The sequence below is a fragment of the Shewanella halotolerans genome (assembly GCF_019457535.1).
GTDB lineage: Bacteria > Pseudomonadota > Gammaproteobacteria > Enterobacterales > Shewanellaceae > Shewanella > Shewanella halotolerans.
Map to the genome: position 1 here is coordinate 2,592,803 of NZ_CP080417.1, position 115,343 is coordinate 2,708,145.

Consider the following 115,343-nt stretch of genomic DNA (forward strand, 5'->3'; position numbering starts at 1 on the left):
GGTTTTCTAGATACTGACGCATTTGAAACTTAAGGTTTTGCTTCACACTTGGCCACTCTGAGGCGATGATGGAATAGACCACTGTGTCTCTTATGGTGCCGTCTTTCAGAATGCGATGGTTACGCAGCACGCCATCTTGCTTGGCGCCCAGGCGGGTGATCGCCTCGCGGGAACGCTGATTGTGCCAGTGGGTGCGAAATTCCACCGCAATCACATCTAAGGTCTCGAAGGCGTAGGTGAGCAGCAGGAGTTTGCACTCGCTATTGACCCCTGTGCGCTGGGCGCTCTTGGCATACCAGGTATGGCCTATCTCTATACGTCTGTGGGTCTGATCCCATGACATCAGGCGGGTACAGCCGACAATCTGCCCCGAGTGTCTGTCTCTGACGGCAAAGGCCAAGGCCTCACCGCGCTGCTCGCTGGCCAGAGCCTGCTCGACATAGGTCTTCATCTCATCGGGATGGGGCGCCGAGGTGTACCAGAGATTCCACAGTTCACCGTCGCTGACCGCGATGGACAAGGCGGGAATATGCTCCTCCTGCAGCGGCTCTAACACCACACGCTCACCACTTAAACAGCCTCTCAATGCGTCCTGACTCATGTTGATGCTCCAATGGGTTTGTTATAACAAAGCCATATGACCGATAGATGAAATTGCCTGTCTAGCCTTTGGCCCTGTTTACTCGCGATGACCTTTTTACAAGACTGCTTTTTACAAGAGTGCTTTTACAAGACTGCGACCAGATAGTTTCCGAGTTTGTTTACAAGCTAGATCACGAGATTGCTAATAGACACGCTAACAAAATAGCCAATTTAATTAAAGTGTTATCTTGTAAAGTAATACTTCATCGCCCTCGCCCCAGGCGATAAGCTCCTGACACTCGAAGCCGAGCTTCTCAAGCAGCGCCCGTGAGGGACCATTGCGTTCTTTCACTATGGCCAGCAGGCTGCTGAGTCTGAGCGCCTTAGCATGGGCAAGCACGGCGCGGCTGGCCTCGACCGCATAGCCTTTACCTAAAAATTCCGGCAACAGAGCATAGCCAAGGTCGATACCGGGCAGCTGCTCGCGGTTCACCAGGCCGGCCACGCCGACTGGCTCGCCACTTTGCCTGAGTTCGATGCAGTACATGCCATAGCCATGTTCCTGATAACTGTTGATCGGCCCCTCGATGAGGTGGTTTTCCGCCTGCGCCAGGGTGCGAACGCCGCGATCGCCTATGTTATCGAGAAAGCCCTGACTGTTGAGCAGGGTCAGCATAAAGGGGGCATCTTTTACTGTCATTTCACGTAAGACCAGACGCTCTGTTTCTAGGGTAAGCAATTCATTCTCCTAGGGGCTGTTTATCTTTCAGGTTTAATTTCTGTTCAATCTAAACGCGTTTTGCTCGCGGCGTGGGGCAAAGAAGCATAGTTGCGCTATGTGAATTGCACACAACAAAGAGCAGGATGCGTTTAGATGAACCCGTTGGGCAGCATTTGTAGGCCATTTCTACCTCGTTCTCGTCAGCTTATGTAGAACAACTACACTACACTGACTCCGCCTTGTATAAATCACCTAAAAGCTGCTGCAGAAACAAACAGGAAAGGTCAACAGCCCCTAGGTCACTTTCGCATTGGGTGATCTCGACTATACTGTGATTGGTTCTACATAGGAAGTGGTTCTAATGACACAACACGCGCCGAAAATCAGTCAATATCATGTCATTGCGGCAGTCGTCGCCGCCGAGCTCAATCAGACACTTAGCTACTGCAAACAGATAAATCTCACCGCCAGCAATGCCCAGGCAGCCTCGGCGCGGGTGGGCAATGCGGCGCTCGGTTTCAAGGCGTTAACTGGCTTCATCGACGATCTGGCCTCCTACACCATGAAGGCGGCCACCGACATCAATCAACTGGCCCACCAGGCCAGTCGTCTCGCCACAGAGACCGCCAGGGCGGCAGTGGCACTCAATCATTTCCAGCGAGCAAAACTCAAGGCCAATGGCGCGCCCTATGGCGATACCATCAACCCGGCCGTTGCCGCCACCCAGGCCCATCACAGCAAGTTACAGCAGGAGTTTGATCGCCTTATCGACAAGATGGAAAACCAGCTGTTTGAACTGAAACGCAACCTGCGCACCGCCAACATACTGGCCTCCATCTGCCGCATCGAGGCCTGCCGGGTCGATACCGCCAACCAGACCATATTTAACGACGTGGCCAACCGGGTAGATGATGTGGCCCAGTTGATCCGCCGCCGGGTCGACCATGCCATTACCCTGTTTGGCAACACTGCCCCCTGATCCACCTTTTTACCGAAAAGTTAACGACAAGGAGTCGCACCATGAAGAGTGAGCTGATCATCGAAACCCCTACCCACAAATGGCTCTACTTCGGTCGCGACCCCGAAAAACCCGATAAGATCATAGACACCAACCAATACATGGTGGTGAGCAGCCATCACGCCCTGTTGATGGATCCCGGCGGCATAGAGCTGTTTGCGGCCATGCTGGCCAATATCGTCAAGCATATCCCCCTGAGCCAGCTGACCCATCTGTTTGCCTCCCACCAAGATCCGGACATCATCTCCTCCCTCGGCCTGTGGGATCAAACCCTGCCCAAGGCCAAGCTCTACTCTCCCTGGCTATGGGAAGGGTTCATCCGCCATTTCGGCATGAATAACATCAGCTACGAGCCCATCGCCGACAATGGCGGCAGCGTGAGCCTGGATCAAGTTGAGCTGCAGTTTATTCCCGCTCACTACCTGCATGCCTCGGGTAACTTTCATGTGTATGACCCTGTGACTAAGGTCTTGATGAGCGGCGATATCGGTGCGGCGCTGGAAGATCCCCAGGCCGATATTTATGTGGATGATTTCGAGCAACACTGCGCCAAGATGGCCTATTTTCATCAGAGGTGGATGCCGTCAAATCGTGCCAAGAATGATTGGATAAAGCGGGTACGCAAGCTGGATATTCAATACCTCTGCCCTCAGCACGGCAGGATCTTCCGCGGTCCTCAGGTAAAGCAGTTCCTCGACTGGTTCGAGAACCTAAACGTGGGTGTGGGGGTATAAAAAAGAGTTTATGCTGGGGGCTAGCGTTAGCGTCTTAGCTCCCCTCTTCCGGCAGACAAAAAAATGCCCGCAGCAAGCGGGCAACACAATCACTTAGGGTGAAAACCTTCCATAGGTAATCTAGGGCCTGGTGACCTTTCAGGTTTACTTTTTGTTCAATTTAAACAGGTTTTGCTCAAGGCGCGAGCTGTGAAGCATAGCGGGCTATGTGAATAGTGAACAACACAGAGCAAAGCGTGTTTAAATGACCCCTTCGGGCAGCGTTTGCAGACCATTTCTACTGCGTCATCGTCAATTTATGTAGAGTAACTACACTGCACAGACTCTGCCTTGTATAAATCGCCTGCAAGCTACTGCAAAAACAAACAGGAAAGGTCACCAGACCCTGACCACTTTGCCAGTTTTTACTGCCCTGTAAACCCGACCAAAGTCGAAGCTATGGCACCTGGCTTCACATTCTCGCCGTATTAGAGGTAACGCACCGCCGAGTCGGCCGATTTCTGCGGCTTTAACGGCGCCTTCACCGCTGGCGTGCCCAGGTAGAGGAAGCCCACTATCTGATCTTGCTCGCCCAGACCCAAGGCCTGATGCAGATGACGATTAAAGGCCAAGGGGCCAGTGCGCCAAATACCGCCCAGTCCAAGAGCGAAGGCGGCCTGCTGCATCGCCATACAGGCGCAGCCCGCGGCGATATGTTGCTCGAGCGCCGGCACCTTAGGGTGCTCGGTTACCTTAGCCACTACCGTGACCACCATGGGGGCGCGCATCGGCATGTTGGCGGCCTTAGCGACCGCGGCCTCGTCACCACCATCCTTTTCCATCGCCTCTACAAAATGGTCAGCCAGGCGCGTTAGGCCATCGCCCTCGGCGACGATAAATTCCCACGGGGTGAGGCCAGCATGGTCCGGCACTCGCACCGCGGCGTTTAAGATCTGTGTAAGCTGCGCCGCATCGGGCGCCGGGGCGACTAGTCGGGGGCAAGACTGCCGAGTCAACAGAAGTTCGATCGCATCCACAAAGATTATCCTGTCATTAATACCGAACTTGAGGGTAGCAAATTGGTAAAAAAAATCCCACTGAAACAGTGGGATTTACACTCGATGGTGCAGGGTTAAGCCTTGGGCTGATACTTGCGGGCGATCCAATAATCCAGACTGGTATAGCGTCCGCCGCCAATGATCAGCAAGGCAAACAGCATAAACAGATAGGTGATGGCAAACTCGATGCCGTTGTTGAGGATCACAAAGTTACCCGAGGAGGTCAGCCACTCATAGTGACCATGTTCCTGCAAGAGCGACTTGGCCGCCGCGAGCTTCTCCGCCGAGGCCATCACCTGCTCGTTGGCCAGCCAGGAGCTGGGATCGGCGATGGCCAACCAGCCGTTTTTCCAATGCACGCTAAAGGCAGCCACCGCCATGGTGACCATCAAGGGAATAGAGATCAACCGGGTCGCCAAGCCCAAGATCAGCAAGAAGCCACCGACAAACTCGCTGCCGGCCGCCAGGGCCACCATCACCTCGGGCATGGGCAGACCCAGGCCCCACTCGGCGTTACCAAACCAAGCCACCGTGTCGCTAAAGTGCGACAGCTTGTTATAACCCGCCTGCATCAGCACGGGCGCCAGATAGAGCCTAAGTGCCAAGGCGGCGACGCCGTCGAGCTGGGCGATCCCTTGGGTAAATTTAGCGTACAGTTTCTGCATAACCTCACTCTCTCATTATTTTGTCATTACCTAATAGACCCTTAGCTAATCATTTAAATTTCAGCAAGAATAAACAAAGGTAAGAAAAACTATGACCTCCGCGAAATGAAATAAACAAGAAGAGATAAACGCAACAAGAAACCTTGCGTTAGCCCTGACGGATCAACAGAGTCAGAATTACAGAATCGGATTGACCAAGTCGGAAACAGAGTCGGACGACCAAAGACGCGTTAACCCACCAGCACCATGAAGTCATCGAAACATTGCAGGTAGTCGCTCACGCTGTGTGGCAGGCTGGCATCTGACTCGCCCTGCTTCTGCGGCTGTGCATTCTCCACCGACTGCAGCACAGTCTGCTTCAATATGCCCTCGCCCTGGCTTGCCATCAGCAGTGCCCAGCAGGCGGCGAAATACCAGTAAAGCGCCAGGGCGCTGGGAATGGCCGCGAGCGCCTTGTCATTGAGCTTGGGATGATCATTCAGATAACCGAGGATCAGCCTGTGACGCTGCTCACTGGAAAGCCTGTGAGTTGCCAGCACACTGGCGAGATCCACTAGAGGGTGAGAGCTACAGGCGTATTCATAATCGATACACCAGAGCTTCCCCTGGCTCATCAGAAGGTTATGGGGATTAAGATCCCTGTGACTATACTGGGGCGCCAACTCACAGGCATTAAGCTGCTCTAGCACGGCATCGACCCGTCCCTGGTGCGCCTTAAGCGCTTGCCATCTCATCTTCCAAGGCTCGAGATAGGAGATGGGCAGATCACTGCTGCCTGCCGCATCAAGACCTGCGTTATCTGTGCTCGCCGCATCTAGGCTTTCGGCAATCATCTCTAGCTGGCCAAAGTAGCGCCGCCACTGCTCTGTCACCGAGATTGGATTCTTGGGCAACGGCAATTGAGCTAGCCCCTTGAGTAGGTCGAGCAGCAACCCCTCGGCATCTGGCCGGCTGACGCACTCTTCCTGCAGGGGATGGGCGGGGTTGGCAGTCATCAAGCGGCTCCAATCTTCGCCTGTGTCGATGAAACGGCTGAGATAGACGCTATTGCCCGGCGCCACATACAAGAGCGCTGGCGCGAGGCCTTGCTCTTCTGCCAGGCGCCAGTTGGCCACCTCATGGTCGCGGGCGCTGATCTGGCTGCTGGCCTGACTGTTGATCCGCAGCACCAGCTGCTGGTTATCGCGGCTTAGATGATAATTTTGGTTGCTCAGTCCCCGCGAGAGCACCTGTATCTGTGTGCGCTCATCCAGTGGACAGCCAAGCTCAGAGAGCTGCACCTTAACCGCCTCGGGAAGGCTAACGCTCAGGCGCGCTAGCAAGGTGCTATTCGCGTCAGCACTATCGTCAGCCGACATCAGATCTCAGCCTCAACGAACAGTACGGCAAGACTCGGCCTAGTCATAGGAGTAGTCGCCCTGACTCGGCTGCTGCATACTGGTGCGCCATAGGAAATAACCCCCTATCGCCATGCCCACATACAAGATGAACAGCATAGAGGTGAGCATCAGTCCCTTGTTGAGATAGAGGTAGATGGAGACAAAATCGATAACCACCCAGTAGAGCCAGTTCTCCAGCACCTTGCGCGCCACCAGATAGGTGGTCATCACCGCAAAGCAGCTGGTTGCCGCATCCAGATAGGGGTAAGAGGCCTGAGTGTGGGTTGCCATCAAATGGCCGACCACCAGGGAAACCACGGTCGTCGCGACGATCAGGTAGAGATGCCGCCCAAGCGACCAGCTGACCACCTCGACCCCGTGATCTTCACCGCCGCCATAGCGCCACAACCAGAAGCCGTATCCCGCCATCGCCATGTAGTAGACGTTGAGCAGCGACTCCATCAGCAGGGAGACCTCCCAAAACAGCAGAGTGTAGATGGCGGTACTGACAAAGGCCGCCGCCCAGCACCAAATGTTGCCGCGCATCGCCAGCGCCAGATAGGCCAGTGCCAAGACCACGGCAACCGCCTCCCACGCCGTCATGGCATTGGCCTGTTCGAAGGCCTGAGTCAAGGTGCTGACCAATGCGGACCAGAAATCTATCATAGGATGTGTGTCGCTCCCTAATTGCGCCTTAAGGCCCTATTCTTGATGGGACAGGTCCAGCTCGCCACCGATAAACTTGACCACGAAGACCGCCTTGCCCCACTTCTCGTGAGCGGCTTCCATCTCGGTGCCCAACATCTGCATCACCTCGCCATATTCGCCGCACACCTGAGTAGCCATGGCATTGGTGCGGCGCTCGATATTGGCGTAAGTGTCAACCCGGCCGATGAACCACTTGATGGGATCGATATAGTTATCCTTCAGGGGATACATGCTAATTTCAGCGGTTAATTTCATCTTAACTCCTTAAGGGGGCGAGCCCTGCCCGCCCCTACAACGATTGGCAACAGCAAAGCGCCAATTACATAAACTTGACGTTGACAGTGATACCTAACTGGCGAGGATCGCCGTAGCGGATATATTGCTTATCGGCCCAGCCGTTATCCGGCTCGTTACCGAAATAGAAGCCGCGCACGCCATACTTCTCATCAAACAAGTTACGACCCCAGAGATAAGCCGACCAGGTCTCTGTCTCGTAGCCGACACGGGCATTGAAGATAGTATAGGGCTCTGACTTAGAGTCGTTGCTGTCTGAGTAGTAAAACTCGCTCTTGCCACTGGTAGTCAGGTTGGCAAACCAGCCCAGATCGCTACGATAGGTCGCCCCCGCGCTATAGGTAAGATTAGGTGAGTGAGCCAGTTCGCGGCCAGTAAGATCCACCAACCCACCATATTTGTCCTGATAGGCGTAATCGCCGTAGGCAGTCTCTAACCAGCCAAGGGTGCCGTATAACTTAAGATTATCAGTGGCATACCAGTTGGCTTCCAGCTCGGCGCCGTAGTTGTGTGAGCTACCGGCGTTTTCGACATAGAGGATAAACTTCTGTGGCTCGTCGGGGTTTTGCTGTGAGGCAGAGACCTGCTGATCGCGTCTGTCCATGTAAAACAGCGAGAAGTGTGTGGTCGCGTCGCCATCTAGCCACTCTGACTTGAGGCCCAGCTCATAGTTGTACAGAGTCTCGGCCTGGAACTCCTTCTTATCGCTCAGGGAAGCCGGCAGCGACATGTTAAAGCCACCCGCCTTGTAGCCACGGGCGATACGGGCATAGGCCTGTTGGCCAGGGCTAAGTGTCTTATTCAGAGCAATATGACCGCCCCACATGTTCTCTGAGGGCTCGAAGGCATCTTTGTCCGAGTCGCTGTAATCGCTCTCGCGGCGCTCCAGACGAGCCCCCACTGACAACGCGTAGCCATTGCCTAAGTCGCTGTCTAACTGGGCGAAAACTGCCAAGTTAGTCGCTTCATATTCGGCCAAGAGTCTGTCTTCCCAGCCGTTATAGACTTCGAGTGTGTCGTTGTCTTCTGTGAGTCTCAGACCATAGACGCCCACTAACCAGTCGGTGCTGCCATCGAAGATACGCCCCGCCTCGGTAGAGCTCAGACGAAACTCCTGAGACAGTGTGGTTCTGTCACCCAGCTTGTTCCAGGTGTAGTCGTACTGACAAGGTTCACCCTCGCAGCTGCGGGCCGCCCAAAACTCAGGGTTGGCCCAGTCACCGTCGTAGCCGTGGTGAGTATCACTCTGGGCCATTGAGCTAAGTGAGACCAGCTCGAAACTGTCGGCGCCCGAGTAGGTTAATTTAAGCGAGCCACCCGTGGTGCGCTGTTTGTCGACACCCGGCTCATCTGTGAGGGTATCGAAACCGTTGTTGTCCAGTGTCCAGGCGTCGTAGCCGTTGTTAAAATCGGCGTGCATCAGGCTGAGATCGGCCACCAGATCGTCAGTGGCATACCAGCGCAGCTTGATGCGGCCGGTAAATTCATCTCTGCCGTTAGTGTCGTCGCGGCCCAGATAAAGATTGTCGCGATAGCCGTTCTGCTCATGTTGCTGCAGCGATACGCGGTACAAAAGCTTGCCCGAATCGCTTAGAGGGCCAGAGCTGAATCCGCTATAGGTGCGAAGGTTATCGTCACCCAGTTGCACCTCGGCGCCATGTTCGAATACCGAGGTGGGATCGTTACTCTTGAGATATATGAGACCGGCTAAGGCGTTGGCGCCGTAGCGAGTCCCCTGAGGACCACGGAGCACCTCGACCTGCTGCAGATCATACATGCTGGAGATCATCCCAAGGCCCGACATGTCGATGTCGTCTATGATGTAGCCAACCGAAGAGTTAGGTGCGCCCTGGTACTCTTCCTGCTCGCCCACACCACGGATCTGGAAATATTTCGCCCGCGAGCTGCCGCCAGACCAGTTGAAGTTGGCGATGCCGTTGAGTACGTCTTCAAAGTGCTGGGCGCCCTCGTCCTCAATTTGCTGTTGATCTATGACGCTGATGCTGGAGGGCATCTTGTCCAGGCTAGACTGGCGAAAATCGGAGGTGACGACAATCACTTCCATCTCGTCGTTGGCTGGCGGCGTATCGTTCGCCATCAGGCTGGTATGAGTTAACGCCGCCGCAACGGCAAGGGCGATGGGTGAATAAGATTTTAATGTAAACATAGGACCTCAAATCAATATTGAGATCCGGCACTTAAGAAAGCGAGAAAGAATGCACAGACAGATTGTGTTAAATCTAGTGATGTGGCCCATTCCTACGCCGGTATTAGCCGGATCAGGTTCTAAGGGTTCGTCCCGCGGACATCTCAGTCAATCGCTAAGCTATGGCTTGGCGTTAACACCCCTTGGCGAGGCCGATTATACATGACTCATACAAAGAGTTGACATATTTAACGCAATATTTGCGCGTGATCCATAAAAAACGCCAGCATTGCTGACGTTTTCATCAAATTATTTGCTCGACTCATTCCTGAAAGCGATTTTTAATTGGAAATGGCCTCGCGCACATAGAGTTCACAACGCACCGCGGTGGCATTGGGGGACAGCGCCGTCACCTGCATCTGCTGCTTGCCGTGAAGCTTAAGGGACTTCCAGCTCACCCCCTCATCCTCAACCGTTGCGCCATTGATGTCATACCAGGTGAACTTATATTGCAGGCGCTGATCCTTTGGTGACTTACTGATAATGGTGCCGCGGGCCCGCAGGAAACCCGCCTCGGCTTGGGTGGTCACCGCGCTGACGTCCACATCTGAGTGGAAGGAGCCATTATCGACCCGAACCTCACCAGTGGAGCTGGTCATGATGCCGCCGGTATGGGGCGCACAGGCGCTCAGTCCCAACAACAAGCAGCCTAACACTAATCCTTTGTTCATCACTATTCTCCTTACGCTACACCTTAATGTCTATTCGATCAGAAAATGGGCACGGGCGGTGGCAATCAAGGCCTTACGGTTGGTTTGCCAGCAGTTGATGTTTACGTTCGCCACGCGGCGTCCCTGACGGGTGATCTTACACTCGGCGAAGCTATCTCTATGGTGGCCAGCCCTCAGGTAATCGATTGAGAAATCGACGATTTTTGGCACCTTGGTGGTCTGCATAAACACCATCAGCTGCACGATCGCCGACATCTCCATAAAACCGGCGATCACCCCGCCATGAATGGCCGGCAGGGTTGGATTACCGATATTTTCATCTTTCTTCGGCAGCTGAAATACCAGCTCGTCACCGAAGCGCGCCACCTGCATGCCAATAAACTTAGCATAAGGAACATGGGCCAACAGGTGACCGAAATCGTTGAGTTCTGTCGCCTTCTTAACGATATCTTTAACGTTTAATGCCTGATTGGCTTCTGGCGTGACCATGGTCATTTCCCCTCTCCCATCAGAGCCTGTCTGAAGGCGTCGCCCACCATCTCAGGGCTGATACGCATGAAAGAACCCACCGCATGGGCGATAGGATCGTCGATAGAATCCTGATAGGCAATGGCGCGGGTAAAGGCCACGCTCGAGGAGAGCTTGTAACACTCGGCAAAGCCATAGACGCTTTTGTTAGGTTCGGCGGGTTTCATGTAGTCGACCCGCAGATCCAGCGTCGGCGACAACTCCAGCGACTTGTACTTATCGAAGATGTTGCAGACCACGGCTGTGCCGCAGGCGGTGTCCATCAGGGTGGTGATCACCCCGCCATGTATCACGCCTGTGTCTGGGTAACCGATAAGCTCACTGCTGTAGGGCAGCTCGATCAGCACATGCTGCTCACTGGCTTCAAGCACACTGAGCCCAAGTCTGCGACACTGCACTAGCTGACCGACGAAGCGGGTCGCCAAGTCTGTCAGCGGGAAAAAATCAGGGTTTGTCTTCATTACTCTACACAGTCCAAGAATAGTCTGGGATTAACGCGACACTAGCGGCCCTAGGAAATCACCGCCTAACAGGTGCATATGGATATGGAAGACTTCCTGACCGCCATGCTTATTGCAGTTCATGATGAGACGATACCCATCCTCTGCGATGCCGGCTTCATCGGCCAGCTTGGCCGCTACCGTCATCATGCGCCCCAGAGCCTTCTCGTCCGATGCCTTGACATCGTTAACCGTCGGGATCAGATGATTGGGAATGATCAGAATATGGGTTGGCGCCTTAGGCTGAATGTCACGAAAGGCGGTGACCAATTCATCTTGGTACAGGATATCGGCGGGAATTTCGCGTCTAATAATTTTACTGAAAATGGTCTCTTCGGCCATTGCACTATCCTCAATATGACGTTAATCCTGTCAGTATACTCACAAATAAGCTGTTTGTGATCCATCATATAAATAAAGGAGTTAACTCAGTCGGTGAGTGATGATTTTTTAGCTCGGACAATGAAAGAACCCACCTGAATAACCAAGTGGGCACTATGATAAAGGGGGCCCTATGAAAAGCGGGTGCAATGAGAGTAGGCAGCGTAATTAGCAGCACGGCGCTGAACACGGCCGATCACCCCATCGATGTTAGCGACTATTTAATCGAATGCTAATCTATCGCTGTTCATCTTATCTTGCTGTTTGAGCTGCTTGAGATCCTCGCGCTCGGCTTCTATCTGCAGTAGCTTGGGCGCCTTGAATGTCAGCTTGAGATAGGCATCTTGGCGGGTCTTGGCCACCTGCTCTAGCGCCACATTGGTGCCATCGTCGGTAAAGCCATACCAGCGCTTGCCGTAGCAGCTACCCTGCAACACACATTTATAAGAGCTCATCTCACTGCCAATGAACTCTGTGGTTTGATAGCCGGTATCGACTAGCGATTGCTTAATAAAATTGAAATCTTCTTTATAGTCATCATCATACAGTCCATAATTTCTGCTTGTCATGATGACTTTTAGTAGCCCATGTTGCCTATCGGCAAAAAGCACATAATCCTTGGCTAGAGATAAAGACTTAGGTAATACATGGGTTTCTACCCTAAGTTCATCTCCCTGGCGTTTGACCTCGCCATACTGGCTGACATCTTCACCCCAATCAAGCCCGAAAGGCGCCATTCCATGTGCATAAAGTGGCGCTAACACTACTAACAATGCTAACTTCTTCATCGTACCTATTCAGCAAGTCAAAAACTTGACGAATTCTACCCTATTGGGCTGCGACACGAAACCAAACTCAATTAAAAACCTATAAAAAATAAAAGGTTAACCAAAGTTAATCTTAAGTAATATAGATGTTAAATTTGAACCCACCGACATCATACAAAAGTGCTAAGCGCTATGCATACATGCATAGCAAAGTATGACACAAAGCAAAAACAGCCTTAGCTTTGATTGATTTTTGCTCGCACCCTGGCCTCGGAATGGGCTTCTAACCAATATTTTTGTAACACTGGACTGCGCAGACCACTGGGCTGATCGGCTAAATTCCAAGCACCTTTCCAGATCCCATCGGCAATCATATGCACCACCGCACTTTCGATGGCCGATGCCACACACAAACTCACAGGCTCGTTTGAGGTATAGCCAAGCTCAGACTCAAGCAGCTCCTGGGCATCGATAAACTTAAACACCCCGGCTGTGATCTCTTTGGACAAAATAGACTTAGTAGTGGTCACGCTACTCAATAAGCGTCCGGTGCGAATATCCACCGCCCTCAGGTTGACTGTCACTGTATCGACACGAAACTGAGTTGCCGCGCCTATGCCCAGGTAGCGGGCCCCCGCGCCACCGGTTCTGACATTGGTATCATAGGCGACTATGCCACCTTCCATCAGGATCTGCGCCGAATTCAGCTGAGGCAGCTTGTTGGCATCGCCGTTAAGCCCGGCCCTGACAATCTTACGTTCGGTAAGTAGATTCTGCAGCCCTTCACGTTCGACGGGAATGAACCAACTGGAATCATTCAACGCCTGGGCCAGAAATGCGGTGCCACTCTGGGGCACGGCGGTAGAAAAGTTACTCGACGGAATTGGCTTATACTGACCTGTCTGATCTCGAAAATCATACACGGCGGCCAGCATCACCCCCTGGGGCGCAGGCAGGTTGATAAGATCATAGTAGCTCTCGCCCTTAGGCATTAGGCTCGAAGAGGCTTGTACCTGTTCGAGATCACTTGTGCTAGAACATGCAGAGAGAAATAACAGGCCAGCGGCCATCAACAAAGGTTTCATCGTTAGCCACCCACACTCGAACTGTCGCTCAACCCACCAACTTCGATCACCGTTGTTTCGCCGGTCAATAGATCGGTAATATGCACCAGTAGCATGCCATCTTCGTTGACCACTTGGATTTCGAAGTCCGTGGTCTTGAGATAGCCCTCACCGCCATTGGCCGCATCGTTAAAGAGTTGGCTCATCAGACGAGACTCAAGGGAACTTGCCATGCGCTCGAGGGCACTGGGGGGTGTATAACCTGAGCCACCCTTGTGATCGTTCTGCGCCGAGGCATTTGCCAACAGGTAGGAGCCATTGAGATAACTGCCACCAAAATTGGGGTTCACTGGGGTATAAATAAGCTGCGTCGCCTGAGAGCTCAGGCTGAACGCACCCGCCAATAGCAGGGCTATCGGTCGAAAAGACTTAGCTTGATTCATTGAAAATGTCCCTATTAGAATTCATCAGGCGCTAAATCGGGATCCAACCACTGAGCCCAGCTAGCCTGTTTCTTGTTTTGCTTCAATATACTGTCGACGCGTCTGGCCACCTGCTCCGCCAGCTTATCCAACTGCCGACTTGCCGGTGACACCACTGTCACAAAGATAGGTTTGCGATTGTGTAACACGCTGATCTTGCTGCCACTTCGCGCAGTGGCCAGCTCGACAATACTCAGTCCACCGTGCTCCGTCATGCCACCTATATCTCGATAGGCGGCGACAAATTCACGATAAAATCTGTGTCCGACGCGGGTCATCGCGCGGTTGAGGATCAGTCCGTCGATGAGATCAGACTCCAACCTAGGCGGCGCGTCACTCGTGCTCTGCGCTGCCAATTTACTGCCCTCGTCGACATCGGGACCCTGACAATAAACAGGGGCCGAGAAGGCCGCTAACAGGAGCAAGCGGCCAAGGTATTTCACTGCTGAACCTCGTGCAGATGAGTCTGTGCCCAGGCAATCGCCTGTCCACGACTTGAAACACCAATCTTTCTAAACACACGATAGAGATGCGTCTTGATGGTGCTCTCGCTAACAAACAACTGATTGGCGATATCCACGTTAGTGCTACCCGAGAGTAATGCCTGCAGCACCTCTCGCTCACGAATCGTCAGGTTATCGGCACCGTCGAGTTGCTCCTGATCCGCAGAAGCCGACAGCAAAGCATGGGGGATCACCGTCTGGCCGCGTAGCACATTGGCTAAGGCCTTGCCTATATGCTCAAGGGAAGCATCGCCATAAAAGACGGCGGCGGTAATGGGGGAAATTAAGAATCTTGCATCTATCTGTTTCGGGTAGTGCAAGAATACCACGCGGGCGCTGTGGCGCTTCTCGATCTGCTTTTGTACCTGGTAGGCACGCTGCACATCTATGGTGGCGAGATCGATAACGACCAAAGAGTAATTCCCTTCACTCATAGTCACTTCAACACTCTCGGGGGTAACCTTAGCCAGTTTAACCAGAAACTCCTGGGGCCAACGCGTCTCCAACAGATCAATCAACAGTTGCGATCGCGATACCACTACCCAATTTATCACTTTGAACATCCTGCTCACTCCATGTCGCTAGTTATAAGCGTATTCCATTAAACCGACACATATAATAACAACTATAGAATTAAAAATAACATCTTAATTGCGCCAATTTTATCAAGCCCGACCACAATATCTGTTTGAGGTGAGATCCCTTCACCTTATCTTTCACCGCCTTACTGCTGAGTATAACCCTGAGTCACACTTGCTCTCTGTGCATTCCCCCACTGGGTTACAATCACCCCATGACCCGAACCATTTTGATAGATGCTAACCTCATTGTCATAACCGCTCTGCTGCACATAGGCCTGGTTATCGCTGCCCCGCTGCTCAGCCACCAGAGACAAATTAGACCCAAGTTGACTGGCGATCAGGCTGTTGTTGACCCCAACCTGCAGCAGTCTGGCCTCTATCGCCTCCCCCTGCTGCAGCAGATACGCCTGATTGCCGATCCCCTGCTGCTGCAACTCGGCGCTGTTGGCCACCCCAAATTGGGTAAACAAGGCGCGGTTCGCGTCGCCGCTCTGGGTAATATCGGCCAGCAGCGCATCCCCAAGCTGCATGATGCGAGCATTATCCCCCAGGGCCAACTCATCAAGGCTACTGAGATCATCTGCCCACACAGGCAAGCCAGCAAAAAGCATCGCTAACAAGAACAATCCGCTGATTGCCTGACGCCAGGCAAAATGCCCGGCCTTAAAGACTGCTTGCATCAATTTTGTTTCCATCCGTGGCGCACCTATCAGTTCTTATGGCCAAGATTATCTATCTAAGACGAAGGACTTACGTCCACAAAGAGTATTAAGTCCCGCTAGACAAAGTATCTATTCAGGCAGCAGGCCTAATACTTTTCTACTAAAGGAAAATCTCAAAAGATTGGATTTAGAGATGAGTGCGGCGATAAAACACACGGACTGGTGAAGGCTTATCCGCCATATACCCGCCTTTTGGCAGAATCTGTGCACCGTTGGCATGGGCTAATGGAATTGATTAATGATAAATGGAGAGTTGAACTCGCAGATCTGGCTAATATTCCAGCCACGAGTGATTGGACAGAAATAAGGCTGCCGATGACAGATACAAAAACACCGGCAAATTGCCGGTGTTTGTCGATTATCCTGTAATGAAAATCTTATTTCTTCAATACAGAGTCTGCGGTGCGGCCATCGTCGTGGCAGCTATCACAGGCTGGGCGATCGCCCACGTTTGAATCATGTGGCGCGTGACAGTCGGCGCACATCAGATTACCGTCGTGTGGCTTATGCACTGCGTCCATCTCGGCTAGCGTACCGTGACAGCTTTGGCACTGCTCAAATTCGTGAGCACCATCGGCAGATGGTTCACCATTGGCGTGACACGCTTCACAGCCTTCCATCTCAGCATGCATCTCTGCAAGTTCTTGAGGCTCAGCCATTGCCACTGGAGACAAGGCTAGCGCCGCCAAACCAGCACCAAATAACGCACTTAGAATTTTATTGCTCACGATAATTTCCTCTCTTATGTTTGGCGATGTGGGTGTAGTTGTTATGTCCCATCCTGCCTTGTTCCTGATTGCACAACTTAGCTTAAAATAGCTAAGGTTTTGCAAATAGGCAAATTTCTCTTGCGGGCATACTAACAATAGCAACTCGTTAAAAATGTGCACTTAATCAAATATCTATGCCGCAAGCCTCATACTCACAGATAAACATGATCCACATCACACTACGGCTATGCAAATGAGCATTTCTCGTTGCCGCTCAAAAAGGCAAAACCGCAACTGCAAAGAAAGGATATAAAAAACGGGAGCCTAGGCTCCCGTTTTATCAATCGACAATCGATTATTGTGCGCGCAGTGCTTCGATACGCTTTTCCAGTGGCGGATGACTCATCATCAGTTCGGCCATCGACTTCTTACCATTGATACCAAAGGCGGCCATCTGTGCTGGCATGGCACCAGTTTCAGGGCCTTGACGCAATCTGTCCAGCGCCGCAATCATCTTATGCTTACCAGCCAACTGAGCGCCGCCGGCATCGGCCTTGAACTCACGAACACGTGAGAAGTAAGCCACTATCATAGATGCCAGGATACCAAACAGCATATCCAACACGAAGACGACTGCCATGTAGGCAAACATGCCCAGGCCTTCGCCCTCTTCGTCGTTGCTGGCAACGAAGTTATCGATAATGCTCGCCACCACGCGGGCCGCGAAGATCACGAAGGTGTTCACCACGCCCTGGATCAGAGTCAGGGTCACCATGTCGCCGTTGGCCACGTGGCTCACCTCATGGGCCAATACGCCTTCGATCTCATCTTGGGTCATGCCGTAAAGCAGTCCGCTACTGACGGCGACCAGAGAGTTGTCCTTACTCGGGCCTGTGGCAAAGGCGTTTAGTTCGGGTGACTGGTAGATGGCCACCTCAGGCATCTTGATACCCGCCTGCTCAGCCTGACGCGCAACGGTTTCAACCAACCAGCGCTCCATGTTGTCGCGCGGAGTGGTGATCACTTCACAACCCATGGTCTTCTTCGCCATCCACTTAGAAATCGCTAAGCTGATAAAGGCGCCGCCGAAACCGAAGATGGCGGCAAAGACCAATAGCCCGCCCATGGTCGAGGTGTTAACCCCTAAAATAGACATCACAATTGAAGCGACCAGCAAGATTGCCATGTTTGTCGCGATCAATAAGAAAATACGCTTCATGTAAGCTCCTATAAGCCCTGTATGAGACACCCTATGTGTCATCAGCCTCTCTTAACGACATAATATGTCCGATAAGTCAGAGTTCAAGGGTTGAACGTAAAAATATTTTTGGTGGGTACGATTGAGTGCGCAGCCACGCCAAAAAGTGTAGACCTTGGCGTGGAGTCTAGAAGCCCTATATTAAGCCAATCTTAAATTTATCGGCTTTGGCGGGATAAGCCGTTAATCTTTATTAATAATTCCTCCAGTAATCAGAGAGTGGTGTTTTGTTAATCAAAGGCTCTCATTCAACAGGCGCTATTGATGCGAGAGTTGGCTAACCTTGACCTAGTACCAGCTTGGTAAGATCTAAGTATTGCGCGGCGTTTTGGCTAGAACATTCAGTAAGATGTGGGATGACCCCGAGACATGGGGCGTCCATCAAGGCAGTAAGCGCCGAGAGGTTTTCGTCAGTCACCTGCATATCGGGATCGACGCAGTTTGCCACCCAGCCAGCTATCTTTACCCCATCGGCCTGAATCGCCTCTTGAGTCAGCAGTGCGTGGTTGAGGCAACCCAGCTTAACCCCGACCACCAAGATCACCGGCAACTGCAGATCGATTGCCACAGTGGACAGAAAGGCCTGTGGATTAAGCTTACCCTGAACCCGAAGCGCATAGTTAAGCGGCAGACGCCAGCCTCCCGCCCCTTCTACCAAGGCAAAATCCACCTCATCAAATGGCAGGGCCATAAGTTGAGCCGTGACCAGATCGGCATCAAGAGTGACGCCTACCTGCTCGGCGGCGATATGGGGCGCGATGGCAGGCTTAAAGGCAAAAGGGTTCACTCTTTCATAGGCAAGCTTCACATTAGACTGAGCCATCAATGCCAGGGCGTCGCTGTTTCTCAGCCCTTCAGACGTCGGCTCACAACCCGAGGCGATGGGTTTTACCCCTAAGGTACTACCTTGCTTGCTCGCCAGATAGAGGAGTGAGGAAGCCACCAAGGTCTTGCCACTGTCGGTATCTGTGCCGGCGATGAAATAACGCATTAACCCTTTCCTTAACTAGCCTCTGCGGCTCGCATGAATAAATAAGATTTGATAGGTCAAGGGAAGTCCCTCTGGCTGACGCATCGCCTCGGCGCGATCGCAGAGGGCCAACCAATCCTGACGCCCACGAAGCCTAGGTAGCGGCTTACTCACTGAGCCCTTTGTTCCATTTGAGCCCAGAGTTTCATCTGAGTCTTGATTGCCATCTGAGTCCTGAGTGACATCTGAGCCTTGGGAAACAGAGCTGCCCATAGCGGCAGAGGCGCCTACCCCCTTGATGGAATAGAGCAGCGTCTTAAGATCGTCGAAATGCACCCGCAGAGGTTCTACCGATTGGTGCTCAATTTGCCAATGGGTATCACTGAACCCATCGAGCAACGTCTGGGTTTGCTCGAAGCCATTAACCCTTAGCCCGAGCGCGTCGAGCTCAGAAAGGCTATCATCGACGACGATGGCGAGATGACATCGACCGCCGGGCTTAAGTACCCTGGCAAGCTCACCTATGGCCGTCTTGATATCGCTGCACCACTGCAGCGCTAGGTTTGAGTAGAGGGTGTCTATGCTGGCATCGGCAAGGGGCAACGCCTGGGCATCGCCGCACAGCGCCTTGTAGCCAGGAAAACTTTCGAGCATCTGCGATAGCATACCGGGGGCGATATCCAGCCCCAGCACCTCATTAAGACCTGGCGCCGCGGAAAAATCTGTACCTGGGCCACAACCGATATCTAACAAACGTCCGACGGGCACCACTTTGGCCCTCAGCCTCTGCGCACTGAGACGCTGCACCTTGTCATGCTCCTGATAGTGCTTAGCCGCCTGGGAGAACTGCCGCGCTATCTTGTCTGCACTAATCGCCTCTTTCATACAGTCTTTACCTTGCACTTTAGGCACTAGTGTTGGCATTTGTCTTGGCAATGAACTGGGCGTTAGGCTTGGCATCTTGCTCGACATATTCGTAGGCACATCTTTGGCTAATTCACTACACACAGAATCAGACTTCCTTTGGAAAAATAAAATGCCGCTTAATCTTGCAAGGCTTGCTGCAGCTGATCGGCCAGGGCCTCGATATCTGCCTGGGTATGATTCACATTTAAGGTGATCCTGAGCCTGGCACTTCCCTGAGGCACGGTCGGTGGCCGAATCGCGCCCACCCAGAAACCCGCGGCCTTTAGTTCACGATCGACCTTGGCAAGCTTATCGATATCCCCCACCACCAGCGGCTGTATCGGGGTATGACTACCAAGCAGCCTAAGCCCCCTCGCCTTTGCGGCCAGCTTAAATGCCTCAATCAACTGAGCCAATCTGTCTCTGCGATCACCGTTTTTAATCAAATTCACCGCCTTGAGGGTCACATGGGCACTGGCCGGCGACAAGGCAGTGGAATAGATATAGTCCCTGGCATGGGCCACCAGAAAATCGATACTGGCGCGCGAGCCTAAAATCGCCGCACCTTGGCAGCCAAGGGCCTTACCGAAGGTGACGATTTGAAGATCACAGCGGCTGGCATCGACCCTGTTGTGCCCGCCCAGTGGCAGGACGCCAAAACCGTGGGCATCATCGACTATCAACCAGGCATCATTTGCCTGTGCAAGCGTATAGAGCTCATCTATGGGCGCCATGTCGCCATCCATGCTGAAGACGCTCTCGGTCACCACCGCCAGCGGCTGATGCTTATCTACCAGTAGCTTGGCCGCATCTAAATCGTTATGGGCGAAGCGTTTTAACTGGGCGCCGCTTTCCAGCAGGCCGTCGATCAGGGAGGCGTGGATCAGCTTATCGGCCACCACCACACTCTCCTTGTCCAGCAAGGTCTTCATCAAGGCAGAGTTAGCGCTAAAGCCGCTGCTAAAGAGCAAGGCCGCCTCATGGCCGGTAGCCTCGCACAGCGCCTGCTCGAGCGCCGCGTGGGCATCGCTATAACCTGTGACCAAGGGCGAGGCCCCGCTGCCGACGCCGTATAATCTCGCGCCCTCACCTAGCGCCTCGATAAGCTCAGGCGATTGACTCAGGCTCAGGTAATCGTTGCTGGCAAAGTTATGCTTGATGCTTCCCTGATGCACTAAACGGTTAGCACCGCCAACCGACTGAGTCAGTTGCTGACGACGCCTGAGCAGCCCGCTTTGTTCCGCGCGCTGCATCTTTTCATCGATTTTCTGCTGAAGCCGAGGCATATGGGTTTAATTACCGAGCAACTTAGAGCGCCGCCGCATCGTAGAAAGGCTGTGAGGCCTTGTCTTTAACGGCCTGCGCCTTGGCAAATACCGCTTTATCCTCTTCGACCGTGCCCGCCTTGCCCTGCTCGGGATGAAGCCCCAGGCGCTTAAACAGCGTCATATCTTCGTTCTCTTCCGGGTTACTCGTGGTCAACAACTTACAGCCGTAGAAGATAGAGTTGGCGCCGGCAAAGAAACACATAGCCTGTAGCTCATCCGTCATCTTCTCGCGCCCTGCCGACAGGCGGACCCGTGACAATGGCATCACGATACGCGCCACGGCGATGGTACGCACAAATTCCAGCGGATCCAGATCGTCTAAGTTTTCAAATGGGGTACCGGCAACCTTCACCAACATGTTGATGGGCACAGACTCGGGATGCTTAGCCATGTTAGCCAGTTGCTGCAACAGCCCGGCGCGATCGCTCGCCTGCTCGCCCATGCCGACGATACCGCCAGAGCACACCTTCATGCCGGCGGCGCGCACGTTATCCAGGGTGTTGAGCCTGTCCTGATAGGTACGTGTGGTAATGATATCGCCATAGTATTCTGGCGAGGTATCCAGGTTGTGGTTGTAGTAATCCAGTCCTGCGTCGGCCAGATCTTTGGCCTGGGATTCGCTGAGCATCCCCAAGGTCATGCAGGTCTCCATGCCCATGGCTTTCACTTCGCTGACCATATCCTTCAAATACGGCATATCGCGCTCATGGGGATTACGCCAGGCGGCGCCCATACAGAAGCGTGACGCCCCGGCGGCCTTGGCGGCGCGGGCCTCGGTCAGCACCTTCTCAATCTCGATCAGTCGCTCTTTCTCAAGGCCGGTATCGTAGCGGGCACTCTGAGGACAGTACTTGCAATCCTCTGGGCAGGCGCCGGTCTTGATCGACAGAAGGCGTGAGATCTGCACCTCGTTAGGGTCGAAATGCTGGCGATGAATGCTATGGGCCTTAAACAGCAGGTCATTCATAGGTAGCGCAAAAAGTGCTTCAATTTCATCACGTTGCCAATCGTGACGTAAGGCTATTTCGGACATTGATTACCAACCTTCAAGTTGCTATTTTGAGCCGGAATGCTTGATTTCCGGCGACATTTATCTTGCTTAGCATACCCTTAGGCCTTAATCTGTCAACGCCAACCAGTTAAACCGGTTTACTAACGATTAAAAATTAATCAGGATTTTTTATGTCTGTTAACTCTCAGATCGACCATCAATTCGACCGACAACATATCTGGCACCCCTACACCTCCATGACTCAGGCCCTTCCTGCCTATGGTGTGGTGTCGGCCGAGGGGTGTGAATTGATCCTGGAAGATGGCAGACGCCTGATCGATGGCACCAGTTCCTGGTGGGCCTGTGTACACGGTTACGGCCACCCCTATATTCTGGAGGCGATGCAGAAACAGCTATCGACCCTCAGCCATGTGATGTTTGGCGGCATCACCCACCCCAGCGCCATCGCGGTGAGCAAGAAGCTGCTTGCCATGACCAGCGAGAATCTTACCAAGGTGTTTCTGGCCGATTCGGGCTCGATTGCCGTCGAGGTGGCGATGAAGATGGCACTGCAATATTGGCAGGGACGCGGCGCGCCAAACAAGCAGCGAATACTCACGGTAAAGCATGGCTACCATGGCGATACTTTTGCCGCGATGAGCGTGTGCGATCCCGAAGGCGGCATGCATACCATGTTTGGCGAGGCGGTGACTCAGCAGCTGTTTGCCCCTGCCCCCAAGACCCCCTTCGGTGAAAACTTGATAGCTGACGATCTCGAGGCGATGGCGTCGCTGCTTGAAGCCCATCACCAGACCATAGCGGCGGTTATCATAGAGCCTATCATGCAAGGCGCCGGCGCCATGCATTTCTACAGTGCCGACTATCTGAAAGGACTGCGTGCCCTGTGCGATCGCTACAAGGTGTTGTTGATCTTAGATGAGATAGCCACAGGCTTTGGCCGCACCGGCAAACTGTTTGCCTACCAGCATGCAGGTATTGAGGCGGATATTCTCTGTCTGGGTAAGGCGCTCACCGGCGGTTACATCTCTCTGGCTGCCACCCTGTGCAGTGACGAGGTGGCCTTGGGGATCAGCGACTCCCCCTCCGGCGTCTTCATGCACGGCCCTACCTTCATGGGTAACCCGCTGGCCTGCGCCGCCGCCAGTGCCAGCCTGGATCTGATCAATCAACACCAGTGGCCCGAGCAGGTAGCCGCCATCGAACGGCAGATGAAACAGGAGTTAGCAGCCGCCAGCGCAATCGACGGGGTAAAAGCGGTGCGCTGTTTGGGCGCCGTTGGCGTGATAGAGATGACCCGCAGCGTCAATACCGCAGCATTGCAACAGGCCTTTGTGGATCGCGGCGTCTGGGTTCGCCCCTTCTCGAGCTATATCTATATCATGCCGCCTTACACCATTAGCGCGCAGCAGCTTAGCCGCCTCACCCAGGCGATGCTGGAGGTCGCCGCCATCGCGGGGGCTAATGCGAAAGCATCGAACGGCGATGACGCGGGCTTTATCAGCCACGGGTAACCCAGCTTTCCTTTCTAATTTCAAGGGCACAAGATTGCGCCCTTCAACTCCCGCTGAGCTATAGTTAGCCAAGGCGTGCCGATTCGCTTAAGTCTCAGCGCGCTGATTGGCGCTCCATCGAATCGCACTCGACAGGCTCAACTCAGAAAACCGGGAAAGCTATGCCTCTCACCGACGAGCAAAAACAGCTTATTCAAAAATCCTTTGCCGAGATCAATCGGCAAAACAGTAACTTCGCTTCGCACTTCTACGATTGCCTGTTCGCCATGGCGCCCTTGATCCGTCCCATGTTCCAGAGCGAGCGGCCGGTATTCGAGTATCATTTCAACGAGCTTATCACCACGGCCGTCGCCAAGGTACATCAATTCAATGAGGTCAAGCCTAAGCTAGAGGAGCTGGGACGAAAGCATCTGGATTACGGCGTCACTATCAGCCAATTTGAGGTGGTGCGCGCCGCCTTGTTGCTGTCGATTCAGGATTGTCTGCGAGACGCATCCAGCCCGGCTATCGAGCAGGCCTGGTCAAGTTATTACGATGAGATTGCCAAGGTGATGATTGCCGCCATGCAGGAAGCGGCATCCTGATCAGGCTGCCAGCATCTCGCCTATCTTAATCTTATACTTTTTCCCGCTTCAGCCAGTCGCTTAACTGTACCATTCCCTCATCGATCGAAACCAAGGGGCGATAGTTAAGGTCGCGCTTGGCCGCAGAGATGTCGAAATAGTGACTGGTAGAGAGCTGTCTGGCTACGAAGCGTGTCATGATGGGCTCATCGCGCTTCCCCAGCAGGCCGTAGACCCCTTCTAACAGGGCGCCGGCCAGATAGGCGACGCTGGCGGGCACCCGCTGCTCGACCTTGGGCAATTCGGCACAGGCCAAGATCTTGTTGAGCATGGCCGCCATGGTGATCGGCTCATCGTTACTCAAAAAGTAACACTTTCCGGCGCACCGCTGTGGGTTCTGCTTGAGGGTCAACGCCGCCAAAATATGGGCGTAGGCCGCGTTGCCAACATAGATGGTATCCACCAGCTTATCGGCCTTACCCACTAACTTGAGCTTACCGGCTCGTGCACGGGCGATCACCCTGGGCACCAGGTGAGGATCTTCCGGCCCCCAGATGAGATGGGGCCGAAGGGATACGGTATTTAGCTTGCCTTCAGAGGGAAAATCAGCACTCGACAATGAGGTGCCATTTGCGGCCGTCACCCTCTGCTCGGCGATCGCCTTGGACTCGCCATAATAGTTGAGGAAATGACTGGCATAGGGCGCGCGCTCGTCTATGCCAGATTCATCTTCACCGGCAAAGGTCACACTCGGGGTACTGGTATAGACGAAACTGTCTATGCCATGGGCGACAGCGGCCTTAAGCAGGTTGTCACAGCCCAGCACGTTAGGGGCAAAATAACTCTCCTTGCTGCCCCACACCCCGGCCTTAGAGGCCACATGGAAAACCAAGTCGCAGCCCGCCATGGCGTCTGTCAATGCGTCAAGATCGCAGATATCGCCGCTCACCATGTTAACGCCCATGGCCTCAAGCTCGGGATAATGCCCTCTGGCAAAGCCTGTCACTTCGATGCCCGCCGCTATGAGGCGCTGACAGATCGCCTTACCCAGAAAGCCGCCGGCGCCGGTTACCAAGGCATGGCGGCTAAGACCCGCCAGCAGGGTTAACGCCTCAAGCTCTTCAGGGAGCAGATTTACGTTGTCTGTGTGATTAGAATGCTTGGTGATGCTCACGGGCGATCACTCCTTGTAGGTGGACTGCGCCCAGACCGCCAGCTTCTCTCTGAAGATCTTGGCGTTATGGCGGATATCGACGGGAAAGCCCGGATGGATCAGAAAGCGGGTGATCCCCTGAGTCTGGCTATGGGCCTCACCCAGCAGCCTAAGCTCGGTATAAAGCGCCGCGGCATTGCTACAACTCAGCCCCTGCTCCAACTCGAGACAAATTAAGGGCTGCATCTCCCCTTTTACCTCTATGCCCACCAAGGCGGAACGCTTGATGTCGCTGTGAGTGTTGTAGATACGCTCGCAGGGGATAGAGAAATAACGCCGTGGCTGACCATCGACCATGCAATCCACCCTGTGGGCCTTACGACCGCACATCCACAGGCGTCCCTGATTATCGAGATAACCCAGATCCCCCATGCGGTGATAATGCTGACCCTCGCCATCGAAGATCTTCGCCTGGGCCGTGGCCTTATCGCGCCGATAATAGCTGGCACTCACCATGGGGCCCTGCACCACAATCTCGCCTATCTGCTCCCTTAGCAGGCAGAGATCCGCCGACCAAGTTGGGATCTCGGCCTCATCTATCTCTATGATATGCATGCTGACGCCATCTATCGGCTTGCCGACACAGATGCCGCCGCCATTGTCTGTAACTTCGGTAGTATCAAACAGCTCGTGACTGGTTATCATGCTCAGCGGCAGTGATTCGGTAGCCCCGTAGGAGTTAAGCACCGGCGCATCACTCGTTAGCATCTCACTGAAACGCTTAATAGATGCAATGGTCGCCGGGGCGCCCGCCGAGATCACCCGTTTCAGGCTGCCAAGTTTTACCTTTTTATCCCGTGAAGTGCCCGCCAGCCCCAAGCGCTCGATAAGCGCCGGATTGACGAACATGTTAGTGCAGGCATAACGCTCGATGGCCGCAAAGATATAATCGGGATTAGCTGTGATCGGCTTGCTGGCATCCATCTCTGGCACGATCGAGGCCATGCCCAGCGCTGGGCCAAACAGGGAAAACAGCGGGAAGGTGGCGAGATCCCGCTCACCGGGCGCTATCTGATAGTCGTGCTTGAGGGCGCTGATCTGCGCCTCAAACATACGATGGGAATAGACCACGCCCTTAGGGGTGCCCGTGCTGCCACTGGTAAACAAGATGGCGCACATCTCGTCACAATCGAGCTGAGCCATAGAGAAAGGCCCCTTGCCTCGCCCTAGTTGCTTAAGCTGTTCCAGGCTCGCACCGCCCCACAGCTTACTGCCGCCGACGGTCACCAGGTGAGTCAGGCTTGACTTGCCCCAACCAAACAGGCGTCTGGCCAGGTGGGCCTTGGGGATCCCGATAAAGGCATCGGGCTCGGCCTCTTGAAAACACTGCTTGAGGTTTTTCACCCCCATGCCTGGATCCACCAAGATAGGGATTATCCCAGCCTTAAACAGGGCGAAGGTTAAGGCGAAGAACTCAAGGCTCGGCGTCACCATCAGCACCGCCTTGGCGCCGCGTTTGATGCCATAGGCATACAGGCCGTGGGCCAGGATGTCGCTCATGGCATCAAGCTCGGCAAAATTCAGCTCTTGGTACTCAAGCTGTTTACTCAAGACCCCACTGGCCTTTTGTACCGCCACCGCCAGCTCATTGGGGGCCTCTTTGGCCGCCCGGTTGAGATGACGACACAAATTGGCGCCGACTTGAATCGTCTCTGACATCCGCCTTACCCTTTTTTTACGTTAATGCGTGACCGTTTTTACGTTAATACGTGAGTTAACGCGCCATAAATTGCTGCACCTGGGCCACCACCTCATCGCTGGCATCTTCCAGGATATAGTGACCACAGTCGGCAAACTCATGCACCTCAGCCTCGGGGAATCGACGCTTCCACTCATCGAGGAAGTGTTTGTCGAATACAAAGTCTTTGAGTCCCCAGCAGATCATCATAGGCAATTGGCTAAACTGGCTCAGTTTCTCGCTGATCTCGCTCACCAGTTCATAGTTGCGATCACCGGGCTTGAGCGGAATATCCTGCACGAAGCGCAGGGTCGAGATACGATTCGCCCAAGAGTTAAACGGCGCCACATAGGCCTCGCGTATCGCCTTTGGCATAGGCGCGCGCTTAACGCCAATATAAGAAGCGATAGAGGAGAAGGCATTAAAACCGCGTACTAATACTGTGCCCAGAAGGGTGTTACGACAGATCCACAGCGCCCAAGGAAACGGCTTAGCTTCTGGCAGATGAAAGGCGCCAGTGTTGAGCACTACGATTTTCTTGATCCGCTCGGGATGACGGGCCGCATAGCCCATGCCTATCATGCCGCCCCAGTCGTGAACGATCAGGGTGATCTTCTCTTTCACCTCAAGGTGATCCAGCAAGGCTTCCAGATCGTCGATACGATTCTTCAGGGTATAGTCGTAACCGGCATCGTCTGGCTTATCCGACAGACCGCAGCCGATATGATCCGGCACTATGCACTGATGATTCGGGCTCAACGCCGTCACCAGATTGCGATAATAGAAAGACCAGCTCGGGTTGCCATGCACCATGACCACGGGCTCACCCTGGCCTTCATTCACATATTGCAACTTGTGACCATTACGATCTAAGTAATTGCGCTTAAAAGGAAATAACGAATCGAGCATGGGGGTACCTGTTATGATTATGCGTTAAGTGGGCGCCGCCCCTCGGCGTCGCCCCTATGCTGTACTGTCAGTAAGAAGATGAAGGGCGCTCTACCACTTGAGTCCAAGCATCATGCAGTTGAGACCACTGCCTATACCGAGGAAACTGACCTGATCGCCCTTGCGCAGGAAACCCTGGTCGTGTGCCATGGCTGCCGTCACAGGCAGCGAGACTGTGCCCATGTTGCCGAGTAGCTGATAGGTAGGGAACTCTTTCTCCTGAGGGATATTGAGCGCGCTCAGCACCTGCTTACGGTTTGAGGCCCCCACCTGATGACAGATCACCTTATCGACCTGCTCCACCAGCCAGTTACGCTGCTCGAGGAAATGCGCCCAGGTATGGCGAGCCAGCTCGACCCCTTCTTTCAGCAGGGCCACACCGTCGGTGCGCATAAACTCGCGGTATAGCTGGGTGCCCGCTTCCTGTAATCCCCATTGACAGAGATTATGATGTTCGGGCGCCGAAAGGTGACTCGCCCCGAGCAGCTGATGCTGACGCTCACTCTTAAGCGGCAGGCTGCCATCGGTAAGCAGCACAGCCACGGCGCCAGAGCCACCGGTCAGGGTCGCCAGCGACTGGGCATAATTCTGCATCGTGGGCTCGGCCAGCATGTTATCTATGGTGATATCCACGATATGACGCGCCGACTCGCAGGAAACCACCAGGCCAGCCTTGATCTGACCCAGCTCGATGCGGTTAGCGATATCCAGAATGCCGGACAACACACCCAGACAGGCGTTGCTGATGTCGTAGATGGCGGTGTCCTTAGACACCCCAAGCTCGGCGGCGATACGACAGGCGGTCGCCGGCTCGTGCTGATCGCGGCAGACACCGGTATAGATCACGGCGCCGAGATCGGCCACATCTATCCCCGTCTCCTCGATAGACTTGTGCGCCGCCGCCAGGGCGCCATCGGACAATCTATGCCCTTTCGGCCACCAGCGACGCTCATGGATCCCGGTCAATGCGGCGAGCTGCCCCATAGGGATCCTGAATTTCTGATACAAGGGAGCTAATCGAGACTCTAACTCTGAAGTCGAAACCACTTCAGGTGCCAGCTCATAGGCCAGACTATTTATAAAAACGCGAGAATATTTCATGAAACCGTTCTGTTTCGCTCATTATATCGGCACTTATTCGGCCAATTTTTATCTTTCAGTGTTAACCCGCCATTTGAGCAAGAAACGGCGAATGATTCAATAAAAAACCGCCATAGGGCGGCTTTTTTCGACATCGATCGGCAAATTTATGACAGCGCCCGCTGGTTTCTTCTCTAGAAGCTAATTGCCTGAAAAGCTCATCTGCCGATTCTTGGTTCGTTAAGTGGCTAAAAAAGCAACTCTGGCAGTACTAATCAGACAAGCACCAATCTTGCGGGCGTGAGTCTGACAGTCGCTAATCTGGCAAACTCTATTCTGGCAATTAACAGCTTGGCAGGCGAGCCAGGATCAATCCGTTTCTCGGCGTCACCTTAAGATCGCAAAAGGCGCCTAGGCTCACCTCATAGCCCTGTTCCTGCAGGAAACAGACTCTGTCGAGCAGCAGCCAGAGCTCTAAGGCCTCACGAAACAGGTGCGCAGCCAGATCGATGCGCCGGGTCATGCACTGGCGCTCGAACCCTTTATCTAAATAATGCTCCTCGTCCCACTGCTCGGGCAGTTTGACCTGTTTCTGCTCAGCCGCCCAGGCACAAAATTCCCTGAAGCTGCCGCTCAGTTGGCTCTGCTTCACCGCGGGTATCGGCAAGTAGTGTGAGCTGCCGATCACATCCCGTTGCAGGCTATCGAACCCCAGGCGCCAGCCCACCTCTTTAAGGCGCAGCGCCCTCGCCTTAGCATTGGCGATAACCGAGCGTTGCAGCGGCAGCTGCAGATCATGTTTACTCAGCAACAATTGGCTCTTCTGGGCGAGACTCGACAGCGGCTGGTAGTGACTATCACTTATCAGATGATAACAACAGGGCGCCACCGCCAAGGCGCGGGTTTTCGCCTTGGCCGCGCCGCGCAGCAAACTGAGATGCAGCTCGCCGCAGGCATGCAGGGCGACCGCCTGCTGCTCGCATTTAAGCAGCTGTTGGGCAGATTCTGACAGGGCATCGCCGCAGACAAAACGCTGGGGCAATTGCCACTGATGGGCAAACTGCGAACCTGCCTCACACAACCCCTGCTGCCACTCGAGGCTCACAACAGTGCGTGACTGCCCCTTGGCCAATAGGCGCCCCAGATGCCCCTTACCGGCGCACCATTCCAAGATCTCATCATCACTTGGTGTGACTCTCGCGGCGAAGGCGAGGATCTGCTGCCACTTACGCCCCTTGATGTGGGCGCTAAAATGCCCAAGTTCACTCTCGGACAGTCCCGCACAGGCCTCATCGGCGCTATGCTCTGCGAAGTCTGCATGTGCTAGATCAGAGGGTGCGAGCCCTGCGGCGAGGGTTTTAAGTAAAGACAAGGGCCAGATTATGCCCCTAGCGGCGAGATCCGCCTCGAGTGCGGGCGCGAGACGCGCGTGCAGCGCTATGCTGTCGCTATCCAGACTATCGAGCTCTTCGTCATCAAGCTGCCAGAGTAGCTCGGCGAGTCTTGGAAACTCCTCCTGCCAGGGCAAGGCCTCCGCCTCGAAGGCTTTAACCTGCCACAGCGCTCGGCTGCTACTTAGCAGGTCATCTAAGGCAGTAAACTGCTTGGCATAGGACATCTGGCTCCTCGGCATTCTCTGCGGCACTCTTCAACAAAATATAAGGCTAAAAACAAACGCCGGCGATGATCGACCGCCGGGCGTTAATTGTCAACCAACTTAGGCTACAGCGATAGCGACATGCATCTTAAGCCTGCAACTTTTTAAGCGCCATGCGTTTACCCAGCCAGACCCCGAGCCCCAGGGGGGCGAAGAAGCAGACCACGAAGAAGAGCACCAGATAGAGGATCAGACTCTTGAGGGTCTTGGTCAGCTCGCTAAAGGCGCGCTCGACCGCATGCTGGCTTATGGTATCGAGTTCCGCCGCAGCCGCTACGCGCTGACGATTAACCATCTCTTCCAATGCCAGACGTTCCTGCTTCACCATCTGTTCCAGCGCCTCGCGCTCGACGGAGAGTTTAGCCAGCTTGTCGTCGGTAGACTCGCTCAGCTGCGCCAGCAGCGGGGTCAGCTCGCGGCGTAGATCCACCGCCAATGTCTGCATCATCTCTGGGCTCTGGGCCATCAACTGCTGAAACTTGGCCGAGGTATCGCTGATGCTCTGCAGTGTCTGCTGCACAGTCTCAGGGTTGATGTTGGCATGCAGGGCATACAGCTCCGCCTTCCAACCCAGGATCTTAGGCGTCTGCTCGGCGATCATCGCCATGCGATCCGATACGTCACTCATCACCTCGGGCACAGTACCAAAGGTTGTCACCGCCTCAAATTCGCTGATGTTGCGATAGGCCAGCCAGTCGTTAAAGGCCGAGTGACGGGCGAAGCTGAGATCGGTAATGGGGTTCTTCGCCACATAATCTAAGATAAAGGACTGATATTGCTCGAACTCATTCGGCTTTACGAAGCCTTTTATGGAGCGCTCAAAATCTGCCTGCAACACCTTGCTGACCTCAATGGCGATTCTTTGCTGCTCACCAAACAGCGTCTGACCGGCGCCGCTCTCGAAAAACGCGCTCATCTGCGCCGTTAGCGTCCAGGTATCCACCATGGCCGCGACGGGTGATGCCTGAAAGATCGCCCGCTGCAGCGCCTGTTCGCTGTTGATCTTCCACATTAAAACGTTGGATTTGATCGCCAGATCATCGCCTTGGTTTAGTGCAATCTGATCCGCCCCCTGCTCCACCTTGGCATAGAAGGTGTGGCTAAAATCTCGGCTAAAGACACGCATGTTGAGCTGTGCCTGCGGCAGCGGCTCTATACCGCTCTCGAGTTTAATTTCCAGTAACGAACAGGCAGACAAACTCAACATGCCGATCACCAAGAGGACAGATCTGTATTTCAGCCCCATAACAATACCCCGTTAAAATTCACAACCATTTGAATTTAAATGACTAATAACCAGATGCTAGCACCATTAACCAAGGCGCACCAGCACAGTCCCTAGTTGAACCCTCACCTTAGCTACTTTAGAATGCCGCCAAGATCACAACTTGAGTATAAACAGTTAAGATGCAATCACCCTGCGTAGCCCGCTGCGGCTTAAACGAAGAAGATATCTGTATGGGTTGTTTTCGCCACATTGACGAGATTGTCGGTTGGGGCCAGGCAGATGAGGCTCGTCAGACAGAGATTTGGGACAATGTGAACAGGCGTAAACAGCAAGGAAAAAGCGGTGAAAACCAGCAGATCATCAGCCGTCAGAAGTGGCTAGAGGCGGAGCAGCGTCTCGCAGCGCAAGACGCCGATAATGAGTAGATCCTAAGACTTACTTCTTGTTCATCATATTCTTAAGATCGGCGAAGGGATTATAGGTCGCCGCTTCTACCTGAGTCTCACTCGTCGGTCCGTACTGGATCAACTCTTCATACTTGGCATGTTCGTTGTCATGGCAATAGAGGCAGAGTAGCTCCCAATTGGAACCATCGCTCGGGTTATTGTCATGATTATGATCCCTGTGATGGACCGTCAGTTCCCTGAGATTGGAGTGGGTAAATTCGCGGGTACAACGTCCGCAGATCCAGGGATAAAGTTTAAGCGCCTTTTCGCGATAGCCAGACTCACGCTTGGCCTTATATTCGCGGGCCTCAGCCAATACTTTATCTAATTTACTTTGACCTTGATGGGTAGACATAAGCTCGTCTCTGTTCTTGCCCCCATGGGGCGACTCAATTTACTGGCAATATACCCATAGTCGCCGCAAAAGGGAATCTTAGGCGCAAATCGGACTAAGATGTGTTGCATTTCGATAGCTTGCATAGATATTAGACCTTGCCATACCAGCAAAGTGCCAGGGCCAGCGTCTCTTGTATAAATCCGGCCTTTGCCGCCATATAAGCCTCGCTGTCATGGTGGCAAGATAACGCGGCGATACGCTTTAACTCGGCATATTCACGCGCCTTATCTGGATGCGCTATCAAATAGTCACGAAAGGCGCGGTGGCAAGTCAGCTGAGTGCTTCCCGACTGAAACACATGCAGGTGATGACTGCGCTGGGCTGCCCCTTTTTGAAAATAACGCCGACCGGCAATGCCATGCTCACCCCGCGCCCGATAACCCAGCTTGGCAAGCTCGCTATTTTTGGCATCGAGCGCATCGAGCACATCCAAACGCTCTACCTCGGCTAAGATATCGATAATGGGTTTGGCCGCCAGTCCCGGCACCGAGGTACTGCCAATATGCTCGATAGTGATGACCCCATCGCCCAGCACGGATTGCAGCAGAGCCTTCTCCGCTTCAAAGACCCTTGGCCAATGGTCTTGGTAATCGAGCACCTCAAAGATCCGGCTCATCTCAACGACTCCAGGCTTATGCACTCAAACAACGGGCTTAAACAGAAGCGCCTCATAGCGTCACCCAGATCTCGCTGACACGCGGGTCGGCGGCGATCATCTTAGGATCATTAGACGCAAATTCTCGAGCCCCCATGAGCGATATGGCAGCCTCGTTAAACTCAAGCGGCGTGAGCGTCAGGGTGAGGCTCTGCTCAAACTGAGCCAGCTTACCCTGTTGCCAATTAGTCACCTGACCACCATAGTCCCACTCAAAACCATACAGACTAAAAGGCCCCTGATTAACTTGCTCAACTTGGCTCAGGCTAGTGCCAATGCTTATCTCACCAAGCAGTCGCCAGCGACTCTCGGGCGAGCTAATCTGCGCCGTCATACTGCCATCTTGATTGAAGAAAAAGCGAAACTCGCGCTCAGGCTCACCTTTAAAGGCCACAAAACCTGCTATCGTCTCGCCTTCCCCCATACCAATCTCGGTTGCGGTGATATTGGCCTCACCCAATTTGCTGCGGATCTCATCCAGATTCGCCCCCTTCTGGATAACCCCAAACTGCTGTCCAGGGATGACGATAAGCGAGGCATCGATTTCTGCTCCTAATACCTGTTCACTACCAAGCGATGGTTCGTCTTTACTCGCCGTCGAAGACTCTTCTTTAGAAACTGTTGAGGACTCTTTATTCGAAGCCGTTGAGGACTCTTTCATACGAGCCGTTGAGGACTCTTGCGTACAGCCGGCTTGTAGCAGCGCAAGGGTGATCGCCGCTAGTGTTAAAGTCAGATGGTTCTTCATTACGCCTTCCCCTTTTTGATGCTAGTTAACATGTAAAAGGCAAATAGTGGGCTCAACAAAAACAGTAATGAGAGGAGCTGCATGCTTTCGCCCTGTCTGATGAGGGCAAAAATTGCCAGTAAGTTATCTATATTCACCCAGATATACCCCACTAAGATAGCCAGTAAGGCTAAGGCAAAGTAGCGCACCAACCAGACCCCTAGCTTTTGCTCACCGGACAATCGACGATTAAAGCGCGCCACGCCAAGTCCAAATAGCGGCGTAAGCAAGAGTGTCCAGACCGCCAGATAGTTAAGCCCCATGGGCAAGGTACCGGCAAAGGAAAACAGCGGGTAGACAATATTGTAAAACAGGGCGATCAACACTAGCTGCCCAAGCAAGGAGAAAACATTACGCATAACGTTTAATTGTTCGTCATCCAGGTCGCGTCTGGCCGCCAAGTACTCAATCAAACTGGTGTGGGCGGTGGGGATCAACGCCACCATGGCTAGGGTCATAGAGCACATCACCAACAACATAGATTCGCGGTAGAAAGGAAAGTTTGACAGCCGATTGGCGATAGCAAAGTAGTCAAACTGCGCAGCGTAGGGGCCGTAGGCTAATGTCAGAAACCAATCGCTTAGCTGACCTAGGCTCGGCACCTCGCCGCCGATTAAATAGGTGCTTAGCGGCCAGTAGCCAAGATAGAAGGCAGTGGCAGCAAACAGGGGCAAGGAGAACAAGATAAGCACTGTCACAAATATGCTCACGCTTTGGCGCATGCCAAGCAGCAAGAGAAGCCAGAGCCCCCAAACGGGATTAGTATAAATAAACAAGGGCTTAGTCAGGGCCACATCCTTGAGGTATGTGTAGCCTCCCTTGGTTAAGCTATAGGCTAATACGAGGGCGAACAAGAGTGCGACACCAGCGCTTATCTTGCGGCCAATTCCCTTATCGAACATCTCAAACACGACAACCGATCTCCTTGTGTATTATCCCATCCCCAGTCGGAACTAAGCTGTTTTTAGATCATATTAGCGCTCAAACCACCAAACAGCCCAGAGCTCGAAGCCCAAGCCTAAGCCTGAGCCAGGCTAGTTATCGGCAGGATGGTTCACCCCATCACTAGTAACCACCTCGCCGATATCATAAGGATTCACGCCTTCGAGACATCCCAAATTAACACCATACTCATTCGGGTTAGAACGGCGCTGATGATGGGTATAGATGCCGCAAATCCCACAGAAATAATGCTTCGCGGTATGGGTATTAAACTGGTACATCTTAAGCTGCTCTTGCCCCTTAACGACGCTTAGTCCGTCTAGCGTCACCGAGACTACGATAGCCCCCTTGCGGCGACAGATAGAGCAATCACAGCGCCTGGGCTTCTGTATGCCATTGGGTAGACTCAAGGCCAACTCCACCGCGCCGCAATGACAGCTCGCCTTGTGCACAGACAAAATCTCGGTATTACCGACTCGTTTCATCGTGTTCTCTCCTCGCTAGCGCTTAGCTTGATAGCGCCTAGTTTGCTAGCGCTTAAGTTGCTAGCGCTTAAGTTGCTAGCGCATCGTTTAAGCTTTCCAAGACGTTTGTTCTCAATAAAAAATTAGCGACCATGTTGTGATTGCACCACTAAGTCACTCTTCACCTTGGCGCCGCAATAGAGACAGGTAACATGACGCGGCGCCAGTTTTCTACCACAACCTGAGCAATGAATGGCCGGGGTAAATTTTCCATCGAGCTTACCATCGCGCAGATCGATCTCCTGGATCTTGGCGACCAGCATCTCCTTGTTAAAGCCTATCTCCTCCAGTAACTCAGACATGGCAAGACACACCATGGAGAGGTGATCTATCTGATCTTGAAGGCCCTGCAAGCTTACCTCATTGGCTCTGGCGTGAGACTTCGCCTGCCCCGCTTCCCTTGCTAAATCGTTGATTCTGAAGTTTTGAAAAATATCGTATATATCCATAACGTCTCCCTGTTAAATAAAAAATAGCGCCAATATCGGTGCGGCTACCAGCACCAACAACAAAGGCGCGTAATAGCCAAGCACAAGGTCATAAATCGACCTACCTCGCTGCAGGCGATGGCGAATCAGCTCCCCAACCTTAGTGGCGATATAAGCATTACTAAGCCATCCAACGATGAATAGCAGCAGGCTTAACACTATCGCCGCAGTCCCGTGACCCCAAAAGAGAACGGTGACCGGCAACAGCATCACCAGGGGAATATAGGGTAAGGAGGCCAAGGGGCCATAGCCCATATAGGTATTTGAAAATGCGCCGATAATAAGGTCTCGCCTTAGGCCTGTAAGTCTCTGCTTAAATGAGGGATTGCACACTTCACAGCTGGGCCGAGCCAAGCCTTTCGACGCATAATATTTGTGCTGACTGGGTTTATCTTTCCAGCCACAGTGAGGACAGGTCCATGCCATAACCGCTTAAACGCCTTTCGCTCTATTCATCGGCGCCATTCTCTCGTTCGATATCCGTTCTGGCTAAGGACACTAGCGCAAATAGTAAAACGCATCAAGCAGTTAGCAACCAAGTAAGACAATTGCTCCAAAAACGGACACAAAAAAGCAGCCCTTAGGCTGCTTTTCTTAATTGAGGATTTAAGACTCAGTACAGAGCTTAGATCTGCTTCACCGCATCTGATAAAGCACAAATGACATTGCTATCCTTAAAGCTGAATAATGACAATTACCGTTAATTGTAGTCTTGTTGCGTCGACCACTTAGCGACAAATCGACCACCTGCTTCCGCTATTTTCTCTAGCCGATCACATGCACCTAATGCGACCCCTGAGCCAATCGCCTTTTGAGTAGACCTGACCACCTCGCCATTCCTGACAATGTCGACTTTTAGCGTCGCGGTAGAACTTGGCCTCAGGGAAAATAATACCCAGCGATGTGGCGTCACATCGATATAGGTAACACGGAGCATGTACTCATCGGGCATTTCACTATTTCTCGATTTATCTACAAGGATATTAGCTTGGTAGGTTTCTGCCGATGCCCGTATTGAATCAGATAATGTCTGAAGCATAAAACATTCGTTTGCTACCTTGTCGACGTCCAGGTTTCCGGCAAATTCAGGTGTTGCTAAGAATAAGGTTGGCCTGTTGATATTTGAGGAACCATTTACCTGAACTGGTGCACTCTCCTGCTTAGGAGTTGCGCCACATGAAGCGAGTACCAAAGACATTAAACCGATCAAAAGTGATTTAGCAATCATAATCAAGACTCATAATTTTTAAAAAAATCAAATCTGGAAGCATCAATGCTGTACAGCGACATCGGCCTCTTCAAGCTTATCCATGTAACCCAAATAAACATCTACCCCTTCGGCCCAATGAGGATTTGCCTTTTTAGTTTTAAGGAAATATTCCCTTGCCTTATCGTAACGAGACTTGTGGTAATAGCACAAAGCGATATACCAGTGAGCCTCAACATTGTTTGGGCGACGTTTTAACAATCGATGGCACTTTTTAAAAAGCTGTTCATACCTTGCTTGCTCGATCAGTAGATCAGCCCCTTCTAATTCTGGTGGACGGTCACTACCATCTCCTTTAAACCAAAGCATAAAACTGAAAAAGCATATCGTAAAATAACAAAGCGTCAGTAATCCGGCTATGAAGGTAAAACGATATGACAAACTGTTTATAGATTCTATCAATGGGGATAACTCAGAAACTTCCATGACTCTCACAACTTCCCTAACGTATAGCTAGCTTAGCTATATAAAAATTTGGTTAGATAAAACGCTAGGGAATCCCCAGATAATTCCCTTTTTATTCAATTCAGTAGACACGCATGGTGTTGATTGATCTAATTGATTTCGCCAAAAAACTACCAGATCCAACACCATGCGTGATGTCCATATCTTACACGATTTACTCAAAAAGCAATGCCCGCAAATACATCAAAAACGGCTTAATTCTCTGATGGTTGCTACAGAAGCGTTACTTGATGGCAATCAGTTGTCACTCACTCAGCTTGGTCGCAATATCTCTGGTGCGGTGGCGCCAAAGCACAACATCAAACGGATAGACAGGCTACTCGGCAACCCGCATCTACACTCTGATAAATTCGCTATTTATCAATGGCATGCCAAGTTACTCTGTGTTGCTAATCCCATGCCGGTAATCCTCATTGATTGGTCTGATGTCCGTGAACAATTGCGGATGATGACATTGCGAGCCTCTGTCAGTGTGCAAGGGCGCTCGGTTACCCTGTATGAGCGTACTTTCAAGCTTGCCGACTACAATGCTCCACGCAGTCATAACGCCTTCTTGGCGGAGTTGGCACAGGTGCTGCCGTCCCATGTGTGTCCACTGATTGTCACCGATGCGGGTTACCGCAATACCTGGTTTCGGGAGGTGGAACGATATGGTTGGTTTTGGCTTGGCCGTGTCCGTGGGGATGTCGGCTTTCTCCAGGCCAATCATGCCCAATGGCAGTCGAATAAGTCGCTTTATCCCTCCGCCACGGCGAAAGCCCGGCATATTGGTTACGTAAAACTGGGACGAAAATCGCCTATGCGCTGTCATTTACATCTGTACAAGGCTGCGCCGAAATATCGAGCCGACAAGCGGTCATCCAAAGCAGGACGCAATCATACGGCACAACAAAGTTACCGTCTTGGCAGTAAAGAGCCTTGGTTACTGGCAACCAACTTGCCTACGGAGGCGTTCTCGTCAACGCAGGTGGTCAAACTTTATGCCAGACGGATGCAGATAGAAGAAACCTTTCGCGACCTCAAAAGTCCCCAATACGGCATGGGACTCAGACAAAGCCGCAGTCGTTGTCCACGCCGTTATGATGTGTTGTTGCTGATAGCTTTGTTGGCAGAAATCCTGCTTTGGTGCATCGGTCTGGCAGCCAGGCATCTGGGATGGCAGCGGAGGTTTCAAGCCAATACGATACGTGACAGAAACGTGCTATCTGTGCTCCGGCTCGGCAAAGAAGTGAGACGACGTCCGGAATACTCAATCAAAGAATCGCATTTTCGCTGGGCTTGGGGTGAATTTCTTAAACTGGTTAACACCTCTGGGAGGCCCGAATTATGAGGGGATCCTCCAGGATAAAACGTTATCTAAATTCATTATTCTAGATTTTGTAATAAATCAGCAAACTTTAATAGCAATTTCTAAAAGAGCACTCTATCAAAAATGGGAATAACTCTGACAAAAATGAAGAATACAGAATATTCGACAATAGATTCACCATCTGCATCACGATATCAGTAATAAATATTCCAAATTCGCTATTATCATCCAAGGCAACTTCCACATCCTGAATGTATAAATTTGTCCAACTTGCTTTTCTTAAGCAGGCAATGGAGAACTTTTCGGAGAGTAAAGCGGACACAAAAAAGCAGCCCTTAGGCTGCTTTTCTTAATTGAGGATTTAAGACTCAGTACAGAGCTTAGATCTGCTTCATCTCTTCATAAGAGGTGTGACGTACGTCCTTACCCTTAACATAGTAGATGATGTATTCGCAGATGTTCTGGCATCTGTCGCCCACGCGCTCTACGGCGCGCGCCGCCCAGAGTACGTCGAGCACTTCTGGGATAGAGCGAGGATCTTCCATCATATAGGTCATCAGCTGGCGGATAATACCCTCGTATTCGCTATCTAGCTTGCTATCTTCCTTATGCAGCTCGATGGCCACGTCAGCGTCCATACGCGCCAGCGCGTCCAGGGTCGAATGCAGAGTACGGGTCGCATGACGGCCCATATGCTCTATGCTCACCAGCAGTGGTTGCTGGTTCTTGAGACGCTTATCCAGCGCAGCGGCGGCGATCTTCACACAGGCATCGCCGATACGTTCAAGGTCGGCAATCGTCTTAGAGATGGCGATGATCAGACGCAAGTCGCTAGCGGCAGGCTGACGCTTGGCAATGATACGGGTACACTCCTCATCGATAGAGACCTCCATACCATTGACGCTGTGGTCACCGTCAATCACCTTCTGCGCCAGATCGGCATCCAGGTTACCTAAGGCGTCCAGGGCCTGCTCCAGTTGACGCTCAACCAGGCCACCCATCGCCAATACGCGGTTACGAATATCGTCGAGCTCGGCATTAAACTGACCCGAGATATGTTTATTTAAGTTTATGTTTTCCATTGACATTCAACCTTATCAATTCTTGCCATTCAGTTGGCAGCGGCCCAATTAACCGTAACGACCCGTGATGTAATCTTCGGTCTTTTTCTTCTTCGGCGTGGTGAAGATGGTGTTAGTGTCGGCATATTCCACCAGCTCACCCATGTACATGAAGGCGGTCTGATCCGAGACACGCGCCGCCTGTTGCATGTTGTGGGTCACGATCACCACGGTATATTTAGCCTTCAGCTCAGTGATCAGCTCTTCGATGGTCAGGGTCGAGATAGGATCCAGTGCCGAGGTCGGCTCATCGAGCAGCAAGACTTCGGGTTCGATGGCGATGGCGCGGGCAATCACCAGACGCTGCTGCTGACCACCAGACAGACCGAAGGCGTTGTCATGCAGACGATCTTTCACCTCATCCCAAATCGCGGCGCCGCGCAGTGAACGCTCGGCGGCTTCATCCAGCTGACGACGGTTGTTGATGCCCTGCAGGCGCAGGCCGTAAACCACGTTCTCATAGATAGACTTAGGGAAAGGGTTTGGACGCTGGAACACCATGCCGACGTTGCGGCGCAAGGATGCCACATCTACCTTCTTGTCGTAGATGTTTTGGCCGTGCAGCAGGATCTCACCGTCGATATTACAGTTATCCACCAGATCGTTCATGCGGTTGATGCAGCGCAACAAGGTTGACTTACCACAACCACTGGGGCCGATGAAGGCGGTCACCTTCTTCTTAGGGATCTTCATCGACACGTCAAACAGGGCCTGCTTGTCGCCATATTTTAGATCTAAGTTACGGATCTCAAGTGCGGTCTGCTCGCTGCTTAAATTATTTAAGTCTAAAGTCTCTGTTTTCATTACCGACTGATCTATCGAAATCATATCTGTTCCTAATCACTTCAGGATAAAGGTTATTCGCGCCCCAGCCTAGCCCAGGCGCGATTAATTCGGGTTTTAGGTTAGTGTTCCAGCGAGCGATACTTCTCACGCAGGTGATTACGCACGGCGATGGCGGTCAGGTTAAGACTCACGATCACTGACACTAACAGGAAGGAGGTCGCGTAAACCAAGGGACGCGCCGCCTCAACGTTGGGGCTCTGGAAGCCCACATCATAAATATGGAAACCTAGGTGCATGAACTTACGCTCCAGGTGCACGAAGGGAAAGTTCATATCGATCGGCAGGGTCGGTGCCAGCTTCACTACACCCACCAGCATCAATGGCGCTACCTCACCGGCTGCGCGGGCAACCGCCAGAATAAGCCCTGTCATGATCGCCGGGCTCGCCATAGGGATGATGATGCGCCACAGGGTCTCTGCCTTGGTCGCGCCCAGTGCCAGGCTACCTTGACGGACAGAGCTAGGAATACGGCTCAGACCCTCTTCGGTCGAGACGATCACCACAGGCAGGGTCAGGATAGCCAGGGTCAGCGCCGACCAGATCACCCCGGGTGAACCAAATGTCGGTGCCGGCAATGCTTCTGGGTAGAAGAGTTGGTCGATTGAGCCACCCAGCATATAGACGAAGAAGCCAAGACCAAATACGCCGTACACGATCGATGGCACACCCGCCAGGTTAATCACTGCGATGCGGATCATCTTAGTAATTGGGCCTTTCTTCGCATATTCATGTAGATAAATAGCCGCAACCACGCCAAATGGGGTCACAATCACCGCCATCAGCAGCACCATGAAGACGGTACCGAAGATTGCCGGGAACACCCCCCCCTCAGTGTTGGCCTCACGGGGATCGGCGCTAACGAAGTTACCCACGCCGCTAAACCAGTGGCCAATCTTACCCATGATGCCAAGGTGGTTAGAGTAAGTAACACCTAAGATACTGTCGAGCTGTAACGTCACCTCTTCGCCGCGCATGTCACGAACGATCACCGCATCTCGGCCCGCCTCTGCACGCAGGTCGAAGAAGGCTTTTTCGAGTACCTTGTAATCGGCCTGCAGCTTGTCACGCTCCGCCGCTAGCTCTGCCTTACGGCTGTCGGTCAGGGCGTTGTCCAGTTCAAAACGACGCTCTTTCAGACGTAGATTTTCAAGTGCATAGTTAACCGCGCCAATCTCACGCTTTTGCAGCGTGGTGGCTTTGTCGCTCAGGGCGACCGCGCGCTCGATATGCTCTTCAAACGAGGCTTCCACATCGTCTAGCGCCAGACGCTTACCATCTTCTATGATGGCGATGGGATAACCGAAGAAATCACCGTTCTTAGTACGCTCGAGTTTTGCCACATCCGTTGGTGTGGTGCGCGACAGAATATCTGTCCCCAGCACCCAACGAAAATCCAGGCCAACAAACTCACGGTTACCCGTCTTGATCAGGTAGCGGGTTACCAGCTCACCTGGGTCTTCGCTAAACTTGTGTCCGGCAGAGATCAGGCGCTCGGTTGGCACCTCTTCCTTATCGTAGATCTCACCGATAATGGTTGAGCGCTTGCCATGCTGATCCACCACTTCCCACTGGTAGATATCTGCCGGCCAGAAGTAGCTCAATCCTCGCCAGGCGATCAACAGCAACAAGCCCAACACGGCGATCAAACTGATACTCACGGCGCCACCTGTCATCCAGATCCAGGGGGAACCCGACTTAAACCACTTACCCATTACATTGGCCTCTTAACGTCACAGGCGAAAAATTAAAAATCGATAACATGCCAGCCTCCCTTAGAGTGAACTGTAGCGTTCACGCAGACGCTGTCTCACCACCTCGGCGATGGTGTTAAACAGGAAGGTGAAGATAAACAGTACGAAGGCCGCCAGGAACAGCACGCGGTAGTGCGAGCTGCCGATAGCCGATTCAGGCATCTCCACGGCGATGTTGGCCGCCAAGGTACGCATCCCCTCGAACACGCTCCACTCCATGATGGCGGTGTTACCCGTGGCCATCAGCACGATCATGGTCTCACCCACGGCGCGGCCGAGGCCCATCATGACGGCCGAGAAGATCCCCGGGCTCGCGGTAAGTAGCACCACACGGGTCAGGGTCTGCCAGTTAGTTGCGCCCAGCGCCAGGCTGCCGTTAGACAGGTGACGCGGTACAGAGAACACGGCGTCTTCGGCGATAGAGAAGATGGTTGGGATAACCGCAAAGCCCATGGCGATGCCCACTACCAGCGCGTTACGTTGGTCGAAGGTGATCCCCAGCTCATTGGTGATAAACAGACGGGTATCGCCGCCGAAGAAGGCCACTTCGATACTCGGACTGATATAGAAGGCAAACCAGCCCACGAAACAGATAACAGGTATCAGCATCAGCTCTTGGTATGTCTCAGGCAGACGCTGCTTCCAGCGACCCGGCAACTTGTACCAGCCCAGTGCCGTTAACAAAATACTGATAGGCAATAGCACCAGCAACATGATGATCCCCGGCAGGTGATCCTCGATAAGCGGTGCCAGCCAGAGACCGGCCAGGAAGCCGAGAATAACCGTCGGCAAGGCTTCCATGATCTCGATGGTCGGCTTCACCACGGCGCGCACTTTTGGCGACATGAAATAGGCGGTATAGACGGCGCCGGCAATCGCCAGCGGCGTCGCAAATAGCATGGCGTACAGCGCAGCCTTCATGGTGCCAAAGGCCAGCGGCATCAGGCTGAGCTTGGCTTCGAAGTCATCCGAACCTGAGGTCGACTGCCACACATATTGCGGCTCGGGGTAACCTTCATACCACACCTTGCTCCACATGGCGCTCCAAGACACCTCTGGGTGGCTGTTTTCCACCGCAAACAGATGCAGCTTGTTGCCTGCCTCGACCACCAGGGCGTTGGCGCGTGGGCTGAAGCCCATCTGGGTGGCGTGGGCTAGATCGAAAGTCTCGGTGAAGAGTTTGCGCTGACTCGTGGTATAAAGCAGGTCTAACTCGCCAGATTCGCTCACGGTGGCGAAGCTCTTACGGTAGAACTCACCGGCGATGCGCTTCACGCCCGCCTTGTTCTTAAATTCGCGGATCTCCTGATACTGACGACCCTTGTCGCCATTGACCTGGAAATATTGGAAGATTTGGCCATTGTCATAGCTCACCAGCAGAGAGCTGGCGCCGGCCAGCAGGGCAACGTCTGTCACCTTGGTCTTGGCACGTTCAAGCTCGATCACCTGACTTAGGGCTACCTCATCCACATAGCGGATATCGTAGACGTACAGGCGATTGCCAGAGCGCAGCAGTAGCTGACGCTGATCTGGGGTCATCAACTGCTGATCGACCTGAGCAGGCGCTTCCTGGATCTGACTGGTAGTGGCTTCCCACTCCACCTCTTCGGTCATCATGTTCTCTTCACCGTTGTGGCGGGTCAGGAACCAGCGACCATTGGCATCATGATAGGCGAAGCTGAGTTTGTCAGAAGCCGAGGCGAAGGCCAGCTGATAAAGTGGCGTGCCCGACTCAGACACCTGCAACGGCGATGCGCCCAGCGGATAACGCAGGCTTGGGGTGATCAGACGCTTGTTGTTGGGATAGGTCACCGCAAAATTCACACCGGCTATGATCACCTGGCCATTTGAGAGACCGAAGGCAAAGCGCTGCTCACTTGGTACACCGGCGACGCTGCTGACGATCTCTGCATCCTGAGGCACATTTATCTGCTCCTGCTTGACCAGGCTGGCACTCAGGGCGCTATAGAAGCTGACCCCGCCATCCTGCGACACGCGGTAGAGGATCTCGTTTTGCTCGTCGCTGCCCACCATAAGTGCAGGCGATTTGGCGTCTTGCAGTTCGACATTTATCACTGGCGTGACATCTGCCCCATCGAAAATCGGCTTTACAACATAGAGTAGGTAGAAAAAGATCAGCAAGAGCGCCACAAACACCATGGTGCCGCCCAAAGTCACCCCTATCTGGGTGAGCTTATCCTTAAATGCTCGCTTGCTGGAGCCCTTGCCCATCAACAAATCTGTTGCAGTAGAACCAGGTTGAATGACCTGAGTTTCCATTAAGAACCTCGTTAATTTTTGTTCAGTAGAGTTTTCGCTGGGATTGTCGTTTCTGCTATGTTAACTATAGTGAATCGAGGCAAGCCCTTTTCTGACAGTCGGGATTATATGACGCAAAGATGACACTAATGTTACAACCAGAAAATGTCATCATTATAGGAGCTTGTTAAACTTTTTCAGCCGCTTTTCATATTGTTAATGCCGGAAATTGATTCAACCGTGCCCCGTCCGGGGGGCGTGGCGATACCGCACTCAACCAACTGATGGAGCCTATGCGAAATGTTACGATATTTAGTCACCCTGCAAGTCGCCGATAAACCAGGATTGGTCGAACAGATAGCTCACAGCGTCAGCCGCCACGGCGGTAACTGGCTCGACTCTGAGCTGCGCCACATCGACGGCATCTTCGCCGCCATCTTGCTACTGGAAGTCCCCGCCGCCAACTGGGACACACTGCTGGAAAATCTGGAATGCATCGAAGGCCTCACCCTCACCTACGCCAAGACCCGTAAGACTCAGGCACCGCAGACCATACGTCGCTACTCTCTGGTCGCCTACGACAGACCCGGACTGGTACATGATATCTCTAACAAGATCAATGAACTGGGCGCCAACATCGAGCGACTATCCACCCATTACGAGACGGCCAGCCACACGGGCGTTGCCCTGTTTCGCGCCAACTTTAGCCTGAGCGTTAAAGATGAGGCCGCCGAGCAGCGCCTCACTCAGGCCCTCTACACCATAGGTGACGACGTGGTATTGGATATCGTCGATTAAGCAGAGCGTAATCGTTTATTAGTGTAAGAATCGCGCAAGAAAAAAAGCGGCAATTATGCCGCTTTTTGGTGCCTGGATTTCACCAGATAGCGCAGCGGCAACTGGCTTATTAGCATGCCCAGCAGCATCAAGCCACAGCCAAACAGCGCCCGGCCTGAGAGACTCTCACCGAGAAACAAGATGCCACCTATGGCGGCAAATACCGTCTCCAGACTCAAGATGATGGCCGCATGGGCCGGATGGGCGTGCTTTTGCGCCAGCACCTGCAGGGTATAGGCCACCCCAACCGAAACCAGCCCCGCGTAGGCCAGCGCCGCCCAAGCCGCCTGAATGCCCGCCACTGTGGTGGTTTCCAGCGCCAGCGACACCATAAAGCTTGCCAGGGCACATACCAGGAACTGACCACAAGCCAGCACTACTGGAGCCACTCTATTGGTAAAATGATCCACCGCCAGGATGTGCATGGCCCAAAAAACGGCGCCGATAAGCTGTAAGCCATCGCCGTAAGAGACGCTGAAGTTATCGCCCACACTCAAAAAGTAGAGTCCCACTACCGCAACGGCGCAGCCAACCCAGGTATTGGTGCCCGTGCTGTGTTTCAGCAGCAGGCCGAGCACAGGCACCAGCACGATATAGAGCCCGGTAATAAAACCCGCGTTAGCTGCCGTGGTGTGCAGCAAGCCCACCTGTTGAAAGGAGGCGGCGATAAACAAGATGCCACCACAAGCGAGGGAGCCAATCATAGTCCGGCGTAAAAAATCTTTATCGGCAACGCCTTTTAATCTGCCCTTACGTTTCATCATCCAGATGAGTGGCAGTAGACTCAGCGCGCCTATCACGAAGCGCAGGCCGTTGAAGGCAAATGGCTCGAGATGGTCCATCCCCAGGCGCTGCGCGACAAAGCCAAGGCCCCAAATGGCTGCCGCCACCAATAACATCAAATTTGCCACACATCCCCCATTCCATTACGCCAAAGGCAATCCGTTATTCTGCCGAGCGGCCTAAACATTTACAACGCTTCGTTCAACATAAAAAACAGAACAGTCAAGACGCTAAAATGGAAAGTGGGCCGTCAAGCCACGATTAGCAAGCGGTGCAGATAATAGAAAAGCGGATTCATGAGGCATAAAAAAAGGCGCCACAATCAGACTGGGCGCCAAAAACACAAGTACAAGAGTCCCTCATCCTTGAGGTGAGACAGACAGAAAAATGATGGTCAGTTACGTAGTACTGACCTTACACAGACAAAGCCGCTTTCAGCCAGCCGCCAACGAGGGCAAGCGAGTATCTTCACCCGGCGTCCACAACCAGGCGGCGCCCCGAACCCCAGATGACGCGCCATGACGGTTTTTCACCACGGGCGTGGCGCACTCGCCGCCGAGCACATACTTGGGTAGTAGCGCCGGCAGGTACTCATAGATAAGGTCAATATTCGACACACCGCCCCCCAGTACGATCACATCGGGATCTAAGGCGTTGATCATATGCGCCAGTGCCCGAGCCAAACGATCGATGAAACGACCAAAGGCCGCCTCGGCGGCTGGATCGCCCTGGGCCATCAAGGAGACAATTTCGATGCCACTGGCCGCCTCACCGCCATGGGCGCGAAAATCCCGCACAAAGCCGGTGCCGGAGACGAAGGTCTCGATACAGTCGGCGTTGCCGCAGAAGCATTGTGTCGAGTTGAACTCCTCTAGCGTCATCCAGGGTAAGGGGTTGTGGCCCCACTCACCGCCTATGCCATTACCGCCGCCGTGTACCTTGTGGTGGATCGCTAACCCGCCACCGCAGCCGGTGCCGAGAATGACGCCAAACACTACCGCCTTACCGGCGCCGCCGCCATCTACCGCCTCGGAGAGCGCAAAACAGTTAGCATCGTTGGCGATACGTACCTCACGCTGTAGCATGGCCCCCAGATCCTTATCCATAGGCTGACCGTTGAGCCACACGGCGTTAGAGTTTTTTACCCGACCAGTAACCGAGGAGACCACACCCGGAATGCCTATACCTATGCTAGATACCTGGCCCGTCTCGATTTCAGAGGCGTGAACCAGAGCGGCGACCGCCTCCAAGGTAGCCAGATAGTCCTTGGGCGTGGGGACGCGCTGTCGAAACACCTCTTCGCCATTTTCGTTCAGGGTCACCAACTCTATCTTGGTGCCCCCCAGATCGATTCCGCTGCGATACATACCGCTCTCCCAATACAGATAACTTAGTTAGAATGCATCCTGACCGCAGTCAGACAGTAAAATGGATGATGGCGCAAGGTCGCTGCCTCGCTCCTGAGCCTCTTCGATGGCCACGTTGGACAGCTCCAGGCTATCGCCAGCGCCCATGGCGAGCACCATGGGACTAAACACACGCCCAAGGGCGTTCACATCCAGTGCAAAACAGGCAATAGGCACCTGATAACGCCGCCACTGACCATCGGCCACCAGAGTGTCGGCAAGGTTCAATGTCTTACCACAGGCCCCCTCGCACTGCATCGACAGCTCGGCTTTCGCTGGTTTCTTCTCCAGCGCGGCGTCAAACCCTATCACGGCGCTCTTGTGGTTAAACCGGCGAAGGTCCATAGGGAAGTCGTCGCGGAAACTTAAACTCCCCGGCGCGCCGAAACTGAAGCGGCGTGCATCTTCCTGCACCTCACGGTTAATGCTTCTCACCGACCAGGCGCCCGCTTGCCACAGACCCGCCCCCACCCTGTGCATGCCGGTCTCATCGCCAACCGCCAGGTGCCAGGGCGCCTTGATCGCCTTATCGAAAATCGCCAGGCTCAGGGGAGCGTCATCCAGACCAATGGACTCATCGAGCTTGGCAAGCGCCTCGATGCGCTGGTAACTCATGCCTTGCCAGAGTGCAAACAGCGGCGTTTTTGACTGACCTACGGCACCATTCTCACCGTCGTTAGCGAGCGGCCAGCCGTCATCGCCTGGCGCAGCCGGCCAAGGAAATGGCAGCCGACCCACAAAATCCTGCCTGGGTTTGGCATTCGTATCGCCTATCAGCACATCCGCCACACCAGCCCCCTCGCTACCCGGCAACCAGGCGGCGACGAAGGCATCCGATGCGTTCAGCTCAGGATTGGTCCACAGCGGTCTCCCCGACAAAAACACAGACACCAGAGGTAGCCCCGCGGCCTTAACCCTTTTTAGCATGGCCAGGTCCTGCTTATCACCGCGCTGATACTCGAGATTATCCAGATCGCCATTGCCCTCGGCGTAGGGCGACTCACCATATACTGCCAAAACAAGATCCGGCTCGAAATCATCGGGGACATGGCCATCGACCCTGAGGCGCGCCTCACCGCCGGCTGCTTTGAGGGCGCTGGCGATACCGGCAAAAATAGTGGTGGCGCCGGGGAAGTCGGCATTGGTGACTTCCGTGCCCTGCCAGGTCATGCTCCAGCCGCCGGCCTGCATGGAGATCTCGTCGGCACCCTCGCCTATCACCAACACCTTAGCCGATGCCTTGATGGGCAACAAAGGCCTGCCATCTACCGGATTGTTCTTCAGCAGCACCAAAGACTCGGCCACCGCCTTTCTGGCAAGGGCCCTGTGATCCGGATGGCCAATCCAGCTGGCATCGCCGGCGAGTGGCCTCTTCGACGGTGATATGCCGTCAAACAGCCCGGCGCGCAGCTTCACCCGCAAAATACGTTTCACCGCATCATCGAGACGGCTCTGCGGCAGGGCGCCCGATTTAACGTCGGCGATGGTGTTGGGATAGAGCGCCTTCCAGCTGTCACCGGGCGCCATCAAAATATCCACCCCGGCGTTGATGGCCGCGGCGCATTGCTCATAGCTGCACCCGGGCACGAAGCCATGGCCCAGCCAATCGCCAACCACCACACCATCGAAACCAAGGCGTTGCTTCAAAACCTTTGTGAGCAGGTAGTGACTGCCATGAAGCTTTTCCCCCTTCCAGCTGTTGAAAGAGGCCATCACCGTCTGTACCCCTTCAGCCAGCGCGCCCACATAGCCTTGGGCGTGACGCGCGATCAGGGTCTGTTCATCCACCTTGGTATCGCCCCTGTCATCGCCATTTTCTGTGCCGCCATCGCCAATGAAGTGTTTAGCGGTTGCCAGGGTATGGGCGCCATCGAGCCAGGCATCCCCCTCCCCCTGCATGCCCGCAACAAACGCCTGGGCATAACGCTCGATCAATTCTGGGTCCCGGGCATAGCCTTCATAGCTACGGCCCCAGCGCAGATTGTCCACCAGTGCCACCGTAGGGGCAAACACCCAGTCTATACCTGTGGCGCGCACCTCTTTGGCGGTCGCCGCGGCAATCGCTTTGATGAGCGCCGGATTGTGGGTCGCACCTAAGCCGATATTGTGGGGAAACAGGGTAGCCCCCAACACATTGCCATGGCCGTGCACCGCATCAGTGCCCCACAGTGGCGGGATAGCAATGCCATCTAATTGGGTATCCATGGCCGCCTGATACATGGCATCGGCAAGTGCTACCCAATCCCCCGCTGTCGCATGGCTGTTATTGGCGGGAAAAGAGCCGCCGCCATTTAAGTAGGAACCAAAGCCGACCCGGCGCATATCCTCGACATTAAAATCGCGGATCTCGGGCTGAATCACCTGCGCCACCTTCTGCTCAAGACTCATCTTGGCCAGCAGAGCATCGACCCTGGCCTCCAGTGCGGCATCCACGGGCGCTCGATACACGCCCTGTGGCCAAAGGCTTATGTTTCTTGTTGCCGCTGATGCCTTATTGCCCGCAGTTTCAGCTTGATTGTTTGTGGAGGCGAGCAAATTTGGGGTAGCAACACTACTCAACCCAAGCACGCCACAGATAAGAGCCGCGGTGCGTGATAACCTCAGTTTCATGGGCGCTCCTTAGAAGGATTAGAGCCACTCAGGCCATAGAAAAGAATGTAGGCGTAGCAAAGCACGGGCAGCAGGAAGGAGATAGACAGGCCAGCAACATCGGCGATCGCCCCCTGGGCCAGTGGCACCACGGCGCCACCCACGATGGCGAGACACAAAATACCGCTCCCCTGAGCCGTCACAGGGCCAAGGTTTTTCAGCGCCAGGCTAAAGATGGTCGGGAACATGATGGAATTAAACAGCCCCACCGCCAGAATCGCCCACATGGCCAAGGCGCCCTGACTCATCACGGCCACCACGACCAATATCGCCGCCATGGCCGCATTAAAACCTAACACCTTACCCGCCGGCACCTTCTGCATCACGGCCGCGCCGATGAAGCGCCCGACCATGGCACCGCCCCAGTAGAAGGCGATATAGTGCGCCGCCTCGGCTTCGGCCATGCCTGCCACATGAGTTTGCCCAAGAAAACTCACCAACAGACTGCCGATGGCCACCTCGCCGCCCACATAGACAAAGATCCCTATGGCGCCCAGCACCAGATGACGATGATTAAGAGCAGAAGCTGGCTTTGCATCTCCCCCAAGTGCTTCATCTTCCTGGTCATGAATATGAGGCAGCTTCAGCAGCGCAAACACCACTGCCAGTAGCAGCAACATGCCACAAAGCAGCAGATAAGGCAGTTTCACCGCTTCCGCCTCGGCTTCTGCCGAGGCGCCGGCTGCAACTGACAGGATCAGCATGGCGCCAAAGGCTGGCGCGACTGTGGTACCCAGAGAGTTAAACGCCTGGGTCAGGGTCAGACGGCTCGACGCTGTCTCGGCAGCACCGAGGGCCGTGACATAAGGATTTGCCGCCACCTGCAACAGGGTAATGCCACTGGCAAGCACAAAGAGTGCACCAAGAAATACCCCATAACTTGCCGAGACAGCCGCGGGATAAAAGAGACCGCAGCCGAGCGCCGCCGTCAGCAGCCCAACGACTATTCCCTTTTGATAACCCAGGCGTTTCACCAAGACTCCCGCGGGCACGGACACCAAGAAGTAGGCGCCGAAGAAGCAGAACTGGATCAGCATCGCCTGGGTGTAATTTAAACTAAAGACCGCCTTGAGATGCGGGATCAAAATGTCGTTTAGGCAGGTAATAAAGCCCCACATAAAAAACAAGGTGGTTAATGAACCCAGAGCGAAACGGTAATTTGTCGCTCCACCGTCGATCCCCGTGGCCGCAACGCTTTGGCTAGGTGTGGTTGCCATCTTCTCTCCCCTCTAAATTCTTGCTTTGAGCAGTGTGAACCTGATTGGTGGTTGACCTTTTTGGGTTCTGCCACTAGATTAATGTAAGCGCTTTCATTTTTAACATTACGTTAACCCTTGTCAACCTATTTTGCCCTCTCAATCATTGAATGCACTGACATCGATGGCGGGCAAGGCGGTAAAAACAAGGGGTAGATTCAGGACAAGAACAACAATGACACAGATACCAGCTTTCACCCTGCCCGGTGATTCCGCCATGATGCAGCAGGATTTTTTGTTTGGGGTAGCAACCGCTTCTTTTCAAATTGAGGGCGACATCGCCCACCGTCAGCCCTGTATCTGGGACACCTTCTGTGCCCAGCCGGGTAAGATTGCCGATGGGTCCAATGGCGAGGTGGCCTGCGATCATGTCAACCTTTGGCGCGACGATGTCAGCCTGATCGCCTCTCTCGGCGTGGATGCCTATCGTCTATCTATCTCCTGGGGTCGGGTGCTGCACCCAGATGGCAGCGTCAATCGTGAAGGCATCGCCTTCTACACTGGCCTAATCGACGCGCTAAACCTTCGCAACATCAAGGTATTTGTGACCCTGTATCACTGGGATCTTCCCCAACACCTCGAAGACAAAGGTGGCTGGCTCAACCGGGAGACCGCCCTCGCCTTCGCCGATTACACCCGGGTGGTGGTGCAGGCACTCGGCGAGCGCGTCTATGCCTACTCGACCCTGAACGAGCCATTTTGCAGCGCCTATCTTGGCTATGAGGCCGGCATTCACGCCCCGGGGCATAACAGCCGCAAGCAAGGCCGGGCAGCCGCTCATCACCTGTTGCTGGCCCATGGCCTGGCCATGGCGGAGATCCGCCAAGGGGCGCCGCGTGCTAAGGCCGGTATAGTGCTGAACTTCAGTCCCGCCTACGCCAACAGCCCGAGCGAAGCTGACGTGCGCGCCGCGCAGCTCGCCCATGAGTATCACAACCTCTGGTATCTGATGCCACTGATGCAGGGGCGTTATCCCGATATTCTGGCTGCACTGGATAGCGACGAACAACCCCCCGTACAAGACGGTGACATGGCGATCATTCAGGCCAGCATGGATTACCTGGGCATCAACTATTACACCCGTAACGTCTATCAGGCCGGTGGTGAGCTGGGCTTTGAGGATGTGCGCATTGCCAACGTGCCCCGTACCGCCATGGACTGGGAGATCTGCCCCGGCGCCTTTACCGAGCTCCTGAAAGACCTGTCGCGCGAATTCGCCCTACCGCCCATCTACATCACAGAAAATGGCGCCGCCGAGGACGATTGCCTTCACGATGGCGAGGTGCACGACCCGATGCGACTCGATTACCTGCAGTCTCACCTGCTGGCGGTACACAACGCCATCGACGACGGCGTAGACGTTAGAGGGTATTTTGCCTGGAGTCTGATGGATAATTTTGAATGGGCCGAAGGCTACCGCAAACGCTTCGGTCTGGTATATGTGGACTACGACACCCAGCAGCGCACCCTCAAATCCAGTGCCAAGGCATATCAGAGAATGCTTGCACACAGGCGCGCGATGAGCCAAAAATAATAAAGGAGGTCGCCATGTTGAGCGTCAGAGAAAAAATTGCCTATGGGCTCGGCGATACCGCCAGCAACATCGTATTTCAAACCGTCATGCTGTTTTTGACGTTTTTCTACACCGACATATTTGGGATCTCCGCCGCCTTCGTCGGCACCATGTTTTTGGCCGTGCGTATCATGGATGCGGTAACCGACCCCCTGATGGGCTATCTGGCGGATCGCACCAACACCCGCTGGGGGCGCTACCGCCCCTATTTGTTATGGTTTGCCTTTCCCTTCGCCGCCATCAGCGTGTTGGCTTTCACCACACCTGATCTGAGCGAGAGTGGCAAGGAGATCTACGCCCTCATCACCTATGCCCTGTTGATGCTGGCCTACACCGCCATCAATATCCCCTACTGCGCACTGGGCGCGGCGATGACCACCAATCCAGCCGAACGGGTGTCGGTACAATCCTATCGCTTCGTGTTCGCCATGTTGGGTGGACTCATGGTCAGCGCCCTCACCCTGCCTCTGGTGGACTTTTTTGGCGCGGGCGATAAGGCCAAGGGCTATCAGCTCACCATACTGGCCATGAGCATTCTAGGTACCGTGATGTTCTTACTCTGTTTTGCCGGCACCAAGGAGCGTGATTTCACCACAGATGACAACCGCGACAACCTAAAGGCCGCTACCAAGGCGCTATGGGCCAACGATCAGTGGCGGGTGCTCTCCGCCGCCGCCATCTTCCTGTTAACCGGCTTAGTGCTGAAATCCACCCTCGCCATCTACTACGTGAAATATGTGCTCGGCCGCGAAGAGATGATCAGCCTGTTCGTCACCAGTGGCGTGATAGGCAACATCTTCGGGGTTGGGCTGGCCAAGAAGCTCGCCGACAAGGTGTGTAAGGTCAAGGCCTATATCCGGCTGCAGCTGATAGCCGCGGCGCTGTGTCTGCTCGCCTGGTTTGTGCCCAGCGATCAGTACCTGCTGGCGCTGGTGCTCTATGTCGCCTGGAACTTCACCATCAACATGGGCACGCCGCTGCTGTGGGCCAAGATGGCCGATACCGTGGATTATGGCCAGTATAAGACTGGAGTACGCACCACGGGCTTGGTCTACTCCTCGGTGATCTTCTTTATCAAGCTCGGGCTGGCCATAGGCGGCGCCTTAGCCGGTTGGCTGCTGGCCGCCTACGGTTATCAGGCCGATGCAGTTCAATCCCAGGAGACCCTGGATGGCATGGTGCTCTGCTTTACCCTGTATCCGGCGCTGGCGTCGATCGCGGTTGCCTTTATCATGCGACGCTATACACTAGACAGTCACCGGGTTGCACAGATCAGTCTGGCGCTGGAACAAAAACATTCAGGCACATAGCAGTTCAAGGAAAGCCAGCTCTTATGGCCACAATTTATGACGTTTCCATCCTGGCAGGCGTGTCGCTAGCGACCGTCTCCCGGGTAGTCAACAACACAGGCAAGGTTAGCGAGAAGACCTGTCAGAAAGTACACGATGCCATGGCGCAGCTGGGCTACCGTCCAAACAGCATCGCCCAGTCACTGGCATCTAATCGCTCTAACAGCGTTGGAGTGCTGGTGTCTCAGCTCGATGGTCCCTTCTATGGCCCCATGATGCGGGAAGTCGAATCGGCGCTGCGCTCGGCCAACAAGCATGTGATCATTGCCGCCGGCCACAGCGACGCCGCCCAGGAAAAAGACGCGGTTGAGTTTCTGCTCTCCCGTGGCTGTGATGCCCTGATCGTGGACGCCGAGATCCTCTCTAATGAGTACCTGCAGGAGCTCTGCCGCGGTTCGACCCCTGTGGTGCTGATCAACCGCCATGTGGACGGCATCGAAGAGCGCTGCGTACACCTGAATAACCTCCAGGGCGGCCTGCTCGCCAGTCGTCATGTGGTCGAACATGGCCATAAGCAGATCGCCTACATCTCGGGCCCGCTATTTAAGCTCGATGCCAGGGAGCGCCTCGAGGGCCATAAGCAGGCGCTGGCAGAGCAAGGGCTGAGCTTCGACGATAGCCTGTTTTTCGAGGGTGACTTTACCGAAGAAGGCGGCTACGAGGGAATGGCGGCACTGCTCGAACGTGGCAGCTCATTCAGCGCCGTGGTGTGCGCCAACGATCAGATGGCATCGGGAGCCATCGCCCTCTGTCTGGAGCGCGGATTAAGGGTACCGCAGGATATCTCCTTCGTGGGATTCGATAATATCCCCTTCCCCCGTTACATCTCCCCCAAGCTCACCACAGTGTGCAACCCGATACAGGACATGGGACGCATGGCCGCCAATTGGGTGTTAAAAGAGGTGTATGACAATCGCGAGGTCAGCTTCAGCCACCGCTTCGAACCCGAATTGGTTGTACGTGAATCTGTTCAGCGCCTAGAGACAAGATAGATTTACGTCGTTAGCGAATTGATAGCTTAACCAGATAAAACCCAACACACAGAACTCCCCTCAGAAGGCTTACCTCACGAAGGTAAGCCTAAAGGCTAATCCCACTCGAAAGATTGGTCCTCAAGTCGACACACTCCAAATTAGCGCCAAACAAACACACCGAAAGAACGCCTTAACGGTAACAAAAAAATGAAAGCGCTTACATCATTTTCAGCAAATCTTAACAACCGCCAAAAATGACAGATTTTAATTAAAATACAGAGAGTTAAACTCCTCAGCTCAAAGTATCTCAAACCACTAATGTAAACATTTTTTAAACATTTACCCCACAAATGGTTGACATGAAAACGTCATCATCTTAATTTATGTAAGCGCTTACATTTATACTTGCAGGCGAAGTGGTATGCAAACCTGTAAGCTTTACAACAATAGCGTCCCGAGCTGCATCGCAGCCGAGGGTCTCTGGGAGAGGAACCTGATGCAACAATTAGAATTCAAAAAATCAAAGCTAGCCACCAGTGTATCCCTGGTGCTGGGCTTGCTGTCTGCCCTACCCGTCATTGCCGAAGAAGCCCCTGCGGTTGACGGCGATATTGAAGTTATCCAAGTCACCGGCGTACGAGGTTCACAGGCCAAGGCCATGGAACTTAAACGTCAATCCGCCGGTGTTGTGGATGCCATCTCCGCCGAAGATATCGGTAAATTCCCCGACACTAACCTGGCCGAATCGCTGCAGCGTATCACGGGTGTGTCTATCGACCGTGTCAACGGCGAAGGCAGCAAGGTAACGGTACGCGGCTTTGGCCCCGACTTTAACCTGGTGTTGCTAAACAATCGCACCATGCCCACCGCTCAGGTGGCCGGTGAGTCTACCCGTTCATTCGAATTTGCCAACCTTGCCTCCGATGCGGTAAGCAGCGTAGAGATCTACAAGACTGGCAAAGCCGACATCAGCTCGGGTGGCATTGGCTCGACTATTAACATCCGCACCGCCCGCCCCTTCGATACGCGGGATCTGGTGGCAAGCGTTGGGGTAAAAGCCCATCATGACACCAGTGTGGAAGATGGCAGCTCTGTCACCCCGGAGATCTCAGGCATTTTCAGCAACACCTTTATGGATGACTCGCTGGGCCTGGGCTTAACGGCCTCTTATCAGAAGCGTGACAGCAACACCAAACGCGCCACCATAGATGGCTGGCGTCAGAATATAGATGGCGAGCTGAACCCTAACGCCGTGGTCGTTAACGAAAACCAAAATCCCTACGGCAACACCTTCTATGCCCGTAACATAGGCTTTGCCAGCCAGGATACCGAGCGAGAGCGTACCAATGCCCAGTTGGTATTCCAGTACGCCCCGAGCGATGACATAGAGATGACGTTGGATTACACCTACTCCAAGCTCTCCGATGTCTCCAATGCCGACACTTGGGGTCTGTGGTTCTCGGGTCCGGGCAATGCCACCAACGCCCATATCAATGAAAACGGCACCTTCGACTATGTGACCGAAGTGGGCGGCGACTACTCTGGCACCATGCAGCAAAACGCCTCGGACAACATCAACAAGTCCCTGGGCTTCAACATCAAGTGGCAAGCGAGCGACAACCTGACGCTGAGCTTCGATGCCCACGACTCTAACGCCACCGCCGAAGGCACCCTGGGTGACAACGCCGATAACAAGTTCTTCATCCTGGGCGCGCTCAACATCGCCGATAAGACCTATGATGCCACCAGCACAGAGATCCCGCTGCTTGGCGCCAACTACGGCACTCTGAATCCTAACGGCGAGCCACACCTGCTGCCCGAGCACTATGCCTCCTTGTTTGCCGGAGTACGCGCCGGTCGCAATGAAACCGACGTCAATCAGTATCAGTTTGACGGCCAATGGGTAAATGAGAACAACGACGCACTATCCTCCATCGACTTTGGTGTCTCTTTCACCTCGATGGAAACCCACGCCCAGGGCTCTTACACAGGCCCGATCAGCGCCGGCTGGTATGGCAACATGGGGCTGTGGAAAGACGATGTCAGCTACGTCGGCCTGGGCTCAGACTTCCTGTCTGACTTTAGCGGTGGCGGCAGCGATATGTTGATTCCCTACTACTACACCTATGATCAGCAGGCAGCCATGGATAAGGCACAGCAACTGTACGATGTGGAGTATGTGTCAGCGCCGTGGCAAGACGACCACCTGATCAAGGAAGACACCACAGCTGCCTATATCCAGATCAACATCGACAGCGAATTTAACAACATGCCGCTGAATATCGTGGCGGGTCTACGCTACGAGCAAACCGATGTCACCGCCAGTTCGATGCAGCAAGAGGCGCAGCAGCTGGTGTGGCTCAACCCAACCGAGTGGCAGACCGTTTATGCCGACGACTTCTCTTACAGCCATGAATCCCATGACTACAAAGAGTTTCTACCAAACCTGGATATCAACCTGGAGATGGTAGAAAACGTGATTGCGCGCTTCAGTTACAGCCGCACCATCACACGTCCTACCCTGGCCTCGATGCGCGCAACCACAGCCTTGACGCCTATACCTAAGGTAGGTTCGCGTACCGGTTTTGCCGGTAACCCGTCGCTTAAGCCGTTCAGCTCGCAAAACATCGATCTGTCACTGGAATACTACTATGACGATGCCAGCTATGTGTCTGTGGGTTACTTCAACAAGGAAGTGGAAAACTTCCTGATGAACACCATAGAGACGGTGGAATACGATCATCTGCGTGACCCATACATAGGTGCCGCCGCAGAGCAAGCCCGTGCAGAGCTCATCGCCAATAATGAGACCCCAAGCGATGAGGCCGTGTTCCAGTGGCTGATCGACAACGGTTATGGCGATGCCAACGGCCGCGTGCCGCAGTCAGGCAGCGATCCTGTGGCCGAGTGGAACATCAGCAAGCCCAACAACGTCGAAGATCTCAACATCAACGGCTTTGAGTTTGCCTGGCAGCACTGGTTCTGGGACACAGGCTTTGGCTTTGCCGCCAACTACACTCTGGTTGACGGTGATACAGAATACGACGTGGAGCGCGTCGACGAGCAGTTCGCCCTGCCCGGCCTGTCGGACTCGGCCAACTTCTCGGTATTCTATGAGAACTACGGCGTGCAGGCGCGTCTGGCTTACAACTGGCGTGACACCTTCCTCTCTGGTATGGGTCAGGCCGAAGCCGGTGGCCCAGCCCCTCAGTTCACCGAAGCCTATGGTCAGCTAGACATGAGCGTGAGCTATCAGCTCACCGACAACCTGTCTATCTTCGCCGAAGGCATCAATATTCTAGGTGAGGAGAAACGCGTCTACGGTCGTTACGAAGAGCAGATGCTGCTAGCACAGCAAAACGCCGCCCGTTACTCCATCGGCGCACGTTATAGCTTCTAAGGCTATCGATTGAGGTAAGAAGAAAGTCCCGGGCAAACGCCCCTGGATGAGGTCATTGCCGCGGCGCCCGCCGCGGCTTTTTTTATCTGCATCGACAGTAATCAATTCTCACACCAAACTAGGCAGATGACTGACGCTAACGTATCAAAATCGACATGACATCAGATAGTTCAGCGTTAAACGCCTCATCAGCTTACCCGAACCAAATGAAAACTTAGTGGTAAAACCCCCTCAACCTAACTCGTTTTTAGACAGAAATGAGTTAGAACTTTAGATCTATTTGAGCAGATTCGGATTCATTTATTTATGGTTAACATTTCAAGCAACTGCGCGCGTTAATGACTCCTGCCTACAGGCAATGCTGTCTTGGCTGGTTATATACCATTTTTGACCAAATGCTCCGCTAACCTTGATTTAACTACCTCAGGGGAAGTGAACAAATCCGCACTAAACAAAACTTGCTCACCAAAATTTTCTATGGCAATAGCAGCTTGGTAGCATGCATTAATGTCGCTATTGATGAGCGCTCGAATGACTTCCAAATAAACGGGATAAAACTGTCGGTCGTGTGACTTACCCAGAGCAAAAATTGCAGCTCCAAGAGCTTCATCATCAGCGACCGTGTTCTCATTGATATATTTCAACGCAGCTTGTTCAAACTCTTCAGCAGAAAGCTGATTAAACAGCGTAACTTCATCACCCCATAGTAGTTGGGTGTTATCAACGTTGGCTCTACAATGCTCAATCTTCAGCATCGCAATTCTAAAAAAGTTTTCAGGCTTCATGTCGATGCTCTTAGTGTATAACGCCGCCAGCACGCGCGGTTTTGTAGTGAAGGTTAAGCCGCAACGGAAAAGCCGTCGCCGAGTCTGGCCTTGTTAAATCTTTTGACACCAGACATCCAAAGCATCTTTTGTGTACAAACCTGAATTGTTGGAGAAAATGCCATCAACTACCTGCATCAATTCAGATAATTTCAGGTCACAGCCGAAAGGCAATTTACCATGTGTTTGACTTACAGCCGATATTCGGATTTGGCCCGCCTGCTCATCAAACCATGAATAGAAAACCATATTGAGACCACCGCTCTTTCTCTGGTAGATGTCTGCACAACAATCTATAAACTGATTCACTGACTCTTTACCCCATTCTTGGAGCAAGTCTTCATTAAACCCAAATGAAACCATATTGCATCTAGCTTCTTCATTTATTTCATCTGAAGTGAGAATCACGGTCTCTTCTAGCTCTGCGAGCCATTTTTCAAGTGTACTGTGCATTTTCATGGACATTTAACGCAAAGCACACGGACGGAAAAACGCGTTAGCGTTTGACGTCCCCGCGACCAAAGGGAGCGAGTGATGCGCCTTGTTATATAGCATTGCAGATAACCTTACCAAATACATGTGCCTGAATCTCCTCGCACTTCTGCTTACCGTCCATGACCTCTACAGCATCACCACAACTCTTTTGCCTGAATAGAGGTTTATCGCTTGGCTCAATTTTACTTACCCCGGTAGGACATAAGCTTTGGACTTTCTCATTCCACCGTTTGGTAAGGTCTGCCTCTGACTGCTCAGCACCAAACACGGTAACTAAATGCACAGTTCCTTGTTCGTTACTACTAAGCATAAATTCCACATCACCTGCGACACAAACGAGTGAAAGAAACATTGAGGCTAAAAATAACGCTGATTTCATAGTGCTACATAACGCTTTGCTAAGGGACTGGCGCCACGTGCCAGTCCCACGGAGCCTGCCATGGCAGGCGAAGTAAACTTGAGCAACTTGTTAAAAGGCATTTGAAAGTTGGCTGATTATTGGTGAAGCTTTGTCAAAGCCATTGGCATTAACTGCTTTTTGCCATTCAATCATACTTTGAATTGATGAGTCTAACCTGTTATTTACAAGAGCTGTTGCTAATGCATCGAAAATTTGTGCTTTTGAAAGACTAATGAGGTCTTCAAAATGTTCATTTGATTTATCACAAAGAAATTGTATCGCACCAATCTGACGAGCTTCTTCGGTAAAGCTTGCTTTGACTCCGATACCATGAGCCCAATCGTACCAATTGAGATAACACAAAAATTTTCTTTCCTTGAAAATAAACTCAAATTCCATATATGCCTTTTAACGCCTAGGCTAAGGAGCGCAATGCCTTGAGCCTCTTGTTATGAGCCTTCTGGCTCGCTTTTATATTTGAACTCATATGAAGTGCACCGGCTATTGCCGTAACTAAAAGTCACTTTAAATTCATATTTATCGCTTTTAATAGCAGCGATAAATTCCGGCAACTCATTTTCTAATTTGTTGACCTGAGCAGTCTTAGATATCAGGTTGCCATCTGCAAAAATTGAATACGTCCCAGAATAGTATGGCATACCCTTGAACTCATTCGGTGCGACAATTTGTACCTCTTTACAATCTTCACAAAGCGTAGCGTCTCTAATCATAACTCTGAATCCGTGATTTTCTGAGACTTCTAGCTGTTTTGGACCAATCACGCATGCAAATGAGACCTGCGAGATGAAAAGAGTTATAAAAATTAGAAATTTCATTTAAGGCTCATAACGCCCAAAGCAGCGGCGCGCGTTAGCGCGTCCAGCCACGCAGTGGCGTTGCTGCCTTGACTTGTTAAGAGGCTTACTCAACTACAATTGCCCCACAGTTAAATTTTGCCCAAAAAGCTTCAGGTTCCGAATAATCACAATCTCTCAGCGATATAACTATTTTTTCGCCGCCTTCCAAAATGATGCCAAATGATGCCCCCTGTTGGTAGCTTACAGATTGGACTACCTGATTAATAAGGCTATTGTTTTCTCCAGTAACAGTTGCAGGGTTGTACGCGCAAACAATGCCACAGCTAAACTTGCTGACTAGATATTCGTTCTCTTGCTTTAAGCTAAGCAAGGTTGAACCAACAAGCCGATCTAGTTCTGACATTGCTTGCCTCTTATCGCTTTGCCAAGGGGCAAATGCGAACGTTGTTGGGCAAAGCCCAGTGAGTATTTGTCCCTGCCGCGCCTTTTGCGGCGAACTTAGGCAACTTGTTATATGCGAACATCTCGCCCCATTCCTTCGTGATAATAATAAACCTCAACGTTTACAAGCACAGATTTGAGTTCATGAGCCAACTTGAGGCCTTTCTCAATAAAATCGGCTTCTGCCAAAGATGACAAGAAACCTGAGCTAGCGGGATCATCTTCATTTAAAGTTGCATCATATTCTGCCGCCCACTCCATCAGCGACGAAGATAGCTCTTTTGAAATTGGCAATGATGTTGGGTCAATCTCACCTACTTCATCAGCTCCATAGTGCCACAAAGGAAAACAATGGTAATCGATCATCACTTTAATCGAAGTCATACTCACGGCATATAACGCCCGGCTCACCGAGCAAATTTTGTTGGCGGCTTTTTTGGTACAAAAAAGGTGACAATAAAATTTGTCCGGTGGAGCCGCTTGTTCTATTGTGCTACTCACAACGGTAGGTCACATCCACTTGGTCACCGCAGAAAAATGCAGAATCATCTTTCTTTGAAAACTCGATGCCGTGTTCTGTGGTAATCACTAATTTCTGCGAACCTTGCCACTCTGCGCTAACTTGTGCGCCTTCTTTACTGAAGTAGAAAACGGAGCCGCCACCTGTAGCCCACATCATTAGCGCAGATGTATGAATGTATTTACCATCGCTAAACTCCTCAGTTACCGTAAAGACTTTGTGATTGTCAGGGGCAACAAGTTCAACTAATTTATTGGTTCGAAAATCGTGTTTTGGCTTCTTACGTCTTTTCTTCGTTTTCCTCTCAGAGGAGATTTCTTTGAGAAACGAATCTAGTGCGATTTTCCGATTCTTTATGTCTTCTTTGGAGGCTCCTAGCTCTTCCCAAAGCTTTAAATCACTTCCGCTAGTTATGATAGAACGGACTTTTTCATACACGCTCTGTTCTAGACATTTTGTTTCCCATTGAGCATAAGCCAAGGCGAACCAAGAGTTATTTGAATCTTCGTAGTCTTCGAAATATTCAGAAAATGATTCTTTAACTTCTGAGCTAGCGTACTCTGGACCCGCGCCATTGTTATAGATATCAAAGAAACCATCGTAAACATCAGCAAACGAATCACTATCTTCGACATTTACACCCCATACACCCACTTCGATTCATCTCCAAGCTTCATCAGCAATAGAACATTTTATTAGTGCGCATGCGCGTTTACCTCGTTGGACCAGTGAAAACGCGCACAGTTAACTATCTGTATACAATGAACTTATCAGCATTTTGCTAAATATACCATCTAGAAAAACGCGCATGCGCGTTTTCCAAACCTATTATCTACTTAACAAGGAACGCAATCATCTGATCTTAAAGGGAGTTATATTATCAATAACGGCAAAACGCGCACGGATTTAGGCTTAAAATCACCCAAAAGTCACATAATTTAAATATGACGTGTATCTGTCCAGTTTCGACTTCTTGTGGTGAATCGCACAAACAGGACTTAGATAAAAAATTGTTGAGTAGTAAGTTTGCGATTTACTGGCTGACCAACAACTCACTTCGGGGCAAAAATCAGTTAGCTTTCACGTCTTAAATGCACCAATACCGCCAAATCGAAGAGACGTTGGATACCGAGTGTAGATACGCCGGTGACCTTCGGTTTCAGGGATGAAACCGCAGAGCGGCCAGGGATGGCGCACAGCGTGTCACAGGCGTATCTGCACATAAGCCCACCGCAGGTGATAGGTTGCCATGACGGTACGACCTTCAACTCATTTAATAAATGACCACGTCGCCAAATGCTAATCAAGCAAAAAAATACCCCTCTCATCCCCATGGCAGCACCTCGATGCTGCCAACACCATTTTCACCTTGCCCCCGTTAACTGATACACTCGTCACAAATTCACGAAGAGTCGGCGCCGCGGCGTATGACTCCAACGCAATTGAGAGTGTCATGCAAGGAACCTTGAGAAAAATGCGTACCGGGCTCGATGAGCAGGGCCTGGCCAGTTATCACCTACTTGTGGGCGACAATGAAGTCGAACTTAACCCCTTTATCGGTAGCAGTATCAAACTGGTCCATACCGGTAACATCTTCTGCTGCAACTGCGGCAAGAAGACCAAGAAGAGCTACTCCCAGGGCCACTGCTTCGTCTGCATGAAGAAGCTGGCGAGCTGCGATATGTGCATCATGAAACCCGAGACCTGCCACTTTGCAGAGGGTACCTGCCGCGAGCCCGAGTGGGGCGAGGCCAACTGTTTCGTGCCCCATTATGTCTACCTCTCCAACACCTCGGGGCTCAAGGTGGGCATCACCCGCCATACACAGCTGCCGACCCGCTGGATAGATCAGGGTGCGACCCAAGGCCTGCCTATCCTTAAGGTCTCCAGCCGTCAGCTGTCTGGCCTTATCGAGGTGGAGCTGGCCAAGATGATCGCCGACAAGACCAACTGGCGTGCCATGCTGAAGGGTAATGCCGACCCTTTACCGCTGAAACAACATGCCGAAGAGCTGCTGCCGCAGATTGAGCAGCACATTCACAGCCTGGCGATGGCCCATGGCGAATACGCCATCGAGCGGTTGAATGAAGAGATAGTGGCCATCGACTATCCGGTGAGCGAGTTCCCCACCAAGATAGCCTCCCACAACTTCGATAAGGATCCGGTTGTAAGCGGCACCCTACTGGGGATCAAGGGGCAATACCTGATCTTCGACACAGGAGTGATCAACCTGCGTAAATTTACCGCCTACGAGGTCAGCTTCGAGGCCGAGTGACCTAAGATTTCGTGACTAAGATGCCCGCACCTGCATACCCTCGCCTGCATGCCTAAGGTATGCAGGTTCTTTCATCGCCAATCTAATGTAAATTTTTCTATAAGCTCTGGTGCAGTTTCTTTATGCAAATTCAGGGTGTTAAAACGCCGCCCCTCAGCTTAAAGCAATGTCACTTACAGCACTGCCGTCCCCCTTCCCCACAGCTAACACTTCAGCTGAAGCAACAGCAAACAGCAAACAGCAAACAGCAAACAGCCAAATCAAATCGCGACGCCAAACGCGAGTCCAAACACCAGCCTAGCCGACACAAAAATGTAACATATGTAAATCCCGAGCAAACTTGAATGATAATCTATATCATTCGCATCAAATTATTGTTCAACCTTTTTTCGTACTTAACCTTAGGATAACTTGATGCCCGCTCACCTTCCTTTAAAGAGATCACCTTTGGCCCTCTACACTAGCCTCTTCTGTCTTGGGCTAATGAGTCAAACGGCCGTCGCCGCCGATGCCAGCATAGAACGCATTATTGTCACCGGTAGCCGCAGCGCCGAAAGCATCGAGGAGGTGCCCTCTTCGGTGACCCTGATCGACAACAAGACCCTGGCGCAGGATATGTTGATCACCTCTGAACTACAGAACATGCTGGCGTTTCGCGTGCCGGGCATGGCCCCCAGCACAGGCACCTCGAGTAATGCCGGTCAGACACTGCGTGGCCGTAAAGCACTGGTGATGATCGACGGCGTACCTCAGTCTACCCCGCTGAGAAACGGCAGCCTGGGCATTCGCTCTATCGATCCCAGCGCGATTGAGCGCATCGAGGTGATCAAGGGTGCAACCTCCATCTATGGCAACGGCGCCTCGGGAGGGATCATCAACTACATCACCAAGACCCCAAGCAGCGATACCAAGGCCAGCTTTGAGCTGGGCGCCTCGAGTAAATTCAGTGCGGTCAAGTTTGAAGACAGCGCAGGTTACCGCTACCACGCCAGCGTGGACGGTACCCTGGATAAGTTCAGCTATGTGGTCAGCGCCGCCGAGGAGGAAACAGGCCTCGAATATGACGCCGAGGGCGATATCATTGGCTTGATCTACGGCCTGTCGGAAACCAAGTCGCAAAACCTGTTCACTAAGCTGGCCTATGAGTTTGACAGCGAGAAGCAGGTGCAGCTGACCTACAACTACTATGAGGCGCAGCAAAACGCCGATCTCATGGATGTTACCGGCAGCGTCAACAGCGGCGAGAAAACCTACGCCATCAAGAGCAGTGAACCTAAGCCGGGCGTACCACAGGGGCCGCGAGGCAACCACAACCTGATGCTGAAATACACAGATCAGGAGATCTTCAACCAGACACAGCTCACCTTGGACGCCTATTACCAGAAGATCGAAAACATGTTCTTCTACTCAGCCGCGCTGGCCAACCCCAGCGAAGGCTATGATGGCGGCCAATCGCTGATCCGCTCAGAGAAGCGCGGCCTGCGAGTCAACCTCAACAGCTACGCCGACTGGGACAATGTGTCGGCCAGCTTCATCTATGGAATCGATGCCCTGAACGATGTCAGCTCGCAGCCGCTAAACGATGGCCGAATCTGGGTACCCGAGATGGACATGAGCAACCTGGCGGGTTATCTACAAACCAAGTTGACCATTCATGATGACTGGATTATCAAAGCCGGCGTGCGCCACGACAGAGTCGATATCACCATAGACGATTACAAGACCCTCAAGGTGTGCCGCAGCGCCGACACCTGCTCTGTACCCTTCGACGTTAAGGGCGGCGAGCTTAACTTCACCTCCACCACCTATAATCTGGGCCTGCGCTATCAACTAGCCGACGCCTTTAGCCCGTTTGCCAGCTTCTCACAGGGGGCGGACATCTCAGATCTTGGCCGCCTGCTGCGCACGGCCACGGTTAATGATATCTCGCTGATCCAGACAGAGGCGTCGATCGTCGACAACTATGAGGTGGGCTTCTCGGGCCACTATGACAAGCTAAGCTATGAGCTGGCGGCGTATCGCAGCACCTCAGAGCTGGGCACCAGCAACGCCTATGACGCCGCGACCGGGGTTTACATGCCGGTGCGTGCACCGCAGAAGATCTGGGGGTATGAGGCGCAGCTGGCCTACCAATGGCTGGATAATCTCGCCACAGACATCAGCTACAGCTGGGTCGAGGGTAAGGACACGAAGAAGGATATCTACTTAGATGGCCAGGTGATCTCGGCGCCTAAGTTTACCGCCTCGATCAACTGGCAGCCGATCGACGATGCCAACATCGCCATTAACTACCTGTATGTGGGCGATCGCAAGCGCTTCGAGACGGTCGATGGCCAGTATGTGGGCGCCCAGGGGCCGGTAAGTCACTACAACCTGGTGAACCTCAGCAGCAGCTATCAGCTGGATAACTGGCAGTTTAGCCTAGGGGTAGAAAACCTGTTGAATGAAGATTACTACTCGGCGCGTTCACAGGCCTTTACCTATGCGGGCTACAACACCAAGGGTCTTGGCACCACCATCAACCTTGGCGTGAAGACACGTTTCTAACCGGTACAAGAGCGCCGCCCAGTTACCCGGCGGCGCCTTTTTCCGACTCATGCGTTAGCGATTTAGCGAGCGTGTGTTAGCAAGCGTGTGTTAGCAAGAATACGTTAGTGAACATATTAGAGCATACGCTAATGCCTGTATTTTCTTACGTGTTAGTAGCTTAGTGTTAGTAGCTTAGCTTTCTCACTACACTAGTCTTTGTCGCTCGCTTGCTCTTTATCGCTCGCTTTTTCCTTGCCTAGCACAGTGATCTTGCCCTTCTTGGCAACCCCGGCTAACCCTAGCGCCTGACTGCCGACACTGTCGTAGGCCAGCTCGATACGCTCAAGATGCCCCGCGCTCTTAGGCACTGTGATGGCGCGGCTCGACAGCCCCTTGGTCAAGACACCGAGATTATCCACCTTCTTCGACTCGCCATCGCTCATGAAGAGCTCGATCTGTTTTAGGTTAACCGTGCCCTGATCGCACCTGAGTTTAATACTGGTAAGGTTCTGCTCCTTGCGCCCCAGCTTAACCTTATCCACCTCGGCCTTATAGTCGACCGTCTTCTGGGCGAGCTCACGCCACTCGGACGCCAGCGCCCGGTTGGCCGTCAGCGGCGTTAGCAGTACTAAGCCCATCAAGAACAAGCCCATCAAGAACGAGCCGAGCAAGGGCAAAGGCTTAATGCCGATAACCCGTGAGAGATGATGTTTAAAAGATGACAACATGGCGATACTCCTTATCTGATAAATGACTTGCTATAGGCCTGGGACCAACTTCACCGCTGCTTGGTGCGCTCACATTTTCTGCACTCAATTTAGTGAACACGCAGGCCGGTAATAATCCAACTAACGTCTAGTAAAGCTTAATCTTCTAGTAAAGCTCAATCTTCTAGTAAAGCTTAATCCTTCCTACTAAGCCCCATGAACCCTATCAAACCCTAGTAAGCCCTAGTAAATCCTCTCGGCTTCGGCCAATCAGATGACTATAAGTGTGCGCGAACACAGCCTTACGAGCTTCTGGCTAAGACTGATTAAGGGGTTTGCGGCAGCTCGCTGAGCATCTTATTGATCACCCGCGCAAGCCTCTCGTCGGCCTGCTGCGCCGCCAGGGTACTGTCTTGATTTAACGGGGTAAATCCCTGAGCCAACACCCGCCAGCTAGGCTCCATCAATCTAGGGTCGAACACCAGAAGCAACACAGAGCCTTTCTCGAAGCGGCGCATGTCCACCCCTTGGGCCGAGACGCCCGGCACTAGTCCGACTTTCTGCAGGATCTCACCATCGCTCATGGTATCGCCGAGGGCTACGCCATAGCCGATCAAGAGATCTGGCGAATCCGATGCCGGCACCTGTCGATAACCCTTGGCCTGCATCACGGCGGTGATGGCGCCGCGCATGCGGGACTTTAGCTGTTCCGGCTTCACCTCTTGCCCCACATTGAGTAGCTCGAAATCTGGGTGCAGGGCAAACGCCTGTGCATCTTGGCTAGCTTGCCCCTGTATGAAGCTCAAATCACCGCTGGCTACCAGAGTCAGACGATCCTCGGGCGCCATCGACAATTGCAGCGGCTCCTCCTGAGTCACGCTGCAGGCGGTGACGCCGGTTATCAGCAACAGGCCCAGCCCCATTTTTAGCCCCAAGTTGAGGCCCAAATTAAGACCCAAGTTCTGGCTCAGTTTTAGCAGGCTAGATTTCATTTCGGCTCCTCGTCCTTATTAGGAATCATCCTTCACAGAGATAGTCGGATTGGACCATGTATCGGATTGGACAAAGTATAAGCGAAAGATCATGAACCTAGGCTGACAAAACCTTAACAATCATCTTGCTAGCTGATACGACGACGGCCAAAAACAATGATCAAAACGAATGACCAAAGCCAGCAGCCATGAGAGAAGATGAAAGAAGATAAAAGAAGATGAGCGAGTAAGAGGTGAATGAGACAGATAAAAAAACGTCGGCAAGATACCGACGTTTTTAGCTTAGAGAAACTAAGAACAATTAGCGCAACTTAGTGCAACTTAGTTAAATGCTAAGTGCCTAGTTGCTCTCCAGGGTAACCAGCAAACTGGCGCCACTGCTTGAGGGCGCGCCATCGGCGCTAACATAGAACCAGCCTTCGGCGGGTGAAACGACGCGGATCTGCTCACCGTTACCGACGTTTTCCGATTTAAACTGATAAGCCGTCGGGCTCGCCCAGGTCGCTGCGTTGGCGTAGAGGTTCAGATCGCCGCTACCATGGGCGGTGTTGATCTCGATAGCCGCCGTATTGGCCGGCACATAGAAGTAGTAGCTGGAATGGCCGTCGGCTACACACACAGCCTGACCAAATTCTACCCCGCCATAGCTATAAGGGCTTTGGCTTAGGCAGGCATCCGCCACCTGAGGCGAACCGTTATCCGGCGTAGTGTCGGCGCTCTGGCTGATCTTGAGGCTAACGCCCTCAAATGGCGTCACGGCTACCGTCGAGAGATAGACCCAACCACGATTGGCGACCACGCTGATCAGCTCCTCGTTGCCGCTATTTTGTGACTTCACCTCATATTCGCTCGGGCTCGCCCAGGTCTGCTGGTTAAAGTAGATATCCAGATCGCCCTCACCACCCGTGGTGCTGATATAGAGCTGAGTATTATCCTGCTCGACATAGGTGTAGTAGTAGTTCACCCCTGTGCCGGCCACACACTCGGCCTGCTCCTGGGTAATATTGCCGTCGCTGATGGTTGCCGCGCCGCAGTTCCCCGTCTGCCCACCACCATTGGCCGCATCGGCGTTATCGCCGATACCGTTACCATTCTCGTCCGCCCACTCGGTCGGATCGTTGGGGAAGGCATCTTCGCTGTCGATCACCCCGTCGCCATCGCTGTCGACCGGGGTCACTATGCCACCGTCGAGCGGCGTATCGTTACTAGTCACCGTCAGCAGCCAGCTGTTCCACTCTGCGTCATAGTTCGTACCGATAGTGTTGTCGATATAGCTGAGCCAGGCCGAGGTATCACCGGCGCGGGCGTGAACTAACAGAGCGTCCACATCGCTTCTGTGCTGCTCGAACAGGAAGCGCACCGCCAGATAGCCCCAGCGATAGACCCTGTCGGTACCGCTGTCATAGGTGTTAGACAAGATCTCGCTCAGGCTAAATTCCTGGCTGCGGCCGATATCGACCGCCTCATCGTAGCGATTCTGATGGGAGATATATTCGGCGAGGCCCTCGGCCCACCACACAGATTTACCTGTGTCGACGTCGAAGTAGTTAAAGGCGCCGTAAAGATTGAAGCGACCATCTAAGTAGTGCACATATTCGTGTCTCAGGTTCCACACCAGAATGTCGTCGGTCCAAGTGGCCTCGTGGGCGATAAAACGTGCCTGGTTGTCGGGATCCGACGGCGTGCCTTCCAGATACATGCCGCCGTTGTCAGTGTTGATGCCGAAGATGATGCCCGCGTAGACATCATAGTCGTCATAGCTGTCGAAGATATTGACCTGCAGATCTTCGTTGTAGTCGTCCGCCACTGGCTCGCCGCCGGTTGCCAGGATCTGATGGAACAGCCCCTCTTCCTCACCCATGAGATCGCAAGAGGCCTGCAGCTCCTGATCCGTCAGCTGCTGAGCGCGGATCTTGATGGTGTCCGAACAGCTGTAGTGGATAGCAAGCACACTGACTTCCACCTCGTCCTCCCAGCCGCAGATGCCGAAGCTGTCGCACTGGCCAGGGTTGTAGTAATCCAGATAACCGGCCGCATCCACCCACTGCTTAGACAGACGGTTAAACTTGGCCATATATTGCTGCACGCCGCCGTTGAGGGCCGTTTTCAGGCTATCTGGTAGTTTCCAGTAGGCCTGATACTCGTAGAAACGGCCAAACTCGTGAAAGGCATCCGAGGACTCGAAGGCATACTCTGAGTTGATGATGTAGTCCGAGGTCGCCACCTTAAGCAAGGCGGCGCGCAGGGCATCATACTCCATCGACGCCTTGGTATATTTTTCATCCCAGTTGCCGCGATACAGGGTGGTGAGCGCCTTGGTCAGCGCGCTTCTGTGGTACCAGGAGGCCAGATGCTGCTCGCTAAACTGATTCAGATAATCGGTGATCACGGCCACCGAATCATAGTAGTTGTAGGAGCTGTCCCAGGCGATGAAATACTCCTGCAGTGTGTTGCCCTGCATGTCGCTCAGGCTGTTAAAGGCCGGGTTCTTGGCATATTCCAGCAGCAGCTCACGCATGGCATCGCTGGCGCGGCTGTCACCATAGCTGAGATCATCGTTGTAATACTCTATGTAGAAGGCGCCGCGCAGGAAGTAGAACAGGTTAAACAGCTCGCTGCCGGTACTGCTGTCGTAACTTGCTGCCGTTGCCTTGGCCAGATTCGCCACGGCCACCACGTTATCGGCCTGATACACCTTGACCGCGGTGGCATCGTTGCGAGAATAGAGCTCGGAGATACAGGAAAACTCCGCCTGGCGAACAAAATCGTACAGCGCCTGGCCGCTCAGGCTGTCGAACTGGCTGTAACCGTTACAGGCATCCGCCTCGGCCGCTGGCCCGGTCGCGCCTTGATTGCCCTTCATGCCAGGCAGCGCCGATTGTCCCTTGCTCCCCTTCTCCAATTTGCTATCACGCTTCTCAGGCCTCACGCCTTCGCCCTGCTCCGCATCACGTGCCCCTATAGGCTTGCGCGCAGACTTGTCGAATCGAGAACTCGCTGCGGCCTTGTCGGTAGACGGCTTCATCTTCTGGGCAGGTGCCAGCTGGGTTGGCGGCGCGGCTTTCGTCGGCGGTGCGGCTTTTATCGAAAGCGGGCCCTTTACATCCTTTGCCGGCATGCCTTGTGGCTGAACATCTTGGGCATGCAGCACGAGCGGAGTCGCCAGCAGCGAGCAGGCCAAGGCCAGCGCCGTTGGGGTAAAGCGGCCAGCGCCGCCTAATGTTTTATTTGTCATATTGGTCTCCAGACCGAACGACCATAAAGGCCGCTCATTACTCAGGTTGAATTAGCCCGGTTCGCCTTCTCTGAGGCGTTATATCGAGCGATTAGCACATCCTTGTTAACCCAGAGTTAACAATTTATGGCAATACCGTTATATTTTATACAATATATTATTGCAAGTGCTCGGCAGGAGATTTACATTAGGAATGTGCAAATTACCACAGAGATAATCTGACAAAATTAATTTTTACAGTAAGTTATCGCGAAATTTCGGAAATAAAAAAATTTGCTGGTCAGCAGAGACAAGCCTTGAGATCATAGCGCTTCGACTAAACACCTTAGAGACACGCCGTTAATGGAACTGGTTTTCGCCATCGCCCTATTTGCCTTTTCCTCGGGGATCACCCCCGGGCCCAACAACATCATGTTGATGACCTCTGGGGTAAACTTTGGCATCCGCCTGAGCCTGCCCCACCTGGCGGGGATCTGCATCGGCTTTCCCTGCATGGTGCTGGCGATCGGCCTTGGACTGAGCGCCGTGTTTCAGGCCTATCCCCTGCTGCACCTTATCATCAAGTATGTCGGCATCGCCTACCTGCTCTACCTGGCTTGGTTGATCGCCAACAGCAGCAGCCGCATGGAGGGCAAACAGACGGCAAAGCCTCTCTCCTTCCTGCAAGCTGCGGCCTTTCAGTGGGTCAACCCTAAGGGCTGGATCATGGCCGTCGGCGCCATCGCCACCTTCACCGTGATGGACAAGCCGCTAACGCCTCAGGTGCTCACCATTGCCAGCGTCTTCTTCAGCGTCGCCCTGCCCTGCGCCCTGGTATGGCTCGGCTTCGGCGTGGCGCTCAAGCGGCTACTTAAGCATCAGGGTCAGCAAAAAGCCTTTAACATCGCCATGGCGCTCTTGCTTGTGGCCTCTATCATCCCTATGATCGCTCCTCAATAACCCACACAAAAACCGCATCATAGGGAGCAGCCGTGACAGCGACTGAGCGCAATCACAACGCCGAAGAAAGAGGCGTCGCCTTAGCCACCCAGAATTGGGTCGAAAAGGTGATCATGAAGTACAACATCTGCCCCTTCGCCCGCCGGGAAGTGGAGCGCAACAGCATACGCTACAAGGTGGTGGAACAACATCAGCTAGAAGCCGTATTAAACGCGCTGATCGACGAGTGCCACTATCTCGAGGAGCATCCGCAAACCGAGACCACACTGTTTATCCTGCCGCGAGGCTTCGAAGGCTTTTATCACTATCTGGATCTGGTGGATATCGCCAACGCGCTGCTTATCGATCAGGGCTTCGAGGGAGTGTTTCAATTGGCCAGCTTCCACCCCGACTACTGCTTCGATGGCGAACCACAAGACAGCGCCGCCAACTACACCAACCGCGCCCCCTATCCCACCTTGCATATCATACGCGAGGCCAGCATGGAGCGCGCCTTAGCCGACTATGAGGATCCCGAGTCGATCCCCGAGCGCAATATCGCCTTTGCCGAGCGTAAGGGTGAGGCCTTCTTCGTCAAGCTGTTGCAAAGCTGCAAGCAAGACGACTGACCCAGGCGCAAAATCCAAGAGGGAGAGACAGATGGCAAGCAAATATTATGTGGTGTGGGCAGGACGCGAGACCGGCATCTTTACCAATTGGCCCCAGACCAAGGCTCTGGTCGATGGCTTTGCCGGCGCGCGTTATAAATCGTTTAAGACCCAGGCCGAAGCCGAGGCCGCCTTTGGTGCTGGTAAAGGCCAATCCGCCGCCGGCAATACAAGCAAGGGCGCTAACAGCAAGGCTAAACCAGCGGCATCCAAGCCAAGCAAGCCCGCCGCTAGCGAGCAGCCAGACAGCGATGTCGATATCTATACCGATGGCGGCTGTGAGCCCAACCCAGGTGAGGCGGGTGCTGGTCTGGCGCTGTATAAAAAAGGCGAGTTAGCCGAGCTCTGGTATGGACTCTACAACCCCAATGGCACCAACAATACCGCCGAGTTAAATGCCCTGCATCAGGCGCTCTTGATGGCCAGGCAATACCTTGAGCAGGGGCTTAGCGTGCATATTCACAGCGACTCCCAATATGCCATCAAGTGTATCTCCCTATGGGCCTATGGCTGGAAGGCTAATGGCTGGCGCCGTAAGACGGGGGAGATAGCGAACTTAAGCGTGATCCAAGAGGCCCATGAGCTGTACGATAGCCTGAAGGATAAGCTAAAACTCAGCCATGTGGCAGCCCACGTAGGGATTGAGGGCAACGAGCTGGCCGATCGCATGTCTATCTACACCATAGAGAGCAAGGAAACCGGCTTTAGCCGCTATCAGCAGCCCTTGGATGTTCCAGCCCTATTGGCGATGCGGGCAGGATAAGCTTTTACATCACTTTTTATGACAGAGAGTTAGATTAGCCGCGTTATATCACTACCACGCAGTCGCGGCCGCTCTCCTTGGCGCGGTAGAGGGCCTGATCGGCATGGTTGAACAGGCAATCTTGCTTGTCATCCTGACAATAGACAGAGACACCAGCGCTTAAAGTTATGGCCACGGGGAAATCTATCCCCTGGCTGCGGCGCTTCACCTCCTGCCTGAGCTTGTCGGCAAAATGCTTGGCACCCTCTTTGTCTGTGTCTTCCAGGATGATCACAAACTCCTCGCCCCCCCAGCGGCCAACGAAGTCTGTCTTACGAATGGCGTCGCTGAAGATCTTGGCCACCCGCTGCAACACATCGTCGCCCACCAGATGGCCATGTTTATCGTTAACCGCCTTGAAGTGATCGATATCGAAGATACACACCGCAAGCGGGGTCTGCTGACGATTGCTACGGCTGATGGCCGCCGCCAGCTGGCGGTTGATGGCGCGGCGGTTGGCGACCTTAGTCAGGGGATCGGTATTGGCCTGGGACTTGTACTGCATCTCATCGCTGAGATCTTTGATCACCACGATGCTGTGCTTCTCATCCCCCACCCCATAGGTAGCGATAGAGATGCTAGCGGGAAACACGTCGCCGTTAAGCTTCTTGCCGTAGAAGATGGTGTTGCGCTGGGACATGGGCTGCACCCGGTCGGATTTTTGAAACTCGAGGCGCAGCTTCTTGTGCTTCTCCTTGGTGGCGCTGGGCACCAGGTCGTCGACATTGATCTTGTTGAGCGCCCTCTCGGAGAAGCCAAACAGGCGCATGGTCTCACGATTGGCGGAGATGATGGTGCCATGTTCGTTCACCGAGAAGATGGCATTGGGGGCGCAGCGGAAGATCACCTCGAGATCCTTGAGTTTGATCGCCAAGCGTTTATTCACATAACGGATAAAGCTAAACACTAAGATGCTCACCAACACCAGGGCGCAGAGGATCACCAGCAGCATATGATTCACCCGCTGATGGGCGCTGTCGGCCTGCTCGAATAGGCTGCTGGGGCTCTGGGCATGGCTGGAGAGTATGGCCTCTATCGCCTCGATGGCCGGGGTATCGTCGACCAGGACCACTTGGTCGATTTCCGCTATCGGCTGCTTCTCCTCCAGCATCTGCCTGAGCCTTGGCAGATTATGGCGATATTGGCTGACCACAGACTGAATAGCCCGCACCTCGGCGGTATGCTCGGGCGCTCGTTGCTGGTACTTCTGCAGCGAGTCTAATCCCAGCTCTATCTCGGCTTCCGCCCGTCTGAGATAGCTTAAATCCTGGCGGATCACCGCATTCTTAAAGTCGTGGATAAAGCCGCCATAACCCAGGGCCACCATGGCGTCGTTGAAATAGGCGGTCTTCTCCAGCGCCTCATAGGTGTGACGCTTCCAGTCACGCTGAGACTGATTGATGCTGGCCATCAAGATGGAGAAGGCGCCCACCAGAAAGACGACATATAAGATGGCCAGACTATAGATTTTGAACGGCTTAAATGGGTGGTGCATTCACTCTTCATCCTTTTGCCGAGCGGCCTGCGCTGACGAGCTCATGGGTAAGGGGCGACTTCAACCAAGTCCAGTTTACATCCAGCTATAGAGGTCTAAGCCAAATCGCTTACCCATGACCAAATGAAAAGTATAGCCTATACCAATCTAGCCTACTGAAATTACGCACAAAAGTTGTACCTTACCCTAGCTTAGAGGATGATCTAATCCAGCGCCGCGCGCTGCTGCCGCTCCAGGCGTTTGTGCATCAGGGCGATCAGTTTACCCACAAGCACTATGATCAGGGCGCCGGACAACACGGGGGAAACCAGAAAACTCCAATCCTGCCCGGTTAACATCACCAACAGCGGCGTGGCGCCCGCCGGTGGATGGGTGGTCTTGGTGAGCAGCATGCCGCTGACCGCAAGCCCGGTCGCGATCGCCAGGGTCAAGGGGCTCACCCCGACATAGTGAACGAAATAGAGGCCGATCGCGCAGGTCAGCAGATGACCGAAGATCACGTTCTTCGGCTGGGCCAGGGGGCTGTCCGGCACCCCAAACACCAATACCGCGGTGGCACCGAAAGGCACCATGAGCAGCACAATGTCCGACTGCAGGGTTTCTGCAAAGGATAACAGGCCGATGGCCAAGGCGGCGCCCAGGCCGGAGATTAACGCAAATGCCAGTTTATTCATCTTGATCTCTTAACTCCCTTATATAGACAAGCCTTATGTAGACGAATTTTATGTAGACAAGTCTGTCTACCCGCAAGAGTAGACAACTTGGTCTACCGATGTCAAGATATAAAAAAAGCGAGGCTAAGATGACAGATAAGAGACAGTTGCTAATCGATACCGCCCTCTCCCTCTTCACCGAGCGGGGCATCAATCTTGTGGGGATCAACGAGGTGCTTAAGGTCTCCGGAGTCGCCAAGAAGACCCTGTATCATCACTTCAGCAGCAAGGAAGCCCTGATAGTGGCGGTGCTCGAAACCCGTCACCAGATCTTCATCCACTGGCTGGAGGAGCGTCTTACGCCAGCTCAGGACGATCTTGGCGTGATCGATGCGCTGTTTAGCGCACTGGATGACTGGTTTAACGACCGGGTACCTGAGCTGAGTCAGTTTCACGGCTGCCTATTTATCAACTCCGCCATCGAATGTGGCGACTGCCGCTGTCAGGTATCGCGCTTCGCCAAGTTTCATAAACAGGCGGTTCGAGACTTGATTGGCAGGCGCCTTTCCCAGCCAAACGAAGCCCTGTTAGACCTTATCTGCCTGATGAAAGAAGGTGCCATCGTTTCGGCCATGGTGAGCCAGGATAAAGGCGCCGCCCTTCGCAGCCTGACCCTGCTGCAACGTCTTGCACCCAGCCTCATTTAAGGCAAAAAGAGTGTCAGGAAAAGATAGGTCTTGCGCTGGGCTTATGAGACAATCGCGCCATGAAAATTTATCGTAAATTACATAAGGCCCCCTTCAGGGTGCTGCGCATCAGTCGACGCCGCTTCGGTCTACGTTTAAAACGTGACATGTTGGTGCTCAAAGATGCCCTGGCCCAGGAGAAACAGGAGACCAAGGATATGCTGGTCGCCTATGGTCGTTACACCCGCAAGCAGGCCAGCAAGGAAGAGCTACGGCTGGCCAACCAGCAGCTGGCGGATCTGATCAAAGGCCTGGGCCTTGGGGTGTTTGCCGTGCTGCCCTTTGCCCCCATCACCATTCCTGTGGTGGTAAAACTGGGTAAGTTGGTCGGCGTCGAGGTGCTGCCCAGCTCCTTCAATAATCTCTCCGAACGCAAGGCTCAGCTGAGCCGTGAAGCCCGTGCCAATAAGCGCGCCCTGGACGCTGTTGAAAAAGCCAGCAATGAATGATGCGCCGCTTTCACCCCGAGGGGTTGACATGCTAATCTAAGCTGAATTTTGACCTCAACAAGATGATGCCCAATGACTCAACTACTCCTCTCTGGTTCCGAAGGGATCCCACTGACGCTACTCGCGGCAAATGACTATAACGATTGGCTAAACGGCCAGGATAAACCGGTTCAAAACTGGCTAGGCAGCACCCAATACAAGGGCAAGGGCCTCAGCCTGATCCCAGGCACTGACGGCAACCTCAGCCAGGTGCTCTATGTGAGCGACGACAAAGACTCCCACTGGGTGTGTGGCGATCTGGTTAACGAACTACCGGCCGGCCAATACTTGCTGGAGGCCGATGCCCAGACCTGTAAGCTGGCGGCCTTTAGCTGGGCCTTAGGTGCCTACAAGTTCGACCGTTATAAGGCCAATGACAAGGTCTACCCTCAGCTGGTGCTCCGCGATGCCGAGCTGGTTGAGCAGACACTCAAGATGGCGCGCTCTGTCTCTATCGTGCGCGATCTGGTCAACACCCCTGCCGCCGACATGATGCCTCAGCACCTGGGCGAGACCATGGAGTCACTGGCAAGCGAGTTTGGCGCCAAGGTCACTCAGATCGTCGGTGACGACCTGCTGACCCACAACTACCCTACTATCCACATGGTTGGCCGCGCCAGCCATAATGCGCCGCGCCTGATCGATCTCACCTGGGGCGATGAAGACGCGCCTAAGGTCACCCTGGTGGGTAAAGGGGTCTGTTTCGACTCGGGTGGACTGGATCTTAAGCCTGGCGCCGGCATGCGCCTGATGAAGAAAGATATGGGCGGCGCCGCTCATGTTATCGGCTTAGCCCATCAGATCATGGCCGCCGAGCTGCCGGTACGCCTGCGCGTATTGGTGCCAGCGGTGGAAAACGCCGTCTCGGCCAATGCCTTCCGCCCGGGTGATGTGATCACCACCCGCAAGGGCCTCACGGTTGAGATTGACAACACGGACGCCGAAGGCCGTCTGGTGCTGTGTGACGCCCTGGCCGAAGCCAACAGCGACAAGCCTGAGCTGCTGATCGATTTTGCTACCCTGACAGGCGCCATGCGCATCGCCCTGGGCACAGAACTGCCTGGCTTCTTCAGCAACGACGACGAAGTTGCCGCCGGCATCACCGCCTCTGGCCTGACGGTTGAAGATCCCGTGTGGCGCATGCCACTGCACAAGCCTTACTTTGACCTGACCGGCAGCGATATCGCCGACTTAGCCAACTGTGGCAAGGTGCCCTTCGGCGGCGCCATCACGGCGGCCCTCTATCTGGAAGCCTTCGTCGATGAGGAGATCAGCTGGACCCACTTCGACGTCATGGCCTGGAATACCCGTAAGCTACCTGGCCGCCCTATCGGCGGCGAAGCCTTCGGCATTCGCGCCGTGTTCGATTATCTGGCAAATCGTTTCGCCAAGTAACGACGGTTTCGTTAAACGAGAGTTAGACGTTAAAAAAGTCGGACGATAAAAAAGTCAGGCGATAAAAAAAGCCCAAGTGTTTAATCACTTGGGCTTTTTATTAGGCAAGATACCTAATCGCTTATTCTTCTACGCCTTTGCTGCGCAGGAACTCATCATAGGTACCCTTGAAGTCGTTCACGCCCTGTGGGGTGATCTCTATGATGCGGGTGGCCAGTGACGATACGAAGGCGCGGTCGTGACTGACGAAGATCAAGGTGCCTTCATACATCTCCAGCGCGTTGTTGAGCGACTCAATCGATTCCATATCCAAGTGGTTGGTCGGCTCATCCATCACCAGAATGTTAGGCTTTTGCATGATAAGCTTACCAAACAGCATACGGCCCTTCTCACCACCTGAGAGTACACGTACCGACTTCTTAATATCGTCAGAGCTAAACAGCATACGACCGAGGTAACCACGCACGCTCTGATCGTCATCTTCTGGTTTACGCCACTGACTCATCCAATCAAACAGTGTCATGTCGTTTTCGAAATCCGATTCATGATCCTGCGCGTAATAGCCGATGGCCGAGTTTTCAGACCACTGAATGGTACCTGTATCTTGCGGGATATCGTGGATCAGGGTACGCAGCATGGTGGTCTTACCCACACCGTTCTCACCCAGTACCGCGATGCGCTCGCCCACTTCGGCGATCAGGTTAAAGTCTTTGAACAGTGGACCGTCGTCATAACCCTTAGACAGCTCCTCAACCACCAAGGCGTTACGGAACAGCTTCTTCTCCTGCTCGAAACGGATGAAGGGGTTGACGCGGCTTGAGGCCTTAACCTCTTCCAGCTTGATCTTCTCTATTTGCTTGGCACGAGAGGTCGCCTGCTTCGCCTTAGAGGCGTTGGCCGAGAAGCGCGCCACGAAGCCTTGTAGCTCAGCGATCTGCGCCTTCTTCTTGGCGTTATCAGACAGTAGACGCTCGCGTGCCTGGCTCGCTGCCGTCATGTATTCATCATAGTTACCCGGATAAACACGCAGCTCACCATAGTCGAGATCCGCCATATGGGTACAGACAGAGTTGAGGAAGTATCTGTCGTGCGAGATGATGATCATTGTGCTGTTACGCTGGTTAAGCATCTCTTGCAGCCAGCGGATGGTGTCGATATCCAAGTTGTTGGTGGGTTCGTCGAGCAGCAGTACATCTGGATCGCTAAATAGCGCCTGGGCCAGCAGCACACGCAGCTTGAAGCCTGGAGCGATTTCGCTCATCAGACCGAAGTGTTGCTCCAGTGGAATACCCACCCCCAGCAGCAGCTCGCCGGCGCGGCTTTCTGCGGTGTAACCGTCCATCTCGGCAAATTCCATCTCCAGCTCGGCCACCTTGATGCCATCTTCTTCGCTCATCTCAGGTAACGAATAGATGCGGTCACGTTCTTGTTTCACCTTCCACAGCTCAGTGTGGCCCATGATCACGGTATCGACCACGTTAAACTCTTCGTAACCAAACTGGTTCTGGCTCAACTTACCCAGACGCTCGTTCACGTCCAGAGAGACGTTGCCCGATGTTGGCTCGAGTTCGCCGCCGAGGATCTTCATGAAGGTTGATTTACCACAACCGTTGGCACCGATAAGGCCGTAACGGTTACCGCCGCCAAATTTTACTGAGATGTTTTCAAACAGCGGCTTAGAGCCAAACTGCATGGTGATGTTAGCTGTCGTGATCAATGTGAAATTCCGAAAATAGTAGTTAAGCGAAGTGACGCCTGTTTGAGTCTAGTAGCTTACTCAACAAACACCCTATCGGCTGCCGATGACAAGCTGATGAAAAACTGCGCTAAAGGGATATTTTAAAGCGCGCTACTATAGCCACTTTGGGGGATTTTAGCAACTTAAGCGGGCGATTTTCCGCCGCTTTTCCACTTCGTCTCTCTGCCGTCTTTAATGGCCCAGGGCGAGCGCGTTATCTATGGTCAGCGGACTCAGCTTATCGGCTGGCGTAAAGCCAAACACCTGACCATAAAAGGATAATTCGGCGTTGAGCGCGGCGATGCGATTCAACGGCTTCTTCACCCCGTGGCCCTCATCGTCAAATTGCAGGTAAGCCACGGGCACGCCCCGGCGTTTCAGCGCGGCGTAGATGGCCTCGGACTGCCTCGCGGGCACGATAGGATCCTTGGCCCCCTGCACCAGCAGCAGCGGCGCTTTGAGATCGTCTAAGTGATACAGTGGCGAGCGCTGACGGTAGAGGGGCGAGTTAGGTTTGAGCTCGCCGACCAAGTGATGCAGGTAGCCTTGCTCAAACTTATGGGTCTCCCGGTCAAGGGCCTCGAGATCGCTGATCCCCGAGTAGACCACACCGGCCTTGAAGGTATGATAGAAGGCCATCGCCGAGAGCACGCTGAAGCCGCCGGCACTCATGCCGCGAATGGCTACCTTGTCGGCATCGACCCAGCCCTTGTCCATCACATAATCGGCGGCCTCGATGGCATCTTCCACCTCGGCCCGACCCCACAAACCATAGAGACTCTGACGATAGTCACGGCCAAAGCCTGAGCTACCACGGTAATTGACATCCAGCACGGCGAAGCCGCGGCTGGTCCAAAACTGGATGTCCCGGCGAAAATTCAGACTGGCCCGCCAGGTGGGGCCGCCATGCAACATGACGATAAGCGGCGGGCGTTGGTCGTCCGGCGCGATATAATCTGGGTTCATGGGGCCGTAGAAGTAGCCATAAACCGGCAGCCCACTGATGTCGGAGGTGAACTGGATAGGCTCGGCACGTGAAATATAGCGTGGGTCAAGGGGCGTCACCCGGGGCGCATATACCCACTCGACACCCCGACCCCGAATGCGATAGATCCCCTTCTCCGGTGTTACCTTACTGCCGATGAAATAGACACCGTCCGGCCCTTTAACCACCTGTTTAATCTCGGCAAACTCGGCGGCAATCGACTCACTGATCCCAAGCTGGGTATGCAGTCGTAGCAAATATGTCCTGCCCTCTGTCTGCACGCTGGCGATCAGTTGCTCCTCTGACTCGAAGGCATAGCTGTGGTTGCCCAGCAACCAGTCGGGCCGGGCAAATTCACCCGCCAATTCGAGCACAGGCAGGGCATCGCCCTCAGGCGTGATGCGATAGAGGTTCCACCAGTTGTTAAAATCAGCCACCACATAGAGCTCACCGCCGGGGCTGTAGAGCGGCTGAGTGATGGCGCCTTTAAGATTAGCCAGCAGGCGTCTTGGGTTGTTGATGCCGCCCTTGGGATCGAGATCGGCAACCCAGAGCTCAGTGTTGTCCCAGGGCATATTAGGTTGCTGCCAGCTTATCCAGGCCAGCTGGCGATTATCCGGTGAGACACGGGGCGCGGCGTAAAAATCACTACCGCTGACCAGGGTCTCACCTTCGTTTTCAAAATTGAGGTTTAACGCCACTATACTGGCGGTGGGTTCGCCAGCCAGGCGGTGATCTTCGCGCACACAGATGATGCGCGAACCTTTAGGGTAAGAGACGCAGTCGGCGTGACGCGTATCTGCTGGCGTTAGTGCCACGGGCGCCTGATTGGGGGCGATACGATAGAGGCGCTGATCGTCACTTTTCACCGCAAACAGGCTGTTACCTATGGCCAGCACGGGGGCGCCGCCATACTCGTGCACCCGGCTCTTCACATCGAATTCGGGATCTATGATGCTCGCCACCTCACCCTTTGGCGTGAGCTTATTCACCCCCACCTTGCCGCCGCGACCTGCATCGGCCTGGGTGAAATAGAGTCCACCCTCCATGGGCCTGAGTACGCCGAAGCTGTCCGAGGGGGCGTAGACCTGCTTGGCGGAGAGAACCGAGTGCCAGCTGCCGTAATCGGCGATCAGACGGCCGCTACGCTTATCTCGGGGCTGTTCGGGAGACTCGACCTGAAAAAGGCGCATCGAAAGCACGGCGGCTACGGCCACCATGATCAGCACCAGAGTCAGGTTTTTGAACCGTCGCGCCATAGTCTTATTTCACTTGAATTTATGCCAAAAGAATAACTTACGTCGCAACCACAGGAGAGTGAGCCTCTGCTTCTCACCGCTAAGACCGAAGTAGATACAGAGCCAGGGGGAGATCAGAATATACCAGGGTAAGAAGCTGGCCGTAGACTGGGTTATCAGCAGAAAGAAGAAACCAGCATAGATCACCACCACCCCAAGGACACCCACAATTAGCATCAGCGTCTTGGTTGCTTGTTCAAACCATATCATCTTTCTTTTATTACTCATAAGGTTATACCAATCGTGGTAAATAACTGATCATGCTAGCTTGTTAAAACTTCCGATAACGGCGTTACGCTTTTTGATTGTAGAATAACTACTTATCGAAAAATCCTGCCTTGTTCTCGAACGTTTTTCCCGCGCTATTTCTGATCACATACTTACCGTGATTGGTATTAGGGAAGGTGCGAACAAGTCGTCGCACAGCTCTGGCTTTGATAGCAGCGACAGTTCAAGGCATTCAACTGAGGGCATGCCGAGGCCTGCTGAAGTTGAATAACGCCGAAATGGTGTTGCTATCAAAGCCCCGCAGGGCGAGGCTTACAGCGGTATTTTCTGCGTTACAGTTCTTGCGAAGGACTAGGGCCATTCGCTGCAAACTGTGCCTTGCATCTATCCACTTTAAGCACACGCAGAGCAAGCACGGGACTTATTCGCACCTTCCTTAGATTACATCAAGTGGCACGCCTTAGCACATAGCGCCTTTACCAAGGATAGGCGTCGCCATAAAAAAACGGGCACTGGGCCCGTTTCGCACAACTATAATGAACGACTTAGATGCGGATACCGCCGTCTATTTCGAACACGCGACCGTTTACATAGTCGTTTTCGATGATGAACTTAACGGTAGAGGCGATTTCGCTTGCCTGGCCTAAGCGTCCAACCGGCACCATCTTCTCCAGACGCTCAAGTGCCTCAGGCTTCATGGCCGCCGTCATCTCTGTCTCGATAACACCCGGCGCCACCGCGGCGCTACGGATATTGTAGCGTGCCAGCTCTTTCGCCCAGCCCACAGACATAGCGGCAACGCCCGCCTTAGAGGCCGCGTAGTTGGTCTGGCCAATGTTACCCGCCTTCGCCAGGCTAGAGATGTTAACGATAACACCCTGCTGCTTAGAGGTGATCATCGCCGCTGCGGCTTCGCGTCCGCAGAGGAAAGAGCCCGTCAGGTTAACATTGATCACCGCCTGGAACTGCGCCAGCGACATGCGATCTGTTACCTCACCCTCTTTGGCCTTCACCAGCATGCCGTCGAGCAGAATCCCCGCGTTGTTAACCAGCACGTTAACCTGGCCGAAATCTTCGAGGATATAACCGAAACCGGCAACCACATCTTCTTCATCGGTAATGTCGAAGGCGTAACCTTGCACCTCAGTGGTATCGCCGATGTCGGCACAGGCGCGCTCTAGCTTCTCCTGATCCACATCGATAAGTGCCAGCTTGGCACCCGCAGCGGCAAGTTCTTGGGCCATCGCAAAACCTAAACCACCGGCACCACCTGTGATGACAACAACCTTATCTTTTAAATCCATCAACTTACCCTTTTTTATTAAACTGCTCAAAAATACTGGAGAAATCACGCTTACCATTGCCCTGACGGGCATGATTCACGTACAGGCTACGGGCCAAGGCGCCCATTGGGGTGCTCGAGTTAGAGAGCAAGGCCGCCTCCTGGGACAGACCTAAGTCTTTCACCATAAGATCAACCATGAATCCACCCTGGTAACCATTTGATGATGGCACGTTTTCCATCACATCTGGACAAGGATTATATTTATCTAGCGTCCAATTACCACCACTACTGACCTTCATGATCTCAGAGAGCACCTTAGGATCCAGTCCATGGTCGATCCCCATCTGAATCGACTCGCTGGTGCCGACCATGAGTACAGACAAGAGCATGTTGTTACAGATCTTGGCTACCTGACCGGCGCCCGGGCCGCCTGCGTGGAAGATATTGGCGCCCATAACATTCAGCACGCCTTGGGCCTGCTCGAAGGCGGTATCGCTGCCGCCACAGATGAAGGTCAGGGTACCAGCCGCCGCACCGGCTGTGCCGCCCGATACTGGCGCATCGATAAACTCGAGTCCCTTGGCCTTGGCCTGCTCGGCGACAAAACGCGCGCTCTCGGCGTCTATGGTAGAACAGTCGATGAGCAGGGTGCCGTTGGCTACCACATCTATGATGCCTTTGTTCTGCTCATCTCCCAGATAGAGACTGCGCACATGCTTGCCCGCAGGCAACATGGTAATCACCACATCGGCCGCCGCCGCTGCCGCGCAGGCACTCGGCGCCTGCATGGCGCCCTCCTCGACCACATGGCTCAGGGCCGCCTGAGAGAGGTCGAAGGCCTTAACCGTGTAGCCAGCCTTCACCAGGTTGACCGCCATCGGGCCACCCATGTTACCTAATCCGATAAATGCAACTGTATTCATGTTTTGCTCCTTTTCCTCAGGCTTTGCCTGAAAAAATTATTGGCCTAAGGTGCGCAGTGGATCGTTTTGCGGATCCCATGGCGAGGTCATCAGTGACTTGACCATCTCTTGTGGAACGGCTTCGACGGTGTCATACAGCCATTGGGGCTGACGGTCCTTATCGATAAGCAGTGCCCTCACCCCTTCGGCAAAATCACCGATTGAGCAGCAGTTACAGCTCAGTCCCAACTCCAACTGGAAGACCTGACTCAGACTCAACTCAGTGCCAAGTAGCGACTGCTGATAGACCAGGTGCAGACTCAGCGGGCTACCGGCCAGCATGGTGCTTAGGGCGCGTGAAAGCCAAGGCTCGGCGTCTTCAACCGCCTTCACTCTGGTCATTATCTCATTGAGGTCACCGTCCATCAGGGCGTCGATCTCGGCTTGATGCTGCTCGAGGATACACTCGCCCATCGGCTGGGCGCAGCGGCTCGACATCGCCTCAAGCAGCGCGTTGAGCTTGCCGTGATTGGCGCAAACATCGCTCTCCCAGTCGATGCTTGAAAGCGCATCGAACAGCGGCTGCTTATCACTTGAATTCAGGTAGTGATTACCCAGGCCAACATAGAAGGCGTCGGCGCCATCCATATTATAGGCGGTCATGCCCAGGAAACGGCCCATATGGCCAGGCATACGGTTGAGGAAGTAACTGCCGCCCACATCGGGATAGAGGCCTATGGTCACCTCTGGCATGGCGATACGTGAACGCTCGGTCACCACGCGGTGACTGGCACCGGCCATCAGGCCGAGGCCACCGCCCATGACGATGCCATCACCCCACACAAGCACTGGCTTGTCGAAGGTATGCAGCAGGTGATCGAGAAAATATTCTCGGGTAAAGAAGTCCTGAGTCACCTCGGGGATCTCGCCCGGCAGCTCACGGGCAGCCTGATAGAGGGCGCGTACATCGCCACCGGCGCAGAAGGCCTTCTCACCCGCACCGTCAAGTACCACCATGGCGATGGCGTCATCGTCGGCCCAGGCGGTGAGCTGAGTAGTCAGCGCGCGCACCATCTCCATGTTGAGGGCATTAAGTGCCTTCTCCATATTGAGGGTAGCCACGCCCACCAGCTTACCCGATAGGGTGCCTAGGGTCTGAAAAACCACACAATTAGTCTGCTCAGTCATTAGCGGTTCTTCCAGTTTGCTTTGCGCTTCTCCAGGAAGGCGTTAACCCCTTCGGCCTGATCTTCGGTATCGAACAGGCCAACGAACAGCTCACGCTCTAGTGGCAGCGCCTGAGTGCGCGGCATGGCGCGGCCCGATTGGATCAGCTGCTTACACACGGTCACGCTGCTTGGGCTCTGGTTAGCCACCTTCTCGGCCAGCGCCATGGCGGCATCAAGGGCTGCTCCCTTGTCGACCACCTCTTCGATAAGACCAATACTCAACGCCTTGTCGGCGCCTACACGCTCACCGCAGAGGATCATGCGCTTGGCCCAGCCTTCGCCCACCAGGGCCGTCAGGTTCTGGGTACCGCCGGCACATGGCAGCAGGCCGACTGTGGCTTCAGGCAGCGCCATCACGGCCTGAGCCTCGGCGATACGGATATCACAGGCCAGTGCAACCTCTAGGCCACCGCCCATGGCGTAGCCGTTGATGGCGGCGATAGAGACGCCGCGGAAACCGCTCAGGGCCTCGAAGGCCTCGCCAAAGTGTTTTGCCATGGTGGCGGCGTTACCCTTGTCGCCGTCGGCAAATAACTTGAGATCGGCGCCGGCGCTGAAAAATTTCTCGCCTTCGCCGGTCAGTACCAGGGCGTAGATCTCCTTGTTCGCGTTCAGCTCGGTCACCTTCTGCTTAAGCAGGGCCAGGCTGTCGGCCGTCCAGGTGTTGGCCGGTGGGTTGTTCATGGTCAGTACGGCGGTATGGCCGATGATCTGTTCAACTATCGCTGTCATCTCTCTTCTCCCTGACTATAAGATTTGGCTGGCGTTTTCGTCGAGTAGACGACGGGCAATGATGAGACGCATGATCTCATTGGTGCCCTCTAGGATTTGGTGCACGCGCACGTCGCGGAAATGACGCTCCAGCGGATATTCGCGGATATAACCATAGCCGCCGTGTAGCTGCAGCGCGCTGTCACACACGTTAAAGCCCACGTCGGTGGCAAAGCGTTTCGCCATGGCGCAGTAGGCGGTCGCCTCTGGATCGCCAGAGTCGAGTTTAAAGGCAGCCAGACGCACCATCTGACGGGCGGCCACCAGCTCGGTCGCCATGTCGGCCAGCTTGAATTGCAGCGCCTGGAAGGCGGCGATTGGCTTACCAAACTGCTGACGCTCGTTCATATATTGCTGGGCGCGCTCCAGCGCCGCCTGGGCGGTACCCACAGAACAGGTGGCGATGTTGATACGACCGCCGTCTAGGCCCTTCATGGCGAAAGTAAAGCCCTGGCCCTCTTCACCCAGTAGGTTAGTCACAGGCACACGCACCTTGTCGAAGGTGATCTCACGGGTCGGCTGGGCGTTCCAGCCCATCTTATCTTCCGCCTTACCGTAGGTGATCCCTGCGGCATCGGCCGGAATGGCGATGGCCGAGATCCCCTTAGGACCGGCGTCGCCGGTGCGGCACATGACGACCAATAGCTCGGTAGAGCCTGCACCCGAGATAAACATCTTGGCGCCTGAGATCACATACTCATCGCCTTCACGTACCGCTTTGGTCTTGAGTGACGCCGCGTCACTACCCGCCCCCGCCTCGGTCAGACAGTATGAGGCCAGCTTGTTACCTGTGGTCAGCGCCTCAGACCACTCATCGCGCAGTGTCTGAGAGCCAAAGCTGGTCACCATCCAGGTGGCCATGTTGTGAATGGTCAGCATGGCGGTGGTGGCGGTACAGCCCATGGCGAGCTGCTCGAAAATAATGGATGAATCCAGACGTGACAGGCCCATGCCACCTTCCGACTCGGGCGAGTAGAGCGAGCAGAAACCCAGCTCACCGGCTTTTTGGATCACGTCTTTAGGAAAATGATGTTCTTCGTCCCACTTGGCGGCAAAGGGTGCCAGCTCTTCCTGGGCGAATTGGGTAGCCAGTTCGGCGAACTGACGTTGGTCTTCATTCAGATTAAAATCCATCTGATCTCTCCTTTCGCGCCTTTGTATTTGCCCTGGGCCTTTTTATTTGGCTCCAGTACCCGGCTTATTTATGGCGGCGCTTAACTTATTGAAGGCTAGTAATGATAAAAGCGATTCGGCCCCGGCCTTATCGCTTTTACCTTGCAAGGTCTCTTGCTATCCCTTATTTCAGGGCAATCGTCATGTTAGGCGCATGGTGCTCCGCCTCGACGATATCTGTCTCGAACCAACGAGCGGTAATAGTCTTGGTCTCTGTGTAGAAGCGCACCGCCTGCTTACCATAGGCGTGTTGATCGCCGTAGAAGCTGCCCTTCCAACCGGTGAACGAGAAGAATGGCAGTGGCACAGGAATTGGCACGTTGATCCCTACCTGACCCACTTCGATGTTGTGTTGATACTTACGGGCCGCGGCGCCGCAAGCGGTGAAGATAGAGGTGCCGTTACCGTATGGGCTGTTGTTGACCAGTTCGATCGCCTCTTCCAGCGACTCGACTTCCATGCAGCAGAGCACAGGGCCGAAGATCTCTTCCTTGTAGATGCTCATGTCTGTGGTCACATTGGTAAACATGGTTGGGCCAACCCAGTTGCCGTTTTCATAGCCTTCGACGGTGAAATCGCTACCGTCCAGCAGACACTCGGCGCCCTCTTCCTTACCCTGGGCAATCAACTTAAGCACACGCTCCTTGGCGGCCGGGCTGATAACTGGGCCATAGGCCGCGTCTTTATCGTCCCATACGCCGGGTCTGACCTTGGCGATGGCGTCACGCAGCTCAGGGATCCACTTCTTGGCTTCGCCGACAAACACCGCTACCGACAGGGCCATACAGCGCTGACCGGCCGCGCCCACAGAGGCGCCTACCAGGTTGTTGATCACCTGCTGCTTGTTGGCATCTGGCATGATGACGCAGTGGTTCTTGGCACCGGCAAAGGCCTGAACGCGCTTGAGGTTGTCGGTACCTGTCTTATAGATGTACTGACCCACGCCCACAGAGCCAACGAAAGAGATCGCCTTGATATCCTGATGGCTTAGCAGCACGTCTACCGCCGTCTTGTCGCCATGTACCAGCTGCAGTACGCCTTTAGGCGCGCCAGCTTCTTCGAACAGCTCAACCAGACGCTGTGGCGTCAGCGGATCTTGCTCTGATGGCTTCAGTACGAAGGTGTTACCGCAGGCGATCGCCAGTGGGAACATCCACAGTGGGATCATCGCCGGGAAGTTAAACGGCGTAATACCGGCACACACCCCCAGCGGCTGGGTGTAGCTATAGGTGTCAATGCTGCGGGCCACGTTTTCAACGGTTTCGCCCATGATCAGGCTGGCGATATTACAGGCATGCTCAGCCACCTCGATACCGCGCCATACATCGCCCTTGGCATCTTCGAAGGTCTTACCGGTTTCCTGGGCCAGGATGGTGGCGATCTCATCGTGATGCAGCTTTAGCAGGTGCTGGTAACGGAACATGACGCGCGCACGCTCAGACACAGGCACCTCTTTCCAGGTAGCAAAGGCTTGCTTGGCGCTGGCGATCGCGGTTTCAACTTCTTCTACCGTAGCGGCGTTGATGGTGGCAATCACCTCGTTGTTCGCCGGGTTGGTGACAGAGATCTGTTGCTGGCCGCTACCTAAAATAAACTGACCGTCGATGTAATGTTTTACTTGAGTTGTCATATCGCTTTCCTAAATACGTCTAACAGGCCTGGGCGTCTGCCACTACCTGATGATCTGCTATGTAAGTGACAGCAAAAAACTCACATAATCATGGGTGAATGCATAGGCCCGCGGTGGCGAGCCTAAATAAGGGAATTACACTTCGATAGCCATGGCCGTGGCTTCACCACCGCCGATACAAAGTGATGCCACACCGCGCTTAAGGCCTCTGGCCTTCAGCGCGTGAATCAGCGTCACCAGTACGCGGGCACCCGAGCAGCCGATAGGATGGCCAAGTGCACAGGCGCCGCCATTGACGTTGACCTTTGCCTCATCCAGGCCAAGTTCAGAGACGGCAAGCATGGTGACCATGGCGAAGGCTTCGTTGATCTCAAACAGATCCACATCGTCTTTCGACCAGTTCACCTTATCCAGCAGCTTGTTCATGGCACCCACTGGCGCCGTGGTGAACATAGAAGGCTCTTGTGAATGGGTAGTATGGCCCTTGATAGTGGCCAGTACTTCTAGACCGCGCTTGCTCGCCTCGTCTGCACTCATCAGCATCAGCACCGCTGCGCCGTCTGAGATAGAGCTTGAGTTAGCGGCCGTGATGGTGCCATTTTTGGCAAAAGCGGGACGCAGAGTTGGGATCTTCTCGGGTCTTGCGTTGCCAGGCTGCTCGTCGGTATCGACAACAAGATCGCCTTTACGGCTTGCCACGGTAACCGGCACTATCTCTTCCTTGAATGCGCCAGATTCGATGGCGGCGTTAGCTTTTTGCAGCGAGCTCAGGGCGAAGTTGTCCATCGCCTCACGGGTAATACCAAAATCATCGGCCGTCTTCTGGGCAAAGGTGCCCATGGCGCCGCCTGTGTAAGCATCTTCCAGACCATCGAGGAACATGTGATCCAGCACCTTGCCATGACCCATGCGCATGCCGCCACGAGCCTTATCCAGCAGGTAAGGCGCCTGGCTCATGCTCTCCATACCACCGGCGATCACGACATCTGCGCTACCGGCCTTGATCAGGTCGTGAGCCAGCATGACTGTCTTCATGCCCGAACCACACACCTTGTTGACTGTGGTCGCGCCTACAGACTGGGGAAGATCCGCACCTAAGGTTGCCTGACGCGCCGGCGCCTGACCCAGGCCTGCCGGTAATACGCAGCCCATCAAGACTTCGTTGACATCGCCACCCTGAACGCCGGCAGCGTCCATGAGTCCCTTGATCGCCGTGGCGGCGAGTGTCGGTGACGGCACGCTGGAAAGGGCTCCTTGGAATCCGCCCATTGGGGTGCGTTTTGCCGCGACAATCACGATTTCTTGGTTAGTTTGCTCTGTACTCATCTTCCGCTCCATTCAAGGTACTTATGCGCTCACATCACACGCCTCCCCTTGGGGAGTGTGATCATGTTCAAATAATATCACTGTGACGTTTACGCGAACGTAAAGCAAGCATTAACTGGTCGAATTTCACTAACTTTAGTCTAATGTCTTGTCAGGCTGAATTTACAGCTTGGCGACAAGATGCTGTTTTTGGTGGTGTGCGCAACAAGGGGAATAAGCTAGCCTGCTGCAGCAAAACATGAGTAAAGCGATTAAAAACAATAAGTAATGGATAGGAAAGGCAAGATGAAGCACTTTTTAGCAAGACATAAGTGACTATTTACTGGTAAAAATAAGGTTAAAAATATAAGGCTATCAGCCTACTAGTTTCACATGGACGGGACGACTTATGACACCAATACCTACGACATCAGTACCTACGACATCAGTAACAACAAGAACAAATACCCCTACAGCCATGGGAAAATGCCTTTTCCTCTGCGTCTGCCTGCTGATGCCCCTCACCCAGGCATGGGCCAAGACGCCAGCTAACGCAGACGTCACAGCAAGTGGCAGTGCCATCATCGCGGGATACGAATATAGCCATGACTCGCGCGAGTTTAAGGCGCCAAGGCGCTACATGGTCTCCCTGCCCGAAGGCTACCATGGCAACACGCGGCACTACCCCGTGCTCTATGTGGTGGATGCCGACTTTCAATTTCAACATGTATCAGCCCTGGCACTGCATCTGGCGCGCATGGGCAAAATAGCGCCCATGATAGTGGTGGGCATCGCCAATCAAGGCCAGAGCGATTATCTCTACGCCACCACCTGGAAGAGCGACGAGGGCGAGGCCTTTGGCGGCGCAGACACCTTCTATCGCTATCTGACCAAGGAGCTAGTACCCACTATTGACAAGCAGTTTCGCACTAATCCCCACAAGGCGCTGGCCGGCTACTCGCTGGGCGGCCTCTTCACCCTCTATGCCATGACACAAGTAAACAGCCCCTTCGATGCCTATCTGGCCATGAGTCCGAGCGTCTGGTATGACAAGATGCACTATATCGAGTTACTCAAGCAGCGCTTGCAGAAAGCGCCCATCGAGGCGCCGCTGTTCTTGACCCTGGCTAATGAGCAGGAGATGGGGGTCGATGAATTGGTAGGTTCACTCAAAGGCTATGACGAGCAAAAGATCCACTGGCAGTTTAAGCAGTACCCGGACGAAAATCACTTCACCACCGCCCTGCCCGCACTCAATGACGGCCTGCTGTTTTTATCACCAGACTACGGCCTGGATGGCAGTGATATGCTGGCCCTTGGCGACTACCGCGCCGTGCTGGATTATTTTGCCAAGCGCAAGGCAAACTGGGCCGGCTTTCACATCGAGTGGCTGCAGGCCTATCAGTTTGGCAAGTATCTGTTCTGGTCAAAGCAACTCGATAAACTTGATGCGATCTTAGCGGCGGTAAAGCAGGAATTTCCCGACTCGCTCACCATAGTGGCAGTGCAGGTGGCCAAGGGCTTTAACGTTAAGGGCGACGGTGCGCGGGCCAAGGCCCTGCTGGACAGCGTTGCTAAAGAGGGCGAAGCCTCACCCTACTGGCACAGGGAGATGAGTCTCTACTATCGATCTCAAGGCGATGAGGCAAACGCGCAGCGGCACCAACAAAAAGCCTTGGCGCTGGCTGAGCAGTATCGCCTCAACACCTGGGAGTTATGGGAACTGCAATAGTGGCTTTGCCTTTAAACTAAGGACATAAGGCTCACACCATCGAACAGCAGTGGTTGACCGAAACCGCGCAGCCCTGCCTTGGTGGCGATGACGGCATCCTCTTCACCACAGAGGATCAGCGGATACTCGGCCAGAGAAGCGGCCTCAAGCAGGCAAGCGGCCCTGACGCTAAGCGCTACGCCACCATCGCTCAGATCGCTATGGGGCAGAAACTGATAGGGAAGCAGCCCCATACCATTCAAATCGCTCAGCCCCAGATGATTCTCATCGCCGCACAGGGGAGCACAGGCGATGCTTGGCGTCATCAGCATGGCGCCGGCGCTGAGCCCGATTAAGATCCCGCCGCGATTGAGATATTCGGCAAACTCCGCCATCAGGCCGCGTTTCTGCACCTGAGCCAGAAATTGAAAGGTATCGCCGCCGGCAAGGTGAATCGCCTGACAATTGAGTAATCTATCCAGCCCCGTCTGGGTATAGCCCTGCTCAAGATCCAAATAATGGCTAAGCGCCATACCTAAGCGGGCATACTGCGCCTGAGTCCCAAGGTAGTAGCTTTGCTCCGGCTCATGGCCCGAGGCCAGATAACCCAGGCTAGTGCTCTTATTAGCACCTTGGTTGAGCACAGAGGGACTAAGCACTGAGGTTATCGCCGCCTGGCTTGCCGCGCTGTTAAGATCGCTCATCAGCACCATAGTCACAGTTTCGTCTCCTTGTGAGGCTTGCCTTCCCAGGCAAATGTTCTGCTTAATTCTCAAAAAAGGCCTAGTTAAGTATTTGTCTTAGCCTTGATACTGACGCTTGATTGCCACCACCTCGACCTTATAACTCTCATACCAGGCCTCGCGGCCAAGTTGCTGGGCGATTCTATGTTCGCTGTCTTGTTTCCAGGCCAGAATATCGGCCTCGCTGCGCCAGTAGGAGATGGCAATCTCCTGCTCACCTTCGGTAACGGCAACGAAGTCCTGGCAGTGATACTTATCCATCGCCAACTGCCGCATCTTGGCGGCCATCTCGGCATATCTGGCATCTAAACTGGCCACCTTGGCCCGAAAAATCACGGCAAACATCTTGCTTCCTCAAGAGAATAAATCGGAAAGATTGTGGTCTTTACAGCTGCTGGAATTGACGCGCCATCGCCTGGATCTGCTTAAGCCCCAGGCCGTGCTGATTACGCTCGGCGCACAGCGCCTGATGCGCCGCATCCTGCGGGTCACCAATCAGCAAAATACGCACCTGATAACCCATCGCCTTGGCAGCGGCCTCATAGGCCATAAACTCCCAGTGGGCCATGTTGGTGTTATCGCAGATCACCACGGGCTCCTGGCGCGACAAGGCCTGAATGAAACCGGTAAGGTTAAGCTGATGATACTCAGACAACTTACTGGCATCGAAGCGATACTCGCCCGCGATGATAAAACGCTCGTCGGTAGAGAAGTAGCCGCGGCGGCGAATCGCCTCACCGTCGGGGCGAGCGGCAATGAAGCTATCGACCCAGTGACTCTTACCGCTCCCCGGCAGGCCGCGCATGATGATCGCCAGCCGGCTGTTGAGACTGTCCGCCGCAGTTGCAGCATCTTCGGTCAACACTTCTTCCCCAGCGTTACACTCAAATTGGCTCACGCCTTGACTCATACCTTAACTCACACATTAGCGGCGCCAGATAAGGGCTGATCGCCAATCACCTCACCAGCAAGGATCTGCTCCACCAGTTGCGGCACTATCTCGCTGGCCTTGCCTTGCAGGTGATACTGGAACTGGCTGTGGCGATCCGCCGGCACCAGGTTGACCTCTACCGTCTGGGCGCCATGATGATTGGCGGTGTCGACGAAGCCCGCCGCCGGATAAACTGTGCCCGAGGTGCCGATGGCGATAAAGAGATCGCAGGTATCCAGCGCATGCTGTATGCGATCTAAGCCTATGGGCATCTCGCCGAACCAGACTACGTGAGGGCGCAGGCGCTGGGCGGGAATACAGCAGGTACAGGTATGGTTGACTCCAAAGTGATCGGTCAGCAGAAAGGTCTGATGAGAGCGCGGGCAACGTCCCTTGGTCAACTCACCATGCATATGCAGCAGACGACGAGAACCTGCACGCTCATGCAGATCGTCAATATTTTGCGTTACCACCAACAACTGGCCATCGAACTCCTGCTCGAGCCTCGCCAGCGCCTTATGGGCGGCATTGGGTTCTATCTTGCCGTTGTGAAGCTGCTGCCAACGCTCGTTGTAGAAGCGCTCCACCATTTCCGGGTCGCGGGCATAACCTTCAGGCGTCGCCACGTCCTCGATTTTATGCTCTTCCCAAAGCCCATCTTGATCCCTAAAGGTTCTCAAGCCAGATTCCGCTGAGATCCCCGCCCCAGTTAACACTACGATCTGCCGATACATCCCTCTTCCTTATTTTTATGCTTTTGCGGGTCGCTATCGCCCACAGGATACAGGTTGACCAGATTTCATCCTGCCAGAGTTGCCGCCGTTAGGCTATTAGGCATTAGTCTCAATAACATTACAAAAAGTACGCGTTAAATTCAGCCTAAATCACACAGGTAGGGCCAATTTAGAACAAATTTCTGCCGATGCGAACAATATGCAAGATCAAAGGTTTAAGTTTTCAAATTCAACCCCTATAATGGTTCTCAACATCAACTACTGAACCACTATTGGCATTGCTAATGGTTCTTCAATCCAGAGATTAATAATGACAGATGGAAATCAAGCGCTAAAGAAAGCGGGATTAAAGGTCACCTTACCACGAGTCAAGATCCTCGAGCTGATGCAGGAGCCCGAAAACCAGCATATCAGTGCAGAAGAACTATATAAGAAATTGCTCGATATTGGCGAAGAGATTGGACTGGCCACGGTATACCGTGTACTGAACCAGTTCGATGACGCGGGTATCGTCACCCGTCACCATTTCGAAAGCGGCAAGGCGGTATTTGAGCTGGCCTCGACCCACCATCATGATCATCTGGTGTGCCTCTCGTGTGGCAAGGTTATTGAGTTTTCTGACGAAGTGATCGAGAGACGCCAAGACGAGATCGCCATGAAGCACAACATCAAGCTGACCAACCACAGCCTATACCTCTACGGTGTCTGCACCAACGACGAATGCGACCACGGCGACGAATAATTCGTTGTTAAACAGCCGATAAAGAAAAACCAGCATAATGCTGGTTTTTCTTTATCTTTTTGTATCTTTTTGTATCTTTTTTGTATCTTTTTTGTATCTAAGGTTTATCTCTGGCGAGGACTAACGCCTTCATCACAACACCTTAGCCAAACCGTATCACAACACCTTGTGAAATACGTTCACCTTGTGGCCCATGAACTTGCTGCGCTCACGCTCATTCATCCCCAGCTTACGCGCCACCCCTTCGGATCCCTTGTTGCCCAGCAGAATGAGCGCTATCGCCTCATCTATGCCGTGATCTTTAAAACGTGACAACGCCGCATGTCCTGCCTCACTGCCAATCCCCTTGCCCCAATATTCAGGCAGATAACGATAACCCAGCTCCACCTCATCAAACTCCTTGATATAAGTGGGGCCGCAGAAGCCTATCACCTTGTTGTCAGCCTTGTGCTCTACCGCCCAGCGACCATAGCCACGCTCTCGATAGTTTTTCAGCAGCACATTTTCCAGAATATCCTCTGCCTGCGAACGACAGGTCATGGGCGCGCCGGGAATATAGGTCAGCACCTCGGGAATGCTATTGAGCAGAAATAGACTCTCCACATCCTTGGCCTCGAATCGACGTAAAATCAGCCTCTCTGTTTCTGCGATGAACATCTGTCACTCCTTTCTTTTCCCCCATCCAGCCCTTCAATATACCCACTACAGAGTAGATTAGGAAGTCTTCATCTAAGTTCATGTCGGCAAAGCTTTACACTAAGCCCGTTTAAAATAAGCAAAATTCATCGCTCGCCACAGAGATGCCCGATTGCCAAAGCCGCCGCAATGACGTTCAATAGACAAATTATGATAAGTGTCTGCAATACAGGAATGCGTTATGACAATCATGCAAAAGGTCTTTTGGCTTATCGCCACCTTAGGCAACGGGGCCGGACTCTATTTATATTTCACCTCTGGCGGCACCGGCGCCGCCTTCGTTCTCGGCTTTACTCTGCTCTACACCCTGGTCGGCGCCTACGATCTGCTCTTTAGCTCCCACACTCTTAACCGCCTCTACCCTGTGGTCGCCTACCTACGCTACTTCCTCGAGTCTTACCGGGTAGAGATACAGCAGTACTTTATCGCCAGCGACACAGAGGAAGCCCCCTTTAACCGCGAGCAGCGCTCCTTGGTCTATCAAAGGGCCAAGAACGTGCGCGATACCATAGCCTTCGGCACCCAGCGCGACCTGTTAGAAGAGAACTACCTGAGCCTGTGGCACTCACTGTCGCCTAAACATATCGATGAACAGGCCAAGCGGGTGCGCATCGGCGGCCCGGACTGCACTCAGCCCTATGACGCCTCTTATTTTAATATCTCGGCCATGAGTTTCGGCTCCCTCAGCGCCAATGCCATCGAGGCACTCAACCTGGGCGCCAAGAAGGCGGGCTGCTATCACAACACGGGTGAAGGCGGCGCCAGTCCCTATCATCTCAAGCATGGCGGCGATCTAGTATGGCAGATAGGCTCTGGCCTGTTTGGCTGCCGCGACGATGAGGGCAACTTCAACCCCGACAGCTTCGAGAAGATGGCCAAACGCCCGCAGATCAAGATGATAGAGATCAAACTCAGCCAGGGGGCTAAGCCGGGGCACGGCGGCGTGCTGCCCAAGGCCAAGATCACCCCGGAGATCGCCCTCATCCGCCATATCCCTATGGATAAAGATTGTGTCTCCCCCGCGGTCAACCCAGAGTGCACCACGCCTATCGCCCTGCTCAACTTCGTCAAACGCCTGCGTGAGTTGAGTGGCGGCAAGCCGGTGGGCTTTAAGCTCTGCATAGGTAATCCGGCGGAGTTTCTCGCCATCTGTAAGGCGATGCTCAAGACAGGCATCACACCCGACTTTATCACCATAGATGGCGCCGAGGGCGGCACGGGGGCGGCGCCAGTCGAGTTCAGTAACCGCCTGGGGATGATGTGTCTCGAAGGGGTTTACTTTGCCAACAACGCCCTGGTGGGCGTGGGCTTACGGCACAAGATCACCCTGATCGCCTCGGGTAAGACAGCCTCCAGCTTCGATCTGCTCACCAAGATCGCCATGGGCGCTGACTTGGTCAACGCCGCCCGCACCATGATGCTGTCTCTGGGCTGCATTCAATCGAGAAGCTGTAACACCAATATGTGCCCCACAGGCATCGCCACCCAAGACCCGGCACGCTCTAAGGCGCTGGATGTACAGGTGAAGAGTGAACGGGTGAAGAACTTCCATCACAACACCCTAAAGGCCTTCTATGAACTGGTGGGCAGCATGGGGCTGGATAACCCCAACAAGTTAAAGCCGCGAATGATCAAGCGCCGCTCTCCCTATGGCCTACTGATCTCCACCGGCAGTCTGGTGGCCCCTCTCACCCATAACGCAATCATAGAAGATAAGTTGCAAGGCACCGCCTGGGCATCGTGGTGGCAGCAATGCACCGCCGAAGACTTCTACTGCGAGGATACCTATATCCTGACCCCAGCCGAGTTTGGTCTCTCCCGTCATAGGGAAAACGACCATAGGAAAAATGCTTAAGCTTTAAAAGCTAACAAATTTGATAGCTAATGAATTTGCGAGATATTAGATTGAATAGGTAATAAAAAAGGCGCCCAGGGCGCCTTTTTTAATTCATGCTACAGACTTAGGTGGATATTACCAGCCAGTCTTAGCACGCAGTGCACTGCCGATGTCGGCAAGTGAACGTACGGTAGTCACGCCTGCCGCTTCTAGTGCAGCAAACTTGTCTTCAGCTGTACCTTTACCGCCAGCGATGATCGCGCCAGCGTGGCCCATACGCTTACCAGCAGGTGCAGTAACACCGGCAATGTAAGAAACAACAGGCTTAGTCACGTTAGCCTTGATGTAAGCAGCAGCTTCTTCTTCAGCAGTACCACCGATCTCGCCGATCATAACGATAGCTTCGGTCTGTGGATCGTTTTGGAACATTTCCAATACGTCGATGAAGTTAGTACCTGGGATTGGGTCACCACCGATACCAACACAAGTTGATTGGCCGAAACCTTCGTCAGTCGTTTGCTTAACCGCTTCATAGGTCAGGGTACCAGAGCGAGACACGATGCCCACTTTACCTGGCTTGTGGATGTGACCTGGCATGATACCGATCTTACATTCGCCTGGGGTGATAACACCTGGGCAGTTTGGACCGATCATGCGAACGCCAGTCTCTTCCAGCTTAACCTTAACTTCCAGCATATCCAGAGTAGGAATACCTTCAGTAATACATACGATTAGCTCGATGCCGCCGTCGATAGCTTCTAGGATAGCGTCTTTACAGAAAGGCGCAGGTACATAGATAACGGTAGCAGTCGCACCGGTTTCAGCCACAGCGTCTTTTACTGTGTTGAATACAGGCAGACCCAGGTGAACCTGACCGCCCTTGCCTGGCGAAACACCGCCAACCATTTGCGTACCGTAAGCGATTGCTTGCTCAGAGTGGAAAGTACCTTGACCGCCAGTGAAACCCTGACAGATAACCTTGGTATCTTTGTTAATTAATACAGACATTATTTGCCCTCCGCAGCAGCAACAACTTTAACAGCAGCGTCGGTTAGCGACTCAGCTGCAATAATGTCAAGACCAGAGTTAGCCAATACTTCGCGACCTAGATCTGCGTTAGTACCTTCTAGACGAACAACCACTGGCACTTCAACACCCACTTCTTTAACGGCACCAATGATACCTTCTGCGATCATGTCACAACGTACGATACCACCGAAGATGTTAACCAGAACCGCTTTCACGTTAGCGTCAGACAAGATGATCTTGAATGCTTCAGCAACACGCTCTTTAGTCGCGCCGCCACCAACGTCCAGGAAGTTAGCTGGCTTACCGCCGTGCAGGTTAACGATGTCCATAGTACCCATTGCTAGGCCGGCACCGTTTACCATGCAGCCTACGTTACCGTCTAGGGCAACATAGTTCAGCTCAAATTTCGCCGCGTGTGCTTCACGAGCGTCATCCTGTGATGGATCGTGCATGTCACGGATCTTTGGTTGACGGAACAATGCGTTACCATCGATACCAATCTTACCGTCTAGACAGTGGATGTTACCTTCGGTAGTGATAACCAGAGGGTTGATCTCAAGCAGAGCGAAGTCGTGGTCGGTGAACATAGTCGCCAGACCCATGAAGACTTTAGTGAACTGCTTCATCTGAGTTGGGTTCAGACCCAACTTGAAGCCAAGATCGCGTGCTTGGTAAGGCTGAGGACCTGTCAAAGGATCGATAATCGCCTTGTGGATCAGCTCAGGTGTCTCTTCGGCAACAGTTTCAATCTCAACGCCACCTTCGGTAGACGCCATGAAGACAACGCGACGGGTCGCACGGTCAACAACGGCACCTAGGTACAGCTCGTTTGCGATATCAGTGCAGCTTTCGACTAGGATCTTAGCAACTGGCTGACCTTTTTCGTCAGTCTGATAAGTTACCAGGTTCTTGCCTAACCAATGCTCAGCAAATGCTCTGATCTCTTCTTTATCGCCGGTAACTTTAACGCCACCTGCTTTACCACGGCCGCCTGCGTGTACTTGACACTTAACAACCCACATATCTCCGCCAATATGGCCAGCCGCTTCTACCGCCTCTTGAGGGGTATCACAAGCATAACCTTCTGACACTGGTAAACCATATTCGGCAAATAGGGCTTTTGCCTGATACTCATGCAAATTCATGATGATCTATCCGTATACTTCTAATCTAATCCAACCGACTCAATTGAGTCGGTAGCGAGGGGTGATGCCTACCGTTTCCGACAGGCATCGAAACAACATCGTCTTACAGGTCTAATAGTAGACGAGTTGGGTCTTCCAGGAAGTCCTTAATGGCAACCAGGAAGCCAACAGACTCACGACCATCGATGATACGGTGGTCATAAGAGAGTGCTAGGTACATCATAGGTAGAATTTCTACCTGACCATTAACCGCCATTGGGCGATCTTTGATGGCATGCATGCCCAAGATAGCGCTTTGTGGCAGGTTAAGGATTGGAGTAGACATTAGCGAGCCAAATACGCCGCCGTTAGTCACGGTGAAGTTACCGCCGGTCATGTCGTCAACAGTCAGCTTACCGTCGCGGCCCTTGATAGCCAGTTCACGAACGTTACGCTCGATGTCAGCCAGGCTCATGGTGTCTGTGTCACGTAGTACTGGCGTTACCAGGCCACGTGGCGTAGAAACCGCGATGCTCACGTCGAAGTAGTTGTGGTAAACGATATCATCACCGTCGATAGAGGCGTTCACTTCAGGGAAACGCTTCAGGGCTTCGGTCACGGCTTTCACGTAGAAAGACATGAAACCAAGACGGATGCCGTGCTTCTTCTCGAACAGCTCTTGATACTGCTTACGAATGTCCATGATAGGCTTCATGTTCACTTCGTTGAAGGTCGTCAACATAGCCGTTGAGTTCTTCGCTTCCAGCAGACGGTTTGCGATAGTCTTACGCAGACGCGTCATAGGTACACGCTTCTGGCTACGCTCACCTAGCGGCGCAACAACGGCTGGCGCCGCAGCTGACTTAGCAGCAGGCGCTGACTTGATGAAGGCTTCCACATCTTCTTTAGTGATACGACCGCCAACACCAGTACCCTTAATTTTAGCGGCATCCAGGTTGTGCTCGGCAATCAGACGACGTACAGATGGACTTAGCGCGTCGTTAGACTCTTCGCCAGCCGCTTCCGCTTGCGGGGCTGCCGCTTCGGCTTGCTCTTTAGAGACTTCCTGACCGGCAACCGCACCAGCAACAAACTTAGCAATAACGGCTTCGGCCAACACTGTGTCGCCCTCTTCCGCCAGGAACTCAACGATTGAACCATCTTCTGGCGCAACCACTTCTAGAACCACCTTGTCGGTTTCGATATCGACCAGGTTTTGATCACGAGACACTTGCTCGCCAGCTTTAACATGCCATGTGGCGATGGTTGCATCAGCAACTGATTCTGGCAGTACGGGTACCTTAATTTCGATACTCATGGAAAGCTATCCTTTTTATAAATTGTCTATTACTACAGTTTTAATGCGCTATTGATTAAAGATTCTTGCTGCTGGGTGTGCAGGGCCGGATAACCACATGCTGGCGCGGCCGAGGCTTCACGACCCGCATAGGTTAATTGAGCACCGGCAGGAATGGCTGCCCAGAAGTGATGCTGGCTGCAATACCAAGCGCCCTGGTTCTGAGGTTCTTCCTGACACCAAACGAAATCTTTAACGTGCTGATACTGGGCGAGGATCTTTGCCATATCTTCGTGTGGGAACGGGTACAGTTGTTCGACACGAATGAGTGCAACATTGTCCAGGTTCTCTTTTCGACGCTTCTCGAGCAGTTCGAAGTAAACCTTACCGCTACAGAAGACCACGCGATCGACCTTGCTGCTATCGAGATCATCTATCTCGGCAATCACATTCTGGAAGGTGCCTTCGGCCAGCTCTTCCAGGCTAGACACCGCCAGCGGATGACGCAGCAGTGACTTAGGTGACATGACCACCAGAGGACGACGCATAGGACGCACTACCTGACGGCGTAGCATGTGGTAAACCTGTGCCGGTGTCGATGGGACACACACCTGCATGTTGTGGTTAGCACAAAGCTGCAGGAAACGCTCCAGACGTGCACTCGAGTGCTCTGGGCCCTGACCTTCGTAGCCATGTGGCAACAGCATGGTCAAGCCACACAGACGGCCCCACTTCTGCTCACCTGAAGAGAGGAACTGATCGATCACCACCTGGGCACAGTTAGCGAAGTCACCGAACTGAGCTTCCCAAATGGTCAGGCCGCCCGGCTCAGCCGTCGCATAGCCATATTCGAACGCCAGTACTGAGGCTTCAGACAATACCGAGTCAGAGATATCGATAGGGCCTTGCATGTCAGACAGGTGACGCAGTGGCAGATAAGCCGTCGCATCATTTTGGTTGTGCAACACGGCGTGACGGTGAAAGAAGGTACCACGGCCGGAGTCTTGACCTGTGATACGCACGCGCTTGTTGTCATCCAAAATCGAGGCATAGGCTAGCGTTTCGGCGAAGCCCCAGTCCAGCAGCTTGTCACCGGCGGCCATGGCCACACGGTCTTTGTAGATCTTAGCAACACGCGACTGTAGCTTGTGGCCCTCTGGCACGTAGCTGATCTTCTCAGCCAATGCCTTAACGCGATCTAGCGGTAACTCGGCAGGATAAGCCTCGTCCCACTCGCGGTTAAGATAAGGTGTCCAGTCAACCGTGTGCAGCGTCATTGGACGCCACTCTTTAACTACGCAATCGCCTTTATCCAACGCATCGCGGTAGTCGTTGATCATCGCGGTCACATCATCCGCGCCTAGAGTCTGCTCTTCGATCAAACGGTCGGCATAGATCTTACGTGGCGTTGGATGTTTCTTGATCTTGGCATACATCAACGGCTGAGTTGCACTCGGCTCGTCGGCCTCGTTGTGGCCGTGACGACGGTAACAGACCAGATCGATCACTACGTCACGCTTAAACTCGTTACGGTAATCAACCGCTAGCTGAGCAACGAAGGCGACCGATTCTGGGTCGTCTGCGTTCACGTGGAAGATAGGCGCCTGTACCATCTTGGCGATATCGGTACAGTACTCGGTCGAACGGGTGTCTTCAGTCAGGTTAGTAGTAAAACCTACCTGGTTGTTGACCACGATACGGATACTGCCGCCCACCTTGAAGGCACGGGTTTGAGACATGTTAAAGGTCTCTTGGACAATACCTTGACCGGCAATCGCGCTGTCGCCGTGAATAGTGATAGGCATTACCTGAAGACCCGTCTTACAACCGCGGCGGTCCAGACGTGCTCTTACCGAGCCCATGACCACAGGGTTAACGATCTCAAGGTGTGATGGGTTAAACGCCAGTGCCAGGTGAACGTTGCCGCCCGGTGTTTCGAAATCTGATGAGAAACCTTGGTGATACTTAACGTCACCGGAACCGTTTAGCTCATCGCTGTGCTTACCGGCAAACTCGTCGAAGAGTTCTGATGGCTTCTTACCTAAGATGTTAACCAGTAGGTTTAGACGACCACGGTGAGCCATGCCCACGACGATCTCTTTAGTACCCGCTTCACCGCCACGATAGATGATTTCACGCATCATAGGGACGAGCGCGTCACCACCTTCCAGTGAGAAACGTTTTGCGCCGGGGAACTTGGCACCGAGGTACTTCTCCATACCTTCGGCGGCATTCAGGCCCTCGAGGATACGTGTCTTGGTGTTCTTATCGTAATTCGCTCTACCTAATGATGGCTCCAAGCGTTGTTGGATCCAACGCTTCTCATCGGTATCTGTGATGTGCATGTATTCCGCACCGATAGCAGCACAATAGGTTGCTTTCAGTGCTTTAACCAGATCACCCAGCTTCATGGTGTCGCCACCGTGAGCAAATGAACCAGTGTTGAATTCACGCTCCATATCTTCGCCGGTTAAGCCGTGGAAGGCCGGGTCCAATTCAGAGACGGTATCGCGCTTCCATAGCCCGAGGGGATCCAGATTCGCATTCTGGTGGCCGCGGAAACGGTAGGCGTTGATCAACTGAAGAACTTTAACCTGTTTGGCATCGACTTCTGGATCGGTCACACGAGCAGCGCTCTTGTGACGACCGTCTAGCGCCAAACTACGGAAATATTCACGTACTTTAGAGTGGGCAGCTTCGGGCACATCTGCTGTTGCACCGTTGGCATATGGGAGGTTATCAAACACCGCTCGCCAGTCGTCTGATACTGACTGAGGGTCCTCTTGATAGGCTTCATACATCTCTTCTACATAGGTCGAATTAGCCCCGTTTAAATGAGACGATTCGAGCCAGGCTTTCATGATGCCTTGGTGCATTTCTATTCCTTTCAAACTTTATACACGTGTTTTTAGCCAAAGTATTGAAAATGCAATCCAGTCAAATGTACTGCAATTGCAAAATATCTGCCGCCCCTAGAGTCCAGATTTCACGGCATGTGTAGTTCCATTACATAAAAGAGCCACTTCTCACATAGAAGAAGTGACTCTCAAAAGAGCTATATAATTATTAAAATCAGCTCAGTGTGTTGCATTTAGACAGCTCGCTTAAGCAGCATAGACTTGATGTGTCCAATTGCTTTAGTCGGGTTGAGTCCTTTAGGACAAACGTCAACACAGTTCATGATGCCATGGCAACGGAATACGCTGTAAGCATCGTCGAGCTCAGACAGACGCTCTTCGGTGGCGGTATCGCGGCTATCGATAAGGAAACGATAGGCATGCAACAGGCCACTTGGACCGATGAACTTGTCTGGGTTCCACCAGAATGATGGACAAGCCGTTGAACAACACGCACACATGATACACTCATACAGACCATCCAGGTGCGCACGCTCTTCTGGCGATTGCAGATGTTCACGGGCCGGTGTCTTGTCGTCGTTGATCAGGTAAGGCTTGATCTTCTCGTACTGCTTGTAGAACTGAGTCAGGTCAACAATCAGGTCACGAACCACAGGCATACCCGGCAGTGGACGTATCTCCAGCTTCTTACCCTTGAAGGTAGAAATTGGTGTGATACAGGCCAGACCGTTCTTGCCGTTCATGTTTACGCCATCACTACCACAAACACCTTCACGGCATGAGCGACGGAACGCCAGCGTTGGGTCTTGTACCTTCAGCTGCATCAGGACATCCAGCACCATCATATCGGTACCGTCAGCCACTTCTAGCGTGTAATCCTTCATGTAAGGCTTAGAGTCTACTTCAGGATTATAGCGATAAATAGCAATCTTCAAATTCATCTTATCTTCCTTAGTAGGTACGCTTGATCGGCGGGAAGGCTTCACGAAGCTTAGGCTCCATGTTTACCGCACGCTTGGTCATCTGTTCGGTCTGAGGATCGAACAAGCTGTGACACAACCAGTTCTCATCATCACGCTCGAGGAAGTCTTCACGTGAATGCGCACCACGACTCTCTTGACGGAAGTTCGCCGCATAAGCAGTCGCAATCGCTGTCGCCATCAGGTTATCTAGCTCTAGACACTCGATACGCTGAGTGTTGAACTCTCTTGAGTTGTCAGACAGCTTGGCGTTAGCCAAACGCTCGCGAATCGCCTTAAGCTCTTCAAGACCTTCTGCCATTGCCTCGCCGGTACGGAATACCGAGAAGTTAAGCTGCATACAAAGCTGAAGATCTTTACGGATCTGCGCAGGATCTTCACCGTCTTTGTTGCTTTCCCAACGATTTAGACGCTCAAGCGACTTAGCGATGTCGGCATCGGTTGCATCTTTAGGTGTAGCAGTCTCATCCAGCGCCTTACCCAGGTGCTGACCGGCTGCACGGCCAAAGACCACGAGGTCGAGTAGTGAGTTACCACCCAGGCGGTTCGCGCCGTGTACCGATACACAGGCAATCTCACCCACGGCAAACAGACCAACGACATCCTGCTCGCTACCATCTTCATTCTTACGGATCACCTGACCGCTCACCTTAGCAGGCAGACCACCCATCATATAGTGACAAGTTGGCAGTACAGGGATTGGACCATCGGCTGGATCGATATGCGCGAAGGTACGAGACAGTTCACATACGCCTGGTAGACGTGCTTCAAGAGTCTCTTTACCTAAGTGATCGAGTTTCAGTAAACAGTGAGGACCTAGTGGACCATCAAGGCCACGGCCTTCACGGATCTCAGTCATCATAGAACGTGCTACCACGTCACGAGATGCCAGGTCTTTCGCGTTTGGTGCGTAACGCTCCATGAAGCGCTCGCCGTCTTTGTTCAGCAGGTATCCGCCTTCACCACGACAACCTTCGGTGACCAGTACACCCGCGCCGGCGATACCGGTTGGGTGGAACTGCCACATCTCCATGTCTTGCATCTGCACGCCAGCGCGCATCGCCATGCCGACACCGTCACCTGTGTTGATGTGAGCGTTTGTGGTAGAGGCGTAGATACGACCCGCACCACCGGTAGCTAGAATAGTGGCCTTAGACTTGAAGTAAACGATCTCGCCGGTTTCGATTTCGATTGCAGTACAACCTACGATGGCACCGTCTTCGTTCTTAACCAGGTCAAGTGCATACCACTCAGAGAAGACTTCAGTCTTATGCTTAACGTTCTGCTGGTATAGACAGTGCAGCAAGGCGTGACCCGTACGGTCGGCCGCCGCAGCGGTACGTGCCGCCTGCTCGCCACCGAAGTTCTTCGATTGGCCGCCGAAAGGACGCTGATAGATCTTACCGTTATCGAAACGAGAGAATGGCAGACCCATGTGCTCAAGTTCGATAATGGCTTCTGGACCGGTTTGGCACATAAATTCGATAGCGTCTTGGTCACCGATGAAGTCGGAACCCTTAACGGTATCGTACATGTGCTGTTCCCAATGGTCTTCATGTGCGTTACCTAGGGCAACGGTAATACCACCCTGGGCAGAAACGGTATGAGAACGCGTTGGGAATACTTTAGATAACAGCGCGCAGCTCTTACCTTCTTTAGAAATCTGTAGTGCAGCTCGCATACCCGCGCCACCGGCGCCAATTACGACTGCATCAAACTCACGTACTGGAATACTCACTTAAACACCCCACACAATAACAATGCCAGCAGCCAGGTAAGAAAGCGCTGCTACGACGAAGACGAATTGGAGTACGCCACGGACGGCTACCGGCTTAACATAGTCGGTGAGCACCTGCCAGATACCGATCCAGGCGTGAACCAGGATGGCGACCAGGGCAAGAAGCGTAAACACTTTCATCGGCAAAGCACTGAACAAACCGTGCCATACGTCATAAGTGAGAGGCGCACTAGCGGCGATGAATCCTACTAAGAAAATGGTGTAACAAGTAAGGATCACGGCACTAGCACGAAGAAGAATAAAATCATGAACGCCACTGCGTCCAAGACTCGCTGCATTTGTTACCATACCCAAATCCCCGCAATGATTGACCATGCCGCAGCAATAACGAAGGCGGCTTTCGCTGAAGCGTTACCCGATTCCAACTCTTCCCAACGACCGGTATCCATGATCAGGTGGCGTACGCCAACAATCAGGTGATAACCAAGCGCGGTCAGAATTCCCCAGACAACAAACTTAACGATAAAGGTATCAAATAGAGATTGAATGCCTGCGAAACTCTCAGCAGATGCGAGTGACTCACTCAACAACCAGATAAGAATGCCGACGGCAAACAGCATGATGACACCGGAGACACGGTGTAGGATTGACGCAATCGCTGTTGCAGGAAAGCGAATGGTCTGCAGATCTAGATGGACAGGTCTTTGCTTTTTCACGTTCTGCTCACTCTGCTCCATTGAGCATTATTTTTGTTATTGAACCTCTTTCGAACGAAATTTGACCAGCAAGCAAACTTACCACCTCCTCTCGCCTCAAAAGGAAAGTTGAAACAAACAGTTAACTAATTCAAAAATCACTAAATAAGTATGTAAATAATGGTCTACGAATTGGTTTGTTTGCAGCTCTTTCGAGCCGAAGCAAGTATACGCCCCACAAATGTCAAATACAAACATCACATTATGCAAATTTTGTTTTTTTGGTAAAAAAATCTGCCAAGTTGCTGTATTGGCGGGCACTTACGTCAAATTAAGACCATGGTCTAACGAATTTAAACACTTATTTAAATTGAAATGTGATCTAGATTCACTGTAAAGTATTGGCGTTTGACAAAGCCGCACTCACATAAGAATGAAGTAAGGAGAACGGGGTATGGCTGATAATATAGCCAAATTGGAACTACCAGGGAACGATTCGATTGACCTGCCTATTAAGAAAGGAACGGCGGGATTTGATGTTATCGACATCAGTAAACTCGGTAGCAAAGGTCATTTTACATTTGACCCAGGATTCCTAGCGACAGCATCCTGCGAATCAGCTATCACTTACATTGATGGCGCCCAAGGTATACTTTTACACCGTGGTTACGCGATCGACGAACTTGCCGTCGACTCAGACTATTTAGATCTTTGTTATCTACTGCTTTACGGTGAGTTACCTAACAAGGCTCAATACGACAAATTTGTTTACACGGTTAAGACCCACACTATGGTTAACGAGCAACTGGCTTCGTTCTTCCGTGGTTTCCGCCGTGACGCACACCCAATGGCCATGCTATGTGGTGTCACAGGTGCATTGTCTGCATTCTACCAAGACTCTCTCGATGTCAACGACGAACACCACCGCGAAATTGCGGCGTTCCGTTTAGTCTCTAAGATGCCGACTATCGCCGCTATGTGTTACAAGTATTCAATTGGCCAACCATTTGTCTACCCACGTAACGACCTAAGCTATGCCGGCAACTTCCTAAGCATGATGTTTGCGGTTCCTTGTGAAGAGTACAAGGTTAACCCTATCATTGAACGCGCTATGGACCGTATCTTTATCCTGCACGCAGACCATGAGCAAAACGCTTCGACCTCTACCGTGCGTCTAGCCGGTTCATCGGGTGCTAACCCATTTGCGTGTATCGCAGCGGGTATCGCTTCACTATGGGGCCCTGCACACGGCGGCGCGAACGAAGCTTGCCTGAACATGCTGGAAGAGATCGGTACTGTCGATCGCATTCCTGAGTTCATCGCTCGTGCGAAAGATAAGGAAGATCCATTCCGTCTGATGGGCTTCGGTCACCGCGTTTACAAGAACTTCGACCCTCGCGCCAAGGTTATGCGCGAAACCTGTCACGAAGTGCTTGCCGAGCTTAAGGTCAATGACCCGCTGCTCGACGTGGCGATGGAACTTGAGCGTATCGCACTGGAAGATGAGTACTTCGTGTCGAAGAAACTCTATCCAAACGTCGATTTCTACTCAGGCATCATCATGAAGGCTATCGGCATTCCAACCAGCATGTTCACCGTACTGTTCGCCCTGGCGCGTACTGTGGGTTGGATTGCACACTGGAAAGAGATGCTGGATCAGCCTGGTCACAAGATCAGCCGTCCACGCCAGCTCTACACAGGCTCACCAGAACGCGACTTCGTCAAACTGGACAAGCGTTAATCGCAGCCTAGTCTTAAAAAGCACCCTATGGGTGCTTTTTTTATGCCTCTCTTCTAATAGCGTTGCTTTAATCGCTCTTCTTTTAATCGCTCTGCTTTTAATCGCTCTGCTTTTAATCGCTCTTCCTTAATCGCTCTGCTTTAATAGCTCTATTTGGTCGCTCTCTTTTAATGCCTCAGTTTCAGGCAAGGCGTTATGCCTGAGCTTTTATATGAGCCGTTTACATACACCTTTTACATGAGTAGTTATAGACGAGCTTTTATATCTGGATGTTGGTATCTGAGCCTTCACCACTATGGGTTCACGATTTAAAGCGATTGACTCCCTTTACCTTCCACAAGTCTTCTCTTTCAGCTCTTTCCTCTCTGCCCTTCCCGCTCAGCCCTTTTTCTCTCAGCACTTCACTTCTAAACCTTTTCCCATTAAGCAATCAGCCTTACATCCGTGTAAGTTAAGCTGCCCCTATGTAATAGAGATACATTTTGTATCAAATCCAATTTGCACAGACCTTGGTAATAGGTCTTAACTGTTAATTAGTCAAAAGCATCACATGTTAAACATTTTCGCTACAAACCAGTTAACAAACTCACCATGCCCTAACTGATTCTAGCGTAAGCAACTGATAAATAGTCGTTTAACATTTTGGCACACCTTGTGCTTACTAAGGCTAATTGGATAAATAACATAGGTATCTTCACATGGAATCTTTTTCAAAGTTTAAGTTGGCACTTCCCCTACTATTTGTTGCCGTACTCAGTGCATGTGGTAATGAGGAAACAAAGAAAGAAGAAGAAAAGTACGCCGTTCCCGTCGAAACCACAACAGTCATACAAGGTGATGTCTCCTCTTTTTATAGTACTACCGCAACTCTGGAAGCTCCTCAGGAAGCCGACGTTGTTAGCCGCATCGCCGGTCTTATCGAATCCATTAAAGTCGAAGAAGGGGATCGCGTCTCCAAGGGGCAATTGCTGGCAGTAATCGATGCTAAACGCCAGCGCTACGATCTGGCCCGCTCACAGGCCGAAGTGGAGATCATCGAGCAAGAGCTCAACCGTTTGAAGAAGATGAGCAATAAAGAGTTCATCAGCGCCGATTCCATGGCCAAACTCGAGTACAACCTGCAAGCCGCCATCGCCAAGCGCGACTTAGCCGCCCTTCAGGTAGAAGAAAGCATGGTTCGCTCCCCTATCGACGGTGTAGTTGCCAAGCGTTATGTGAAGGCCGGTAACATGGCTAAAGAGTTTGAGCAGCTTTTCTATGTGGTTAATCAAGATGAACTGTATGGCATAGTGCATCTACCAGAGGCGCAGCTGCAGAGCCTGCGTCTAGGCCAGGAAGCCGAGCTATATGCCAACAAGCACACCCAAGATACTATTCACGCCAAGGTGCTGCGGATCAGCCCCATAGTCGACCCTCAAAGTGGTACCTTTAAAGTCACCCTTTCAGTGCCTAACCAGAATGCCCAGCTAAAGGCCGGGATGTTTACCCGGGTTGAGCTGAGATACGACACCCACAGCAATGTGATAACCGTTCCCTACAACGCCGTGGTCAATCAGGACAATCAATACGCCCTGTATGTCGTCCAAGGGGAAAATGCCCTGCGCCGCGAAGTCGCCCTAGGCTATCGCGAGGCCGATACCGTAGAGGTGGTCTCAGGACTGGAACCCGGCGAACAGATAGTGATCCGCGGACAACAAAACCTGAAAGATCAATCCTTAGTTGAAGTGATCAGCCAACTAGACGTTGCTCGCGCACAACAATAACGGGAACTTAGCTTATGTCGATAATTAATACTTCCGTTAAACGGCCGGTATCCGTGTGGATGTTTATGCTGGCGGTGATCCTATTTGGCATGGTGGGTTTCTCTCGCCTGGCGGTGAAACTCCTGCCGGATCTCAGCTACCCTACCATCACCATACGTACCCAATATGAAGGAGCCGCGCCGGTCGAGGTTGAGCAGCTTGTCTCTAAGCCCATCGAAGAGGCCGCAGGTATCGTTAAGGGGCTGCGTAAGATAAGCTCCATCTCCCGCTCTGGCATGTCAGATGTGGTGCTCGAATTTGAATGGGGCACAGACATGGACATGGCGAGCCTGGAGGTGAGGGAAAAGCTAGACACCATAGAGCTACCCCTGGATGTGAAGAAGCCGCTGTTGCTGCGCTTTAACCCTAATCTGGATCCCATAGTACGTCTAGCCCTCTCCCTGCCCGACGCCGATGCCCAGTCGCTCAAGCAGATGCGCACCTTTGCTGAGGAGGAGCTCAAGCGTCAGCTGGAATCCCTCAGTGGCGTCGCGGCCGTCAGGCTCTCCGGTGGTTTGGAGCAAGAGGTGCATATTCAGCTGAACCAGGAGAAGCTGACTCAGCTTAACCTGAACGCAGATAAGATCCGCGAGCGTATCGCCGCAGAAAACATCAACCTCTCTGCCGGTAAGGTGGTACAGGGCGAGAAAGAGTATCTGGTGCGTACCCTCAATCAGTTCAACTCCCTGGACGAGCTGGGTCAGATCATCGTCTATCGCGACAATCAGACCTTGGTACGTCTGTTCGAGGTGGCCGACATCATAGACAGCCATAAAGAACGTAACGACATCACCCGCATTGGCTCTGCCGAGTCGATCGAGCTGGCCATCTATAAGGAAGGCGATGCCAACACGGTTGCCGTGGCCCGTAAAGTCACTGCTAAACTTAACGACCTCAAGAAGCTAAACGAGAAGGCTGAACTTAAGGTTATCTACGATCAATCAGAGTTTATCGAGAGCGCAGTCAGCGAGGTCACCTCGGCGGCGCTGATCGGTAGCTTACTCTCCATGCTGGTGATCTACCTATTCCTCAGGGACATAGTTCCGACCCTGATCATCTCCATCTCGATTCCGTTTTCGGTGATTGCCACCTTTAACATGATGTATTTTGCCGACATCAGCCTCAACATCATGTCACTGGGCGGTATCGCCCTGGCGGTGGGCCTCCTGGTGGACAATGCCATCGTGGTGCTGGAAAACATCGACCGCTGTCGCAAGCTGGGAATGAATAAACTCGACGCCGCCGTGACGGGTACCAAAGAGGTGGCCGGCGCTATCTTCGCCTCCACCATGACCACCCTGGCGGTATTCGTACCGCTGGTGTTTGTCGACGGTGTTGCCGGCGCGCTGTTCTCGGATCAGGCGCTGACAGTCACCTTCGCCCTACTGGCCTCCCTGCTGGTCGCCCTGACCACCATCCCTATGCTGGCATCGCGTGAAGGCTTCAAGGCCCTGCCACACCTGGTACAAAAACGCGAAAAGCCTGTGCTCGACACTAAGCTGGCCAAGGTGAAGCATTATGGCGCCACCGTGTGCTCCTTCCCCTTCGTGCTGCTGTTTAGTTATCTGCCGTCACTGCTACTGACCCTGGCCTTGATGCTGAGCCGCGCCTTTTCATGGCTTGCAGGCCTGGTCATGCGGCCCATCAGCCTGGCATTTAACTGGTGCTACAACCTGCTAGAAAGGGTTTATCACAAACTGCTACGCAAGGCGCTTAAGTTTACCTGGGTGACACTGGTCATCGCCCTCACTCTCACCTTGGGCACCATGAGCCTTATCCCAAGACTCGGCATGGAGCTGATCCCGCCGATGAATCAGGGCGAGTTCTATGTAGAAGTCCTGCTGCCGCCGGGCACAGAAGTCAGTGAGACAGACAGAGTGTTACAAAAGCTGGCCTTGTCTATCAAAGACAGGGAAGATGTAAAGCATGCCTACAGCCAAGCCGGTAGCGGCGGTCTGATGACCTCAGACACCTCGCGCGGCGGCGAAAACTGGGGCCGTCTGCAGGTGGTGCTGGCCGATCATCAGGCCTTCGATGCAGTCACCCATGTGCTGCGCACCACAGCCATACGTATCCCAGAGCTAGAGGCCAAGATCCAACATCCAGAGCTGTTTAGCTTCAAGACACCGCTTGAGATAGAAGTGATTGGCTATGACTTAGCTCAGCTAAAGCAGACCGCCGATAACCTTATCAGCGCGCTGTCAGACTCAGATCGTTTTGCCGACCTCAACACCAGCCTTCGTGACGGTCAGCCAGAGCTGAGCATCCGCTTCGACCACGCTCGCCTTGCCGCCCTAGGCATGGACGCACCAACCGTGGCGAATCGTATCGCCCAGCGCATCGGCGGCACAGTCGCCAGCCAATATACGGTGCGCGACAGAAAGATCGACATCTTGGTGCGCAGCGAACTCGAGGAGCGCGACCAGATAAGTGACATCGATTCGATGATCATCAACCCCAACAGCAACCAGCCTATTCCACTGAGCGCCGTTGCCGATGTCTCCTTGAATCTGGGCCCTTCTGCCATCAACCGTATCAGCCAGCAGCGCGTTGCCATCGTTTCGGCAAACCTCGCCTATGGTGACCTCAACGATGCGGTACTCGAGGCAAGAAGCATCATAGATCAGCAAAATCTGCCAAGCTCGATTCAG

At 53.3% G+C, this 115,343-nt stretch carries 108 protein-coding genes and 1 riboswitch (2 of these 109 running past the window's edge); of the genes, 25 read left to right on the forward strand and 83 right to left on the reverse strand.

Annotated features, from left to right (window positions below):
* A protein-coding gene (locus K0H81_RS11070; RefSeq protein WP_220058357.1) for a GNAT family N-acetyltransferase crosses the window boundary here: on the reverse strand, positions 1-601 show its 5' portion. It extends 5 nt beyond the left edge of the window; 601 of the gene's 606 nt are visible here — the first part of the coding sequence; the start codon lies at positions 599-601; its stop codon lies off the left edge, out of view.
* A gap of 216 nt (positions 602-817) precedes the next feature.
* The gene (locus K0H81_RS11075) at positions 818-1,321 is read right to left on the reverse strand and encodes a GNAT family N-acetyltransferase (protein WP_220058358.1); all 504 of its coding nucleotides are present in this window, start codon (positions 1,319-1,321) and stop codon (positions 818-820) included.
* A 343-nt stretch (positions 1,322-1,664) separates the two neighbouring features.
* Here K0H81_RS11075 and K0H81_RS11080 point away from each other — a divergent pair, with 343 nt between their 5' ends.
* Together K0H81_RS11080 and K0H81_RS11085 are read left to right on the forward strand one after the other, a co-directional pair.
* A complete protein-coding gene (locus tag K0H81_RS11080) occupies positions 1,665-2,282 on the forward strand; it encodes a chemotaxis protein (protein ID WP_220058359.1) in 618 nt (205 codons plus the stop codon).
* A gap of 41 nt (positions 2,283-2,323) precedes the next feature.
* Positions 2,324-3,055 (forward strand): oxygen-binding di-iron domain-containing protein, encoded by a 732-nt coding sequence (locus tag K0H81_RS11085; protein ID WP_011865540.1) that lies wholly within the window; start codon positions 2,324-2,326, stop codon positions 3,053-3,055.
* A 467-nt stretch (positions 3,056-3,522) separates the two neighbouring features.
* Here K0H81_RS11085 and K0H81_RS11090 read toward each other — a convergent pair whose 3' ends face one another.
* The 22 genes from K0H81_RS11090 to bioB form a co-directional block, all read right to left on the reverse strand.
* Positions 3,523-4,071: an NAD(P)H nitroreductase gene (locus K0H81_RS11090; RefSeq protein WP_220058360.1), complete on the reverse strand. Its 549-nt coding sequence runs from the start codon at positions 4,069-4,071 to the stop codon at positions 3,523-3,525.
* Positions 4,072-4,166: 95 nt separating this feature from the next.
* Positions 4,167-4,757, reverse strand: coding sequence for an HvfX family Cu-binding RiPP maturation protein (locus K0H81_RS11095; protein ID WP_220058361.1), 591 nt, complete (start codon positions 4,755-4,757; stop codon positions 4,167-4,169).
* Between the two features lie 230 nt (positions 4,758-4,987).
* Positions 4,988-6,115, reverse strand: coding sequence for a phosphotransferase (locus K0H81_RS11100; protein WP_220058362.1), 1,128 nt, complete (start codon positions 6,113-6,115; stop codon positions 4,988-4,990).
* 39 nt (positions 6,116-6,154) lie between these two features.
* On the reverse strand, positions 6,155-6,802 hold the full coding sequence (pnuC, locus tag K0H81_RS11105) for a nicotinamide riboside transporter PnuC (protein WP_144198952.1): 648 nt from the start codon (positions 6,800-6,802) through the stop codon (positions 6,155-6,157).
* A 36-nt stretch (positions 6,803-6,838) separates the two neighbouring features.
* Complete coding sequence (locus K0H81_RS11110) at positions 6,839-7,099, reverse strand: hypothetical protein (protein ID WP_220058363.1); 261 nt, start codon at positions 7,097-7,099, stop codon at positions 6,839-6,841.
* 64 nt (positions 7,100-7,163) lie between these two features.
* Positions 7,164-9,305, reverse strand: coding sequence for a TonB-dependent receptor (locus tag K0H81_RS11115; RefSeq protein ID WP_220058364.1), 2,142 nt, complete (start codon positions 9,303-9,305; stop codon positions 7,164-7,166).
* A gap of 72 nt (positions 9,306-9,377) precedes the next feature.
* A riboswitch (TPP riboswitch) is annotated at positions 9,378-9,498 on the reverse strand.
* Between the two features lie 127 nt (positions 9,499-9,625).
* Positions 9,626-10,015 carry a YcfL family putative periplasmic lipoprotein gene (locus K0H81_RS11120; RefSeq protein WP_220058365.1) on the reverse strand — a complete coding sequence of 130 codons (390 nt, stop codon included), beginning with the start codon at positions 10,013-10,015 and terminating at the stop codon, positions 9,626-9,628.
* Between the two features lie 30 nt (positions 10,016-10,045).
* Positions 10,046-10,510 carry a PaaI family thioesterase gene (locus K0H81_RS11125; protein ID WP_011865532.1) on the reverse strand — a complete coding sequence of 155 codons (465 nt, stop codon included), beginning with the start codon at positions 10,508-10,510 and terminating at the stop codon, positions 10,046-10,048.
* Positions 10,507-11,004: a PaaI family thioesterase gene (locus K0H81_RS11130; RefSeq protein ID WP_011865531.1), complete on the reverse strand. Its 498-nt coding sequence runs from the start codon at positions 11,002-11,004 to the stop codon at positions 10,507-10,509. Before K0H81_RS11130 ends, K0H81_RS11125 begins: the two co-directional genes overlap by 4 nt.
* A 30-nt stretch (positions 11,005-11,034) precedes the next feature.
* Positions 11,035-11,385, reverse strand: coding sequence for a purine nucleoside phosphoramidase (gene hinT, locus K0H81_RS11135; protein ID WP_011865530.1), 351 nt, complete (start codon positions 11,383-11,385; stop codon positions 11,035-11,037).
* A gap of 260 nt (positions 11,386-11,645) precedes the next feature.
* The gene (locus K0H81_RS11140; protein ID WP_220058366.1) at positions 11,646-12,197 is read right to left on the reverse strand and encodes a hypothetical protein; all 552 of its coding nucleotides are present in this window, start codon (positions 12,195-12,197) and stop codon (positions 11,646-11,648) included.
* Between the two features lie 230 nt (positions 12,198-12,427).
* A complete protein-coding gene (locus K0H81_RS11145; protein WP_220058367.1) occupies positions 12,428-13,276 on the reverse strand; it encodes a CsgG/HfaB family protein in 849 nt (282 codons plus the stop codon).
* 2 nt (positions 13,277-13,278) lie between these two features.
* Positions 13,279-13,698, reverse strand: coding sequence for a curli assembly protein CsgF (locus K0H81_RS11150; RefSeq protein ID WP_220058368.1), 420 nt, complete (start codon positions 13,696-13,698; stop codon positions 13,279-13,281).
* Between the two features lie 14 nt (positions 13,699-13,712).
* Positions 13,713-14,180: a curli production assembly/transport protein CsgE gene (locus K0H81_RS11155; protein ID WP_220058369.1), complete on the reverse strand. Its 468-nt coding sequence runs from the start codon at positions 14,178-14,180 to the stop codon at positions 13,713-13,715.
* Positions 14,177-14,803 carry a LuxR C-terminal-related transcriptional regulator gene (locus K0H81_RS11160; RefSeq protein ID WP_144198940.1) on the reverse strand — a complete coding sequence of 209 codons (627 nt, stop codon included), beginning with the start codon at positions 14,801-14,803 and terminating at the stop codon, positions 14,177-14,179. The genes K0H81_RS11155 and K0H81_RS11160 overlap by 4 nt, the downstream gene beginning before the upstream one ends.
* Before the next feature lie 161 nt (positions 14,804-14,964).
* On the reverse strand, positions 14,965-15,516 hold the full coding sequence (locus K0H81_RS11165) for a curlin (protein ID WP_220058370.1): 552 nt from the start codon (positions 15,514-15,516) through the stop codon (positions 14,965-14,967).
* A gap of 404 nt (positions 15,517-15,920) precedes the next feature.
* Positions 15,921-16,271 carry a tetraheme c-type cytochrome CctA gene (gene cctA / locus K0H81_RS11170; protein WP_144198938.1) on the reverse strand — a complete coding sequence of 117 codons (351 nt, stop codon included), beginning with the start codon at positions 16,269-16,271 and terminating at the stop codon, positions 15,921-15,923.
* Positions 16,272-16,608: 337 nt separating this feature from the next.
* Positions 16,609-17,472, reverse strand: coding sequence for a protease HtpX (htpX, locus tag K0H81_RS11175; protein ID WP_144198936.1), 864 nt, complete (start codon positions 17,470-17,472; stop codon positions 16,609-16,611).
* A 316-nt stretch (positions 17,473-17,788) separates the two neighbouring features.
* A complete protein-coding gene (bioD, locus tag K0H81_RS11180) occupies positions 17,789-18,502 on the reverse strand; it encodes a dethiobiotin synthase (RefSeq protein ID WP_220058371.1) in 714 nt (237 codons plus the stop codon).
* Between the two features lie 15 nt (positions 18,503-18,517).
* Positions 18,518-19,366, reverse strand: a complete 849-nt coding sequence (locus tag K0H81_RS11185) for a methyltransferase domain-containing protein (protein WP_220058372.1) — start codon at positions 19,364-19,366, stop codon at positions 18,518-18,520.
* Between the two features lie 158 nt (positions 19,367-19,524).
* The gene (locus K0H81_RS11190; protein WP_220058373.1) at positions 19,525-20,673 is read right to left on the reverse strand and encodes an 8-amino-7-oxononanoate synthase; all 1,149 of its coding nucleotides are present in this window, start codon (positions 20,671-20,673) and stop codon (positions 19,525-19,527) included.
* Between the two features lie 22 nt (positions 20,674-20,695).
* Positions 20,696-21,748, reverse strand: a complete 1,053-nt coding sequence (gene bioB, locus K0H81_RS11195) for a biotin synthase BioB (RefSeq protein WP_220058374.1) — start codon at positions 21,746-21,748, stop codon at positions 20,696-20,698.
* A 149-nt stretch (positions 21,749-21,897) separates the two neighbouring features.
* Between bioB and bioA the strand changes: the two genes are divergently transcribed.
* Both bioA and K0H81_RS11205 read left to right on the forward strand, forming a co-directional pair.
* The gene (gene bioA / locus K0H81_RS11200) at positions 21,898-23,238 is read left to right on the forward strand and encodes an adenosylmethionine--8-amino-7-oxononanoate transaminase (protein WP_220058375.1); all 1,341 of its coding nucleotides are present in this window, start codon (positions 21,898-21,900) and stop codon (positions 23,236-23,238) included.
* A 161-nt stretch (positions 23,239-23,399) separates the two neighbouring features.
* Positions 23,400-23,822, forward strand: coding sequence for a globin domain-containing protein (locus K0H81_RS11205; protein WP_220058376.1), 423 nt, complete (start codon positions 23,400-23,402; stop codon positions 23,820-23,822).
* A gap of 31 nt (positions 23,823-23,853) precedes the next feature.
* On the opposite strand, the gene oleD is transcribed toward K0H81_RS11205, so the two are convergent.
* From oleD to K0H81_RS11235, 6 genes are all read right to left on the reverse strand, one after another.
* Complete coding sequence (gene oleD, locus K0H81_RS11210) at positions 23,854-24,975, reverse strand: 2-alkyl-3-oxoalkanoate reductase (RefSeq protein ID WP_220058377.1); 1,122 nt, start codon at positions 24,973-24,975, stop codon at positions 23,854-23,856.
* Between the two features lie 6 nt (positions 24,976-24,981).
* On the reverse strand, positions 24,982-26,673 hold the full coding sequence (gene oleC, locus K0H81_RS11215) for an olefin beta-lactone synthetase (RefSeq protein ID WP_220058378.1): 1,692 nt from the start codon (positions 26,671-26,673) through the stop codon (positions 24,982-24,984).
* 55 nt (positions 26,674-26,728) lie between these two features.
* Positions 26,729-27,601 carry an alpha/beta fold hydrolase gene (locus K0H81_RS11220; RefSeq protein ID WP_144198920.1) on the reverse strand — a complete coding sequence of 291 codons (873 nt, stop codon included), beginning with the start codon at positions 27,599-27,601 and terminating at the stop codon, positions 26,729-26,731.
* 90 nt (positions 27,602-27,691) lie between these two features.
* Entirely contained in the window at positions 27,692-28,741 is a 1,050-nt protein-coding gene (locus K0H81_RS11225; protein ID WP_011865512.1) for a 3-oxoacyl-ACP synthase III, read from the reverse strand.
* Between the two features lie 322 nt (positions 28,742-29,063).
* Entirely contained in the window at positions 29,064-30,338 is a 1,275-nt protein-coding gene (locus K0H81_RS11230; protein ID WP_220058379.1) for a methyltransferase, read from the reverse strand.
* 127 nt (positions 30,339-30,465) lie between these two features.
* Positions 30,466-31,623, reverse strand: coding sequence for a chemotaxis protein (locus K0H81_RS11235; RefSeq protein WP_220058380.1), 1,158 nt, complete (start codon positions 31,621-31,623; stop codon positions 30,466-30,468).
* Between the two features lie 161 nt (positions 31,624-31,784).
* Here K0H81_RS11235 and K0H81_RS11240 point away from each other — a divergent pair, with 161 nt between their 5' ends.
* Positions 31,785-32,030, forward strand: coding sequence for a DUF1289 domain-containing protein (locus K0H81_RS11240; RefSeq protein ID WP_220058381.1), 246 nt, complete (start codon positions 31,785-31,787; stop codon positions 32,028-32,030).
* Between the two features lie 10 nt (positions 32,031-32,040).
* Here the strand turns inward: K0H81_RS11240 and K0H81_RS11245 are convergent, their stop codons facing one another.
* The 9 genes from K0H81_RS11245 to K0H81_RS11285 form a co-directional block, all read right to left on the reverse strand.
* On the reverse strand, positions 32,041-32,406 hold the full coding sequence (locus K0H81_RS11245; RefSeq protein ID WP_011865508.1) for a YajD family HNH nuclease: 366 nt from the start codon (positions 32,404-32,406) through the stop codon (positions 32,041-32,043).
* 130 nt (positions 32,407-32,536) lie between these two features.
* Complete coding sequence (locus K0H81_RS11250) at positions 32,537-33,064, reverse strand: GrpB family protein (protein WP_220058382.1); 528 nt, start codon at positions 33,062-33,064, stop codon at positions 32,537-32,539.
* A gap of 52 nt (positions 33,065-33,116) precedes the next feature.
* On the reverse strand, positions 33,117-33,851 hold the full coding sequence (locus K0H81_RS11255) for a hypothetical protein (protein ID WP_220058383.1): 735 nt from the start codon (positions 33,849-33,851) through the stop codon (positions 33,117-33,119).
* A complete protein-coding gene (locus tag K0H81_RS11260) occupies positions 33,851-34,801 on the reverse strand; it encodes a hypothetical protein (protein ID WP_220058384.1) in 951 nt (316 codons plus the stop codon). Before K0H81_RS11260 ends, K0H81_RS11255 begins: the two co-directional genes overlap by 1 nt.
* Before the next feature lie 123 nt (positions 34,802-34,924).
* Positions 34,925-35,317: a GFA family protein gene (locus K0H81_RS11265; protein WP_144198906.1), complete on the reverse strand. Its 393-nt coding sequence runs from the start codon at positions 35,315-35,317 to the stop codon at positions 34,925-34,927.
* Between the two features lie 122 nt (positions 35,318-35,439).
* Positions 35,440-35,805 carry a hypothetical protein gene (locus tag K0H81_RS11270; RefSeq protein ID WP_220058385.1) on the reverse strand — a complete coding sequence of 122 codons (366 nt, stop codon included), beginning with the start codon at positions 35,803-35,805 and terminating at the stop codon, positions 35,440-35,442.
* A gap of 12 nt (positions 35,806-35,817) precedes the next feature.
* Entirely contained in the window at positions 35,818-36,270 is a 453-nt protein-coding gene (locus tag K0H81_RS11275; protein ID WP_220058386.1) for a DUF1056 family protein, read from the reverse strand.
* A gap of 274 nt (positions 36,271-36,544) precedes the next feature.
* Positions 36,545-37,072, reverse strand: coding sequence for a hypothetical protein (locus K0H81_RS11280; protein WP_220058387.1), 528 nt, complete (start codon positions 37,070-37,072; stop codon positions 36,545-36,547).
* Positions 37,073-37,114: 42 nt separating this feature from the next.
* On the reverse strand, positions 37,115-37,537 hold the full coding sequence (locus K0H81_RS11285) for a tetratricopeptide repeat protein (protein ID WP_220058388.1): 423 nt from the start codon (positions 37,535-37,537) through the stop codon (positions 37,115-37,117).
* 166 nt (positions 37,538-37,703) lie between these two features.
* Here K0H81_RS11285 and K0H81_RS11290 point away from each other — a divergent pair, with 166 nt between their 5' ends.
* Positions 37,704-38,906 (forward strand): IS4 family transposase, encoded by a 1,203-nt coding sequence (locus K0H81_RS11290; protein WP_220058389.1) that lies wholly within the window; start codon positions 37,704-37,706, stop codon positions 38,904-38,906.
* Between the two features lie 359 nt (positions 38,907-39,265).
* Here the strand turns inward: K0H81_RS11290 and phoU are convergent, their stop codons facing one another.
* The 4 genes from phoU to K0H81_RS11310 form a co-directional block, all read right to left on the reverse strand.
* Positions 39,266-39,967, reverse strand: coding sequence for a phosphate signaling complex protein PhoU (gene phoU, locus K0H81_RS11295; protein ID WP_220058390.1), 702 nt, complete (start codon positions 39,965-39,967; stop codon positions 39,266-39,268).
* Between the two features lie 48 nt (positions 39,968-40,015).
* Positions 40,016-40,834: a phosphate ABC transporter ATP-binding protein PstB gene (gene pstB / locus K0H81_RS11300; protein ID WP_011865499.1), complete on the reverse strand. Its 819-nt coding sequence runs from the start codon at positions 40,832-40,834 to the stop codon at positions 40,016-40,018.
* Positions 40,835-40,911: 77 nt separating this feature from the next.
* Entirely contained in the window at positions 40,912-42,564 is a 1,653-nt protein-coding gene (pstA, locus tag K0H81_RS11305) for a phosphate ABC transporter permease PstA (RefSeq protein ID WP_144198899.1), read from the reverse strand.
* 60 nt (positions 42,565-42,624) lie between these two features.
* A complete protein-coding gene (locus K0H81_RS11310; protein ID WP_220058391.1) occupies positions 42,625-44,883 on the reverse strand; it encodes an ABC transporter permease subunit in 2,259 nt (752 codons plus the stop codon).
* A gap of 279 nt (positions 44,884-45,162) precedes the next feature.
* Between K0H81_RS11310 and K0H81_RS11315 the strand changes: the two genes are divergently transcribed.
* The gene (locus K0H81_RS11315; RefSeq protein WP_011865496.1) at positions 45,163-45,660 is read left to right on the forward strand and encodes a glycine cleavage system transcriptional repressor; all 498 of its coding nucleotides are present in this window, start codon (positions 45,163-45,165) and stop codon (positions 45,658-45,660) included.
* Between the two features lie 53 nt (positions 45,661-45,713).
* Here K0H81_RS11315 and K0H81_RS11320 read toward each other — a convergent pair whose 3' ends face one another.
* From K0H81_RS11320 to K0H81_RS11335, 4 genes are all read right to left on the reverse strand, one after another.
* The gene (locus K0H81_RS11320) at positions 45,714-46,598 is read right to left on the reverse strand and encodes a DMT family transporter (protein ID WP_144199397.1); all 885 of its coding nucleotides are present in this window, start codon (positions 46,596-46,598) and stop codon (positions 45,714-45,716) included.
* A 318-nt stretch (positions 46,599-46,916) separates the two neighbouring features.
* Complete coding sequence (gene mak / locus K0H81_RS11325; protein WP_220058392.1) at positions 46,917-47,849, reverse strand: fructokinase; 933 nt, start codon at positions 47,847-47,849, stop codon at positions 46,917-46,919.
* A gap of 27 nt (positions 47,850-47,876) precedes the next feature.
* A complete protein-coding gene (locus tag K0H81_RS11330) occupies positions 47,877-50,498 on the reverse strand; it encodes a glycoside hydrolase family 3 protein (RefSeq protein ID WP_220058393.1) in 2,622 nt (873 codons plus the stop codon).
* A complete protein-coding gene (locus tag K0H81_RS11335; RefSeq protein WP_220058394.1) occupies positions 50,495-51,754 on the reverse strand; it encodes a sugar MFS transporter in 1,260 nt (419 codons plus the stop codon). The genes K0H81_RS11330 and K0H81_RS11335 overlap by 4 nt, the downstream gene beginning before the upstream one ends.
* 214 nt (positions 51,755-51,968) lie before the next feature.
* Here K0H81_RS11335 and K0H81_RS11340 point away from each other — a divergent pair, with 214 nt between their 5' ends.
* The 4 genes from K0H81_RS11340 (at position 51,969) to K0H81_RS11355 (ending at position 59,089) form a co-directional block, all read left to right on the forward strand.
* Positions 51,969-53,327 carry a GH1 family beta-glucosidase gene (locus K0H81_RS11340; protein WP_220058395.1) on the forward strand — a complete coding sequence of 453 codons (1,359 nt, stop codon included), beginning with the start codon at positions 51,969-51,971 and terminating at the stop codon, positions 53,325-53,327.
* Positions 53,328-53,341: 14 nt separating this feature from the next.
* Positions 53,342-54,676, forward strand: coding sequence for a glycoside-pentoside-hexuronide (GPH):cation symporter (locus tag K0H81_RS11345; RefSeq protein ID WP_220058396.1), 1,335 nt, complete (start codon positions 53,342-53,344; stop codon positions 54,674-54,676).
* A gap of 23 nt (positions 54,677-54,699) precedes the next feature.
* Positions 54,700-55,707 carry a LacI family DNA-binding transcriptional regulator gene (locus K0H81_RS11350; RefSeq protein WP_144198886.1) on the forward strand — a complete coding sequence of 336 codons (1,008 nt, stop codon included), beginning with the start codon at positions 54,700-54,702 and terminating at the stop codon, positions 55,705-55,707.
* A gap of 478 nt (positions 55,708-56,185) precedes the next feature.
* Positions 56,186-59,089 carry a TonB-dependent receptor gene (locus K0H81_RS11355; RefSeq protein ID WP_258406274.1) on the forward strand — a complete coding sequence of 968 codons (2,904 nt, stop codon included), beginning with the start codon at positions 56,186-56,188 and terminating at the stop codon, positions 59,087-59,089.
* 374 nt (positions 59,090-59,463) lie between these two features.
* Here the strand turns inward: K0H81_RS11355 and K0H81_RS11360 are convergent, their stop codons facing one another.
* The 8 genes from K0H81_RS11360 to K0H81_RS11395 form a co-directional block, all read right to left on the reverse strand.
* Complete coding sequence (locus tag K0H81_RS11360) at positions 59,464-59,874, reverse strand: hypothetical protein (protein ID WP_220058397.1); 411 nt, start codon at positions 59,872-59,874, stop codon at positions 59,464-59,466.
* A 93-nt stretch (positions 59,875-59,967) separates the two neighbouring features.
* A complete protein-coding gene (locus K0H81_RS11365) occupies positions 59,968-60,372 on the reverse strand; it encodes a hypothetical protein (protein ID WP_220058398.1) in 405 nt (134 codons plus the stop codon).
* Between the two features lie 85 nt (positions 60,373-60,457).
* Entirely contained in the window at positions 60,458-60,787 is a 330-nt protein-coding gene (locus tag K0H81_RS11370; RefSeq protein WP_220058399.1) for a hypothetical protein, read from the reverse strand.
* A gap of 90 nt (positions 60,788-60,877) precedes the next feature.
* Positions 60,878-61,207, reverse strand: a complete 330-nt coding sequence (locus K0H81_RS11375) for a hypothetical protein (protein WP_220058400.1) — start codon at positions 61,205-61,207, stop codon at positions 60,878-60,880.
* A 50-nt stretch (positions 61,208-61,257) separates the two neighbouring features.
* Positions 61,258-61,644 (reverse strand): hypothetical protein, encoded by a 387-nt coding sequence (locus K0H81_RS11380; RefSeq protein WP_220058401.1) that lies wholly within the window; start codon positions 61,642-61,644, stop codon positions 61,258-61,260.
* 85 nt (positions 61,645-61,729) lie between these two features.
* Complete coding sequence (locus tag K0H81_RS11385) at positions 61,730-62,029, reverse strand: hypothetical protein (protein ID WP_220058402.1); 300 nt, start codon at positions 62,027-62,029, stop codon at positions 61,730-61,732.
* 107 nt (positions 62,030-62,136) lie between these two features.
* Positions 62,137-62,568 (reverse strand): immunity protein CdiI family protein, encoded by a 432-nt coding sequence (locus K0H81_RS11390; RefSeq protein ID WP_220058403.1) that lies wholly within the window; start codon positions 62,566-62,568, stop codon positions 62,137-62,139.
* A complete protein-coding gene (locus K0H81_RS11395; protein ID WP_220058404.1) occupies positions 62,561-63,241 on the reverse strand; it encodes a hypothetical protein in 681 nt (226 codons plus the stop codon). Before K0H81_RS11395 ends, K0H81_RS11390 begins: the two co-directional genes overlap by 8 nt.
* A gap of 799 nt (positions 63,242-64,040) precedes the next feature.
* Here K0H81_RS11395 and K0H81_RS11400 point away from each other — a divergent pair.
* Both K0H81_RS11400 and K0H81_RS11405 read left to right on the forward strand, forming a co-directional pair.
* Positions 64,041-64,862 (forward strand): DUF2797 domain-containing protein, encoded by an 822-nt coding sequence (locus K0H81_RS11400; protein ID WP_220058405.1) that lies wholly within the window; start codon positions 64,041-64,043, stop codon positions 64,860-64,862.
* A gap of 414 nt (positions 64,863-65,276) precedes the next feature.
* Positions 65,277-67,409: a TonB-dependent receptor gene (locus tag K0H81_RS11405; protein ID WP_220058406.1), complete on the forward strand. Its 2,133-nt coding sequence runs from the start codon at positions 65,277-65,279 to the stop codon at positions 67,407-67,409.
* Between the two features lie 191 nt (positions 67,410-67,600).
* On the opposite strand, the gene K0H81_RS11410 is transcribed toward K0H81_RS11405, so the two are convergent.
* From K0H81_RS11410 to K0H81_RS11420, 3 genes are all read right to left on the reverse strand, one after another.
* Complete coding sequence (locus K0H81_RS11410; protein ID WP_220058407.1) at positions 67,601-68,119, reverse strand: DUF2541 family protein; 519 nt, start codon at positions 68,117-68,119, stop codon at positions 67,601-67,603.
* 305 nt (positions 68,120-68,424) lie between these two features.
* Positions 68,425-69,090 (reverse strand): DUF4136 domain-containing protein, encoded by a 666-nt coding sequence (locus K0H81_RS11415; protein WP_220058408.1) that lies wholly within the window; start codon positions 69,088-69,090, stop codon positions 68,425-68,427.
* Between the two features lie 340 nt (positions 69,091-69,430).
* Positions 69,431-72,325: a M9 family metallopeptidase gene (locus tag K0H81_RS11420; protein WP_258406275.1), complete on the reverse strand. Its 2,895-nt coding sequence runs from the start codon at positions 72,323-72,325 to the stop codon at positions 69,431-69,433.
* Between the two features lie 342 nt (positions 72,326-72,667).
* Between K0H81_RS11420 and K0H81_RS11425 the strand changes: the two genes are divergently transcribed.
* The 3 genes from K0H81_RS11425 to K0H81_RS11435 are packed head-to-tail and all read left to right on the forward strand — an operon-like array spanning position 72,668 to position 74,674.
* Positions 72,668-73,264, forward strand: coding sequence for a LysE family translocator (locus K0H81_RS11425; protein WP_220058409.1), 597 nt, complete (start codon positions 72,668-72,670; stop codon positions 73,262-73,264).
* Positions 73,265-73,296: 32 nt separating this feature from the next.
* The gene (locus tag K0H81_RS11430) at positions 73,297-73,872 is read left to right on the forward strand and encodes a DUF1415 domain-containing protein (protein ID WP_220058410.1); all 576 of its coding nucleotides are present in this window, start codon (positions 73,297-73,299) and stop codon (positions 73,870-73,872) included.
* A 31-nt stretch (positions 73,873-73,903) separates the two neighbouring features.
* Positions 73,904-74,674: a ribonuclease H family protein gene (locus K0H81_RS11435; RefSeq protein ID WP_220058411.1), complete on the forward strand. Its 771-nt coding sequence runs from the start codon at positions 73,904-73,906 to the stop codon at positions 74,672-74,674.
* 43 nt (positions 74,675-74,717) lie between these two features.
* Here the strand turns inward: K0H81_RS11435 and K0H81_RS11440 are convergent, their stop codons facing one another.
* Complete coding sequence (locus tag K0H81_RS11440) at positions 74,718-76,208, reverse strand: sensor domain-containing diguanylate cyclase (RefSeq protein WP_220058412.1); 1,491 nt, start codon at positions 76,206-76,208, stop codon at positions 74,718-74,720.
* 203 nt (positions 76,209-76,411) lie between these two features.
* Positions 76,412-76,882, reverse strand: coding sequence for an HPP family protein (locus tag K0H81_RS11445; RefSeq protein ID WP_011865479.1), 471 nt, complete (start codon positions 76,880-76,882; stop codon positions 76,412-76,414).
* Positions 76,883-77,010: 128 nt separating this feature from the next.
* Here K0H81_RS11445 and K0H81_RS11450 point away from each other — a divergent pair, with 128 nt between their 5' ends.
* The 3 genes from K0H81_RS11450 to K0H81_RS11460 all read left to right on the forward strand — a co-directional run bounded on the left by K0H81_RS11450 (position 77,011) and on the right by K0H81_RS11460 (position 79,490).
* Complete coding sequence (locus K0H81_RS11450; RefSeq protein WP_144198860.1) at positions 77,011-77,568, forward strand: TetR/AcrR family transcriptional regulator; 558 nt, start codon at positions 77,011-77,013, stop codon at positions 77,566-77,568.
* Between the two features lie 59 nt (positions 77,569-77,627).
* The gene (locus K0H81_RS11455) at positions 77,628-78,056 is read left to right on the forward strand and encodes an LETM1 domain-containing protein (RefSeq protein WP_011865477.1); all 429 of its coding nucleotides are present in this window, start codon (positions 77,628-77,630) and stop codon (positions 78,054-78,056) included.
* Between the two features lie 72 nt (positions 78,057-78,128).
* Positions 78,129-79,490 carry a leucyl aminopeptidase family protein gene (locus K0H81_RS11460; RefSeq protein WP_220058413.1) on the forward strand — a complete coding sequence of 454 codons (1,362 nt, stop codon included), beginning with the start codon at positions 78,129-78,131 and terminating at the stop codon, positions 79,488-79,490.
* Between the two features lie 121 nt (positions 79,491-79,611).
* Here the strand turns inward: K0H81_RS11460 and K0H81_RS11465 are convergent, their stop codons facing one another.
* The 10 genes from K0H81_RS11465 to K0H81_RS11510 form a co-directional block, all read right to left on the reverse strand.
* Complete coding sequence (locus tag K0H81_RS11465) at positions 79,612-81,207, reverse strand: ABC-F family ATPase (protein WP_011865475.1); 1,596 nt, start codon at positions 81,205-81,207, stop codon at positions 79,612-79,614.
* Positions 81,208-81,420: 213 nt separating this feature from the next.
* Entirely contained in the window at positions 81,421-83,472 is a 2,052-nt protein-coding gene (locus tag K0H81_RS11470; protein WP_220058414.1) for a S9 family peptidase, read from the reverse strand.
* A gap of 9 nt (positions 83,473-83,481) precedes the next feature.
* Positions 83,482-83,739, reverse strand: a complete 258-nt coding sequence (locus K0H81_RS11475) for a hypothetical protein (RefSeq protein ID WP_144198854.1) — start codon at positions 83,737-83,739, stop codon at positions 83,482-83,484.
* A gap of 545 nt (positions 83,740-84,284) precedes the next feature.
* The gene (locus K0H81_RS11480; protein ID WP_011865472.1) at positions 84,285-85,043 is read right to left on the reverse strand and encodes an SDR family oxidoreductase; all 759 of its coding nucleotides are present in this window, start codon (positions 85,041-85,043) and stop codon (positions 84,285-84,287) included.
* Between the two features lie 4 nt (positions 85,044-85,047).
* A complete protein-coding gene (gene mmsB / locus K0H81_RS11485; protein ID WP_220058415.1) occupies positions 85,048-85,947 on the reverse strand; it encodes a 3-hydroxyisobutyrate dehydrogenase in 900 nt (299 codons plus the stop codon).
* Positions 85,948-85,983: 36 nt separating this feature from the next.
* A complete protein-coding gene (locus tag K0H81_RS11490; protein WP_220058416.1) occupies positions 85,984-87,114 on the reverse strand; it encodes an enoyl-CoA hydratase/isomerase family protein in 1,131 nt (376 codons plus the stop codon).
* On the reverse strand, positions 87,114-87,887 hold the full coding sequence (locus K0H81_RS11495) for an enoyl-CoA hydratase (protein ID WP_220058417.1): 774 nt from the start codon (positions 87,885-87,887) through the stop codon (positions 87,114-87,116). The genes K0H81_RS11490 and K0H81_RS11495 overlap by 1 nt, the downstream gene beginning before the upstream one ends.
* A gap of 15 nt (positions 87,888-87,902) precedes the next feature.
* Positions 87,903-89,060: an acyl-CoA dehydrogenase family protein gene (locus K0H81_RS11500; protein ID WP_220058418.1), complete on the reverse strand. Its 1,158-nt coding sequence runs from the start codon at positions 89,058-89,060 to the stop codon at positions 87,903-87,905.
* Positions 89,061-89,223: 163 nt separating this feature from the next.
* Positions 89,224-90,729: a CoA-acylating methylmalonate-semialdehyde dehydrogenase gene (locus K0H81_RS11505; protein ID WP_144198845.1), complete on the reverse strand. Its 1,506-nt coding sequence runs from the start codon at positions 90,727-90,729 to the stop codon at positions 89,224-89,226.
* A gap of 135 nt (positions 90,730-90,864) precedes the next feature.
* Positions 90,865-92,055: a thiolase family protein gene (locus K0H81_RS11510; protein WP_220058419.1), complete on the reverse strand. Its 1,191-nt coding sequence runs from the start codon at positions 92,053-92,055 to the stop codon at positions 90,865-90,867.
* 457 nt (positions 92,056-92,512) lie between these two features.
* On the opposite strand from K0H81_RS11510, the gene K0H81_RS11515 reads away from it, so the two are divergent.
* Complete coding sequence (locus tag K0H81_RS11515) at positions 92,513-93,766, forward strand: alpha/beta hydrolase (RefSeq protein WP_258406276.1); 1,254 nt, start codon at positions 92,513-92,515, stop codon at positions 93,764-93,766.
* An 11-nt stretch (positions 93,767-93,777) separates the two neighbouring features.
* Here K0H81_RS11515 and K0H81_RS11520 read toward each other — a convergent pair whose 3' ends face one another.
* The 4 genes from K0H81_RS11520 to cobB form a co-directional block, all read right to left on the reverse strand.
* Positions 93,778-94,458, reverse strand: coding sequence for a peptidase E (locus tag K0H81_RS11520; protein ID WP_258406458.1), 681 nt, complete (start codon positions 94,456-94,458; stop codon positions 93,778-93,780).
* Positions 94,459-94,545: 87 nt separating this feature from the next.
* Positions 94,546-94,833 (reverse strand): antibiotic biosynthesis monooxygenase family protein, encoded by a 288-nt coding sequence (locus tag K0H81_RS11525; RefSeq protein WP_220058422.1) that lies wholly within the window; start codon positions 94,831-94,833, stop codon positions 94,546-94,548.
* Positions 94,834-94,873: 40 nt separating this feature from the next.
* Positions 94,874-95,293 (reverse strand): AAA family ATPase, encoded by a 420-nt coding sequence (locus tag K0H81_RS11530; protein WP_220060844.1) that lies wholly within the window; start codon positions 95,291-95,293, stop codon positions 94,874-94,876.
* A 113-nt stretch (positions 95,294-95,406) separates the two neighbouring features.
* Entirely contained in the window at positions 95,407-96,153 is a 747-nt protein-coding gene (cobB, locus tag K0H81_RS11535; RefSeq protein ID WP_220058423.1) for a Sir2 family NAD+-dependent deacetylase, read from the reverse strand.
* A gap of 310 nt (positions 96,154-96,463) precedes the next feature.
* Between cobB and fur the strand changes: the two genes are divergently transcribed.
* Positions 96,464-96,895: a ferric iron uptake transcriptional regulator gene (fur, locus tag K0H81_RS11540; protein WP_144198831.1), complete on the forward strand. Its 432-nt coding sequence runs from the start codon at positions 96,464-96,466 to the stop codon at positions 96,893-96,895.
* Positions 96,896-97,051: 156 nt separating this feature from the next.
* On the opposite strand, the gene K0H81_RS11545 is transcribed toward fur, so the two are convergent.
* Positions 97,052-97,552: a GNAT family N-acetyltransferase gene (locus K0H81_RS11545; RefSeq protein ID WP_220058424.1), complete on the reverse strand. Its 501-nt coding sequence runs from the start codon at positions 97,550-97,552 to the stop codon at positions 97,052-97,054.
* Between the two features lie 220 nt (positions 97,553-97,772).
* Between K0H81_RS11545 and K0H81_RS11550 the strand changes: the two genes are divergently transcribed.
* Positions 97,773-99,446, forward strand: coding sequence for an FMN-binding glutamate synthase family protein (locus tag K0H81_RS11550; protein WP_220058425.1), 1,674 nt, complete (start codon positions 97,773-97,775; stop codon positions 99,444-99,446).
* A gap of 117 nt (positions 99,447-99,563) precedes the next feature.
* On the opposite strand, the gene sucD is transcribed toward K0H81_RS11550, so the two are convergent.
* The 8 genes from sucD to sdhC form a co-directional block, all read right to left on the reverse strand.
* On the reverse strand, positions 99,564-100,436 hold the full coding sequence (gene sucD / locus K0H81_RS11555) for a succinate--CoA ligase subunit alpha (protein ID WP_011865457.1): 873 nt from the start codon (positions 100,434-100,436) through the stop codon (positions 99,564-99,566).
* Positions 100,436-101,602, reverse strand: a complete 1,167-nt coding sequence (gene sucC, locus K0H81_RS11560; protein ID WP_011865456.1) for an ADP-forming succinate--CoA ligase subunit beta — start codon at positions 101,600-101,602, stop codon at positions 100,436-100,438. The genes sucD and sucC overlap by 1 nt, the downstream gene beginning before the upstream one ends.
* A 103-nt stretch (positions 101,603-101,705) precedes the next feature.
* Positions 101,706-102,899: a 2-oxoglutarate dehydrogenase complex dihydrolipoyllysine-residue succinyltransferase gene (odhB, locus tag K0H81_RS11565; protein WP_220058426.1), complete on the reverse strand. Its 1,194-nt coding sequence runs from the start codon at positions 102,897-102,899 to the stop codon at positions 101,706-101,708.
* A 32-nt stretch (positions 102,900-102,931) separates the two neighbouring features.
* A complete protein-coding gene (gene sucA / locus K0H81_RS11570) occupies positions 102,932-105,754 on the reverse strand; it encodes a 2-oxoglutarate dehydrogenase E1 component (protein WP_220058427.1) in 2,823 nt (940 codons plus the stop codon).
* A 215-nt stretch (positions 105,755-105,969) separates the two neighbouring features.
* Entirely contained in the window at positions 105,970-106,677 is a 708-nt protein-coding gene (locus K0H81_RS11575; RefSeq protein ID WP_144198821.1) for a succinate dehydrogenase iron-sulfur subunit, read from the reverse strand.
* 10 nt (positions 106,678-106,687) lie between these two features.
* Positions 106,688-108,454: a succinate dehydrogenase flavoprotein subunit gene (gene sdhA / locus K0H81_RS11580; RefSeq protein WP_144198819.1), complete on the reverse strand. Its 1,767-nt coding sequence runs from the start codon at positions 108,452-108,454 to the stop codon at positions 106,688-106,690.
* The gene (sdhD, locus tag K0H81_RS11585; RefSeq protein ID WP_011865451.1) at positions 108,455-108,802 is read right to left on the reverse strand and encodes a succinate dehydrogenase, hydrophobic membrane anchor protein; all 348 of its coding nucleotides are present in this window, start codon (positions 108,800-108,802) and stop codon (positions 108,455-108,457) included.
* Positions 108,796-109,191 carry a succinate dehydrogenase cytochrome b556 subunit gene (gene sdhC, locus K0H81_RS11590; protein WP_220044954.1) on the reverse strand — a complete coding sequence of 132 codons (396 nt, stop codon included), beginning with the start codon at positions 109,189-109,191 and terminating at the stop codon, positions 108,796-108,798. Before sdhC ends, sdhD begins: the two co-directional genes overlap by 7 nt.
* 412 nt (positions 109,192-109,603) lie before the next feature.
* On the opposite strand from sdhC, the gene K0H81_RS11595 reads away from it, so the two are divergent.
* From K0H81_RS11595 to K0H81_RS11605, 3 genes are all read left to right on the forward strand, one after another.
* Complete coding sequence (locus K0H81_RS11595) at positions 109,604-110,890, forward strand: citrate synthase (RefSeq protein ID WP_144198816.1); 1,287 nt, start codon at positions 109,604-109,606, stop codon at positions 110,888-110,890.
* A 698-nt stretch (positions 110,891-111,588) separates the two neighbouring features.
* Positions 111,589-112,653, forward strand: coding sequence for an efflux RND transporter periplasmic adaptor subunit (locus tag K0H81_RS11600; protein WP_220058428.1), 1,065 nt, complete (start codon positions 111,589-111,591; stop codon positions 112,651-112,653).
* Between the two features lie 14 nt (positions 112,654-112,667).
* Positions 112,668-115,343: the 5' portion of an efflux RND transporter permease subunit gene (locus K0H81_RS11605; RefSeq protein WP_144198812.1), read on the forward strand. The gene runs 573 nt beyond the window's last position; only the first 2,676 of its 3,249 coding nucleotides appear in the window; the start codon lies at positions 112,668-112,670; the stop codon falls past the right edge of the window.

Coding starts and splice junctions, on each gene's coding strand:
- htpX (WP_144198936.1), bottom strand. CDS start 17,472: ATGAAGCGTATTTTCTTATTGATCGCGACAAACATGGCAATCTTGCTG.
- K0H81_RS11500 (WP_220058418.1), bottom strand. CDS start 89,060: ATGGATTTTAATCTGAATGAAGACCAACGTCAGTTCGCCGAACTGGCT.
- K0H81_RS11350 (WP_144198886.1), top strand. CDS start 54,700: ATGGCCACAATTTATGACGTTTCCATCCTGGCAGGCGTGTCGCTAGCG.
- fur (WP_144198831.1), top strand. CDS start 96,464: ATGACAGATGGAAATCAAGCGCTAAAGAAAGCGGGATTAAAGGTCACC.
- K0H81_RS11085 (WP_011865540.1), top strand. CDS start 2,324: ATGAAGAGTGAGCTGATCATCGAAACCCCTACCCACAAATGGCTCTAC.
- K0H81_RS11495 (WP_220058417.1), bottom strand. CDS start 87,887: ATGACAGCGATAGTTGAACAGATCATCGGCCATACCGCCGTACTGACC.
- K0H81_RS11520 (WP_258406458.1), bottom strand. CDS start 94,458: ATGGTGCTGATGAGCGATCTTAACAGCGCGGCAAGCCAGGCGGCGATA.
- K0H81_RS11385 (WP_220058402.1), bottom strand. CDS start 62,029: ATGTCAGAACTAGATCGGCTTGTTGGTTCAACCTTGCTTAGCTTAAAG.
- K0H81_RS11420 (WP_258406275.1), bottom strand. CDS start 72,325: ATGACAAATAAAACATTAGGCGGCGCTGGCCGCTTTACCCCAACGGCG.
- K0H81_RS11320 (WP_144199397.1), bottom strand. CDS start 46,598: ATGTTATTGGTGGCGGCAGCCATTTGGGGCCTTGGCTTTGTCGCGCAG.
- K0H81_RS11510 (WP_220058419.1), bottom strand. CDS start 92,055: ATGAGTACAGAGCAAACTAACCAAGAAATCGTGATTGTCGCGGCAAAA.
- bioB (WP_220058374.1), bottom strand. CDS start 21,748: ATGTCCGAAATAGCCTTACGTCACGATTGGCAACGTGATGAAATTGAA.
- K0H81_RS11275 (WP_220058386.1), bottom strand. CDS start 36,270: ATGGCATGGACCTGTCCTCACTGTGGCTGGAAAGATAAACCCAGTCAG.
- bioD (WP_220058371.1), bottom strand. CDS start 18,502: ATGCGTTATTTCATCGCCGGCACAGATACCGACAGTGGCAAGACCTTG.
- K0H81_RS11435 (WP_220058411.1), top strand. CDS start 73,904: ATGGCAAGCAAATATTATGTGGTGTGGGCAGGACGCGAGACCGGCATC.
- K0H81_RS11375 (WP_220058400.1), bottom strand. CDS start 61,207: ATGGAATTTGAGTTTATTTTCAAGGAAAGAAAATTTTTGTGTTATCTC.
- K0H81_RS11380 (WP_220058401.1), bottom strand. CDS start 61,644: ATGAAATTTCTAATTTTTATAACTCTTTTCATCTCGCAGGTCTCATTT.
- K0H81_RS11335 (WP_220058394.1), bottom strand. CDS start 51,754: ATGGCAACCACACCTAGCCAAAGCGTTGCGGCCACGGGGATCGACGGT.
- K0H81_RS11425 (WP_220058409.1), top strand. CDS start 72,668: ATGGAACTGGTTTTCGCCATCGCCCTATTTGCCTTTTCCTCGGGGATC.
- K0H81_RS11145 (WP_220058367.1), bottom strand. CDS start 13,276: ATGAAACCTTTGTTGATGGCCGCTGGCCTGTTATTTCTCTCTGCATGT.
- K0H81_RS11370 (WP_220058399.1), bottom strand. CDS start 60,787: ATGAAATCAGCGTTATTTTTAGCCTCAATGTTTCTTTCACTCGTTTGT.
- sdhD (WP_011865451.1), bottom strand. CDS start 108,802: ATGGTAACAAATGCAGCGAGTCTTGGACGCAGTGGCGTTCATGATTTT.
- K0H81_RS11115 (WP_220058364.1), bottom strand. CDS start 9,305: ATGTTTACATTAAAATCTTATTCACCCATCGCCCTTGCCGTTGCGGCG.
- K0H81_RS11245 (WP_011865508.1), bottom strand. CDS start 32,406: ATGTCTACCCATCAAGGTCAAAGTAAATTAGATAAAGTATTGGCTGAG.
- K0H81_RS11160 (WP_144198940.1), bottom strand. CDS start 14,803: ATGTTCAAAGTGATAAATTGGGTAGTGGTATCGCGATCGCAACTGTTG.
- K0H81_RS11265 (WP_144198906.1), bottom strand. CDS start 35,317: ATGAAACGAGTCGGTAATACCGAGATTTTGTCTGTGCACAAGGCGAGC.
- mak (WP_220058392.1), bottom strand. CDS start 47,849: ATGTATCGCAGCGGAATCGATCTGGGGGGCACCAAGATAGAGTTGGTG.
- K0H81_RS11150 (WP_220058368.1), bottom strand. CDS start 13,698: ATGAATCAAGCTAAGTCTTTTCGACCGATAGCCCTGCTATTGGCGGGT.
- K0H81_RS11515 (WP_258406276.1), top strand. CDS start 92,513: ATGGGAAAATGCCTTTTCCTCTGCGTCTGCCTGCTGATGCCCCTCACC.
- K0H81_RS11525 (WP_220058422.1), bottom strand. CDS start 94,833: ATGTTTGCCGTGATTTTTCGGGCCAAGGTGGCCAGTTTAGATGCCAGA.
- K0H81_RS11450 (WP_144198860.1), top strand. CDS start 77,011: ATGACAGATAAGAGACAGTTGCTAATCGATACCGCCCTCTCCCTCTTC.
- K0H81_RS11110 (WP_220058363.1), bottom strand. CDS start 7,099: ATGAAATTAACCGCTGAAATTAGCATGTATCCCCTGAAGGATAACTAT.
- K0H81_RS11490 (WP_220058416.1), bottom strand. CDS start 87,114: ATGACTGAGCAGACTAATTGTGTGGTTTTTCAGACCCTAGGCACCCTA.
- K0H81_RS11600 (WP_220058428.1), top strand. CDS start 111,589: ATGGAATCTTTTTCAAAGTTTAAGTTGGCACTTCCCCTACTATTTGTT.
- K0H81_RS11480 (WP_011865472.1), bottom strand. CDS start 85,043: ATGGATTTAAAAGATAAGGTTGTTGTCATCACAGGTGGTGCCGGTGGT.
- K0H81_RS11095 (WP_220058361.1), bottom strand. CDS start 4,757: ATGCAGAAACTGTACGCTAAATTTACCCAAGGGATCGCCCAGCTCGAC.
- phoU (WP_220058390.1), bottom strand. CDS start 39,967: ATGGAAAACATAAACTTAAATAAACATATCTCGGGTCAGTTTAATGCC.
- K0H81_RS11475 (WP_144198854.1), bottom strand. CDS start 83,739: ATGAGTAATAAAAGAAAGATGATATGGTTTGAACAAGCAACCAAGACG.
- sucA (WP_220058427.1), bottom strand. CDS start 105,754: ATGCACCAAGGCATCATGAAAGCCTGGCTCGAATCGTCTCATTTAAAC.
- K0H81_RS11405 (WP_220058406.1), top strand. CDS start 65,277: ATGCCCGCTCACCTTCCTTTAAAGAGATCACCTTTGGCCCTCTACACT.
- K0H81_RS11255 (WP_220058383.1), bottom strand. CDS start 33,851: ATGAAGAACCATCTGACTTTAACACTAGCGGCGATCACCCTTGCGCTG.
- bioA (WP_220058375.1), top strand. CDS start 21,898: ATGTCTGTTAACTCTCAGATCGACCATCAATTCGACCGACAACATATC.
- K0H81_RS11595 (WP_144198816.1), top strand. CDS start 109,604: ATGGCTGATAATATAGCCAAATTGGAACTACCAGGGAACGATTCGATT.
- K0H81_RS11220 (WP_144198920.1), bottom strand. CDS start 27,601: ATGCTCGATTCGTTATTTCCTTTTAAGCGCAATTACTTAGATCGTAAT.
- K0H81_RS11250 (WP_220058382.1), bottom strand. CDS start 33,064: ATGAGCCGGATCTTTGAGGTGCTCGATTACCAAGACCATTGGCCAAGG.
- K0H81_RS11235 (WP_220058380.1), bottom strand. CDS start 31,623: ATGGGGCTGAAATACAGATCTGTCCTCTTGGTGATCGGCATGTTGAGT.
- K0H81_RS11470 (WP_220058414.1), bottom strand. CDS start 83,472: ATGGCGCGACGGTTCAAAAACCTGACTCTGGTGCTGATCATGGTGGCC.
- K0H81_RS11360 (WP_220058397.1), bottom strand. CDS start 59,874: ATGAAGCCTGAAAACTTTTTTAGAATTGCGATGCTGAAGATTGAGCAT.
- K0H81_RS11550 (WP_220058425.1), top strand. CDS start 97,773: ATGACAATCATGCAAAAGGTCTTTTGGCTTATCGCCACCTTAGGCAAC.
- mmsB (WP_220058415.1), bottom strand. CDS start 85,947: ATGAATACAGTTGCATTTATCGGATTAGGTAACATGGGTGGCCCGATG.
- sucC (WP_011865456.1), bottom strand. CDS start 101,602: ATGAATTTGCATGAGTATCAGGCAAAAGCCCTATTTGCCGAATATGGT.
- K0H81_RS11125 (WP_011865532.1), bottom strand. CDS start 10,510: ATGACCATGGTCACGCCAGAAGCCAATCAGGCATTAAACGTTAAAGAT.
- pstA (WP_144198899.1), bottom strand. CDS start 42,564: ATGGGTAAGTGGTTTAAGTCGGGTTCCCCCTGGATCTGGATGACAGGT.
- K0H81_RS11365 (WP_220058398.1), bottom strand. CDS start 60,372: ATGAAAATGCACAGTACACTTGAAAAATGGCTCGCAGAGCTAGAAGAG.
- K0H81_RS11345 (WP_220058396.1), top strand. CDS start 53,342: ATGTTGAGCGTCAGAGAAAAAATTGCCTATGGGCTCGGCGATACCGCC.
- oleC (WP_220058378.1), bottom strand. CDS start 26,673: ATGTCAGAGACGATTCAAGTCGGCGCCAATTTGTGTCGTCATCTCAAC.
- K0H81_RS11290 (WP_220058389.1), top strand. CDS start 37,704: ATGCGTGATGTCCATATCTTACACGATTTACTCAAAAAGCAATGCCCG.
- K0H81_RS11225 (WP_011865512.1), bottom strand. CDS start 28,741: ATGAAATATTCTCGCGTTTTTATAAATAGTCTGGCCTATGAGCTGGCA.
- K0H81_RS11455 (WP_011865477.1), top strand. CDS start 77,628: ATGAAAATTTATCGTAAATTACATAAGGCCCCCTTCAGGGTGCTGCGC.
- cobB (WP_220058423.1), bottom strand. CDS start 96,153: ATGTATCGGCAGATCGTAGTGTTAACTGGGGCGGGGATCTCAGCGGAA.
- K0H81_RS11270 (WP_220058385.1), bottom strand. CDS start 35,805: ATGGATATATACGATATTTTTCAAAACTTCAGAATCAACGATTTAGCA.
- K0H81_RS11330 (WP_220058393.1), bottom strand. CDS start 50,498: ATGAAACTGAGGTTATCACGCACCGCGGCTCTTATCTGTGGCGTGCTT.
- K0H81_RS11100 (WP_220058362.1), bottom strand. CDS start 6,115: ATGTCGGCTGACGATAGTGCTGACGCGAATAGCACCTTGCTAGCGCGC.
- K0H81_RS11530 (WP_220060844.1), bottom strand. CDS start 95,293: ATGCGCGGCCTGCCGGGGAGCGGTAAGAGTCACTGGGTCGATAGCTTC.
- K0H81_RS11240 (WP_220058381.1), top strand. CDS start 31,785: ATGCAATCACCCTGCGTAGCCCGCTGCGGCTTAAACGAAGAAGATATC.
- K0H81_RS11545 (WP_220058424.1), bottom strand. CDS start 97,552: ATGTTCATCGCAGAAACAGAGAGGCTGATTTTACGTCGATTCGAGGCC.
- odhB (WP_220058426.1), bottom strand. CDS start 102,899: ATGAGTATCGAAATTAAGGTACCCGTACTGCCAGAATCAGTTGCTGAT.
- sucD (WP_011865457.1), bottom strand. CDS start 100,436: ATGTCTGTATTAATTAACAAAGATACCAAGGTTATCTGTCAGGGTTTC.
- K0H81_RS11445 (WP_011865479.1), bottom strand. CDS start 76,882: ATGAATAAACTGGCATTTGCGTTAATCTCCGGCCTGGGCGCCGCCTTG.
- K0H81_RS11460 (WP_220058413.1), top strand. CDS start 78,129: ATGACTCAACTACTCCTCTCTGGTTCCGAAGGGATCCCACTGACGCTA.
- pstB (WP_011865499.1), bottom strand. CDS start 40,834: ATGATTTCGATAGATCAGTCGGTAATGAAAACAGAGACTTTAGACTTA.
- K0H81_RS11280 (WP_220058387.1), bottom strand. CDS start 37,072: ATGATTGCTAAATCACTTTTGATCGGTTTAATGTCTTTGGTACTCGCT.
- K0H81_RS11230 (WP_220058379.1), bottom strand. CDS start 30,338: ATGTCCTATGCCAAGCAGTTTACTGCCTTAGATGACCTGCTAAGTAGC.
- K0H81_RS11315 (WP_011865496.1), top strand. CDS start 45,163: ATGTTACGATATTTAGTCACCCTGCAAGTCGCCGATAAACCAGGATTG.
- pnuC (WP_144198952.1), bottom strand. CDS start 6,802: ATGATAGATTTCTGGTCCGCATTGGTCAGCACCTTGACTCAGGCCTTC.
- K0H81_RS11400 (WP_220058405.1), top strand. CDS start 64,041: ATGCAAGGAACCTTGAGAAAAATGCGTACCGGGCTCGATGAGCAGGGC.
- K0H81_RS11165 (WP_220058370.1), bottom strand. CDS start 15,516: ATGGAAACAAAATTGATGCAAGCAGTCTTTAAGGCCGGGCATTTTGCC.
- K0H81_RS11080 (WP_220058359.1), top strand. CDS start 1,665: ATGACACAACACGCGCCGAAAATCAGTCAATATCATGTCATTGCGGCA.
- hinT (WP_011865530.1), bottom strand. CDS start 11,385: ATGGCCGAAGAGACCATTTTCAGTAAAATTATTAGACGCGAAATTCCC.
- K0H81_RS11340 (WP_220058395.1), top strand. CDS start 51,969: ATGACACAGATACCAGCTTTCACCCTGCCCGGTGATTCCGCCATGATG.
- K0H81_RS11310 (WP_220058391.1), bottom strand. CDS start 44,883: ATGGAAACTCAGGTCATTCAACCTGGTTCTACTGCAACAGATTTGTTG.
- K0H81_RS11355 (WP_258406274.1), top strand. CDS start 56,186: ATGCAACAATTAGAATTCAAAAAATCAAAGCTAGCCACCAGTGTATCC.
- sdhC (WP_220044954.1), bottom strand. CDS start 109,191: ATGGAGCAGAGTGAGCAGAACGTGAAAAAGCAAAGACCTGTCCATCTA.
- K0H81_RS11185 (WP_220058372.1), bottom strand. CDS start 19,366: ATGAAAGAGGCGATTAGTGCAGACAAGATAGCGCGGCAGTTCTCCCAG.
- K0H81_RS11120 (WP_220058365.1), bottom strand. CDS start 10,015: ATGAACAAAGGATTAGTGTTAGGCTGCTTGTTGTTGGGACTGAGCGCC.
- K0H81_RS11415 (WP_220058408.1), bottom strand. CDS start 69,090: ATGAAATCTAGCCTGCTAAAACTGAGCCAGAACTTGGGTCTTAATTTG.
- K0H81_RS11440 (WP_220058412.1), bottom strand. CDS start 76,208: ATGCACCACCCATTTAAGCCGTTCAAAATCTATAGTCTGGCCATCTTA.
- K0H81_RS11410 (WP_220058407.1), bottom strand. CDS start 68,119: ATGTTGTCATCTTTTAAACATCATCTCTCACGGGTTATCGGCATTAAG.
- K0H81_RS11130 (WP_011865531.1), bottom strand. CDS start 11,004: ATGAAGACAAACCCTGATTTTTTCCCGCTGACAGACTTGGCGACCCGC.
- K0H81_RS11205 (WP_220058376.1), top strand. CDS start 23,400: ATGCCTCTCACCGACGAGCAAAAACAGCTTATTCAAAAATCCTTTGCC.
- K0H81_RS11190 (WP_220058373.1), bottom strand. CDS start 20,673: ATGCCTCGGCTTCAGCAGAAAATCGATGAAAAGATGCAGCGCGCGGAA.
- K0H81_RS11285 (WP_220058388.1), bottom strand. CDS start 37,537: ATGGAAGTTTCTGAGTTATCCCCATTGATAGAATCTATAAACAGTTTG.
- K0H81_RS11575 (WP_144198821.1), bottom strand. CDS start 106,677: ATGAATTTGAAGATTGCTATTTATCGCTATAATCCTGAAGTAGACTCT.
- K0H81_RS11505 (WP_144198845.1), bottom strand. CDS start 90,729: ATGACAACTCAAGTAAAACATTACATCGACGGTCAGTTTATTTTAGGT.